Annotated in this window: 106 protein-coding genes and 6 pseudogenes; 48 read left to right on the forward strand and 64 right to left on the reverse strand. The window is 63.1% G+C overall.

The window, feature by feature from the left end; translation table 11 throughout:
* Positions 1-134: 134 nt before the first annotated feature.
* The gene (locus CH274_RS24555) at positions 135-395 is read right to left on the reverse strand and encodes a hypothetical protein (RefSeq protein WP_094659240.1); all 261 of its coding nucleotides are present in this window, start codon (positions 393-395) and stop codon (positions 135-137) included.
* A gap of 410 nt (positions 396-805) precedes the next feature.
* Here CH274_RS24555 and CH274_RS24560 point away from each other — a divergent pair, with 410 nt between their 5' ends.
* The gene (locus CH274_RS24560; protein WP_094659261.1) at positions 806-1,171 is read left to right on the forward strand and encodes a histone-like nucleoid-structuring protein Lsr2; all 366 of its coding nucleotides are present in this window, start codon (positions 806-808) and stop codon (positions 1,169-1,171) included.
* A 158-nt stretch (positions 1,172-1,329) separates the two neighbouring features.
* Here the strand turns inward: CH274_RS24560 and CH274_RS24565 are convergent, their stop codons facing one another.
* The 9 genes from CH274_RS24565 to CH274_RS24595 form a co-directional block, all read right to left on the reverse strand.
* On the reverse strand, positions 1,330-3,048 hold the full coding sequence (locus tag CH274_RS24565; RefSeq protein ID WP_179275856.1) for a ParB/RepB/Spo0J family partition protein: 1,719 nt from the start codon (positions 3,046-3,048) through the stop codon (positions 1,330-1,332).
* A gap of 100 nt (positions 3,049-3,148) precedes the next feature.
* Positions 3,149-3,436, reverse strand: coding sequence for a hypothetical protein (locus CH274_RS29370; RefSeq protein ID WP_179275857.1), 288 nt, complete (start codon positions 3,434-3,436; stop codon positions 3,149-3,151).
* A gap of 453 nt (positions 3,437-3,889) precedes the next feature.
* Positions 3,890-5,053, reverse strand: a complete 1,164-nt coding sequence (locus CH274_RS24570) for a pentapeptide repeat-containing protein (protein ID WP_143546638.1) — start codon at positions 5,051-5,053, stop codon at positions 3,890-3,892.
* On the reverse strand, positions 5,050-5,208 hold the full coding sequence (locus tag CH274_RS29375) for a hypothetical protein (RefSeq protein WP_179275858.1): 159 nt from the start codon (positions 5,206-5,208) through the stop codon (positions 5,050-5,052). The genes CH274_RS24570 and CH274_RS29375 overlap by 4 nt, the downstream gene beginning before the upstream one ends.
* 77 nt (positions 5,209-5,285) lie before the next feature.
* Positions 5,286-5,600, reverse strand: a complete 315-nt coding sequence (locus tag CH274_RS24575; protein WP_256993687.1) for a hypothetical protein — start codon at positions 5,598-5,600, stop codon at positions 5,286-5,288.
* Between the two features lie 185 nt (positions 5,601-5,785).
* A complete protein-coding gene (locus tag CH274_RS24580; RefSeq protein WP_094659243.1) occupies positions 5,786-6,394 on the reverse strand; it encodes a hypothetical protein in 609 nt (202 codons plus the stop codon).
* Between the two features lie 554 nt (positions 6,395-6,948).
* The gene (locus CH274_RS24585; protein WP_094659244.1) at positions 6,949-8,337 is read right to left on the reverse strand and encodes a pentapeptide repeat-containing protein; all 1,389 of its coding nucleotides are present in this window, start codon (positions 8,335-8,337) and stop codon (positions 6,949-6,951) included.
* A gap of 310 nt (positions 8,338-8,647) precedes the next feature.
* On the reverse strand, positions 8,648-9,250 hold the full coding sequence (locus CH274_RS24590) for a recombinase family protein (RefSeq protein WP_094659245.1): 603 nt from the start codon (positions 9,248-9,250) through the stop codon (positions 8,648-8,650).
* A gap of 255 nt (positions 9,251-9,505) precedes the next feature.
* Positions 9,506-10,210 carry a TetR/AcrR family transcriptional regulator gene (locus CH274_RS24595; RefSeq protein WP_032364248.1) on the reverse strand — a complete coding sequence of 235 codons (705 nt, stop codon included), beginning with the start codon at positions 10,208-10,210 and terminating at the stop codon, positions 9,506-9,508.
* Between the two features lie 203 nt (positions 10,211-10,413).
* On the opposite strand from CH274_RS24595, the gene CH274_RS24600 reads away from it, so the two are divergent.
* A complete protein-coding gene (locus tag CH274_RS24600; RefSeq protein WP_371828019.1) occupies positions 10,414-11,889 on the forward strand; it encodes an MFS transporter in 1,476 nt (491 codons plus the stop codon).
* A 16-nt stretch (positions 11,890-11,905) separates the two neighbouring features.
* Here the strand turns inward: CH274_RS24600 and CH274_RS24605 are convergent, their stop codons facing one another.
* The gene (locus CH274_RS24605; protein WP_024793411.1) at positions 11,906-12,460 is read right to left on the reverse strand and encodes a PaaI family thioesterase; all 555 of its coding nucleotides are present in this window, start codon (positions 12,458-12,460) and stop codon (positions 11,906-11,908) included.
* Between the two features lie 181 nt (positions 12,461-12,641).
* On the opposite strand from CH274_RS24605, the pseudogene CH274_RS24610 reads away from it, so the two are divergent.
* A pseudogene (locus CH274_RS24610) lies at positions 12,642-13,149 on the forward strand (transposase); the annotation flags it as partial.
* A gap of 31 nt (positions 13,150-13,180) precedes the next feature.
* On the opposite strand, the gene CH274_RS24615 reads toward CH274_RS24610, so the two are convergent.
* The 6 genes from CH274_RS24615 to CH274_RS24640 form a co-directional block, all read right to left on the reverse strand.
* Positions 13,181-13,933: a TetR/AcrR family transcriptional regulator gene (locus CH274_RS24615; protein ID WP_094643797.1), complete on the reverse strand. Its 753-nt coding sequence runs from the start codon at positions 13,931-13,933 to the stop codon at positions 13,181-13,183.
* Between the two features lie 498 nt (positions 13,934-14,431).
* Complete coding sequence (locus CH274_RS24620; protein WP_032370855.1) at positions 14,432-15,355, reverse strand: alpha/beta fold hydrolase; 924 nt, start codon at positions 15,353-15,355, stop codon at positions 14,432-14,434.
* Positions 15,345-16,415 carry a ferredoxin--NADP reductase gene (locus CH274_RS24625; RefSeq protein ID WP_032370854.1) on the reverse strand — a complete coding sequence of 357 codons (1,071 nt, stop codon included), beginning with the start codon at positions 16,413-16,415 and terminating at the stop codon, positions 15,345-15,347. The genes CH274_RS24620 and CH274_RS24625 overlap by 11 nt, the downstream gene beginning before the upstream one ends.
* The gene (locus tag CH274_RS24630; RefSeq protein ID WP_027498241.1) at positions 16,412-17,281 is read right to left on the reverse strand and encodes an SDR family NAD(P)-dependent oxidoreductase; all 870 of its coding nucleotides are present in this window, start codon (positions 17,279-17,281) and stop codon (positions 16,412-16,414) included. Before CH274_RS24630 ends, CH274_RS24625 begins: the two co-directional genes overlap by 4 nt.
* A 39-nt stretch (positions 17,282-17,320) precedes the next feature.
* On the reverse strand, positions 17,321-18,835 hold the full coding sequence (locus CH274_RS24635; RefSeq protein ID WP_032370853.1) for a flavin-containing monooxygenase: 1,515 nt from the start codon (positions 18,833-18,835) through the stop codon (positions 17,321-17,323).
* A 158-nt stretch (positions 18,836-18,993) separates the two neighbouring features.
* Positions 18,994-19,962: an AurF N-oxygenase family protein gene (locus CH274_RS24640; protein ID WP_027498243.1), complete on the reverse strand. Its 969-nt coding sequence runs from the start codon at positions 19,960-19,962 to the stop codon at positions 18,994-18,996.
* Positions 19,963-20,094: 132 nt separating this feature from the next.
* On the opposite strand from CH274_RS24640, the gene CH274_RS24645 reads away from it, so the two are divergent.
* Entirely contained in the window at positions 20,095-20,436 is a 342-nt protein-coding gene (locus CH274_RS24645; protein WP_027498244.1) for a DUF4873 domain-containing protein, read from the forward strand.
* Positions 20,437-20,532: 96 nt separating this feature from the next.
* Here CH274_RS24645 and CH274_RS29825 read toward each other — a convergent pair.
* Positions 20,533-20,740, reverse strand: a pseudogene (locus tag CH274_RS29825) (integrase core domain-containing protein); the annotation flags it as partial.
* A gap of 31 nt (positions 20,741-20,771) precedes the next feature.
* Between CH274_RS29825 and CH274_RS24655 the strand changes: the two are divergent.
* Positions 20,772-21,461: pseudogene (locus tag CH274_RS24655) on the forward strand (IS30 family transposase); the annotation flags it as partial.
* Positions 21,462-21,534: 73 nt separating this feature from the next.
* Here CH274_RS24655 and CH274_RS29380 read toward each other — a convergent pair.
* The 10 genes from CH274_RS29380 to CH274_RS24705 are packed head-to-tail and all read right to left on the reverse strand — an operon-like array spanning position 21,535 to position 30,212.
* Positions 21,535-21,825, reverse strand: a complete 291-nt coding sequence (locus CH274_RS29380; protein ID WP_032370852.1) for a hypothetical protein — start codon at positions 21,823-21,825, stop codon at positions 21,535-21,537.
* Positions 21,809-22,504 carry a hypothetical protein gene (locus CH274_RS24665; RefSeq protein ID WP_032370851.1) on the reverse strand — a complete coding sequence of 232 codons (696 nt, stop codon included), beginning with the start codon at positions 22,502-22,504 and terminating at the stop codon, positions 21,809-21,811. Before CH274_RS24665 ends, CH274_RS29380 begins: the two co-directional genes overlap by 17 nt.
* A gap of 48 nt (positions 22,505-22,552) precedes the next feature.
* Positions 22,553-23,512, reverse strand: a complete 960-nt coding sequence (locus tag CH274_RS24670) for an MlaD family protein (protein WP_230593002.1) — start codon at positions 23,510-23,512, stop codon at positions 22,553-22,555.
* Positions 23,509-24,546, reverse strand: coding sequence for an MlaD family protein (locus CH274_RS24675; RefSeq protein ID WP_032370850.1), 1,038 nt, complete (start codon positions 24,544-24,546; stop codon positions 23,509-23,511). Before CH274_RS24675 ends, CH274_RS24670 begins: the two co-directional genes overlap by 4 nt.
* Entirely contained in the window at positions 24,546-25,595 is a 1,050-nt protein-coding gene (locus tag CH274_RS24680; protein ID WP_032370849.1) for an MlaD family protein, read from the reverse strand. Before CH274_RS24680 ends, CH274_RS24675 begins: the two co-directional genes overlap by 1 nt.
* Entirely contained in the window at positions 25,589-26,584 is a 996-nt protein-coding gene (locus CH274_RS24685) for an MlaD family protein (RefSeq protein ID WP_032370848.1), read from the reverse strand. Before CH274_RS24685 ends, CH274_RS24680 begins: the two co-directional genes overlap by 7 nt.
* Positions 26,581-27,588 (reverse strand): MlaD family protein, encoded by a 1,008-nt coding sequence (locus CH274_RS24690; RefSeq protein ID WP_032370847.1) that lies wholly within the window; start codon positions 27,586-27,588, stop codon positions 26,581-26,583. Before CH274_RS24690 ends, CH274_RS24685 begins: the two co-directional genes overlap by 4 nt.
* Positions 27,585-28,622 carry an MlaD family protein gene (locus CH274_RS24695; RefSeq protein WP_032370846.1) on the reverse strand — a complete coding sequence of 346 codons (1,038 nt, stop codon included), beginning with the start codon at positions 28,620-28,622 and terminating at the stop codon, positions 27,585-27,587. Before CH274_RS24695 ends, CH274_RS24690 begins: the two co-directional genes overlap by 4 nt.
* A gap of 8 nt (positions 28,623-28,630) precedes the next feature.
* Entirely contained in the window at positions 28,631-29,494 is an 864-nt protein-coding gene (locus CH274_RS24700) for an ABC transporter permease (protein ID WP_032370845.1), read from the reverse strand.
* 10 nt (positions 29,495-29,504) lie between these two features.
* Entirely contained in the window at positions 29,505-30,212 is a 708-nt protein-coding gene (locus CH274_RS24705) for an MlaE family ABC transporter permease (protein ID WP_228139276.1), read from the reverse strand.
* A gap of 290 nt (positions 30,213-30,502) precedes the next feature.
* Here CH274_RS24705 and CH274_RS30035 point away from each other — a divergent pair, with 290 nt between their 5' ends.
* The 4 genes and pseudogenes from CH274_RS30035 to CH274_RS29830 all read left to right on the forward strand — a co-directional run.
* A complete protein-coding gene (locus CH274_RS30035) occupies positions 30,503-31,012 on the forward strand; it encodes a transposase (RefSeq protein WP_369597600.1) in 510 nt (169 codons plus the stop codon).
* A 113-nt stretch (positions 31,013-31,125) separates the two neighbouring features.
* Positions 31,126-31,338, forward strand: a pseudogene (locus CH274_RS30040) (IS3 family transposase); the annotation flags it as partial.
* 7 nt (positions 31,339-31,345) lie between these two features.
* Positions 31,346-31,672: an integrase core domain-containing protein gene (locus tag CH274_RS30045; RefSeq protein WP_373453944.1), complete on the forward strand. Its 327-nt coding sequence runs from the start codon at positions 31,346-31,348 to the stop codon at positions 31,670-31,672.
* A gap of 173 nt (positions 31,673-31,845) precedes the next feature.
* Positions 31,846-31,965, forward strand: a pseudogene (locus CH274_RS29830) (transposase); the annotation flags it as partial.
* Positions 31,966-32,020: 55 nt separating this feature from the next.
* Here CH274_RS29830 and CH274_RS24720 read toward each other — a convergent pair.
* From CH274_RS24720 to CH274_RS24745, 6 genes are all read right to left on the reverse strand, one after another.
* A complete protein-coding gene (locus CH274_RS24720) occupies positions 32,021-33,085 on the reverse strand; it encodes a BtrH N-terminal domain-containing protein (protein WP_032370842.1) in 1,065 nt (354 codons plus the stop codon).
* 46 nt (positions 33,086-33,131) lie between these two features.
* Positions 33,132-33,968, reverse strand: a complete 837-nt coding sequence (locus tag CH274_RS24725) for an SDR family oxidoreductase (RefSeq protein ID WP_032370841.1) — start codon at positions 33,966-33,968, stop codon at positions 33,132-33,134.
* 395 nt (positions 33,969-34,363) lie between these two features.
* Entirely contained in the window at positions 34,364-35,104 is a 741-nt protein-coding gene (locus CH274_RS24730; protein WP_094643799.1) for a transglutaminase-like domain-containing protein, read from the reverse strand.
* Between the two features lie 69 nt (positions 35,105-35,173).
* Entirely contained in the window at positions 35,174-36,382 is a 1,209-nt protein-coding gene (locus CH274_RS24735; protein WP_094659246.1) for an NAD(P)/FAD-dependent oxidoreductase, read from the reverse strand.
* Positions 36,379-37,767: a cytochrome P450 gene (locus CH274_RS24740; protein WP_094643793.1), complete on the reverse strand. Its 1,389-nt coding sequence runs from the start codon at positions 37,765-37,767 to the stop codon at positions 36,379-36,381. The genes CH274_RS24735 and CH274_RS24740 overlap by 4 nt, the downstream gene beginning before the upstream one ends.
* A gap of 24 nt (positions 37,768-37,791) precedes the next feature.
* Entirely contained in the window at positions 37,792-38,112 is a 321-nt protein-coding gene (locus CH274_RS24745; protein ID WP_024793405.1) for a 2Fe-2S iron-sulfur cluster-binding protein, read from the reverse strand.
* A gap of 109 nt (positions 38,113-38,221) precedes the next feature.
* On the opposite strand from CH274_RS24745, the gene CH274_RS24750 reads away from it, so the two are divergent.
* Complete coding sequence (locus tag CH274_RS24750) at positions 38,222-39,250, forward strand: helix-turn-helix domain-containing protein (RefSeq protein ID WP_052068872.1); 1,029 nt, start codon at positions 38,222-38,224, stop codon at positions 39,248-39,250.
* 138 nt (positions 39,251-39,388) lie between these two features.
* Here CH274_RS24750 and CH274_RS24755 read toward each other — a convergent pair whose 3' ends face one another.
* The 5 genes from CH274_RS24755 to CH274_RS30100 form a co-directional block, all read right to left on the reverse strand.
* On the reverse strand, positions 39,389-40,132 hold the full coding sequence (locus tag CH274_RS24755; protein ID WP_256988229.1) for a recombinase: 744 nt from the start codon (positions 40,130-40,132) through the stop codon (positions 39,389-39,391).
* 368 nt (positions 40,133-40,500) lie between these two features.
* Positions 40,501-41,667: a site-specific integrase gene (locus CH274_RS24760; protein ID WP_024793402.1), complete on the reverse strand. Its 1,167-nt coding sequence runs from the start codon at positions 41,665-41,667 to the stop codon at positions 40,501-40,503.
* A gap of 205 nt (positions 41,668-41,872) precedes the next feature.
* A complete protein-coding gene (locus CH274_RS24765; RefSeq protein WP_179275859.1) occupies positions 41,873-43,105 on the reverse strand; it encodes a TniQ family protein in 1,233 nt (410 codons plus the stop codon).
* Entirely contained in the window at positions 43,102-43,905 is an 804-nt protein-coding gene (locus CH274_RS24770) for a TniB family NTP-binding protein (RefSeq protein WP_256988373.1), read from the reverse strand. The genes CH274_RS24765 and CH274_RS24770 overlap by 4 nt, the downstream gene beginning before the upstream one ends.
* A gap of 138 nt (positions 43,906-44,043) precedes the next feature.
* Entirely contained in the window at positions 44,044-44,949 is a 906-nt protein-coding gene (locus CH274_RS30100; protein ID WP_256993688.1) for a Mu transposase C-terminal domain-containing protein, read from the reverse strand.
* Between the two features lie 181 nt (positions 44,950-45,130).
* Between CH274_RS30100 and CH274_RS30105 the strand changes: the two genes are divergently transcribed.
* The 3 genes from CH274_RS30105 (at position 45,131) to CH274_RS24785 (ending at position 47,155) form a co-directional block, all read left to right on the forward strand.
* Positions 45,131-45,268 (forward strand): hypothetical protein, encoded by a 138-nt coding sequence (locus CH274_RS30105; protein WP_256988375.1) that lies wholly within the window; start codon positions 45,131-45,133, stop codon positions 45,266-45,268.
* A 752-nt stretch (positions 45,269-46,020) separates the two neighbouring features.
* Positions 46,021-46,443, forward strand: coding sequence for a hypothetical protein (locus tag CH274_RS24780; RefSeq protein ID WP_032370903.1), 423 nt, complete (start codon positions 46,021-46,023; stop codon positions 46,441-46,443).
* 85 nt (positions 46,444-46,528) lie between these two features.
* The gene (locus tag CH274_RS24785) at positions 46,529-47,155 is read left to right on the forward strand and encodes a DUF305 domain-containing protein (RefSeq protein ID WP_032393448.1); all 627 of its coding nucleotides are present in this window, start codon (positions 46,529-46,531) and stop codon (positions 47,153-47,155) included.
* Positions 47,156-47,261: 106 nt separating this feature from the next.
* On the opposite strand, the gene CH274_RS24790 is transcribed toward CH274_RS24785, so the two are convergent.
* From CH274_RS24790 to CH274_RS24825, 8 genes are all read right to left on the reverse strand, one after another.
* The gene (locus CH274_RS24790; protein ID WP_094659247.1) at positions 47,262-49,430 is read right to left on the reverse strand and encodes a heavy metal translocating P-type ATPase; all 2,169 of its coding nucleotides are present in this window, start codon (positions 49,428-49,430) and stop codon (positions 47,262-47,264) included.
* A gap of 34 nt (positions 49,431-49,464) precedes the next feature.
* Positions 49,465-49,695, reverse strand: a complete 231-nt coding sequence (locus CH274_RS24795) for a heavy-metal-associated domain-containing protein (protein ID WP_032364250.1) — start codon at positions 49,693-49,695, stop codon at positions 49,465-49,467.
* A gap of 677 nt (positions 49,696-50,372) precedes the next feature.
* Positions 50,373-51,614, reverse strand: a complete 1,242-nt coding sequence (locus tag CH274_RS24800) for an Nramp family divalent metal transporter (protein WP_032371006.1) — start codon at positions 51,612-51,614, stop codon at positions 50,373-50,375.
* 99 nt (positions 51,615-51,713) lie between these two features.
* Positions 51,714-52,562, reverse strand: coding sequence for a cytochrome c biogenesis CcdA family protein (locus tag CH274_RS24805; protein WP_032370900.1), 849 nt, complete (start codon positions 52,560-52,562; stop codon positions 51,714-51,716).
* Complete coding sequence (locus CH274_RS24810; RefSeq protein ID WP_080729299.1) at positions 52,559-53,191, reverse strand: TlpA disulfide reductase family protein; 633 nt, start codon at positions 53,189-53,191, stop codon at positions 52,559-52,561. The genes CH274_RS24805 and CH274_RS24810 overlap by 4 nt, the downstream gene beginning before the upstream one ends.
* Complete coding sequence (locus CH274_RS24815) at positions 53,188-53,817, reverse strand: TlpA family protein disulfide reductase (RefSeq protein ID WP_032370899.1); 630 nt, start codon at positions 53,815-53,817, stop codon at positions 53,188-53,190. The genes CH274_RS24810 and CH274_RS24815 overlap by 4 nt, the downstream gene beginning before the upstream one ends.
* 55 nt (positions 53,818-53,872) lie before the next feature.
* Positions 53,873-54,520 (reverse strand): vitamin K epoxide reductase family protein, encoded by a 648-nt coding sequence (locus CH274_RS24820; RefSeq protein WP_032370898.1) that lies wholly within the window; start codon positions 54,518-54,520, stop codon positions 53,873-53,875.
* Positions 54,495-55,154 (reverse strand): DsbA family protein, encoded by a 660-nt coding sequence (locus CH274_RS24825; RefSeq protein WP_032370897.1) that lies wholly within the window; start codon positions 55,152-55,154, stop codon positions 54,495-54,497. Before CH274_RS24825 ends, CH274_RS24820 begins: the two co-directional genes overlap by 26 nt.
* Positions 55,155-55,290: 136 nt before the next feature.
* On the opposite strand from CH274_RS24825, the gene CH274_RS24830 reads away from it, so the two are divergent.
* From CH274_RS24830 to CH274_RS24840, 3 genes and pseudogenes are all read left to right on the forward strand, one after another.
* Positions 55,291-55,689: an ArsR/SmtB family transcription factor gene (locus CH274_RS24830; RefSeq protein ID WP_032370896.1), complete on the forward strand. Its 399-nt coding sequence runs from the start codon at positions 55,291-55,293 to the stop codon at positions 55,687-55,689.
* The gene (locus CH274_RS24835) at positions 55,682-57,889 is read left to right on the forward strand and encodes a heavy metal translocating P-type ATPase (RefSeq protein ID WP_094659248.1); all 2,208 of its coding nucleotides are present in this window, start codon (positions 55,682-55,684) and stop codon (positions 57,887-57,889) included. Before CH274_RS24830 ends, CH274_RS24835 begins: the two co-directional genes overlap by 8 nt.
* Before the next feature lie 48 nt (positions 57,890-57,937).
* Positions 57,938-58,237: pseudogene (locus CH274_RS24840) on the forward strand (DUF3703 domain-containing protein).
* A 9-nt stretch (positions 58,238-58,246) separates the two neighbouring features.
* Here CH274_RS24840 and ccsB read toward each other — a convergent pair.
* From ccsB to lnt, 3 genes are read right to left on the reverse strand one after another with little or no spacing between them, the layout of a single operon-like run.
* The gene (gene ccsB, locus CH274_RS24845; protein ID WP_032370894.1) at positions 58,247-59,209 is read right to left on the reverse strand and encodes a c-type cytochrome biogenesis protein CcsB; all 963 of its coding nucleotides are present in this window, start codon (positions 59,207-59,209) and stop codon (positions 58,247-58,249) included.
* 4 nt (positions 59,210-59,213) lie between these two features.
* Positions 59,214-60,836, reverse strand: coding sequence for a cytochrome c biogenesis protein ResB (gene resB / locus CH274_RS24850; protein ID WP_032393456.1), 1,623 nt, complete (start codon positions 60,834-60,836; stop codon positions 59,214-59,216).
* Between the two features lie 27 nt (positions 60,837-60,863).
* Positions 60,864-62,342 (reverse strand): apolipoprotein N-acyltransferase, encoded by a 1,479-nt coding sequence (gene lnt / locus CH274_RS24855; protein ID WP_094721993.1) that lies wholly within the window; start codon positions 62,340-62,342, stop codon positions 60,864-60,866.
* 319 nt (positions 62,343-62,661) lie between these two features.
* On the opposite strand from lnt, the gene lspA reads away from it, so the two are divergent.
* Together lspA and CH274_RS24865 are read left to right on the forward strand one after the other, a co-directional pair.
* Positions 62,662-63,177: a signal peptidase II gene (gene lspA, locus CH274_RS24860; protein ID WP_052053813.1), complete on the forward strand. Its 516-nt coding sequence runs from the start codon at positions 62,662-62,664 to the stop codon at positions 63,175-63,177.
* A gap of 205 nt (positions 63,178-63,382) precedes the next feature.
* Complete coding sequence (locus tag CH274_RS24865; protein ID WP_032370893.1) at positions 63,383-63,796, forward strand: Rieske (2Fe-2S) protein; 414 nt, start codon at positions 63,383-63,385, stop codon at positions 63,794-63,796.
* 197 nt (positions 63,797-63,993) lie between these two features.
* Here CH274_RS24865 and CH274_RS24870 read toward each other — a convergent pair whose 3' ends face one another.
* Entirely contained in the window at positions 63,994-64,917 is a 924-nt protein-coding gene (locus tag CH274_RS24870; protein WP_032370892.1) for a cation diffusion facilitator family transporter, read from the reverse strand.
* A gap of 238 nt (positions 64,918-65,155) precedes the next feature.
* On the opposite strand from CH274_RS24870, the gene CH274_RS24875 reads away from it, so the two are divergent.
* A complete protein-coding gene (locus CH274_RS24875; RefSeq protein WP_032371001.1) occupies positions 65,156-67,195 on the forward strand; it encodes a cytochrome c oxidase assembly protein in 2,040 nt (679 codons plus the stop codon).
* A 154-nt stretch (positions 67,196-67,349) separates the two neighbouring features.
* Here CH274_RS24875 and CH274_RS29385 read toward each other — a convergent pair whose 3' ends face one another.
* On the reverse strand, positions 67,350-67,511 hold the full coding sequence (locus tag CH274_RS29385; protein ID WP_155288468.1) for a hypothetical protein: 162 nt from the start codon (positions 67,509-67,511) through the stop codon (positions 67,350-67,352).
* Between the two features lie 193 nt (positions 67,512-67,704).
* Here CH274_RS29385 and CH274_RS24880 point away from each other — a divergent pair, with 193 nt between their 5' ends.
* From CH274_RS24880 to CH274_RS24910, 7 genes are all read left to right on the forward strand, one after another.
* Positions 67,705-68,502, forward strand: a complete 798-nt coding sequence (locus CH274_RS24880; protein ID WP_080729311.1) for a M23 family metallopeptidase — start codon at positions 67,705-67,707, stop codon at positions 68,500-68,502.
* Between the two features lie 25 nt (positions 68,503-68,527).
* Positions 68,528-68,881, forward strand: coding sequence for a BlaI/MecI/CopY family transcriptional regulator (locus CH274_RS24885; protein ID WP_032370891.1), 354 nt, complete (start codon positions 68,528-68,530; stop codon positions 68,879-68,881).
* Positions 68,878-69,834 carry a M56 family metallopeptidase gene (locus CH274_RS24890; protein ID WP_032370890.1) on the forward strand — a complete coding sequence of 319 codons (957 nt, stop codon included), beginning with the start codon at positions 68,878-68,880 and terminating at the stop codon, positions 69,832-69,834. The genes CH274_RS24885 and CH274_RS24890 overlap by 4 nt, the downstream gene beginning before the upstream one ends.
* A gap of 86 nt (positions 69,835-69,920) precedes the next feature.
* A complete protein-coding gene (ctaD, locus tag CH274_RS24895; protein WP_052053812.1) occupies positions 69,921-71,693 on the forward strand; it encodes an aa3-type cytochrome oxidase subunit I in 1,773 nt (590 codons plus the stop codon).
* A 94-nt stretch (positions 71,694-71,787) separates the two neighbouring features.
* Positions 71,788-72,387: a copper resistance CopC family protein gene (locus tag CH274_RS24900; RefSeq protein WP_032370889.1), complete on the forward strand. Its 600-nt coding sequence runs from the start codon at positions 71,788-71,790 to the stop codon at positions 72,385-72,387.
* A gap of 10 nt (positions 72,388-72,397) precedes the next feature.
* Complete coding sequence (locus tag CH274_RS24905; protein ID WP_032370888.1) at positions 72,398-73,360, forward strand: cytochrome c oxidase assembly protein; 963 nt, start codon at positions 72,398-72,400, stop codon at positions 73,358-73,360.
* A 32-nt stretch (positions 73,361-73,392) separates the two neighbouring features.
* Complete coding sequence (locus CH274_RS24910) at positions 73,393-73,683, forward strand: DUF4229 domain-containing protein (protein ID WP_052053811.1); 291 nt, start codon at positions 73,393-73,395, stop codon at positions 73,681-73,683.
* Positions 73,684-73,755: 72 nt separating this feature from the next.
* On the opposite strand, the gene CH274_RS24915 is transcribed toward CH274_RS24910, so the two are convergent.
* Together CH274_RS24915 and CH274_RS29390 are read right to left on the reverse strand one after the other, a co-directional pair.
* Complete coding sequence (locus CH274_RS24915) at positions 73,756-74,175, reverse strand: hypothetical protein (protein WP_094650287.1); 420 nt, start codon at positions 74,173-74,175, stop codon at positions 73,756-73,758.
* Positions 74,176-74,292: 117 nt separating this feature from the next.
* Positions 74,293-74,469 carry a hypothetical protein gene (locus CH274_RS29390; RefSeq protein WP_155288467.1) on the reverse strand — a complete coding sequence of 59 codons (177 nt, stop codon included), beginning with the start codon at positions 74,467-74,469 and terminating at the stop codon, positions 74,293-74,295.
* 57 nt (positions 74,470-74,526) lie between these two features.
* Here CH274_RS29390 and CH274_RS24920 point away from each other — a divergent pair, with 57 nt between their 5' ends.
* From CH274_RS24920 to CH274_RS24945, 6 genes are all read left to right on the forward strand, one after another.
* A complete protein-coding gene (locus CH274_RS24920) occupies positions 74,527-74,994 on the forward strand; it encodes a TniB family NTP-binding protein (protein ID WP_230598328.1) in 468 nt (155 codons plus the stop codon).
* A 1,532-nt stretch (positions 74,995-76,526) separates the two neighbouring features.
* Complete coding sequence (locus tag CH274_RS24925; RefSeq protein WP_032370995.1) at positions 76,527-77,216, forward strand: ParA family protein; 690 nt, start codon at positions 76,527-76,529, stop codon at positions 77,214-77,216.
* The gene (locus CH274_RS24930) at positions 77,217-78,095 is read left to right on the forward strand and encodes a ParB/RepB/Spo0J family partition protein (protein WP_032370887.1); all 879 of its coding nucleotides are present in this window, start codon (positions 77,217-77,219) and stop codon (positions 78,093-78,095) included.
* Positions 78,096-78,415: 320 nt separating this feature from the next.
* Positions 78,416-79,591: a site-specific integrase gene (locus CH274_RS24935; RefSeq protein ID WP_068050853.1), complete on the forward strand. Its 1,176-nt coding sequence runs from the start codon at positions 78,416-78,418 to the stop codon at positions 79,589-79,591.
* Positions 79,592-79,762: 171 nt separating this feature from the next.
* On the forward strand, positions 79,763-80,401 hold the full coding sequence (locus tag CH274_RS24940) for a hypothetical protein (RefSeq protein WP_068050852.1): 639 nt from the start codon (positions 79,763-79,765) through the stop codon (positions 80,399-80,401).
* The gene (locus CH274_RS24945) at positions 80,394-81,566 is read left to right on the forward strand and encodes an XRE family transcriptional regulator (protein ID WP_094648445.1); all 1,173 of its coding nucleotides are present in this window, start codon (positions 80,394-80,396) and stop codon (positions 81,564-81,566) included. Before CH274_RS24940 ends, CH274_RS24945 begins: the two co-directional genes overlap by 8 nt.
* A 157-nt stretch (positions 81,567-81,723) precedes the next feature.
* Here the strand turns inward: CH274_RS24945 and CH274_RS24950 are convergent, their stop codons facing one another.
* Positions 81,724-82,344 (reverse strand): hypothetical protein, encoded by a 621-nt coding sequence (locus tag CH274_RS24950; RefSeq protein ID WP_143545449.1) that lies wholly within the window; start codon positions 82,342-82,344, stop codon positions 81,724-81,726.
* A gap of 32 nt (positions 82,345-82,376) precedes the next feature.
* Complete coding sequence (locus tag CH274_RS24955; protein ID WP_094648444.1) at positions 82,377-83,330, reverse strand: hypothetical protein; 954 nt, start codon at positions 83,328-83,330, stop codon at positions 82,377-82,379.
* A gap of 347 nt (positions 83,331-83,677) precedes the next feature.
* On the opposite strand from CH274_RS24955, the gene CH274_RS24960 reads away from it, so the two are divergent.
* From CH274_RS24960 to CH274_RS24980, 5 genes are all read left to right on the forward strand, one after another.
* A complete protein-coding gene (locus CH274_RS24960; protein ID WP_027494115.1) occupies positions 83,678-84,295 on the forward strand; it encodes an SMI1/KNR4 family protein in 618 nt (205 codons plus the stop codon).
* 148 nt (positions 84,296-84,443) lie between these two features.
* Positions 84,444-85,022, forward strand: a complete 579-nt coding sequence (locus tag CH274_RS24965; protein ID WP_027494116.1) for a hypothetical protein — start codon at positions 84,444-84,446, stop codon at positions 85,020-85,022.
* A 143-nt stretch (positions 85,023-85,165) separates the two neighbouring features.
* A complete protein-coding gene (locus CH274_RS24970) occupies positions 85,166-85,372 on the forward strand; it encodes a hypothetical protein (protein WP_027494117.1) in 207 nt (68 codons plus the stop codon).
* A 204-nt stretch (positions 85,373-85,576) separates the two neighbouring features.
* Positions 85,577-86,578: a hypothetical protein gene (locus CH274_RS24975; protein ID WP_237606104.1), complete on the forward strand. Its 1,002-nt coding sequence runs from the start codon at positions 85,577-85,579 to the stop codon at positions 86,576-86,578.
* 383 nt (positions 86,579-86,961) lie between these two features.
* Positions 86,962-88,134, forward strand: a complete 1,173-nt coding sequence (locus tag CH274_RS24980; protein WP_027494118.1) for an ATP-binding protein — start codon at positions 86,962-86,964, stop codon at positions 88,132-88,134.
* A gap of 206 nt (positions 88,135-88,340) precedes the next feature.
* Here the strand turns inward: CH274_RS24980 and CH274_RS24985 are convergent, their stop codons facing one another.
* The 3 genes from CH274_RS24985 to CH274_RS24995 all read right to left on the reverse strand — a co-directional run bounded on the left by CH274_RS24985 (position 88,341) and on the right by CH274_RS24995 (position 92,826).
* The gene (locus CH274_RS24985) at positions 88,341-90,170 is read right to left on the reverse strand and encodes a hypothetical protein (RefSeq protein ID WP_139278506.1); all 1,830 of its coding nucleotides are present in this window, start codon (positions 90,168-90,170) and stop codon (positions 88,341-88,343) included.
* 523 nt (positions 90,171-90,693) lie between these two features.
* Positions 90,694-91,773 (reverse strand): acyl-CoA dehydrogenase family protein, encoded by a 1,080-nt coding sequence (locus tag CH274_RS24990; protein WP_051364802.1) that lies wholly within the window; start codon positions 91,771-91,773, stop codon positions 90,694-90,696.
* Between the two features lie 63 nt (positions 91,774-91,836).
* The gene (locus CH274_RS24995; RefSeq protein ID WP_094659249.1) at positions 91,837-92,826 is read right to left on the reverse strand and encodes a DUF3068 domain-containing protein; all 990 of its coding nucleotides are present in this window, start codon (positions 92,824-92,826) and stop codon (positions 91,837-91,839) included.
* 327 nt (positions 92,827-93,153) lie between these two features.
* On the opposite strand from CH274_RS24995, the gene CH274_RS29845 reads away from it, so the two are divergent.
* Positions 93,154-93,498, forward strand: a complete 345-nt coding sequence (locus CH274_RS29845; RefSeq protein WP_231893830.1) for a methyltransferase family protein — start codon at positions 93,154-93,156, stop codon at positions 93,496-93,498.
* Here CH274_RS29845 and CH274_RS25005 read toward each other — a convergent pair.
* The 5 genes from CH274_RS25005 to CH274_RS25025 form a co-directional block, all read right to left on the reverse strand.
* Positions 93,488-94,336 carry a hypothetical protein gene (locus CH274_RS25005; RefSeq protein ID WP_139278505.1) on the reverse strand — a complete coding sequence of 283 codons (849 nt, stop codon included), beginning with the start codon at positions 94,334-94,336 and terminating at the stop codon, positions 93,488-93,490. The two genes, CH274_RS29845 and CH274_RS25005, sit on opposite strands and share 11 nt — an antisense overlap.
* 92 nt (positions 94,337-94,428) lie before the next feature.
* Positions 94,429-95,040 carry a hypothetical protein gene (locus CH274_RS25010; protein WP_027494121.1) on the reverse strand — a complete coding sequence of 204 codons (612 nt, stop codon included), beginning with the start codon at positions 95,038-95,040 and terminating at the stop codon, positions 94,429-94,431.
* Positions 95,040-95,387 (reverse strand): hypothetical protein, encoded by a 348-nt coding sequence (locus CH274_RS25015; protein WP_139278504.1) that lies wholly within the window; start codon positions 95,385-95,387, stop codon positions 95,040-95,042. Before CH274_RS25015 ends, CH274_RS25010 begins: the two co-directional genes overlap by 1 nt.
* A gap of 203 nt (positions 95,388-95,590) precedes the next feature.
* Positions 95,591-96,268, reverse strand: coding sequence for a helix-turn-helix domain-containing protein (locus tag CH274_RS25020; RefSeq protein ID WP_032407514.1), 678 nt, complete (start codon positions 96,266-96,268; stop codon positions 95,591-95,593).
* A gap of 259 nt (positions 96,269-96,527) precedes the next feature.
* Positions 96,528-97,004 carry a helix-turn-helix domain-containing protein gene (locus CH274_RS25025; protein WP_027494123.1) on the reverse strand — a complete coding sequence of 159 codons (477 nt, stop codon included), beginning with the start codon at positions 97,002-97,004 and terminating at the stop codon, positions 96,528-96,530.
* A gap of 1,354 nt (positions 97,005-98,358) precedes the next feature.
* On the opposite strand from CH274_RS25025, the gene CH274_RS25035 reads away from it, so the two are divergent.
* The 10 genes from CH274_RS25035 to CH274_RS29395 all read left to right on the forward strand — a co-directional run.
* Complete coding sequence (locus CH274_RS25035; protein ID WP_094659251.1) at positions 98,359-99,468, forward strand: hypothetical protein; 1,110 nt, start codon at positions 98,359-98,361, stop codon at positions 99,466-99,468.
* Positions 99,469-99,527: 59 nt separating this feature from the next.
* Entirely contained in the window at positions 99,528-100,358 is an 831-nt protein-coding gene (locus tag CH274_RS25040) for a hypothetical protein (RefSeq protein WP_094659252.1), read from the forward strand.
* Positions 100,358-102,094: a cutinase family protein gene (locus CH274_RS25045; RefSeq protein ID WP_094659253.1), complete on the forward strand. Its 1,737-nt coding sequence runs from the start codon at positions 100,358-100,360 to the stop codon at positions 102,092-102,094. The genes CH274_RS25040 and CH274_RS25045 overlap by 1 nt, the downstream gene beginning before the upstream one ends.
* A 25-nt stretch (positions 102,095-102,119) precedes the next feature.
* Positions 102,120-103,259, forward strand: a complete 1,140-nt coding sequence (locus CH274_RS25050) for a MinD/ParA family ATP-binding protein (protein ID WP_094659254.1) — start codon at positions 102,120-102,122, stop codon at positions 103,257-103,259.
* Positions 103,256-103,897, forward strand: coding sequence for a hypothetical protein (locus CH274_RS25055; RefSeq protein ID WP_094659255.1), 642 nt, complete (start codon positions 103,256-103,258; stop codon positions 103,895-103,897). Before CH274_RS25050 ends, CH274_RS25055 begins: the two co-directional genes overlap by 4 nt.
* A gap of 12 nt (positions 103,898-103,909) precedes the next feature.
* Positions 103,910-104,203, forward strand: coding sequence for a hypothetical protein (locus tag CH274_RS25060; RefSeq protein WP_094659256.1), 294 nt, complete (start codon positions 103,910-103,912; stop codon positions 104,201-104,203).
* On the forward strand, positions 104,203-104,478 hold the full coding sequence (locus CH274_RS25065; RefSeq protein WP_094659257.1) for a hypothetical protein: 276 nt from the start codon (positions 104,203-104,205) through the stop codon (positions 104,476-104,478). Before CH274_RS25060 ends, CH274_RS25065 begins: the two co-directional genes overlap by 1 nt.
* Before the next feature lie 26 nt (positions 104,479-104,504).
* Positions 104,505-105,134 (forward strand): hypothetical protein, encoded by a 630-nt coding sequence (locus tag CH274_RS25070; protein WP_094659258.1) that lies wholly within the window; start codon positions 104,505-104,507, stop codon positions 105,132-105,134.
* Positions 105,131-106,012 carry a hypothetical protein gene (locus CH274_RS25075; RefSeq protein ID WP_094659259.1) on the forward strand — a complete coding sequence of 294 codons (882 nt, stop codon included), beginning with the start codon at positions 105,131-105,133 and terminating at the stop codon, positions 106,010-106,012. The genes CH274_RS25070 and CH274_RS25075 overlap by 4 nt, the downstream gene beginning before the upstream one ends.
* The coding region (locus tag CH274_RS29395; protein ID WP_179275860.1) for a hypothetical protein at positions 106,006-107,597 on the forward strand (1,592 nt) is incomplete at its 3' end. The genes CH274_RS25075 and CH274_RS29395, both read left to right, overlap by 7 nt.

Consider the following 107,597-nt stretch of genomic DNA (forward strand, 5'->3'; position numbering starts at 1 on the left):
CCACATTCGATGAGAAGAATCATCGGCCGTTGCATCCCGCGAATGTGGCGGACCGCAGGTCAATCCAGTAAGCCTCGCCATATCGGATGACAACCCACACCCATGGTGGGACCGGGACCCCCGTGGGGGCTGGCTCAGTGGGTGCACCAGAAGGACCCGACCGGGATGGCTGCGCCCGGCTGCCCGGCGCACCACCGGCAGGTGGTGTCGTGCTCGATCCGTCCGAGCACTCCCTCGGCCTCCTCGATGAGCAGCTCCAGCTCCAGCACGCGCGCCAGCGCGAGCGCTTCGGTGGCCCACCGAACCGCGCGCGGATCTTCGGCGGGGAGCTGCGCGGCTTCGCCGATGAGGCCGGTGATGATCTGGTGATCGTTGAGCAGTTCGCAGTTCTTCATGTCAGGGACACCTTCCAAAGGTTCGGATGAGACGTCCCCGATCGACATGACGAGGGTGGCCTGTCAACCCCGAAGAGGGAGCTTGCGACCGTGGGTTGACTGGTCGGGGTCCCCGGCATGTCAGACTCGGTCGACTCGTACGACCAAAAATGGTGACCCATATGGGGCGGCCCCGAAGGGGACGTTCGGACGCGTTCACGCGACCGAATACTGTTGCACTGCACAGTCTGTGGCTGCTTCAATAGCTCACCAGTGGCCCAGCTGTATTACTTTCCCGTGTCCGTTTCCGGGAAATCGAATGCGGCTCGAATTACCGTGTCGATGAAGAATGCGGATATCGACGCTGGTTATCCTCGAGAAGACGAATGCGGTTGCGCATTGCGAATGTGTCGATGAAAGGTTTTCCGGCTGTGGCCAAACGAGTGACAACCCAATTGGTGGACGATATCGACGGGTCGGTCATCGACGACGATTCCGGCGAGACGATCGAGTTCGCGATCAACGGCGTCGAGTACTCGATCGACCTGAAAGCTAAGAACGCAAACGAGTTTCACAAGAAACTCGACTACTACGTCGGGCATGCGACACGGGTCGGTGGCCGCAAGCGTAAGCCCTCCCCCGCTGCCGCGTCCGCGACAGTGGCCGGCGGATCGGTCAAACGTGATCCGGAGCAGACGCGCGCGATCCGGCAGTGGGCATTCGACCAGGGCTACGAGATCAGCGAACGCGGCCGGATTCCGGCCGATATCGAAGAGGCATACAACGCCGCACACTGACGGGCGGTGAGCCGCCTGCGTCGACGCGAGCGGGCCGGGGGTGGTGCGCCGAGCGGGGGAGCTCGAGGGGCCGCCGCAGGCCCCCTCGACCCGGGCCGGGGACGTCGAGCCGCCGGTGGCGGGCACCGTAGAGGGGCACCCGCTACCGGTTCCGATTCCTAGTCGGTGATGCTCTCCTGGGTGGGGGCGGTCAAGGCGTCGTAGCCCTGCTCGGGGGTGAGCGTTCCGGCTGCGACCTGCTCGACCGGGGTCAGGTCGTAACCGTGCTCGACCAGTAGGTCCAGGTAGTTGTCCTGGTTCCCGTAGCCGCTGCGCTTCCACCAATCCTTGCCGGTCCCGCTCATTCGTGCCTCGTAGGCGGCGAGGATCTGCGCGAGCAGGATCACCTGTGCGCGAGTGTCGCTGGCCTTGTCGATCACCGGTGCCAGAGCATCGCGTGCGGCGCGTTCTTTCCAGTCGCCCCACCGCTCGGTTGCGGGCTTGTCGACTGTGACACCGAGCATCTCAGCGAGGTGCTCGGAGGCTTTGTTCTGGGTGAGCAGTCCCGGCTCTTCGACGAGAGTGTCGGTGATCCACTTCGCGGCACCCTTCGGCAGGGTCTTGCTGGTGAGGAACTTCGACAGGAACTCCTTGCGGACCACGGTCGCGGCGAGCGATGCGACGTTGAGCGCCTTGGTGCGCCGCCGCGCGGCCCTCTCGGCTTCCTTCGCTGCCGCCTCGGCGGCGAGCCGCTTCTGCTCGGCCGCCTGGGCGACTGCCTCGGCGTCGGCGGGGTCCACGTCACCGGCGGGTGCGGCCAACGCGGCCGCGAGGATCGGCCCTGGCTTCACACCAGCGGCGTCGGGGTCTGCGGTGAAGTATTCCGGCACCCAGACCTCGACGGTTCCGATGTCCTTGTGGTGGTGCAGTCCGGCCTCGGGCTCTGCTGACAGGTCGTCCTCGGTGTCCCAGTCGATGCTGTCCTCTTCGATAATTTCGCCTGTGGCGGTGAGGGTGTATCGCTCTTCCTTCGAGAGCCACACCGCCCAGTGCCCCGCTGCGCCGTCGATCACGGCGTCGGTCACCGGGTCACCGTCGACAGTCACCAGATCGTCTGCGCGCAGGTACGGGTCGCCGTAGGCCGGTTCTTCCTCGAGGAGGGTGAACCCTCGTTCGGCGTAGGGGATGCCTGCTTCGGCGCGGGCTTTGCGCTCGGCACGGTCGTTGAGCAAACGCTGCGCGATCCACCGGAAGTCGTACCGCGCTCCCAGGAGCTTCTCGACGGCGGCGGTGTCGCCTTCGGCGTCGAACTCCGCGACGATCGCAGCCTGGTCGAGGGTGAGCTGCCCGGCGTCGAGGGCCGCGCGGGCGGTCTGCGAGCGGCCCGCTGTACCTGCGGTTTTCGCGGTCTCCCGATTGTCGTAGTGCAACGCCTTGGCGATCTTGGTGACAGAGACACCGAGATCGAGCATGTCGGTCACGGCCTTGGCGCGTTGGCCGTCGGTGAGCGCGATGCGGCAGTCGTTGGTGTTCACCTGCTTGGTGAGACGTTCGATTTCTCGATCCTTGGCCTTGCTCGCGGCGGTCCGGATCAGTACCGGCACGCTCTCGACACCGGCTTCGATCGCGGCGAGGGTACGGACCTGTCCATCGATGACGACGACCAGGTCACCGTCGCGACGCGCGAGGATCGGCACCAGCACACCGAGCTCGATGATGGAGGCGACGACCGCGCGGAACTTGGCCGACTCGGTATCGACCTCGTCGCGGACGTTCGGTCCGACCTCGAGGGCAGTGGGGTGCAGGCGGGCGTACTCCTCGCCCGCCCCCACGACCGGCGTGGTGCCGGTCGTGGGGGCTTCGGTTGCGGCGGTGGTGGTTTCGATGCTTGCGGTCATGGTGGTGTCTCTCCCTGATAGATTCTTCGGTTGGAGACACCGGGCAGTTAGGAGCTGTCCGGTGTTTCTTGTTTTCCGGGGCCGGTGTGGGCCTCGGGGGTTACTGCCGGGCGGTGGCCACGTGGTGGTGGCCTGCGAGCCGTGCGGCGTGGATTTCGGCCTCACTGGCTCCGTGTTCGCGGGCGATGCAGGCCCAGAACGCGGCCCGCTCGAGATGCGCATCGACGGTGGTCGAATTTGCGTCCTCAGCAGCTCGGTTGACCTGCTCGGTGTAGGCGGTGACCTGCGCGAGTGCGTGGGTCTTGACCTGCGCCGGGACTCCGGCGATCGCGGTCATGATCGCGGTGCGCAGTCCCACCGTCCTGGGTCCTGCGATGGTGTCGTGCATGTCGCTACGTCCCTTCTCAACTGGTGGCCGGACCTTGTTGCCCTGCCACGTTTTTTCGCCGTTTCTGGCGTGAGGAGAGAAGTCAGCGCACGGGACCGACGGGGCAACCCCTCGTCTCGGACAGTTTTCGTGGGAGCGCAGCGACTGCTCTACGAAAAGTGTTCGGAGCCTTGGCCGTAGCGCAGCGGAGCGAGGGGTTGAGGCGGCGGCCACGGGTGATGAATGCTCGCCGGTAGCCAGAACCGCAGTGAAAAAACGTCTTGCTCTTCCACGGTGCGGAGCGCAGCGGAGCTCCATTCAGGGGACGCCCGCAGGGTGGCCGGCACCGCCGTCAGGCGGAATGCACCCGGCTAGTCGACGCCGACGGCGACCACCTCACAGCCGTGGAGCTGACGCGGTGACTGTGCGGGAGCGACGGAGGCCGGCCACGCTCGGTGTCGCGGTAGCAGTTGCTTAGTCGAGGCTTTCGATACGGCCCCAGCGGTCCAGTCCTCCTGACTCCGGTACGGGCGGCCATTCGTGGGGACGTACGGACTCTGGTTGCGGGGGAAGGGGTCCGAAAGCGCTCTCGGGACCGCGTTCCCAATCGACCAACACGTTGACCCACTTTTTCGGATTCTCGAACGTGATGTTCTTGCCGCTGAACGTCGCATCCTCGAACGAGGTGTTCTTGCCCCTGAACGTTGCACACTCGAACAAGGTGTCCTGGCCACTGAACGTTGCACCCTCGAACGACGTATCCCGGCCGCTGAACGTCGCAAAAAGGAATCCTGTGAGCTCGCTACCGAACGTCGCCCGGTCGAACAGGGTGTGCCGCCCGTTGAAAGTCGCCCCGCTAAAGAGGGTGCTGTACTCGCTACCGAACGTCGCCCCGCGGAACGTTGTACGCACGCTGTTGAACGTCGACAGGACGAAAGTAGCGTATGCGCCGCTGAACGTTGCACCCTCGAACGAGGTGTCCTGGCCGCTGAACGTCGCCCCGCTGAAGTTGACCTCGTGAAGGTAGGCACCCGTGAGGTCGAAGTCGAAGGCGCTCCAGCCGTGGACGTGGCCCTTCTGGAGGTGTGCGGCGATGGTGCGGACGATAGCGTGGCGGGTGTCGAGGTCGTCGTGTGGATATTCGTGGGTGGTATCGGTGTAATCGAACTTGGTTCGGTGGGTTCGGCGGGTCTGTTTGCGTAGGTGCGGGTTTCGGGTGGGTGGCTTGTACGGTGTTCGGAGGTAGTCGCAGAAGACGTTGATGCAGGCTTGGGTTTCTCGTGGCTTGTCACGGTCGAGCCAGTCGTCGGCGAGGGCTTCGAGCGCCGAGACAGCGGCGGTACGAATCGCGGGCGCGGGGTCGGCGAGTTGTCCGGTGATGGTGGTGAAGCGGTCACGGAGGGCCTGGGTGTCGGCGAGGGTGTGGGTTGCTTTGTGGTGCCGATCGAGCTGTCTGCGACTGAGATAGCCGATGGCGAACGTGATAAGTGCGGCGACGATGATTCCGAGGCTGGCGATGACGGTCGCTGCTGGTTGTGTGAGGTTGTCGAGCAACCACACGCCGATGCCTGCCGGGTCCGTTGATTCGACCGGGCTGGTTGGAGTGGCCGGGGTGGGGACCTGGGCGTGGAGGCTCACGGAGGTGACAGTAGCGGCTTGACCGTAGTTTTCCTGGTGGAGTCATCGCCAGTCACGTACTGCTGACCGAGGCCGTGGCAGAGGGCAATTGCGCGGGCCGCCTGTTCGACGATTTCGGCGGGTAGTGGCGGTCCGTCGAGAGTTCGAATTCGCATGACGCCAAGTGTGGCAATGGGTACCGACAGAAATGTTCCCCTGCAACGTCTTTGGCACTGTTCTGGTAGTGCGAGTTCTAGAGGTATAGCAGGTGGGTGGCGGTGCCGTCGAAGTGTTCGAGGTTGTCGAGGACGCCGGTGTAGTTGGCGGGTCGGCAGGCTCCGAGGCTGACGATGAGGGCGCATGCTCCGTCGATGGTGACGAGGTAGGTCGGCGGGGTGTTGGTGGGGCTGGCGTCGGCGTGGGCCTGTGCGTCGAGCAGGGCGTAGCGGACGGCGTCGGCGGCGGCTCGCTTCGCTGCGTCGAGGCTTGGCTCTGCTCCTGCGGCGGTGATGGTTTCGGGTCGTCGGTCGGGTCGGGTGGTGACGGTCCAGGTGATCATCGATGTCATGTCCCTTCGGGTGGGTGAGCCGGGCGGCCTGTGGTGCGTGGTTCTTCCAGCATCGCGTACCGAGCGCCAGCGAGGTCCGCGATGCGCAGGCATTTTCCGGAATCTGGGGATAGAAGCTTTACTTGTGGATGGAGACGACACGGCCCCGCAACCCGTGTCGGGTTCCGGGGCCGGATCGGGTGTGGCTACAAACGTCGTCGCCAGGGTGCGGCCATGTCTTCCTGGTGTTCGCGCTCGGCGTCGTCGAATGCGTCGGTCAGAGTGGTCGGGTCGCTCGAGTACTGCTCGCCGTCGGTGAAGATCGCGACGGCCATGCGGTGCACGTTTCGGAGCTCGTCGAGCATGGTGACGTAGCCGAGTCGGTCGATGATGCGCCAGGTGACCGGTCCCATGTGGACCTCGACCCAGTGCATGGTGCGTCGCCGAGCCGGTACGTACTGCTCGCGTGGGGTGACGGCGGTCTCCGGTGGCGCGATCCAGACCACGGACATGGCGGCGCGGGCGTAGTCGTCGCCCGGTCCCCCGGGCTGGGGTGCCTGGTTGTCGATGCGGCCGATGAGGGTTCGGGCGTCGGCCAGTCCGGCGATGAAGGCGTGGACGGCGGCGGCGGAGCGGAAGGTCATCATCAGACGACCCATGGTGACGATCATCTGGGCGTCGTCGGTGGCGGCGGCGTGGACGTTGACCACGGCTTTCTGGCGTCCGACGATGGTGGCGGTGGTGTGGGTGACCACTGCACCGTAGTTGTCGGTGTCGGTGCTGCTGTGGGCTTTCTGGGCGGTGGTCTTCGGCATCTCGCGCTCCCCTGCTCAACGTGGCGAACCGGGTGGCCCGCCAATTTTTTTGCCGTTCTGGCAGAGGAGAGTTGGACCGGTATGAGGGGGCCGGAGTGCAATGGTCGGGCCGGGAAGTTTTCAGCCGGAGGCGTCTGTGAAAAGTTTTCGGAGCCCCTTGGGGCCGGGAGCGTAGCGGACGCCGGCGGTTGCGCGGAGGTCACCGCCGGTCAAAATCGGAAGGCCAGAAGGGGAAAACAGGAATTCTTTTCACAGGACGGAGCGCAGCGGAGTTCGATTCGGTGGACGCCCGCAGGGTGGCCGGCACCGCCGACAGGCGGAATACCTCACGGACATTGACGCCCGGCGGGTCGACCACCTTCGCAGCCGCCGGCGCGAGGCGATTGTGCGGGAGCGACCGAACCCGACCACGCTCGTTGCCGTGGTAGCGCTTACCCCGTCAGGGCTTGGGCACGGGCGGCCACTCACGGGGATTCACAGCCTCTGACTGTGGCAGAAGAGGGCAAAACACGCGGCAGCGACGCAGCAGGAACACGCTTGGTGTCGCGGCAGCTCTAGTCGTTCTGTTCTAGGGTGGGGGGTGGCCAGTGGTGAGGGACGATTTTGTCTGATTTGGGTGCTGTCGCGGCGTAGGGCACTGGAGTATCCCAGTCGAAGTAGACGTTGTTCCATGAACGCGGAAATACGAACGAGGTCTTCGTGCTGAGGAACTGCGCCCGGTAGAACCGCGTCTCCTCGCCGTGGAAGTCCGTAAAGTCGAACGACGTCTCTTTACTGTTGAACTTCGCACTGACAAAAGACGTATACTTTCCGTAGAACAACGCATGAGAGAAAAAGGCATGTTTGCCGCGGAACTCGGCAAAGGTGAACGACGTCTCGCTGCTGCTGTGGAAATCCACAAAGAAAAACGATGTCTGCCACGTGCTTTTGAATTTTGCATAGGAGAAAGACGTCTCCTCGCCGTCGAAGTCCGCGTTGTTAAACGACGTGAGCTCACCACGGAACTCTGCCTGGTCGAAGTATACCCGCTGGCTGCTGAACTGCGCGAAGTTGAATAACGTTCGGTTGCTGTAGAACTTCGCGTTGTCAAACGATGTCTTGTTGCTCTGGAATCGCGCTTGGGAGAAAGAAGTCTGACTACCGAGGAATTTCGCGTTGTCGAACGATGTCTGCTCGCCATGGAAGTTGGCTCCGGTGAAGTCTATAGCTCCCCTGAAGTGGCAGCCTGTGAAGTCTGCGTTGTGGAAGTAAGCGCCGGTGAGATCGTAGTTGTAGTTGCTCCAGCTGTGGTGGTGATTGGGTGGGAGATGGTTGGCGATGGTGCGGGTGATGGCTTGCCGGACGTTGAGGTCGTCTTTCGGATGCTCGTAGACGTTGTCTGTGTAGTCGTATTTGGTTCGGTAAGTTCGTGTGGTGCGGCGTCGGAGGGTGGGGTTTTCGGTCGGTGGTGTGTAGGGGCGGGTGAGATAGCCGCAGAGATAGTTGATGCAGGTTTGGGCGTCTGTGTGTCGTCCTCGTTCGATCCAGTCGTCGGTGAGTGCTTCAAGTGCGTAGACGCCGGCGAGTCTGACTTCTGGTGATAGGTCGGCGAATTGGGCTGTGGTGCTGACGAATCGGCGTCGTAGTTCTTGTAGGTCTGCTCGATTGTGGGAGCGGTCTGCGTTGCGTTGGTTGCTGGTGCGGGTGAGGTGGGTGCCGGTGTAGGCGATTGCGGCGGCAACAACGACGAAGAACCCGCCGATGATGGTTCCGCGGCCGGGTGTGATGTCTTGGCGAAGGAACCACGACCATGTGGCGGGGACTGCGACGATCAGTGCGTCCCACGCCTTGGGGGCAACGATGACGACGGTGATCAGCAGTGCGATCCCGATGATGGCTGCCGTCAGGCGGCGCAGGTTTCGGTTCTTGCCCGACGAGGCGGGGCCGGCGTCTTTGCTGATCACAGCTGTGAAGGTAGCTCAGGATCGGTGTGGCCGTGTACCGGATTCCATGGCTTGTGCGTATGGCGTCGGCGGTCGCTGCACTGCCGGCGTCGGCGCGTTCCTGCTTGTGGTCAACTGTGTTGCCGGTGGCTGTTCCCCGGTCGTGTTCGGGTAGTTCTTCCGCCCGGCCGGGAGGATGGCCCATGACAGGCTTCCGCCGGTCAAAGCTTCTGCAGGCCACCCGCGTGCCGTAAAGGATGTGAAAATGTGCGCGTAGTCGGTGGCGGGTGTCAGTTTCAGAATATGACTGCATTTTCAGGAGTCGACTGCACTACTCACCTTTCGCAGTCGTGCGGGAGTCGCCTCGCTCCTGGCGCGCGAGAGTGAGGTTGTTGTAGAGGGCGGATCTTTTCAATCCGGTGTTCTTGCATAGCGTTTCGATCTTGAACTGCCGTGTCTCGTACACCTGGAGCAGGTAGGCGCGTTCCTCAGGCGTGAGAGTGTGTGGCCTGCCCTTCATTTTGCCTGCGGCTGCGGCCGCGGCGATGGCATCGCGGGTGCGGGCTCGGATGAGGTCGGATTCGAATTCGGCCATGAGACCGAGCATTCCGATGAACATTTTGCCCATCGGGTCGGCGGGGTCGTAGACCTTGCCGTCGATCGATAGTGCCACTCCCCTGGCTGCGAGGCGGTTCACGGTTTCGTGGAGGTCGCCGGCAGATCGGGAGAGTCGGTCGAGTTTGGTGACGCAGAATTCATCGCCTTCGCGGCTGGCGTTGATCGCGTTCTCAAGGCCCGGGCGTTTGCTTTGCCGGCCACTGACTCCGTTGTCGACGTACACCCGATCGCGTTCGACGCCGATCTTGCCGAGCAACCCGATCTGGACTGCGGTGTCCTGCCGGGCGGTACTGCACCGCGCGTATCCGATCTTCATGCTCCTCCGGCCCTGCTGGACTCAATCTGTCCAGTAGAGACTACGGGAAGCCGGAATAGTCCAATGGACTTTTTAATGGACTCCGCCGCCGTACGCGGCGCGACGTCACTCTGTCAGTTTCAGAAGACGGCTGCACGATGTCAGAAGTGCACTGCAGTGCAACTCCGAGTTCTCGAGCACACGTCCGGCCTTATCCAGTGAGCGCTGCGATCCCTGACTGGATAGCGCATTGATGGTGAAATTTCCCATCAAGTTTTACTGGCCGTCGGTGAGCTGCGGGTCTAGCGCCGCGGCCGGCCATGGACGGCTGTTGTCGCGCGAAGTGCTCGATCGGACACTTGCGGCATGGGCGGCGAGAAAGTTGTCGACGATTTGGATGCAGTCGTCGGCGTGGATGTGGCGCAGTCCTGTGAGGCGAGCGAACACTATCGGTCCGAGGAGCTGAATGAGGGCGAAGGTGGTGTCGATCTCGCCGAGCACAGCGCGAGCGTCAGGCGCCGTCAGGATCTGATCCAGGGACCTGCGGTATTGCTCTATGACACGGGCCCGAAGCGAGACCACCGCGCCAGGATCGAGATCGCGCCGGCTGGCGTCGCCGCTGTTGACGGGCCCCATTGCCAGCCAGGCCAGCGTGGTCATCTGCACCGGAGCTTGGTCGATGAGGTCGGCTTGGGTGGTGAGCAACGAAATCAGACGTTCACGTAGCGGACCGGTATCGATATCGGTGTCGACTGGGGGTAATAGTCGCTCGAAGGTTGCAGCGAGCAGGTCAGTGGTACTTCCGAAATGTCGGTACAGAGTGGCACGTGCAACCTTCGACATGCGGGTGACCGCCTCCACGGTGACCGCCTCCACACCGCCGGTGGACAGCAGCTGACCGGCCGCTTCGAGTAACCGGTTACGTGAGCGCGCCAGCCGGGGGTCGGCCGAGCCCTCGGTTGCAACGAGAGGGTCGACCATGAACGGGCTCCGCTCCATTTGACTGACAAGACATGTCCTCGATTGATCATTCTGTCACACCCGCTGAGTTGTGATACTAATAGTCTCGTACCGAGACGATCAGTCTCGAGCTGAGAGGCTGGCCGTTGAACGAACGTAGATCCGACTCTGCCAGCGTCGCTCGATGGAGCGGTGCCCAGTGGTGGATGTTGATTGTGTCGTGCATGGCAGTCGCGTTGGTGGTGGCCGCAATGGCGGCATTGTATTCAGCGTTGCCACAGATCGCGGTCGCGACAGGGGCGACGCAAGCCCAACTGACCTGGATAGTCGACGGTTACACGTTGGTATTGGCGTGCTTCGTGCTGCCTGCCGGTGCGATCGGTGACCGGTACGGTCGCCGGGGGGTGCTCGTGGCGGGGTTGGCGTTGTTCGCTTTCGCGTCGGCATTGCCCTTGTTTCTCGCCGACCCGGCGTGGCTGATCGCTGCTCGCGCGTTGGCTGGGGCGGGTGCGGCGCTGGTCATGCCCTCGACGCTGTCGATACTGACCGCGGGATTTCCACCGGCGCATCGCGGTCGCGCTGTAGGTGTGTGGGCCGGGGTTGCTGGATCCGGGGCGGTCCTGGGCATCCTCGGAGCTGGTGTGCTACTCGAGCAGTGGTCGTGGACCTCGGTGTTCGTCGGGTTGACCGTCGCCGGAACAGTCCTGGCCGGGTTGGCATGCAGTATCGCGGAGTCCCGCCAGCAGGAGCATCCACCGGTCGATTGGGTGGGCGCTGTGACCGTAGTTGTCGCAGTCGGGGCGATCGTCTTCGCTGTGATCGAGGTTCCGGCCCGTGGCTGGTCGGATTCGCTCGTCGCCGTCAGCACTGCGGTGGGCTTGTTCGCGGTTGTGGTGTTCGTCGTCGTAGAACTACGTTCCTCGGCACCGCTACTCGATGTCCGGTTGTTCGCCCGCCGTGGTTTCGGTGCCGGCGCGCTGTCTGTCTGTATCCAATTTTTGGTGACCTTCGGGGTGTTCTTGCTGTTGGTGCAGTATCTGCAGTTGATTCTCGGTTATGGACCGCTCACCGCCGCGTTGGCGTTGACCCCTATGGTCGTGCCGCTCATCGTGATCTCGGTGATTGCACCCTGGCTGTCGAACATTGTTGGGCTGCGGGTGATGACCACTGTAGGTCTGCTCACCATCGCGGCGGGACTGGTGATGGTGAGCAGACTGACCGTCGCGGCGACCTACCCTGACCTGCTGTGGCCCTTGCTCATCATGAGCGCAGGTTTGGGGTTGTGTACCGCCCCTGCGACTTTCGCCATCGTCTCGGACACTCCTGAGGCCAAGCACGGGGTGGCTGCCGCGGTCAACGACGCAGCTCGCGAAATCGGTGCCGCGATTGGGATTGCGGTAGCCGGTAGCGTGCTCGCGGCCGGTTACGTTCAGCACATTCAGCCGGCTCTGCCCCAGCTACCCGAGCCTGCCCGTGGTCCGGTGGCCGATTCTCTGGCCGCCGCGTTGCAGGTCGCCGACCGCGCAGGACCAGCTGGTCAGCCGCTGGCCGAGTTCGCCAGAGCCGCATTCGTACACGGAAGTGGTCAGGCGACGCTGTCGTTGGCGGCCCTGACCGCCGCTGGGGCACTCGTCCTCGCCGTCTTTGCGCCAGGTAGACGCAGCCGTACGACAGCCACCGCGGGTGATGGACGTCGGTGAAGGTCGGCCAGGGTGTCTATTGTTCGGTGTGATTCGTGTCTGTGGCCCGGAGTTGGGCTCGGGCTTGGGACTGCATGAAGTGTTCGACCTCGACCACCACGAACAGGGCAGTAGCGGTGGCTACGGAGCTGCCCTGCGCATCGTCCATCGTGGCCGTGAGATCCAGTTTGCGCCCATCACGAGACCGAACGGCAGCACGCAACACGTAGGGAGTGCCGAGCAGAACCGGCGCTAGGTAGTCGAGCTCGAGACGCCGCGTCACGGCGAGCTCACCCACTGTGTAGAGCAGGAAGCCGAACAGATCGTCGAGAACGGTCGCCACCGCGCCGCCGTGTGCTATCCCGGGTGCCCCGACATGACGTTGATCGAACACGTGGTGAGCCACCACGCCGTTCTCGTCACGCTGGACCGACAGGGCGTGGCCGTGCGGATTCTCCGGCCCACAACCAAGACAGTCGGGGTGGTGGGGCGGCAGATCAGGCGAATCGAAACTCGTGCTCCAGAACGAGCGCGCCCAGTTCTCGACAGCGGGGCCGGCCGACCCGCTGACCTCGTCCGGAATTCTCTTCATGGTCGGACCTCTCTGTCGTGAAAAAAATTGTGCCGAGTCTGTCGCGTCTTCGCGCGCTCGGCCTGCACCGCTGTCAGTTTCAAAAGAACAAACTGCACTATGTCAGAATTCAACTGCACTAAAGGATCGACCAAGCCGACATAGCTTAAAGAGAGAAGTGATCTGCCGCGAGGATTTCGGCGCACTCTTGGCGCTGATCGCGGAGTTGAACCGTCAGATCGGCGACCTCGAAGCCGAACTGACCCGCCATTTTGAAACACACCCGGACGCGGACACGCAACGCCGCCATCTACCTCTCCCCGCCAGGAATCGGTGTCATCCTCGCCGCCCGTGGCTCGGTGAATTCAGCGACGACGTCGACCGCTACACCAACGCCAAGTCTCGCAAGAATTACTCCGGTACGTCACCCCTGACAGTTGCGTCGGGCAAGAAGCGGGCCGTACTGGCTCGACATATCCGCAACCGGCGGCTCTACGATGCCATCGACCGGTGGGCGTTCTGCGCCCTCAGCCAGAGTCCGGCCGCTCGCGCGTTCTACGACCAACACCGTGCTACCGGAGACCCAAGCGCTCCGCGCACTCGCCAACAGACTTGTCGGGCTCCTGCACGGGTGCGTACGCCACTGCACCGAATACGACGAACACACCGCTTGGGCACACCGCACCGCGCAACAACCCGACGCAGCTTGACCAGTTACACTTCTGGGATATCTAGGGTGATTCAGTCTATTTTGTGGCGGGAGGCGAAACCGGGATGGCTGAATGGCAGACTGCGTGAGAAGGCCACGCCTACGGTTGCGGCCGCGCCGTCGATGATTCCCCACGTCGTCTCTGATAGGTGTGCGACGAAGAACGTATCGTCCACCCCTTGCTCACGACCGTTGTCGATCCACCACTGAGTCGCAGATAGACCAGAACCCAGAATGGACGCCACGGCCATGGGAATGACCGAGGTATCTGCGTGAACACGCTGAAGACTTTCAGTGAACCGATCGGCGACGACCTCCATCACCGACCTCAGTTCGTCAGCAACTCCGCCATTTCCCGATCCGGAGTACTGAAACAAGTGATTCGCCATAAGGAATCTGACGACCGTGGGATACCGCCCGACGATCGTGACGTAGCTCTGGACGGACGAGCGAACCATATCGTCAACCGAAAGATAATCTTGGTCGGCGAGAATAGTGACTTTCGCCGAATCCCACATCAACGCACCGAGTTTCGCCGCCACCGCCGCGTTCAAGCCCGCTTTGTCGCCAAAGTAGCGATACAGCTTTGGTTTAGATACACGGGCCTCCGCAGCGATGTCGTCCATGCTGACGCCTGCACCATACCGTTCGATGATCCGTATGGTCGCGTCGACCAGCTGCGCGCGTACCTCGACTCTATGCTCATCCCAGCGGGTGCTACGGGCATCGGCCGCTCGACGCTGCACCTGAGATGGAGTAAATGAAACGCGGCGGACGAATGACATTGTGGGGTTAACAATACCCGGAAGGGTCCTCTCAAGCGAGTCGGGCTGGAGAGCCGTTCGCTGAAACCACTCGGTTCGCTCGCAGCGGTTCGGCACCCTCCCTCAAGCAGCCGATCGTCCGCCGGATCGCACCGTGTCGATCACATACACCGGCGGCACGACCGGAAAGCCGAAGGGAGCCATCGGCAGGCTTCGGCATTGTTCACGATGACGCAGATTCAACTCTCCGGAGTGAGAATGGCCGGGTACCCCAAATTCTCGTTGTGCACCCCGCTGTTGCGGGGCTGCGTTCTTCGTACCGACCCTGACGAAAGACGGCCCGATGATGGTGCTGCCGAAGTTTTATCCGCCGAGGTGCTGCGCACCATCGACGAAAAAAGATCACCGTGGCGATGCCATCGATGCTGTACGCCTCGATGGACCCCTCCCAACTCGGACACGCGCGGCCTGTCGACGATCGTGGCCGTCTCACGAGCTCATGTGTGTCCGGTCGACGGTTCAAAAGCCATCGCCTACCGTGGCTGCGTCCAATCGGGCCGCTGCTTCGTTAAAATAGGTTGGCGCCTCCATGTTGATCATGTGACCGATCTGTGGCAACGCCACGAACTCATGTAACCGGCGGCGCTGCTGCAGTCGGTCGGCGAGATCAATGGAATGAACCGCGGGTGTCAACTTGTCGGCCGAGCCCACGATCACTGTCGTCGGAACCGTAAGTGAGTCGATTCCTTTGCTCACATCGATGGTGGCCAGGACCCTGCCCCACATTCCCCGAACCGCAGGGGGGCACCGCAGTACTATGTCGGAACACTCAGCCACAACGTCTGCTGGCGCGTGTGGACCCATCGTCCCGTATTTCACCAACCGTCGGTTGAAGCGAGTGTCAAGCATCTCCGGTCCCGCGGTGGCGAGCCCGGCTGCGAAGGCCCGCTCCAGTGAGGCGCGGAATCGACGTGGCGACCCAATTAGCGTCGATTTACTCACCAACTGCGAGGGGCCGGTACTCGCCAAGACGGCACCGCGGGATAAGACGGGCACCGACTCCGGGTGCTCGGCAGCCCAACCCATGATGGACATCCCGCCCATACTGTGACCGGTCACCAATGCCTTACGATTAGACGTGACGACAGCGCGCAAGACAGCCTCGAGATCGTCGCCGAGCACCGACGAAGAGAAGGGCGCGCGACCCCGGTCGCTCCAGCCATGCCCTCGTTGGTCATACACCACCACACGGTGTGTGGTGGCGAAGTGCTCGATCTGAGGTCTCCAGAACCGACCTTGGCAAGCCCACCCGTGGCTGAACACCAGCAGCGGCGCATCATCACCGAGCCCGTACTCCTCGACAAACAGCCTCGTGCCGTCACTGGAGAGAACCTCCCGCGACCGCCGCGACAATAGGCCAGCTTTCGAGGAGTCAGAGGTCATCGAAACTCACCGTCACAGCGTCGGTGAGCGGAAGTGCCTGGCACGCGAGTCGCTCGCCGTCCTCAATGTCGTCGTCTACGAGGATGTTGTTCTGCACCATCTCGACATCGCCATCGATGAGCTTGCACACACACGCGCTGCATGCGCCCTCTCGGCACGAGTACGGGGCATTGTGCCCTCGCGAGAGCAGCACATCGAGCAGAGGCGTGTTACGTGGCCACTCCGTGGTGATGCACTCTCCGTTCAGGTAAACCGTGGCCGTAGCTACACCCTCGTCGTCACTGAGTCGACGCAGTGTTGCGGTGTCGAACGGGTCACCCGTCAGCGACTGGAATACCTCTCGATGTACATCCGAATGATCCACTCCGCATGCGGCGGCAGAGCTTTCCACAAGATCCATGAAAGGGGAAGGCCCGCAGGTGAAAATTGCCGATCCCTTGTGTTCACGAATAATCTTTTCTACAGCCTCTGATGTGGGAATCCCGTTCTCCGACTCAAGCCAGTCAACCAAAGTGAACCGCTCGGCGAATTCAGATCTAATCTGCTCAAGCTGGCACTCGTACATGATCGAATCGGAGTCACGGTTTGCGTAGAACAGGACAACTTCCCCACTGCCCGACACCAGAGCCGACTTCACCAGCGACAGAACCGGAGTGATGCCGCTTCCGCCAGCGAAGAAGAGCAAGTCGACGTCGAGGCTCTTAGCGGTAAACTTTCCCGATGGCGTGAGGACGGTCACCTCCATGCCGATGGAAACGTTGTCACACAACCAGTTCGACGCATACCCCCCAGCGGTGCGCTTCACCCCGATCTCGAGGCGGAAGTCATCGACATGAGGCGAACTGCTCAGCGAGTAGCATCGTGCGACGTGGCCCGTCTGGTCGGACGGGATCTTCAACGTAATGAACTGCCCGGGTAGATGCTTGAAATCGTCGACGATCTCGTCAGGCACTTCGAAGGCGATGCTCACGGAGTCCTTGGTCTCCTGCACGACCTCCGACACGGTCAGCGTTCGCGATCGCGCGGTGGTGCCCGGCCGATTCTCCTGTTCGAGGGTCATTTGATGATCCCCCGCTTACGAGCCAAGGCGTAGCCCGCGCGTGTGACAGGCGCAGAGATGTCCTGGTAGCGCGGACCGACAACGCGTGCGACAAAGTCGAAGCCACGTGCGTCTGCGCCGATCAGCACTCGGGGCTTCTTCTTGTCCATTCCCTTGAGGATGGCGCACGCAGCTTTCTCCGGAGTGGTCCTGGCGATGTTGTTGAACATCGAGGCAATGGTGGCGGTATCTGCCCCCATATCGGATACACCACGAGCGTTGTTGACGATATTAGTCTTGACGCCGCCGGGGTGAACGCATGTCACCGTGACCGGATGCCGACTGATTTTCATCTCTTGCCGAAGCGCTTCGGTGAAGCCACGCACACCGAACTTCGCGGCGTTGTAAGCGCTTTGACTGGGGATCCCGACCAGACCGAAGACGCTGGAGGTGTTTACCAGATGACCATCACCAGAGGCGATCAGATAAGGCAGGAACGCCTTGGTCCCGTTGACGACACCACCGAAGTTGATGCCCATCAGCCAGTCGAAATCCTCCCAGGACATGTCAACAACGTCGGCGCCGAGGGCGACGCCGGCATTGTTGAACACCATGTTGACGCGCCCGAAAGACGACTGCACGCTCTCTGCGTAAACCTGGAACGCAGCACGATCTGCCACGTCCAACACCGCGGTCTCCACGGTCGCACGATGCGCGGTACGGCACATGTCCGCCGTCTCCTCGAGATGCACTTCGTCGACGTCGGACAAGGCAAGGCTGGCCCCGCGTTCGGCCAGTTGGAGGGCAAGGGACCGACCGATCCCTGAGGCGGCTCCCGTGACGACTGCGACCTGGGTCGCGTAATTGCCTGCTGTCGAACTACTCACTGTCGGATACTCACTTCTCGATGACCTACGGTTGGATTGTCAGGCGATCTCGTACTCGGCGGGATCGAAGTCTTTCGTCGCTCGCCAGTACTGCCAGGTGAACCCGGGCCATACCGTACGGTTGACACCTTGCGAGTCCAGATACCAACTCGTACATCCGCCGTTGGTCCACACGCCCTTGGCGAGCTTGTGTTGGATGCTCTTGTTGAAGTGTTCTTGAACCTCGGCCCGCACATCAACACGCTCCGCACCTCGACTGTCGACGGCGTCGATGGCCTTCATGATGTACTTGATCTGCTGCTCGATCATGAACACGACAGAGTTGTGCCCAAGACCCGTGTTAGGTCCGAGCAGGAAGAACAGGTTCGGGAAGCCCTCGGTGGTGATGCCGAGGTGGGTATTGATGCCCGTCCGGTGCCAGTGCGACGGCAAGTCCTCGCCCCGAGCGCCCTTGAGCGCGAGTTGATCGAACCCGTCCGTGACATGGAACCCTGTGGCGTAAATGATCACATCCACAGGGTGTGACACGCCGTCAGGGGTGACGATCGAATCGGCAGTGATCTTTTCGATCCGATCGCTGATCACTGTCGTGTTGGGGGCGGCGAGCGCAGGGTAGTAGTCGTTCGATCCCAGGATGCGCTTGCATCCGATGCGGTAGGACGGCATCAGCTTCCGGCGGAGCTCGGGGTCGGTGATAGAACGCTCGATGTTCCATTTCGCCACCTTTTCGATCGGTCGCATAAGGTTGGAGTGGCCGTTAAGCCCGAAGGCCAGGCTCTCTGCGCCCCAGTAGACCGACCACCGAGCGAGGCGGCGAGTAATGGGGATCTTGCTGAGCAGCGTCCGAAGTACCGGCGGCACCGCGAAGTTCTTGCGTGGAAGTACCCAAGCCGGGGTTCGCTGGAAGACCGTGAGTGTGCCGGCGTCCTTCTGCACGAACGGCACGAACTGAATCGCGCTGGCACCGGTGCCAATGACGGCCACCCGCTTGCCCTGGAGATCCACCGTGTGGTCCCACTGTGCCGAATGGAACGCCTGGCCGGCGAACTCGTCGATTCCGGGGATATTCGGAAAATTCGGGATGTGCAGAGCGCCGACACCGGACACGATGTACTGCGCGACGTACTCCCGGCCCGACTCGGTACGCAGGTGCCACCGAGATTCGGACTCGCTCCAGTATCCGGAGACCAACTTCTGCCCGAAGTGGATCTTCTGAGTGACACCACGCTTGTTGGAGATATCTTTCAGGTACTGCTCGATTTCGGGCTGCGAGGACCACACCTTCGACCAGCTACCGCGACTCTCGAACGAGTAGGAGTACATCAGTGACGGTACGTCGCACGCGCATCCCGGATAGGTGTTGTCGCGCCACGTCCCACCGACGGAGTCGGCCTTTTCTAGAACGATGAAATCACTGTACCCGCGTCGTCGGAGCTGGACGGCCATACCGAGGCCAGAGAAGCCGCTGCCGATGATGAGAACTTTGGTAGTGATGGGCTCGGTTATTCCCGGGTCTGTCGCCGTGGCGGCGGACTTGGCGTTGGAGGACGGCATTGTGAAAATCTCCTGATCGAATGCAGAAAACGGACCCGCACGGCGCGCCGTGACGCGTGGCAGGTGTGGGAATGTCATCCGCCCAAGCCCACGAACCGAGGAATCCGGTCGTGGGGTCGAGGAATGGGCTGTGGGACGCGCGGACCGGGCCGGGCGTGTTAGCGCAGATCGTCGGGCAGGCTGCGCGTTGCGCGCCACATCGCCATCGTGAACTTCCCCTCCATCATTCCGGCCTCGTGGAAGAATCGGATCATCGGCTCGGACATGAACTGCAAGTTGACGCGATAGTTCGGGCTCGTCTGCTGCGCCCACAGGCCGCGCAGACGGCTGATTCCGACATCGGGATATACCTTCGGATTGATGAGCAACGGGTATGCAAAGTTCGCAATGGCCGCCAACGTGCCTCTATGCCAGGCGCGCGAGATGCGTCCGCGACGCTGCATCCCTTCCACCATTTCCAGCCGCGCGAACGTGATGTGACGGGCCTCTTCGAGAACGTGGATCTTCATGAGCTGGCGCAGCTGCGGCTGCATTTTCGGGTCATTCATCGCCTCGCGCTGAGCGCGGTCGAGGATCTCCTCGATGAGCAGAGTCGCGCCGGACACGGACGGGCCGAGAGGCACAAAGTGCAAGATCTTCGCGATGCTCAAGAACCCCTTCGGCAACTTGTACGGTGCCAGGCCCGTCTTGTTGATCAGTCGGGCGAACATCGTCGAGTGACGTGCCTCGTCGCCGATCTCGTTAAGGGCGTAGAGGGACCTTTGATCTGTCAGGGCGCCTTTGGCGGATGTTCGGAGCAGCGCCGAGCTGAGCAGATTCTCCGCGTAGATACCGAAGCTGAGGATGCTGACGATTTCGTGGCGCCCGAGTTCCGCCTTTTGCTCATCGCTCATTCTCTCCCACAGCTTGGTGCCGTAGAGCGAGACCCGATGCTCTGGCAGGTAGTACTTTCCTTCCTCCCAGGGTGAGTCCCAATCGATGTCGATCTCCGCGTCATAGAATTTTTCGGCCGCCGCCCGCAGCAGTCGGCCGGCAGATCTCTGCATGTCGACGGGCTTGCGGGCGCTGACACGCGCAGCGCCTTCCGTTGAGACGTCGGGCTTGGTCTCCACATTTTGAACGGTCATGTGACACCTCCGTTGCGTTCCGGGCCGAGCTGAGTCTCGACTTCATACCCGTACTCCGGGTACCGGATACTGATAGTGTCAGCGCCAATGCGTTCTTTTGTCAATGTTCGATGTGAAGAAAGTGAGCCTTGCGTGTCTGACGACCACGATCTCGACTACTCCGGCGAGGGCACCTTGGTGTGCCGTGGCAAGGAGATTGCTGTCGGGGTGAAGATCAAAGGCTATTTCCAGCCCCTCAACGGCTTATACACCTGGTACGGCAGGATCGACAAGAATGATGCGCTCCACGCCGCCCTCTCGGGAAGGCGCACGGTTGCCGTCTTTGCGACACCAGAGGGACGCGCCGAGTGCGTCGTGGGCGACCCTGATTTCTGGGACCGCTATCGCATCTCGGGCACGAGCAGACCGCCGTACCACATCCCCACCACGCTCGAGGAAGTTGAGTCGATAGCAGAGAGTGAACATCAGGGTTGACCGACCCGCTTTGCGCCCTGGGCGTTCCCCAGCATCCAGTCCGATAGCGCCCAGGCGGGTGAAGCAACGCCACCAGACAGCCGATTCTTGACTGCGGTAGGCCTTCTCGAATTCGTCTGGTGTGAGGTAGTCGAGGGTGCTGTGGGAGGCGGCGTTGGTTGAACCAGTCGACCCATCCCATCGTGGCGAACTCGACATCGTCGATGGTCTTGAGCGGGCCGTTCAGGAACGGGCTTCTCTTCGATACTGCCTCGGTCTTGAACAACCCAATTGTGCTCTCGGCCAACGCATTGTCGTACGCATCCCGACACAGCGGATCGATGCCGCAATCCCCTCGCAACGCTGCCACCCGCGACGGCAAGCTCGAGTACCGCACATCAGTGGCGCAATGGAAAGCCGATCTTGCGGCAAGGCGACCCAAGGTAGCCAAACTCGTTGAACACGAACCTCTTCGAGAGTACGTGCAGGAAGTGCTCTCGGGCGTGATCCGCGACGAAAACGGTGAGGTCTGATCATCGGGCTGGGCAGGTCCGCAGTGGGTACGCTTGTCGAACGCACCAGCAGATTCACCACGTTGCTGCATCTGCCACGTAAGGATGGGTACGGGGATGCGCCCCCGGTGAAGAACGGGCCGGCGTTGTCCGGTTACGGATCGGAGTCGGTCCGCGATGCACTCCAGGCTGCGATGACACCGCTGCCGGAGCACCTGCGCAGATCGGTGACCTGGGACCGCGGCGGAGCTTGCACGTCATGCGGAGTTGACCGCAGAAACCGGGATCCGTGTGTACTTCTGCGACCCGTACAGCCCCTGGCCGCGAGGAACGAACGAAAACACCAATGCATTGCTGCGACAATACTTTCCGAAGGGAACCGATCTCGCTCGATACCGTCGAAGTGACGTTCAGGCCGTGACGGATGCACTCAACAACCGCCCGCGCAAAACACATGGGTGGCGAACCCCAGCGGAAGTGCTTGCAGAGCAGATACGCTCGGCTTCACGGCACTGTGTTGCGACGACAGGTTGAATCCGCCCTGACTGCCGGCACCGCTGTGATGGATGAGCCCTGAGCCGACGCGGCGTCCACCGTGATCTCGTCGTCACAACGCCATCTTCAGCGCCGTGGTGACCATCGCTGTGTCTTTGACCGTCGGCACGGCGAGGAGGCCTGCAAAATCCCGACATTCCCGATTATGTCGGTGTTCGACCACTCGCAAACTGACCCGATCGAGTGGCACCCGCAACCCGAAGAGATCACCCAACTCCTCACCGGCGTCGACCCCGCCGACATCTCCGACATCTGCGACCGCGTCGAAGAATGAGTACCGTCCTGCATCTTGCTCTTCGTGGAACTCCTTCTGCGGAGCCGCCGCCTCATTCAGCTGGGCCATAGTCCTGAATTTGCCAGCCCTGGGCGGTTTTCGTCACGACCACCTTCAACAATGTCGGCAGTTCACTCGGTTGTGGATTCTGCACGTTCTGCGTCTTCTGGCTCGCGAAGACCATCACCGTGTATTCTTCGTCGGTGTCACCGGTGTCACCGGTGACGCTGGTGGCCAGAACGCGTCCCGACGCCTGCACCTGGGCCTGCTGGATAATCTGGGTCAGCGTCGGCCGAACCTCGTCATACCGCTTGACTAGAGCCTCACCCGCGTCCTCTTTGACTGCCGCGAAAAAGGCGTCGGTGTTCTGGTAGCTGTAGGTCAGGGATCTGGTCGTGTAATCCGAGGCGGCCTTCGCCGCGGCGGCCCGTTGCGCGGCGTCGTTTTCCAATACCGACTTCGCTTCGTCGGCCTCGAGGTAGAGGTAGGCGAACACGCCGGCCAGCACAGCGAGCACCACGATCACGGCCGAAACCACCACGGCACGTGATCGCGGCGATGCTGACCAGCGGTGCCCACCTGGCGAGGGGGGTTCGACGTCGCTGTCTCCAGCCCCAGCCGTGGCTACGGCGGACGCGGCTGGGGCGTTTTCGTCCATCAGTAGATCGCCATCCGGCGTCGCTGCTGCCGCGCTGTCCTCGACCTCAGTGGGCTCGGGGTGCGGTTTCGTTCGGTCGTCATTTGTCATGTGGGACCTTCTGTGTACTTACGGTGACAGTCGCTTGCGGACGGGGCGTCACCGTAGTGGCGGCGACACGGTGACGGGGACCTCGGCGCGACCTGGTCGCGACGCCGGGAAAGTTCGGCCGAGGAGGTCGCCGATCGACCCGAAGTCGACGTATGTGTCGGCAACTTTCTCGGTCGCCGGTTTCACCGCCCGGGTGATCGTCAGCAGATCCGGCTGCAGGATCTGAATATAGCCGTTGAGCTTTTCCACAAGCTTCAACACGGGAGGCCACTTGTCGTACGAGGTGGTTGTGAACCTGATGAACGCCCGTTGAATCCGCGCCAGCCCGTTCACGGCGTCAGGGGTGCGTACAGATGCCGTAGTGAGGACGTCCCCGGCATTGGACAAGAGGCCGAGCAGGAACTCGGCGTTGTCCGCGGTCACCCGGACGGACCCATCTTTGCCGACGAAATCGACTACACGGTGCATCATGTCGCCGATCGTGTCGAGGTCGTCCTGCCGTCCGGCGACGGCCTCGGCGACGGTCTTGTTGATGGACTCGATCGATTCCGGGTCGAGCCCATCTGCCACTGCAGCCAACTTTGGCAACACCTGGGGAACCGATTGCGACACGTGCACCGCGTCCGCGGGCACCACGTCTCCGTTATCGAAGTACCCACCGGTTGCCGTGCCCGCGGGCACGAAGTTGATGTACTGTTCCCCCGCGAGCGACAGATTCTGGATAGACATCTCGCTGTCCTGGGGGATCTTGTGGTCGGAATCGATCGTCATCTCGACCTTAATTGCCGAATCCGCGACGTTGATCGAGGACACCTTTCCGACGGGTACCCCCCGCACCATCACCGGCGATGTGTCCAGCAGACCGCCTGAGCTGTCGATGATGGCGGTTAACGAGTACTCGGAGCGGGTGGGGTTGATGTGTGCCACGCCGACGACGAGGTAGCCGAGCCCTACGACGAACACGACGGCGAGAGCCAGTATCGATATGAGCGTGCTGCTGCGGTTCACGGCATCATTCCGATTGATCTCAACACGGTTATGAAGGATTCGGCGTCACGCCGCGCTAGGTCCCGACCATCGATGGAGATGTCCGAGAGGTTGATGTCGGGCGACCGCACGAATGGAATGAGTTTGTCGCGGATGACGCTCGTTGCCTGCTCCGTGACGGACTTCGAGTAGATGTCGGAGTTGGCGATCGAATCGATCACCGGGGCGATCCCGGCCACTGACTCCTTGATCCGTAAGTACTCCGGATCCACGATCCTGCCCGCGGACACAGCGAAATCACGCAAGTTGGCGATGAGTAACGCGACCTCGATCAGGGAGTAGCCGAGGCCAGAAAAGTTGCGTCCGCCCTTGGTCAGCATCCGGTCGATTCCCGACGGATCGTCCAAGATCACTTTCAGAGTCTGATCAGCCGACCTCAACACTACGTCGAGTTTGTCGGTATTCGAGGAGACCTCCGAGACGGTCTCCAGCGTTGTCTGATACAGGGCGTCGAATTGCTGCAAGTCCTTGGGGAACGTGGTGTTCAATGTCGAGATCGCGGTGTGGATCTTGTCGAGCTCACCGCCGCCGAGAACATTCGACATCCCGCGCATGACGTCCTCGACATTTGCTGCCGGCTCGGTCCGTGCCAACGGGATCACCGAACCCGACCGCAGCAAGGCACCCGTCGACGGCTCGGCTGGGGGAAGGATGGCAACGTAGATCTCACCAAGGAGAGTGTCCTGACGTAGCTCAGCCCGCGATTCGCCCGGCAGCTGAGTCGTGTTGTCGATGCGAGCTTTCACGACCGCATGCCCGTTCTCGTACGTGACATCTTCGACGAACCCGACGCTGATTCCCCCCGAGAGAACTTTTGCGAGGGCCGGCAAGTTGAGTGCGCTGGTGAACTCCATCTGGATGTCGTAACCGTCCGCGTCGGAGGTCGCTATCGTCGGCGGATTGTCGGCGTTGATCCCACACGATGTTACGAAAACTATCGTTGCCATCAGTGCGACCACCATGGGTCCGAGGCATGCGCGATTTACCGAGATCATCAGGCCCCTCCCCCCATCATCCCTGCGATCGTCCTCGATACATCGCTGGACCCGCAGACTCCGTTTGCCACCGGCGCGGCGCAGCCACCGACCAGGCTTCGCAAAGGCAGCGACACTGCGAACGCCTGCACAATTGACTTGGCATCGGGGTGTTTCACGATGAGGTCTGCCGTGCGGGCTGCGATCGCTACCACCATGTCCGGCTGCTCTCCCATGTCGGCGATGAGCGGAACGGCAGCATCACCGATCGCGAATATCGGGGGACCGAAATCTGTTGCGAACCTCGAGAGGATCGGAACGAACGTCCCCGCGTACTCGACTGCCGCGCCGAAGGTCTGGCCGAACGCGATGATGACCTCGATGGCACCTACGAAGTTGTCGAAGAGGGCGGTCACCTCTTTGTCGTTCTCGGTTGCCACCCCCGTCAGTGCGGCGAGGTTCCCGACGATGCTGCGAATCTGCATATCCCGCTTTGCCGGGTCGTTGATGAGCGTGGCTGAGTCCTTGATGATCCCGGCCACGTCACCCTGCGTTCCTTCTAGATTGCGGGAGACGAGCTCGAGGGACTGCAAGATCGCGTCGGTGTTCCTGCCGTTGTCCTTGACCAGGTCCTCGGACAAGTTGCTGATCGAGTCGAGCGTCTGACTGATTCCCAGCGGGGTTCTCGTCTTACTCAACGGAATGCACTGATCCGTCTCGTATCGGGCTCCATCAGAGTACGGCTTGGTGAACTCGATTTGACGTTCGGTCACGATGGATGTCGACACCAGAGTCGCGCCGACGTCGGCGGGCAGCGGAACGCTCTTGTCGATCCGCATTTCGATCCTTACACCGGACTGATCACTATTCTGGTGCACCCCGACGACGCTGCCTATCTTCTTGCCGAGCATGGCTACTGTGTTGCCTTCGAAGAGGCCCGATGCGTCGGTGAACTCGGCACACAGGGAGCGCGTGTCGTCGGACACCCTCCCCCCTATTTCCACACTAGCGACCACCACAACCACCACGGCGATCAGGAGCAACAGTCTTCGGATCCATGTAGTCAACATTTGTCGTCACCACTCGGAATGCACACACGAACCTCTGGTTCTGTGGTAGTCGACGCACCGACCGGCGCCTGGAGGAGGACGCCGAGGCGCTGAGTGATCTGATCAACCTGGGCCAGGGCATCGGAGTAGCCTGGCAGCTCTGACGACACCTTGTCGAGGAGCGTCTTGTATTGTTGGACAGACGGTTCGATTCCATCGCTGTAAGCCACGAGCGGCCTCGTGAGAAGTTTGAACAGACGACTGAGAAGGTCGAACCCGCCGCGGACGTTCTCGATATCAGGTCCCAGCGTACTGGCAAGGAAGCTGAGTTGACGGAGAAAGTCGACCAGCACCTGTTTTTGATCGGCGAAAGCGTTGACGTATTCATCGGATAGAGCGACCGCTTTGTCGAGCTGACCGTACTGTCGCTCTAAGAGTTCCATCAAACTGCTGGTGTTCCTCAGTGCGTCGGGAATGTTTGTGTTGCCGTCGGAGAACGCATTCTGCAGCAGCGACGCAGTCTGACGGAGATCGACGCCCTTTACATCGCGGAACACCGGCGTCGTCGTCTCGAGCGTGTCCGAAATGTCGTAAGTACTCGATGTCTGAACAAGGGGGATCGCCCCCGACAGCGAGGTCGGTCCTGACCCTGGGTCCAGATCCAGAACTCGCCCGCCGATCGGCGTGATCAGGCGAACCGCTGCGGTGGCATCCGAACGGACTGGCACTGAGTCGTCGAGTCGAAATTCGACTGTGATAAATGTTCCCGCGAGGTCCACCGACGACACCGTTCCCTGTCTTATCCCCGCTATACGCACCTGATCACCCGACTCCAGCCCTCCGGTGTTGACCAGTTGCGCCGAGTACACCTTTTGGCCGGGCGGTGCGATATACACGGTCCCGGCGATTACCAGACCGACCACCACGGTCACCACCACCACAGCGGCGACGATGAGGTCGCGTCTGCGTTCGGACTGGTGATGCGGTCGATTTCGACTGAACAACCTCACTTACACACCACCAATCGTTGCCCCATAAGCGCAATCGTAGCTGTATCCGGCAGGGGCAGAAGGCCTTTCGAACATCGTGCCTCAGTCGGCGTGGAATTCGTCGAAGCGTTCAGCGAGTCCATAAGGGGCTTGAGCAGTACCGCGCCATTCAGTAGCCCCTCCAACTCCCCGGGTTCTCGCGCCAGACGCTGATAGATCGTCGCGAAACTCTGGTCGTAAGTTGACTCAAGTTGCTCCCCGGCGATGACAGTTTTCTCCATGGACCGGTTGACCTCGCCTAGCGACTCCCGCAACCGGTCACTCACGCGGCTGAAGGCGTCGACGATCGATCCCAGCTGGTCGACGAGTTCGACCAGCTGCGCCGAGCGGCCTTCGAGTTGGTCGGAGACCTGGCCGAGGCTCGTCACAATATTCGTGATGATCTCAGACCGCTGGTCCCCGTAGGCGGTGATGTTGGCGACCTGCTCCAGAACAGGCGATATACCCCTCCCATCACCTTGAGCAACGCGCAACAAGTTGGACTGCAGTTCATTGATCTCGTCGGCGTTAAGCGTGTCGAACACCGGCTTGAACCCGTTGAACAAGGTGGACACATCAAATGAGGGAACGGTCTTGTCGAGCGCCACCTGTGTAAGCGCCGCCCCCTGTGTCTTTCCCTGTGCCGCACCGATCAATTCGACATATCGCTGTCCGAGAAGATTCTGATAACGCACGGCGGCGGTAGTGCTCGACGTGATCGCGACGTCGTTGTTCAGTTGGAAATGAACGACCGCGGTGGGCCCTTTCAGGCCGATCGCCGTCACATATCCGACCTTTACTCCCGCCAAACGCACACCGTCGCGAGGCTTGAGCCCAGATGCATCGGAGAAGACCGCAGACCGTTCAGAACTCGCTCCGTCCGAGCTGGGTTCGAGGATGGCGATGATCACGTAGGTGAGAACGCCGATGACTGCGGCGAACGCGACGATCTTGACGATGGTGGGAATTAACGACTTGAGCTTCATCTTCTTGGTCCTCCTGCTGCAAGCGCGCTCTGCAGCGCAGGTGACGTCTGCACTACCAGGGCGACCTGAAGTTGTACTCGCTCGCCGACTTGCGGCGTGGCGTTGTCGATGCTGTCCAGGATCTGCGGGATGGTGTAAATGGTCTGCGCGAGTCCCGATGCCGATCTGGCGACCGGCCTCGCCAGATCGAGGCCGACGTCCAGTACCGAACTCAACGCCGGGTAGTTTTCGCTCAACAGTCCTCCCAGTCCCCCGAACAGAACCTCGCCGGTGCTGTTGAGGTTGCCTGTGGCCTGTTTGATGGCCTCGTCGGTGGCGAAGAAGTCAGCGACGTCGACGTTTATGAGGATGCCCGGAACGAACGGCGTCATGAAGTCGGCAACGCCCTGGGACAGGTCTGCCGCGATCGCCAAATCCTGGCCCACTGGCCGCTGTTGAACGTCCCGAGTGAGCTGCGCGATCTGGAACATGAGCTGGCCGGCATCGGCAAACGTTTGGGAATCATCGACGACAAACTTCACCACAGAATTGAACGCCGGCTGATCGAGAGCATCGACCAGCTTCGAGAGTTTTCGAATCAGGGTCGATACCGAAGTGTGTTCGGACTGCAGCTTGCTCACATAGACGCTGCCGCCATCACGGATGAGGACTCCCCGCCCGGGGTCCACAATCTCCAGTGCCGTCGGCCCCAGCGCGCTGGCGGACGTGTAATTCACGGCCATGCCCTGACGCAACCGGATGTCGTCGTTCACTCCGGTGAGCTCGATTTTCACATTTACACTTTGGTCGCGCCCCGACACCGAGGACACCTTGCCCACCGTGAAGCCCCGATACTTCACCTCCGATCCGCCCTTCAACCCGTCACCAACCGCGTCGGTGGTGATCGTCACTGTCGTGTTGTCTTCATATTTTCCGGTCGCGTTGCCCGCCAGAAGATAGCCGGCAACCGTCACTACGACGAGAACCCCGATCCCGCGCAGGGTCAAGTTCGCCAGTGAGGGCGCGCGTCCTGATGGATCTTGAAATACAGCCACTTGAACTCCTAGCCCGAAATCTGGACGCCCGAATCGAAACCCCACATCAACAGGGTTAAGATCATGTCCTCCACGACGATGATGATGAGACTGCTGCGGATCGCTCGACCAGACGCGCGGCCGACGCCTTCTGCCCCGCCGCTGGCGTAGTAACCCTGGTAGCTGTGGATGATGACGACCGACACCACGAAAACGAGGACCTTGATGACTGAGAAAGCCAAATCCTGCGGTTTGAGGAACGCATCGAAATAGAAGTCATAGGTGCCAGCCGACTGGCCGTGTAGAAGGATGACGACCAGCTTGGCCGCGCCGAAACTGAGTATCAGCGTTACGATGTAGAGGGGGATGATGGTAGTGATCGCCGCGACTACACGCGTGCTGACGATGTACGGAATCGGCCGCACCGCCATCGACTCGAGCGCATCGATCTCTTCGGCGATACGCATCGAACCTATTTCCGCAGTGAGGCGACAGCCGGCCTGGGCTGCGAAGCCGATCGCGGCGATCATCGGTGCCAACTCTCGAGTGTTGGCGTATGACGAAATGAATCCCGTAAGAGACCCCATCCCGACCAGGTCTAGCGAGGCGTAGCCCTGGATGCCGATGGACGCCCCGACAGCCATTCCGAGAATCACAAGCACGATCGCGGTACCCCCGCCGACCAGTACAGCGCCTCGTCCCCAGGCAAACTCCTGTATGAATAAAAACGTCTGTCGTCGATAGGTGGTTGCGACGTGCCGAATTCCGGCGACGGTGTCGATGGTGAATGTTGTAATGTGCCCGAGCTGCGCGGGGACCTCAGCGAGGGGTGTCACAGCACGCACGATCGGACGAGTAACCAAAGTATAACGGGTGGATGGTACTGCGGTCACGTGTTCTCCGTCATCCGATGGTCTGCGGGACGAACATGATGGTCAGTTGGGTGATGAACACGTTGATGACGAAGCACGCCACCACCCCTAGGACCACGGTGGCGTTGACAGATGTAGCCACACCTTTGGGGCCACCTTTCGTGGACAGGCCCCGATGACACGCGATTGTCACGACCACGAGACCGAACACCACTGACTTGATCAGCGCTACAAGGATGTCCGCCGATGATGCGAACGATGCGAACGATGCGACGTAGCTCCCCGGCGTGATGCCCTGGACGTTGACGCTAAGGATGTAGCCAGCCACGAGACCGGTAAACACGATGAGCATGCATAACATCGGAGCGACGATGAGAACCGCGACGAATCGAGGTGCGACGAGTCGACGTGTCGAATTTAGTCCGAGCGTCTCCATGGCATCGATTTCTTCACGGACGGTGCGTGCGCCAAGGTCAGAGGCGATGGCCGACCCTGCCGCACCACCGAGCAGGAGCGCGGTGACGATCGGTGCCCCCTGCTGAATGATCCCGAGTCCACCGGCGGCTCCGGCGATAGATGTGGCCCCGACCTGCTGGGTTAGACTTCCGACCTGCACCGAGACGATGACGCCAAACGGAATCGCGACCAGGATCGCTGGCAACGTCGTTACGGTGATGACGAACCACGTCTGTGTGACAAACTCCCGAAACGGAAACCGTCCGGTGACAATATCGCGCACGGCCCACCGCAGTGCCTGGCCGGCGAGGGCAATCGAATTTCCAAAGGTCACAAGACTGGCTGTCGCTCGACCAGCAATTTCTGTATAGATACCGGTCTCCTCTTCTGTCTGCGCAGCTCGTCGCGATAAGGTGTTCGCACAGTATCAGGTACGTGCAGTACCTGATACATGGTTTCGGGAACTTCCGTCGGATTAATCAGCTGACAGGTTGGCGTGTCCCCAAGTGAACGGAGCCATCTCGATTTAGAGCCTTGTTGCCCATGAGCTGGGCGGATAGGACGATGGAAAACATGGCTGGACGGAAACGCAACTCTGCCGAGGGCATCGTGCGCAAGCTGCGCAGTGCCGACGAACTGACCGCTGCGGGCAAGACGCAGGAGGAGATCGCGGCGGCGCTCGAGGTGTCGGCGGCGACGTTGTACAACTGGCGGCGTCAGTACGGCGGGATGGACACCGATGCCGCGAAGGAACTCAAAGAGTTGCGCGAGCAGAACGGCAAGCTCAAACGGTTGCTCGCCAAGGCCGAGCTGGAGAAAGATGCACTGCGGGAGGTAGCGAAAGGGAAGATTCTGAGCCCAGCCGCCAAGCGCAGCGCTGTCGACATGCTCGTGTACACCATGAGTCTGTCGAAACGACTGGGCGTGCGAAGCTGTTGGGCTTACCCGCTCCACCTACGCACGAACACCGATCGCCGACGCAGCCCTGAGGGCCGCGTTGCGGACGTACGCAGGCTCGCATCCACTGCACGGCTTCCGCCGCGCCTGGGCGCATCTGAGGCACGACGAGGGGCTTGTCGGTGAACAAGAAGAAGGTCCACCGGCTCTGGAAGGAGGGTCTGCAGGTTCGAATCTACCATCCCCGCAAACGCGCCGGCATCAGTTCATGACCGCAGGTCGAAGCCGATGCCCCGAAAGTGTTGTGGGCTAAGGACTCTCAGTTCGATTCGACCGTCGATGGTAAGGCGATCAAGATCGCGTCGATGATCGACGAACACACCCGGCAGTCCCTCTTGAATATCGTAGAGCGGTCGATCACCGCACAGCGGCTGACCGGCGAGCTCGACAAGACGTTCGTGCTGTGGGACGGGCCGCCGCAAGTGCTGCGGACGGACAACGGTCCGGAGTTCATTTCCCATGTGCTGCAACATTTCTGCGCGACCGTGTCGGTATCTCCTACATCCAGCCGGGGACGCCGTGGAACAACGGACACATCGAATCCGTCAACAATCGACTACGGAGGGCCTCAACCGCAATCACTGGACGAGCTTGCTCGAAGCGAGGGTGGTGATCGAGGACTTCAAAGACCACCACAACCATCGACACCGGCACTCATCACTCGGATACCTCACGCCGCCCTGGGGGTCCCTCCCGCTTGCGGGGGCGTACGCTGCCCGATGCACCCACAACCACCAACCGGTCGAGGGCTGCGAGGTCGCTGAATCAACTACACCATGGATCTAGAACACGGTGGCCCGACTTATCGGGGACCTGCCAAGGTCGCCTCGTCGAGCGTTGAAAACGTCGGCGAGGTTGCAGATGAGGGTCATCCACCCCGCAGCCCAGTGGCTGGCGTCGTGATCTGATCGGCCCAGGGATTCGGACACTAGACCCGCTTGGAATAGGGATCTACAAGCATGAGCAGATCGCGTCGATCTTTCAGCACCGAGTTCAAAGACGAACTGTGCCGAGAGGTCATCGACTCTTCCAAGCCGATCAGTGAGGTCGCCAGGGCGTACGGTGTCGGCGACGACAGCTGCAGCACAGTGCGATGCGCCCCGTGTACCGCGCGCCATCGAACGACGGTGGGCATCATCTCGTGATGGCGGACAGCGAGCGTGAAGCAGACTCCAGGGACTCCACCAGGATCAGCTCGAGTTCCGACAGTCTGGCAGCCGACACGGCCACCGCAGCTGCGCGTGTTCGTACATCGAGACCGCGTTGTGTTCCGGCGCGGGCAGTTTCGGTCCAGGCCTGGGCGCAGTGATCGGCGGCCACCGCGAGGTCTGCGGTAGCGGGATCACCGGTCAGACGTGCAATCTCGGTACAGCCGTCGGCGAGAAGCCGACGAAAGAGCCCGCCTCCGGTTCCGGCCTTTTCGATGAAGATACCGAGACTGAACAGCAGCGTCTCGAGGTCATCGGGCGGAAGGTCGACCCAGCTCTTGACGTCGGTTGCCAGCTGGTCGACCGCGGCCAAACCGTCGGCACCGGCTGCTGGTATGTGGTCGGCTATTCCCGGTGTCGATGGGGCGTGCATGCTGGCGGCGGATCGGGCGAAGGCCGCGGCCGCGGCAGTCGACACGGGCGGCAGTGTCTGCGGCCACGTGATTCGGTACGTGCAGTGACGTGTCGGTTGCGGGAACGAGGTGGAAGATCGCGCCCGAGCCAGCGCGTCGAGCGGGATCTTCTGCACGTCGGCCCGATCGTTGTCGACGACCGAGGCAGTCCCCCCGATCTCGTCGTAGCCGATCACCACGATGTCGTGGCGACTCATCTGCAGTTTCACCCGTAAGTAGGGCAGCTCAGCGATATCGGCCCAGACCAGACTGGGTCGTCCCGCATCGATGTCGTCGCGAACCCATGACCATCCCTCACCGGGATCGTCGGTCGTGAGAACCTCGACTTGTCCGCCGAGCCTGCGCGGTAAGTCGATCTCGAAGTCGGCACCGCGGCCGACCAGGTACATCGGTGGGACCAGGTCGTCCGATCGCAGGTAGGACAAACCGAGATCACCACCCAGTGCGAACACCAACCCCTCGTCGGGTGGTCCGTCCCATCCCAGACCGTGCCAATGGAGAAGGTCTCGCATTGCACCTGACCCGCAGTGCCCTCCCATCCGGTGGGGATAGTTCTCGATCAGAGTCGTGTGGGGCACTGTGGCTGCCTTTCGGGTGGTTGGTCGAGCGCGCGTGTCGGCATGCTCAGCTGTTCTGGATTCTGTCGAGATACGTTCGGCGAGCAGTCATGTCGACGTCCGCGAGGAACACCGAATCTGTGTTCAGGGCCGCACCCAGTCCGGTCGCCAGCCGCCGGGGGACGAATTTCACCGCCGCGACCATTGCGCCTGCGAGACGGGTGACGCGGACGAAGGGGCGTGGATTCTCGATCAGATCTGCTGTCGCGCGGGCGATTTCCTCCGGCTCGGCGTTGCGTAATCCCTTTGCGCCGGCGGTTCCGGCGACGAGTTCGGTGTTGGTTAACGTCGGGCGGACTGTGGACAGTCGAACCCCTGACTTGCGGTACTCCAGTCGTGCGGCCTCTGTGAATCCGATGACTGCGAACTTGGTAGCGCAGTAGGTCGCCAAACCAGGTACCGCGAGCTCGCCGGCCAATGACGCAGTGTTGATGATGTGTCCGGTGCGGCGTGGCAGCATTCGCTGAAGAGCCAGTTTGGTCCCGAAGATGACACCCAGGACGTTGATCTCGACTTGCCTCCGGGTTATTGCATCGTCCTCTTCGTGGGCGTGGCCGGTAGGCATGATGCCCGCGTTGTTGATCAGGATGTCGAGGGGTCCGAGTTCACGTTCGACCAGGTCCAGAAACGTTGTGAACGAGTCAGGTTCGGTGACGTCGAGTCGGGTGACGACCTTCACCCCGAGTTCGGCGGCGGCCTCCTTCGCACGTGCCTCGTCGATGTCGCCGATGGCGACCCGGTGGCCTCGTCGAATCAACTCCTTCGCTGTCTGATAGCCGATGCCTCGAGCTCCACCTGTGATCGCTACGGTCCTGGCGGGGGTGTGAGGTGCGTTGTTTGTCATCTGCTGCGCTCCTTGCATAGATAAGAGACATCGGTAGACGCCGTTCGGGCCGCTCTCGCGGTGGTGGCTGCGCACACGAAAGAGGGATATGGGTATCGCGCGGCGTCTCGTGCCCGGGGAGGCGTTCGGATCGGTCGTTCATCGCCCGCAGCCGCAATTCCAGCGGCAGAGCGAGTCTCGTCTGTTCGGTGTAACTTCCGGTGTCGGCCTCAACACGGCCGCGCCGACGAGACAGTCATACGGCACAGCTCTGCCAGCAGGTATCGGCTCACCCGATTCGAAGGTGTCCGAGGTAGTCCGAGTGGTCACGCCGTGGTTGTTCGCGGAGAGAGCTCCGACCGATCGGCAGTCGGCCGCGATACGGGGTTCAAGACGTATGTTCTCACCGCTTGTGTTCATCGAGACTCCCGCGGAAGGTTTCGATCCCCGGGAGTTTCGTCCGGCCGGGTGCGGCCGGTGAAAACATCATCGAGTGGGTGAGCGCCCGTGAAGATCGTGGGGCCGTAGGAGTGCCGAAGCACCGTCAAGATCGCGTTCAAGGGTAGGTCGTCGAAGACTCCTCGTTCGCGGACATACTCCATGTGCTGGGCTCCGTCTGCGGTGAAGGCATGCATGAGAGCATCGCGATCGCCGTCGAATTCCACTGGCGGCACGCCGAAACGAGCGCACAACTCGACATTGAATGCCGGCGTGGCCTTCAACCACCGGCCCTCGATGTAGAGGCGACTGTAGCCGTGGTAGACGAACAGGTCGGTGCCGCCCATCAGCGTGCGCAACGTCTCGGTCTGCAGGTGATTTCGGACGTCGGCGAAGCCGAGCAGTGCTGGGATACCCGCCGCCCGGCACACTGCGGTCAACAGCACCGCCTTCGGGACGCAGTAAGCGCGCCCGGCCTCGAGGACGAAGCTCGCTCGATAGTGGGCCGGATCGTCCGACACGGTGTATGGGTCGTACCAGATTCGGTCGCGGACGGCGGCGAAGAGGCGTCTGGCCTTGTCACGGTCGCTGCTCGCATCTCCGATTGCCGCGGCGGTGAACGCCCGCACGGATTCGTGCTCGATGTCGAGGAAGTCCGTTGCTCCCAGGTATGCGTGTGGTGGCTGCGTAGTATGTGCTCCGGGCGGGCGGTCTGTCATGGTCATCGCTGATGTTCCCTTCTCTGAGCAAACCGGTTGCTGTTGTGTGCACAACGACCGAAGGATCGGTCAGTTGCGCGCGAGTCCGCCGAGCATCAGGTCTTCGCGTTGGACGGGGAGTCGCTGGGCGATCACCCGTTTGCTGTACATGAACTCGCGCGGGCGACCTATGCAGTCGGCGGCAATGAGCTCACCGGCCTGGAGATAGAAGCAACTGAAATCACTGTCGCGGGTGGGGTCACCGCTGAGAACCACTTCGTCGTATCCAGTGTTGAGGCCGGCGATCTGCAGCTTGAAGTGATACTGATCCGACCAGAACCACGGCAACGCTTCGATTTTTCTGGACTTCCCGCAGGCGGTCGACGCAGCGACTTTGGCCTGCTCTCCTGCGCTCGAGACGGACTCCAACCGTAGTCGACGGCCGTAACGGGCCATGTCGTGGCTCGCGCAGTCCCCCGCCGCCATGATGTCGGGGTCGTTGGTCCGAGTGTGATCGTCGATCACGATGCCGTTGTCGATGACAAGACCCGCATCGGCGGCGAGGTCGGTGTTCGGCTCGACGCCGACACCGACGATGACCAGATCTGCGGGGATCGATTCTCCGCTGGCCAAGGTGATTTCACGAACCTCACGGTCACCGGACAGGCACTGAACCATCGCGTTCGTTCTGATGTCGACTCCCTGTTCGCGATGTATCCGCTCGAAGAACGTCGATACCTCGGGAGCAGTGACCCGCTCGAGCACACGCCCAGTTGCCTCGAGGACTGTGACCTGTACGCCCAGTGCGCGCAGCGATGCCGCTGTCTCGAGTCCGATGTAGCCGCCTCCGACGATCACCACCCGCTGGCCAGGGCCGGTGGCCATACGGATCCTCTCGACGTCCGCTGCGGTGCGCAGGTAGTAGACCCCGTGGAGATCGGCCCCGGGAACGGTGAGCCGACGAGGGCGGGCTCCCGTGCACAGCGCGAGCTTGTCGTAGGCCAGCTTCTCCCCGGTGTCGAGAACGACGTTGCCTTCCGACCGAACGATGGTCTCCACCTGCGCGTTCAGGAGCTGAATACCTTGCTTGGAGTAGAAGTCCGTGCTGCGAATGGCGATATCATCGAGTACGCATTTGCCCGCCAGGTATGCCTTCGACAGCGGGGGGCGTTGATAGGGAGCGGCAGACTCGTTACCGATGAGGACGATGTCGCCTGTCCAACCTTCTTGGCGCAAACTAGCTGCCAGTTGTGCCCCAGCATGGCTTGCGCCGACGATGATCGCCCGTTGCGATGTCATGCGCTGGAAGTAGGCGTCAGGCGCACCATCATCTTGCTGATGCCCCGCACGAAATTCGACTGAACATACTCGGGGTCGCCGACGACCTCGATGTTCTCGAAGCGGGGAAGCAACTCCTCCCACAGAATCCGCAGCTGCATTTCGGCCAGCCGATTGCCCATACACCGGTGCACACCGAATCCGAACGCGATGTGATTGCGCGCATTGGCACGATCGATGATGAAATCATCAGGATTCTCGAAAACGCGTTCGTCGCGGTTACCCGAGGCATACCACATCACCAATTTGTCACCCTTGCGGATGAATTGTCCGTTCAGAACGGTGTCGGCTTTGGCGATTCGGCGCATGTACGCCAAGGGTGTTTGCCATCGGATGATTTCCGAGTTCATGTTGGGGATCAAATCGGGATTGGCCTTCAATTTCTCGAACTGGTCGGGGAATTGGTTCAACGCAAGAACGCCACCGCTCATCGAGTTTCGCGTGGTGTCGTTGCCACCGACGATCAGCAGGACGAGGTTGCCCAGAAATTCCATCGGACGATCGATCAGATCCTTGGTGTCCTCGTTGCTCTGCAACATGGTGATCAGATCGAAACCGGACTCTTCCCCTGCAGACCTCCTGGCTGCTTTGTCATGCCAGAGAGCGCTGAGGCCACGGGCCATGTCACGCATGCCTTCGAACACCTCGTCGTTGTCCGAGGGCCCACCGTTGGCTTGCTCCATCGAGGTTGCCAAATCGGACCAGTAGACGAGTTTGCGGCGTTGTTCGTAGGGGAAATCCAGAAGAGTTGCGAGCATCCGAGCTGTCAACTCGATCGAGACATTCTGCACCCAGTCGAACGGCTCGTTCAAGGGGAGGTCGTCCAATACCTCCCGTACGCGCGATCGGATCAGTCCCTCCATCTCCCGGAGGTTCTTCGGTGCGACAACCCCCTGGACGGCAGCGCGCTGCTTGTCGTGGCGTGGTGGGTCCATCGCGATGAACATCTCGATATCGAGAAACCGGGGCGGAACGCCGATGACGATGAACGGTTCGGCCGAGAACACAGCGTGATTCTTGTCGACGGCCACGATATCGGCATGGCGCGTGACCGACCAGAACGGGCCGAACGGACTATTGGGTTGGTAGTGCACCGGTGCCTCGTTCCGCACGCGCTCGAAGTACGACTGCCACCGCCCTTGTCTGTAAAGAAAGGGGTTACTGAGGTCGATGTCGGCGAGCTCGACATCCTCGACCGGTGGGATGGGACTTTCGACGAAGATCTTCTTGCCATTCGTGCCAGTCACCCACCGTCGGGTCTTGTCGTACAAATGAGCGCCCTGGATCTGCAGCCCTATCGGGATGGTCGACTGGACCTTGTCGGCGATCGACTCAGAAACTTTCATGCTGTCGTGCCTGCCTTTCGCACATCACAATTGGAATTCAGGTGTTCGAACGATCAGGCCATCCCACGCTTCCGAGGCCACCATCTGGCACGACAACCGAGACGTGGGTTCACGCTCGGGGTTCATCGCCAGCATCTCCTCCTCGTCGGCGCCGGACAGACCCACCTCTCCTGACCACTGCGGGTCGACGATCACATGGCAGGTGCCACAGGCCGTTTCGCCCCCACAGTCTCCATCGATCCCCGGCACAGCATTGTCGGTTGCAATCTGCATCAGCGAGCGACCTTCGACCAGAGCCGCCTCGTGCTTCTCACCATCGTGGGCGACGAAAATTACAGCTGCCATGTCAACTCCTCGTTTTCCGGCGTGATTGACGAAAGTGTCGTCGCAAACGCGGGTGACGGCTATGTTCGGTGGAGTCATAAACTTGTGAATTCGGGTCAAAGGGGTCACCGTGAAGCTGAGCGACGAGGGCGTGCCACCGCTTGCGTTCGTTCAGTTGCTCGAACGCCGCGCACTCGACCCTGACGCCGCCGCGCGGCTTCGTGTGATCATGCACCGCGAAGGAACCAGTGAAGCGACGCTCATTCAGCATGACGTTCAGGCACCGATACGGTGGTTTCGGGAGGTCTATCCCGAACTCGATATCGCCCAGGCCACTCGACTCGGATTTGCGTTTGCCGAGCAGGCCCAGTTGACATCGTTCGGGCCTCTGAGTTCACCTTTGATCAGCGCTGGTTCGGTCGCCGAGATCGTCGACCTCCTGACATACCTACCATTGATCTCCACGGCGTTGAAGTCGCAGTTCCACACCGGCGACTACGGTCTGATCGTCGGGCTCACTGCGCACACAGGCGATTCCGCACTGGACTGCTTGGTCATCACCTACGGTGGGTCGGCGTTACTACGACTGCTGGACATGCTCGCCGGTGACATATCGCCGGTGACACTCCATCTGAGCTGGCCGGAGCCGGCCGAGGTGAGCCACGACGAAGGTCCGGGGGCGAATCGCCGGTTCTTCGACGCTCCGATTTCCTTCGTCCACGTACCCGAGGAGACCCTCAACAAGGCTTGTCGCTTCTCGGACCCCCTCGCATATCGTCTCGCTATCGCTGATCTGCAGCGAACACTCGCCCAGCGGAGTGGGTCCATGTCATCCGCCGAGAAGGTGAGGCAACAGTTGGAAAAGGACCTCGGACAGCGAACCAACCATGATGTTGCACAAGCATTGTCGATGTCGAGTAGCACGTTGAAACGGCGGCTTGCCGAAGAAGGAACCACCTATAGCAAGGTGCGCCACTCGCTGCTGTACGAGCGCGCGATGCTACGGCTCCTCGACCGATCGGTTTCGGTCAGCGAGATCGCTACCGAACTCGGATACAGCGACCTCGCCAACTTCTCTCACGCCTTCAAACGCTGGACCGGACGCTCTCCGAAAGATTTCCGAAATCCCCGACTCTCAGACGACCCGGTTTCGACGTAGACCCCGCAGAACGGGGTCGAGATCGATGCCTCCGTTCGTCCGCAACCTGATCGATCTTCGTCTCGGAGATGACGGAGACGTCGCCGCCTCCGTGCCATGAGAAGAAGAGTGTGTGCAAACCGGAGTACCAACCACTAGTCACTCGACGGTGTCGGTCGGCACGCGTGTGGTCTCCGATGCGAGAAAGTCGACGAGTGCTTCCAACAGGCTGTCCGCGCGGGTTTCGACATCGGCCAGGACAGAGTCCAGGTCATCGAGAAGACCGTGGGCGTGTCTACGCGCAAGCGTTCCGCGTTCGTAGTAGCCGGGGTCGAGCACGACCCGCGGTACTGGATCCGGTGCAGTGCTCTGCTCCGGCTGTTGTGACCGCGCAGTGGGCTGCAGGTGGGTGGGTGCCCTTCCGTCCCAGTGCATTCGCACGATGCCCGCTACCGCGCGGGCGGTCAGCGGAGTCGCAGCCAACGGGGTGTGGCCCCACCGGTCGATCGCAGTCGACAGCGGATGTTGACCGGCCGGGTCGAAATACCGGTCGTATCCGCCGAGCCCGGTGCCGTCCACGGCATCGAAAGCGTCGGCGAGCATTCGGGTGCTCGGATACCGGGCCTGATGGCCGAGCACCTCACACCAGCGCTGGTACACCGTGCGCGGAGAAATGCCCGTCCCCGCCAGCGCGAGGGAGGTGAGGGTATGAACGCCGCGGCCTGTCTCGATGCGAAGGGCGTCGAGACCCGCATCGGCGGTGACATCGCATGCCCGCAGGGCCGCGATCTGCGTGTACGGCAGACCTGTCGTAGCGAGCATGAGGATCAGCGCGTCTCTGCGCGCGAACAACGCTGACGGCCAACCGTATTCGGGGAGTCGGGCGATGATTCCGCCGATCACGGCTGCCACCTCCTGCAGGCGCGACGTGCGGGCCCCATCCAGCGCAGCCCGGACGGTCTCAGCGCGCCCTGGAGGAGGTAATAGATGCCGATGATGAGCGGAGTCGATCACCGCGATCCGGCGGCGTTGGGTCGTCGGCGCGGCGGGGTGCGCATACAGGAACCGAGCAAGTGACTCAGGAGAGGCCGCCAATGGGGGTTCGCCATGGGCGGTGCACCAGTCCTCGAACAGTGACCACGTGTGCCGATCCCGCCTCGGTATCGACGTGTTCGTGATGTCCGATGCACGTATCGGACAAGGGCGGTCGTCGTGGTCAGCATCTACCCCTGTCGTCCCGTCGCCGCTCACTGGTTCGGTCGGGTGCCTGGTCATAGGCCGAGCTCGGTGACGGCGTTGCCGACCAGTGGCGCATTCTCGTGAGCGTATGTTTCGACCATTGCGGGTGTGGTGTGCCCGGTTTGGCGCATGATCGCATGCGCGTCGGCACCGTTGCGGAAGGCCTGCGTGACGAAGCCGGAACGGAGGGAATGCCCGCCGAGCTGGGCGACGGTGTCGGGGCCGTATCCAGCTCGAGTAGCGCGGCGGCGGATCGCCGCGTGCACCGCGGCTCCGGACAGGGCTGTGTCGGAGAGGTTGCCGTTCTTGCGGACGGACCGAAACAGAGGGGACCGTTTCTCGACTACAGGAAGGGTGCCGCGGCAGATATGGGAGTCGAATTCCACTGCGCGGGAAAGTATTCGGATGACAGCAACTCTGCCGCCGGTGTCGAACGCTGCGACGATCTGCAGCCATCGCACCCACGCGCAGACCGGACATGACTCGTGGCGGTCGGTGAACGGGAGTGCTTTCACGGTTCCGGTGCCGTCCTGGTCGGTCTTCGATTTGCGGATACGTACGTGCGCGCCGTCGAGGCGGTCGCGGTGGACATCGCGGCATTCGAGCGCCACGAGTTCGCTGCGGCGGAATGCGCCGGTGTAGCCCATCAGCAGTAGCGCGGTGTCGCGGCGTTCGAGGACCTCCGACGCCCAGCCCGCTGCAGTGCGTCGGGCGTGGTCGACGATCGTAGTGATGTCAGCGGTGAGGAGCGGGGCACGGGGTCTGCGGGGCCGCTCCCCCGCAGACGCGTAATCCCGCCGGATACCCGAGAGAGTGGCGCGGACCATCTCGTGCCCGCACGGGTTGTCGTGGCCGGTAGCGCGGTGGCGGTCCGCGACCGCCGCGATCCATTTGTCGAACGTCGACGGCGCATACGCCCGCGTCCCGTCGACGGTGAGCGTATCGGCGGCGCCGACGAGGTACGCCGCCACCGTTGCGGGATGCGCCGGCAAAGCCTGGTGCCCGAGGACGATGCACCAGTTCTCGAATCGACTCCACGCCGAGGCATAGGCACGGCGTGTTCCGGCCGAACGAGAAGCTGCGATCGACTGTTCTATCCGAGCGGCGACCTCGACCGGTAGGTCCGGGAACACTGCCACACCACCCACCGAGACGAGTGAATCCGCGTCCCCGACCTCACCGAGCTGCCGTTCTGCCATGACAAGCACTGTAGCGAGCACCTCCGACAGACTTCTCGAGCCGAAAACACGCTGAGCAGGCCTTTTCGCGATTATGGTGCGGGAAGGAAAATTCTCGTCGGTCACCGCACAAATAACGTTGGTGACTATGACCCCGGCGCGAAAAAGGGCTCTTCGGCTATCGCCGCGCGTGCATCGCGGACGACCCCGCTCCATCGGGCGAGAGCTATGTCGGCGGATGGTGCAGCGGGATCCCGTGGTCGAGGAACAGTTGCACCGTCTCATCCAGCTCCGCTGCGGTGCGGCACCCCCGGAGCAGGAAGTTGTACAACGAACTGGCGGATGCGGGATCGACGCGCGCTGCCGCGATGGCGGCCTCGGCCGCAGCGTGCGCGTCAGCCCACAGATCGCGCTCGGGTGCGGGATAAGACGAGCGCGTCGGAGCTGTCCCGGGATCGACCGGCTCATAGGGTCGTGGGCTCAGCAGAGATGCGTGCGCACCGCCGGCATCGATCTCACCGCTCTCGACCAACGCAATGGCGATCGCCGCGGCCTCGAGGACTTTCGCCTGCTCGTCCCAGTGCAGGTCCTCGAACGGAACCCACGCGGTCCGCAACGGGCGAGAACGACCGGCGGCCTTCCAGATCGCAACGAGCCTCGTCGCCCACCGTCCGGTGCGAACCAGTGGCGAGGACACTTCGTCGACGACGGTGCGCAGAAGCCGGAAGCAAACTGCGGCATGTACCCGGCCTGGGCCGAGTTCCACCCATCCCGTCGTCAGAGCCTCGGTGCTGCGCCGATCGAGGTCCGTGACCGCCGAGGGAACCGGAACGGGCGAGACCCGTTCGTCCGAACCGAACCGGACCTGATCCCAGAAGATTGCATGACCAGGGAAAACAGAGCAGGGTTCGAGTCGACAACGGTGGTCGAGACAGCTGCTCAGCACCGGATATTGATGCAGCAGAGTCATGTTGATATCAGCAGTGGATTCGAGGCTGTCGATACATGCCGGGCATGCCCGACTGCGCGGAGTGCTCGCCCACGGCAACCATGCCTCGCTCGTGGGTGTGCGGCGTCGTCGATCCTCCCTCGCGAGGTCGGCCGGTAGCAGGACCGAGAACTGGTGGACGTAGGTGTCGAAGTCGCAGTCGGCGGGGTCGGTGCTGTCGAGCAACCACGGTGTCCACCCCGCCAACGTCATCATCCGCACCCTCTCTACCGGGACTGCGCCGCGACCGGCCAGCTCGATAAGTATCGGCTCCGGTGTGTAGCGGTCGAGATCCTCGACAGCACAATCGATATCGAGGTCTGCAAGCAGGTCAGAAGGCTTGATGTGCGGATACAGCTCGCATATCCGGGCCACCCAGGACGAGAGGGCCTCACCTGGCAGTGGCTGCGGATGCAGCGGCCACGGGCGAACGTACGCATCATCGGGCATCGCCGCGAGCCGCGCGTTCACGCGAGGTGGCGCTCGAACTGGCGGCGCCGCTCGGTGGGACCGAGGTACAGAGTGCGCGTGAGCACCGATGAGGTGATCGCTTCCTCTCCGCTGTCGACGGCGGTCACTGCTGCGGCAGTGAGCAGCGTTGTCAGTTCACCGATGGTGCCCTCGGAGCGAGTGAGGAGGTAGTCGGTCATCTCCGGTGATGTCAGGTGCGAGGGTTTACGGAGGGGGAAGCTCGTGCTGAAGCTGGCCAGCAGTGATCTGGTGTCGGCAGTGTTGGTACAGACCGGCAAAGTCATGGGATGGAATCGGTTCTCCAGCTGGGGATCGGTCCGGATGGCGAGGTAGGCGTCGCGGGTTCCGACAGCGACAAGAGGAATGCGTAGTTCGTTGCCCAGGAACCGCAGCACGTTCAAGAATTCGCGGCGGACGTTGTCGCGGCCAGCGAGAACATTGTGGAGCTCGTCGATGATCAACATCTTCACGCCGGTGGCGCGGAGCAGCATCAATGCTTGCTGTTCGAGTTCGTGGACCCGATTGCGGGGCCTGGTCGGTGTTCCCAACGCTGTGAGCAGTGCGAGGTAGAACCGGCCGGGTGACGGGTCCGGGGGCATCTGCATGCACAACACCGGTATCTGCTCGCGGTCGGACAAGCTGATCGGCGGATGAGTGCGCCGGAACTTTTCGATGATCATCGACTTGCCGTTGTTCGTCGGACCGAGCAACAGTAGGTTCGGCATACGCTGTCGGTCCGGCCACGACAGCAACGTCTCCAGATGGTCGATGACCGTACGGGCCTGCGGATACCCGTCCATCTCTCCGACCGGATCAACCGGATCCGCTCCGCGTCGTCGAGTGCGGTGAGCGGTCGAACCGACTCCCGCAGGTGCCCCAAATCCTCGCTGGACGACTCGGTGGGTTCGTTGCTGCTTCCTTTCGATGCGGTCATCGGCTCACCATTCCTCGATGTCGCTGAAGACCGGCGTTGCGGTGCCGCCGTCCGTTTCAGGCTCCACCGGCGGGTGGATCGCCGGGATCGGTGCAGACACGGCGCCGGTGAGATGCGTGCGGCGGGCACGGTTGCGCCGGGCTTTGCGGGTGGCTTTCTGCGAGCGGTCGGTGACCTCACGCATCTGCTCGATCATCGAAAACAGTGCGCTCTCATCAACGTTCGACCGACCTTGTTCGCGGAGACGGGCGATAGCAGCTCTGTGCTCCCACAGTGTCACCGCGGGATGTGACATCGTCCGGTACGGCACCTCGACATAGCCTGCACCGTCTGGTTCGAGGACCCAGATTCTGCTCAAATCTCGTGGGTCACGTCTTATCACGAACCGCCCCAACTCCTCTCGCCGCGCAACCCACGGTTTGAGCGCGTTCGAGAAGTAGTGCACGTGATCGAGAACGAAGCCCGTGCGCGTCAGACGTCGCCGGATGACGGGAAGAAAGTCCACCAGGAACGCGGTCTCGCCGAGCACCACACGATGGGCATGACCAGCTGCGGCGACACCGCCGGCCCACACGGCGGCCGGAGTGTTCCCGATCCCTGAATGCACGCTCGCGTGATACGAGGCTATCGCCAGAACCAGCCAGCGCTCCAACTCGCGCAATGTCAACGCGGCGTGCTTGTCCGAGTCGTAATTTCCTCGGTCCGCGGGGTTCGAAAAAGTGGTCCCGGGTAGCTCGTGCACAGCCGTCATCGCCGTTCCGAGAATGCGTTCGACGATCCCGCCGTAATGCGGCCGGCCAGGTGGACGGTATTCGAGGGTGATCGCGTGCTGGGCGCATCCGCGGCGTAACGCTTCGCTTTTGAACTCGGCGGCATTGTCGAGGTATAACCGCTTCGGCTTGCCTGCCATCGGGCCATTGCACCTGTTCGGCCAGCTCGCATGCTTCGAGCCACGTCTGCTTCTCGCTGCACACCCGGCCCAGGCACAACCCAGCAGATACGGCTGACGGTGCCTCCAAAGTGACGACGAACCCGAGGACGGTACGGCTGAAGACATCGATGGCGATCGTCAAGTAGGGGCGACCTATCGTTTGACGCTCGTACTCGTCGACGATCATCACATCGACGACGGTGTGGTCGATCTGGACCTGATCGAGAATCCCCGCAACCGCCGGTGGAACGTCGCCGGCGGACTGACGCGGCCGGGCGGCATCGGGTCCCCCGCGTGACCTGGCCACCGACGCCGGATGGAGGCCGGCGATACGCGCGGTGACGGTGTTCCTGGCCGGCACAGGCAGACCCGCACGGTGACAGGCCAATGCGATACGTCTATGCAGCGCAGCGACACTGAGCTTCTGACGGTGAAGAAAGTATCGAGTCAGATGGTCGGCGATCACTTCCTCGACCTCAGCGGATACTCGGCTGCGGCCACGCCCACCCGACGAGACCTTCGTCAGAAGATCGGTGACCGTCCCCGTCCCGTTCCTGAGCCTGCCGACCAACGTGTAGACCTGCCGCCTGGACAGTCCCAAGCGCTGCGCTGCAGCGTCGACCGCTTCCGAACGCACCGGATGCATCTCCAGCAAGGGAGCCAGGACAGCGAAACGGGTCTCGGCCTGGGACCACCGCTCCCCCGACGCTGTCAGCACACCGGTCTCCACGACGTCGAGCTTGTCGGGGTCCATCACAAGCCTCCCTGTCACCGAGAGCCGAACATGCGACCGTGCACCGCACTTTTGACATCAGAATGTCAGAAGACACGTGCACTCACCCTCGTAACGCCTGCAATGAGTGCAGCCGTCTTCTGAAACTGACAGATTGTCAGATTCAGAAGTGAGCTGCACTGGTTCAGAAGTCGAGTGCACAGCTCCTTAACTGGGGCGGCGTTTCCCAGAGATTCGGCCTCTGCCCGACAGCGGAGGGCGGGCGATCCCCTGGTTCGCCATTACCCCTGGGGGGTATCTCTGCTACCGTCAAGGGCATGCAATTGGCAGTCAGACGTGGTCGACGGGGCACGGCCTCGGTGACCGGTCTGCTAATTGCACTGACGGTGTTCGGTGTCCTGTTGATGCATTCGGTGACACCGATGTCGATGTCCGTAACCGGCTCGATGTCGTTGAACGGCGGCCGTGCCTCGATGGCGACGCCGCTTCATATGTCCGAAACTATGTCGGTTCCGGTGATGGCCGGGGAGCACGACTGCCCGACGGCCCACCAAATGATGCACCCTTGTGTGGGCACGACGGTGTCGTCGCCCGCGCTGACGGTCCCGGCGTTGAGCGCAGCCATCGATCCAGTACCGACGCTACTCAACCGGACCGTCGGATGCACCGATTCCACGCTCGAACGTGCACCGCCGTGGACGTTGTGGGAGTTGGACAGATCGGTGACCTTGCGAGTGTGACAGGGAGCCCGGTAGACGCGCGTCGACCGGCGGACCGAAACACGTCACACACCCCTGATTGTCCACTCTTGCAAGGAGATTCCACATGCGTACCAAAGTCATGGCTTCACTCGCTGCCGCCGCCGCCAGCGCGTTCCTCGTCGTCGGCTGTAGCAACGACTCGACCGAGTCGTCGATGGACGGGCACTCCATGGGCTCGATGTCCTCCGCACCGATGTCCTCGGCCCAAGCAAGCGCGTCCGCAGAGTTCAACGATGCCGACGTGATGTTCGCGCAGATGATGTATCCGCACCACGCCCAAGCAGTCGAGATGGCCGACATGGCGAACGGCCGCACCGACAACCCGGACGTGCTGTCGCTGGCATCGGCGATCGCCGGCGCACAGCAGCCCGAGATGGACCAGATGACCACCTGGCTCACCGAGTGGGGCCAGCCCATGCCCGACATGGACATGGGTGACATGGGCGGGATGGACCACAGCTCTGACAGCGGCATGATGACCGCTCAGGACATGGACGCGTTGATGGCAGCGTCGGGACCCGAATTCGACCGCCAGTGGTTGACGATGATGATCGCCCACCACACCGGTGCCATCGAGATGGCGAACACCGAAATCGCAGACGGTTCCAACCCTGACGCCCTGGAGATGGCCCGCACCATCGTCGCCACCCAGCAGCAGGAAATCGAGACCATGCAGCGGCTGCTCGGCTGACCTGGTCCGCTACGCGAAACGATGGCCGCATCCTCTCCGGTGAAGAGGATGCGGCCATCAGCGTTTCGCAGTCGTCAGGGCTGCGTTCCCGGTATGAGATCAGCTCTCACAGTGCCGGTTCGCGCTGCGACGGAGGATTGGAATTCGCTTCGTTCACCGCTCCGGTGATGGCGTCGGGCGCGAGGTCGAGTCGCCGAAGCAGTTGCGCGTTCGCGGCGACGATGATCGTCGACAGCGACATCAGGATCGCGCCGATCGACATCGGCAGTACGAACCCAATCGGTGCGAGCACTCCTGCCGCGAGTGGGACTGAGATGAGGTTGTATCCCGCTGCCCACCAGAGGTTTTGCTTCATCTTCCGGTACGAGGCGCGCGAGAGTTCGATCACCGACAACACCGACCTCGGGTCGTCGCTGGCGAGGATCACTCCGGCCGATGCGATAGCGACGTCGGTGCCGGCCCCGATCGCGATACCGACATCGGCCTGCGCCAGAGCCGGTGCGTCGTTGACTCCGTCGCCCACCATCGCCACGGTGCGGCCCTCTCGTTGCAGCTCAGCGACGTTGTGGGACTTGTCTTCCGGTTTCACCCCGGCGAAGTAGCGGTCCACCCCGAGCTCGGTCGCGACGGACTTCGCGACAGCATCGGCATCACCGGTGATCATCACCACCGCGATTCCGCGGGCGTGGAGCGCGTCGATCGCTGTGCGCGATTCGGGCCGGATCTCGTCGGCGAGCGCGAGTGCACCGATCACGGCCCCGTCGGCGAGGACGTGCAGGATGATCGCCCCGTCGCCCCGCCACCGGTCGGCGACGGCGAGTTCGGATCCGTGTTCCTGCGCGAGCAGCGCAGGCCCTCCGACCTGGATCCGGACGCCGTCGACGACGGCTGCGACCCCGACAGCGGGGGACGACTGGAAGTCGGTGGCCGCCGGGACGGTCAGGTTCCGTGATCGTGCGGCACCGATGATGGCGCGTGCGAGTGGATGTTCGGAGTCGGCTTCCGCGGCAGCAGCCAAAGCGAGGACATTGTCGGCGGTACGCCCGCCGGTCACCTCGATTGCGGTGACGGTGGGTTCGCCCTTGGTGAGGGTGCCGGTCTTGTCGAAGAGCACGGTGTCTACCGTGCGCATGGTTTCGAGTGCGAGCCGGTCCTTGACCAGAACGCCGCCGCGGGCGGCGCGTTCGGTGGCGATGGAGACCACCAGCGGAATCGCCAGTCCGAGTGCGTGCGGGCAGGCGATGACCAGCACGGTGATGGTGCGGATGACGGCGTCGTCGGGCATCCCGACCAGAGTCCACACCGCAGCGGTGATGATCGCGGCACCGAGGGCGAACCAGAACAACCAAGCGGCGGCTGTGTCGGCGATGCGCTGAGCGCGCGAGGTCGAGTTCTGGGCGTCGGCGACCAAGCGGCCGATGCCGGCGAGGGCGGTGTCCTCCCCTACTGCGGTGACCTGGATGCGCAGGCCGGAGTCGGTGGCTACCGTGCCGGCGACGACCTGGTCGCCGTCGCTGCGGCGGACGGTGCGTGATTCGCCGGTGATCATGGACTCGTCCATGCTCGCCGATCCGGAGACGATGGTGCCGTCCGCCGGTACTCGGCCGCCGGGGCGGACGACAACGACATCACCGAGCTCCAGCTCGGCCGGGGACACCGGCACCACATCGTCGCCGTCGACGCGTTCGGCGACATCCGGGAGCAACGCCGCCAACGAGTCCAGAGCGGAGGTGGTCTGCGCGAGGGATCTCATCTCGATCCAGTGCCCGAGCAACATGATCACGATCAGCAGCGCCAGTTCCCACCAGAAGTCGAGCTGATGATCGAGCAGGCCCAGGCTCGCTCCCATCGACGCGACGAATGCGACGGTGATCGCGAGGGCGATGAGCAGCATCATTCCCGGTGCACGTGAACGGATTTCACTCACCGCGCCGGTGAGGAACGGGGAACCGCCCCAGGCATACATCACCGTTCCGAGCACCGGGGAGACCCAGGCGATCCACGCTGCGTCGGGCAGCGAGTATCCGAGGAGCATCGCGAACATGTTCGAGGCAACGATCACCGGGACGGCGAGGACCAGCATGACCCAGAACAGGCGACGGAACATGCCGACGTGATCGCCGTGACCGGCATGGCCACCGTGCCCGGTATGGCCTTCGTGTTCAGTCTGCTCGCCGTGTCCGGTGTGGGCTGCGCTGTGTCCAGACGGGTCGTGGCCCGACTGTGTGCCCGCTGTCTCGGCCACGCCGACATCGGCATGTGTGTGGTTGTTCATCGCGGTAAATCCTTCTCTCCGCCGAGTTCAGCGGCTACGCGGTGCGTGAATCTGCGGGTTGCGGTTCGGCTGTGTAGCCGGCATCGCGAACGGCAGCGACGACCTGGGCGTGGTCGGGCTCGTCGGCGCTCGTCACCGTCAGCGTCCCCGCCGACGCCGATGCTTCGACCGTGTCGACCCCGGCCACAGCACCGACTTCTTCCCGGACCGACGCCTCGCAGTGTCCGCAGGTCATGCCGGTGACTCGGTAATTCGTGGTGATCATGAGGTACTCCTTCATCCTGAATAATACCCCCAGGGGGTACCTAGCGACGACTCGGACCATACCCCCTCCCCGTATTGCTTGGAAGGGGGACAGCATTCAACGATCTGACGGCGAGGGCTATCGCGGATCTCGACGATCGCGACTGGGACGTTCCGATGCTCGCGGACGTATTGGAGTCAGTGGACCGGCCTACCGGCGGCGCTTGATCGACCCCCATCGGCTGGCTCACTGCGAGCGTGGTCGATTGTTTGCAGGGCGGTGAGGACGATTGCACCGCCTGCTCGGCGATTTCGGCGGGTAGTGGTGGTCCACCGACGGTTCTATCCGTATGACGGCGAGTATGACAATTGGGCACTGACAGAGCTGTTCTGTTGCAACAGTTTCGGGTCGCGCCGTACTTCGTCCTGGCTTCAGAGATAGAGCAGGTGTGGTGGTGCGGTGCCGTCGAAGCGCTCGAGGACGCCGTTGGGCTCAGAGCGTGTGACTTAGATCCACAGAATCCTGCAAAAATTGAGGCAGGAGTGCTCGACTCTCGCTGCCGCAGTGGCACTGTGGCCCGTTGGTGTGGAAGAAAGGTACGCGGCCTCTCCCCCGCTGACTGCTGAAGGGCGGCGAGGTGTCGGTAGAGGGTGACTCTGCCGACACCGAGGACTGATGCGATCCCGGTTTTGGTGCAGTCAGACCACGGTCAGATAGATCAGTGCAATGTTGAGTGCGACGACGATTCCCGCGATGAGCCATGCCGCGTATGCCGTGATCCGGTGATTGACATCGCCGCCCATCAGGATGCGGTCCGAGGTGAACCGCACCAAGGGAATCAACGCGAATGGGATACCGAACGACAGCACGACCTGCGAGACGACCAGTGCCCGACTGGGGTCGACTCCTGCTGCCAGAATTGCCAGTGCGGGAACAAGTGTCACCAGTCGTCGCACCAGAATCGGAATGCGCTTACGTAGTAGCCCGTCCATGATCATCGCCCCCGCGTACGCCCCGACCGATGTCGATGCAAGGCCCGAGGCCAGCAGGCCCACCGCGAACAGCAGTGCTACCACCGGCCCCAGAGTGTCACCCACTGCTGCGTGAGCTCCGTCGATGGAATCGACGCCCTCGCGGCCCCCCAGCGTCGAGGCCGCCAACAGCAGCATCGACATGTTCACTGCCCCGGCCAGCAGCATCGCCAACCCGACATCGATCCGGGTGATCCGCAACAACCGCTGACGGACGGGCCCTGCCTCGGGGTGTCCGTGCCTGTCACGTGCTAGACCGGAGTGCAGGTACACCGCGTGCGGCATGATCGTCGCACCGAGCATCGCGGCGGCGATCAACACACTTTCCGCGCCGTCGAACCGCGGAATGAGACCGGCGGCGGCCTCGGTGAACGATGGCGGTTCCACGACGACGCTGGCAAGAAATCCGACGGCGATGACACCGAGTAGCCCGAGAATCACGAACTCGAAGGGCCGTTGGCCCCGGCGATCCTGGACCATCAGCAAGATCATCGATACGGCCCCGGTGATGAGGCCGCCGATCAGGAGCGGCAGGTCGAAGAGCAGGTAGAGGGCGATCGCACCGCCGACGATTTCGGCGAGGTCGGTCGCCATGGCGACCACCTCTGCTTGCCCCCAATATGCCAGTCGCACAGTCCTGCTCGACTTCTCGCGGACTACTTCGGGCAGTGTCATTCCGGTGACGATGCCGAGTTTGGCGGAGAGGAACTGGACGAGACCGGCCATCACGTTCGCGGCAACGATCACCCAGACCAGCAGGTATCCGAACTGCGCACCGGCGCTGACGTTGGAGGCGACGTTGCCGGGGTCGACGTAGGCGATCGCTGCGACGAAAGCGGGTCCGAGCAGAACGAGGCCCGACCGAAACCTCGAGGGCGGCCGAGACGATCGGCGCTGCAGCACAGACATGACCACACCCTCCGGCACCAACAGTATGTCAGGACCCTGAAAATATAGTTCGGCTACCCGAACAATGCAATGCGGCGGGGTGGTTTGGCGACATCTCGATCAGATGGGCAGGACCACTGCACTGACGAATTCGTTGCGGATCCAGGCGATGAACAACCCCCACACTCCGGTCAGCAGCGCGATGCCGACGGCGATCATGATGACACCGCCCGCGATCTTGATCTTCTGTGAGTTCCTTCGAAGCCACCCCACACCTCGCATCGCCGAACTCGAGCCGAACGCGAGGACGACGAACGGTAGGCCGAGTCCCATGCAGTACGCGACGATGAGAGTGACCCCGCGGGCTGCGGTTGCACCTTCGGTTCCTGCCGCGACAGACAGAACGCCGGCGAGGGTGGGGCCCAGACACGGTGTCCAGCCGAGCGCGAACACACCGCCGAGCAGCGGCGCTCCGGCGAGGGACGAGATCTGCTGAGGTGCGTATCGGGTGTCGCGTTGCAGAACGGGTATCAATCCGATGAACGCTGCACCCATGATGATCGTGATGACGCCGCCGACTCGTTGAAGTACTTGCTCGTTGATGCGCAAGGTGCCGATGACTCCGAAGATCGAGGCTGTGGCGAGGACGAAGACGATCGTGAATCCGGCGACGAACAACGACGCTGCGCCGGCCACACGCCAGCGATTCGCCAGCTCCGGCGACGACGTGTCGGTGGTCGAGGTGCCGGTGGTCGAGGTGCGGGGCGATCGGGTATCGGCTGATTGGGCGTCGGCACCGGCGATTCCTGCCAGGTAGGACAGGTATCCCGGCACCAGCGGCACCACGCACGGGGAGGCGAACGAGACCAGCCCGGCGAGCATGCATGCCGCGATCGCGAGCAGTAGGGGCCCGCTCGATGCCGCGTTCTGGAAGGCCGACCCGATGTCTTGGGCGAGAAGAGTCGTCATTCCGCGGCTATCCGTTCGACGACGGGAAGGAGGTCGTCGGTGAGCAGGGCGCGCATGAAGACCGCGGCCACGCGGTGTGAACGGTCGAGTACCAGCGTCGAGGGGATCACGCTGGTCGGGTAGTTTCCGCCGAGGGCGATCAGGGTCCGCATCGAGGGGTCGTAGATCGAGGGGTAGGAGACGTCGTTGTCGACGACGAAGTCCTGCGCTTTGTCCTTCTGTGGATCTCTGACGTTGAGGCCGAGGAATTGCACGCCACGCTCGCGGGTGGTCTCGTAGACCTCTTCGAGGTCGTCGGCTTCGCCGCGGCAGGGGCCGCACCACTGGCCCCAGAGATTGATCACGACGACCTTGCCGTCGTAGTCCGACAGAGCGGTCGTCTTGCCTTCCTCCATCAGATCGGGGCCGGCGAGTTCGCCTATGGTTCCGCGTGTTTCGGGGGGATCGTAGACGATGTCGGTTCGACCGCCGGGGGCGACGAAGTCGAAGCTGCCTCCCGGGGGCGCAGCCTGTGCGCCGTCGGAGCATCCGGAGATCAGTAGTACGAGGGCAAGAATCGATCCAATTGCCGCGGTGGGCGTGCTGCCCTGACGGCGCGCACCGACCCACACTGGTGGGAAGCGTGTCATGAGGTGAAATCCTTTACTGCAGTGCGGATCTGGTCTGTCGTCTCGAACACCGTCGGGTCGGTGACGCGCTCGACCGTTCCGTCCGGGCGGAGGAGAAAGCTCAGGGGAAGGACCGGCGGTGCCGAGAGCGCGTCCAGGACGCTGCCGCCGTCGATGTAGTTCGGATAGCGGACGCCCAGTTGCGTGAGCAGCGCGGCCGCGTCCGCGGGCCGGTCCTCGACGTCGATTCCGATGACTGGGATCGCGTCGGGTTCTGCGGTGTAGGCATCGAGTACGGGCATCTCGGTGCGGCACGGGCCGCACCAGGATGCCCACAGGTTGATCAGCGTCACCTCGCTTCCGAGAACGTCGGCGAGATCGACATCGTCGGCGCTGCCGATGCAGCGCGCTATCACTCCTGCCAGCGGACCGCCTTCGCGCGGTACCGGCGGCGGACACAGCGGTAGCGCTGTTGCTCGTGCCGCGTCATCCGGCGGGCGGGACAGTGTGGGTTCGGGTCCGACCGGCGCGACATTGTTGGCGATGGCCTCGGACGGGCCGCCCTCGACGCCACCGGAGCGGGGCCACAGTGCAACGATCGATGCAACGACAACGACGAGCATGACGATCGACCAGCCGCGCGTCATCGCCGTGACCTTCTTTCTCGAGAGAGCGGCAGAGGGGCGAACGGTACGTCGCGGATCATAGGAGCGTGGACCAGTACGACCAGAAACGCTGCGCGATCAGGGCGATGAGGACGAGAAACCACACGGTCAGTGGAATCGAGTGATTGCGAATCAGCGAGTCAAGCCATGGCCGAAACCATTGCCCAAGAGCGGATTTCGACCTGGCGCGGTCGAGGTTGCGCAGCGTGACGTACCAGAAGATCGGTACGGTGACCGCCCACACCGCCATGCAGTACGGGCACAGGGCACCGATCTCGTACAGGCTCTGCGCGATCAGCCAGTGCACGAAGACTGCGGCAGCAGTGACACCGACCTGCATTGCACCCCAGAACCACTGCGCGAACACCGCACCGGCGAGAAGGGCGGCACCCACTGCCGCCACGACGGCGAAGCCTGCGATCCCGAGAAGGGAATTGGGAAATCCGAACGCAGACGCCTGCGGGGTGTCCATCACCGATCCGCAGTTGAGTACCGGGTTGATGCTGCAGGTCGGGGCGTAGGCGGGATCGAGCGCCAGAGCGAACTTCTCTACTGTGAGCACGAACGCGGCGGTCAGGCCGATCAGGCCGCCCACCAGTAGCAGCCAGGGCAGGCCCCGGGCGAACGGTCCGCTGCGTCGGGTGAGAGCGGCTGCGGGGTCAGCCGAGTGCAGCGTCGAGGGCATCGGCGAGGTCTCCGTAGGTGGTGGGTTCGATCTTGGTGCCGTTGAGGAAGAACGTCGGGGTGCCCTGCACGCCGAGCGCGATCCCGTCCGCGACGTCGGCCTCGATGCGCGCGAGCGTCGCAGGGTCGGTGTAGGCGGCATCGAAGGCGCTCATGTCGAGCCCTTGCTCGACGGCGAAGCTGCGGAACAACTCGTCCTGCGGAACCTGCTGTTCGCCCCACTGCGCCTGCGTTTCGTACATGCGCTGATACATCGCCTCGAATCCGCCCTGCTGGGCCGCGGCCTCGACTGCGCGTGCGGCTCGTTCGGCATTGAAGTGGGAGGCGATCGGAAAGTAGCGGGCCACGAAGCTCACCCGGTCGCCGTACTCTTCACGCAATTGCTCGATCGCCGGGTAGGCCGATCGGCAGGCCTCGCACTCGAAGTCGAGGAACTCCACGAACGTGACCCGGCCGTCGGGCACCGAGTTCAACCGATGACTGTTCTCGCGCACCGCAATCGAGGCAGGGTCGGTCGCGGCCTGCTCGGCGGCGGCAGCATCCGGAGACCCCGATCGATCCACCACCAGAAATACAGCCAACGCGGCGGCGAACACGATCACCAGGGACAAGGAAATCTTCAACGCTCGGCTCATACAACTACCTTCTCGATTCGTTCGGACTGATCAATGGGCCCGATATGGGCGTTTCGACCCGCTATGACACTAACAATCGTGCGAACGTTGACTAATGGTCCTTCCCTAACGATCGCATGATTGTTAGATTGTGCCCATGGCCTTGGAACCTCTGGACTCGTGCGATCTGTTGTGTATGGACCTCCCTCACGCCGAGAGGGTGCGCGCTACTCTGCCCGCGCTCGGCGATATCGAACCGGTCGCCGACGCTGCCCGAGCATTCGGCGACCCCACCCGACTGACCATCGCGCTCGCGTTGAACGCCGGCGGGCAGATGTGTGGCTGCGACATCGCGTGGATCGTGGGACAGAGCCAGAAGCTGGTCTCCCACCATCTCCGCAAACTCAAAGCCGCGGACGCCGTCACATCGAACAGAGACGGAAAGTTGGTCATGTATGCGCTCACCGACCGCGGCACCCGACTGCTCGCGACACTGACCGAGGTACTGCCCACCACCTCGATCGTCGCTGAAGTCACCGGGGTCGATCATGGCTGACGCGTGCTGCGGACCTACCCCGGCAGCGCCGACCACCGAATCCACTGCTGACGGTGCGGGCACGGGAGGTCCAGCTCCAACCGATGCACTCCCGAGGTTGTGGCAGGTCCGCGAGCTGCAACTCGCCTCGGCCGCCGCGATCATCCTGGGCGCATCGTGGTTGCTCGGTCGAACGGGTGCCGATGCGGTTGCGACCGTCGGCGCTCTGATCGCTGCCGCGATCGCCGCCGTCACCTTCGTTCCCGCGACGGTGAGAAATCTGCGACACGGACGCATCGGTGTCGGCACGCTGATGACGATCGCGCTGCTCGGTGCCATCGCATTGGGCCAGATCCCCGAGGCCGCGATGCTCGGTATCTTGTTCTCCGTCGCCGAGGGGCTCGAGGAATACGCGGTCACCAAGACCCGCCGCGGACTGCGCGCACTCCTGTCCTTGGTGCCGCCGACGGTATCTGTCCTGCGCGGTGGAACCGAGCAGGCCCTGTCCCCCGACGATGTCGTGATCGGGGACATCATGGTGCTGCGGCCGGGTGAGCGAGCTGCCACGGACGGCACCATCGCTCGCGGTTCGACGAATCTGGACGTGTCTGCGATCACCGGCGAGTCCGTGCCCATCGAAGCCGGTGTCGGTGACGAGGTGCATGCCGGTGCCATCAACGGCGGCGGGGCCATCGAGGTCACCGTCACCGCGCCGGCATCGGAGAGTTCGCTTGCTCGCATCGTCCGCATCGTCGAACAGGCCCAGGACCGCAAAGGGGCCGGCCAACGGCTGGCGGACCGTATCGCACGTCCGCTCGTGCCCTCGATCATGATTCTCGCCGTACTCGTCGCCGGCGTCGGTGCGGTGCTCGGTGACCCCATGTTGTGGCTCGAACGCGCACTGGTGGTCCTGGTCGCGGCATCACCGTGCGCGTTGGCCATCTCGGTGCCGCTGTCGGTGGTGGCGGCGATCGGGGCTGCGAGTCGCAACGGGGCATTGATCAAAGGCGGTGCAGCAGTGGAAGAGCTGGGCCGCATTCGCGTCGTCGCCTTGGACAAGACCGGCACCCTCACCGCAGGACGACCGGAGGTCGTCGACGTCGTCACCGCTGCGGGAATCAGCCGCGACGCCGCGCTGGCCGTTGCTGCTGCGCTCGAAGCGCGCCGCGAGCATCCACTCGCCCGCGCCGTACTGGCCTCCGTATCGACCGTCGCGGCCGCCGATGATGTCACTGCCATCGCCGGGCACGGCCTGACCGGCACCCTCGACGGTGCCGCGATCAGGCTCGGGAAACCGAGCTGGTTCGACACACACCCCAGCTCCGAGGTGTTCCGCGCCGACGTCGCTCGTCTGCAGAGCGGCGGTGCCACAGTCGTTCTCGTCGAACGCGCCGGAGTTCTGATCGCTGCGATCGCCGTCCGCGACGAACTGCGGCCCGAGGCCGCCGAGGCTGTCCGCCAACTCACCGCGCTCGGTATCGACACTGCGATGCTCACCGGCGACAATGCGCTCACTGCGCAGGCTCTGGCGACCCAGGCGGGCATCACCGCCGTCCACGCCGAACTACTGCCCGAGGACAAAGCGGCCCTGCTGACCGACATCGCGGCCGGACGCAAGATTGCCATGGTCGGCGACGGCATCAACGACGCTCCCGCCTTGGCGACCGCAGATGTCGGTATCGCCATGGGCGCCATGGGAACCGACGTTGCCATCGAGACCGCCGATGTTGCCCTCATGGGGGAAGACCTCCGGCATCTACCGCAGGTGCTGGCCCACGCTCGACGCGCCCGGCGCATCATGATCGAGAACATCGCCTTGTCGATCGCCATCATCGGCGTGCTCGTCCCACTGGCTGCCACCGGTGTCCTCGGTTTGGCGACTGTGGTGCTCGTCCACGAACTCGCCGAAGTCCTGGTCATAGCCAATGCGATTCGCGCCGCCCGCACCACACCGTTGGACGGGTTCGTGCCCCCGCCCGCGGCGTCCGGTGCCCTCAACGTCACGATCGCACCCGCAGCGGCCTTCGAGGATGCCTGCTGCGCTCCGGCTCCGACGCCGAGGAACACCGCACCTCTCGCATCTGGGAACCTACTGGCCTCCACCACCGCAACGTCACCGTCGGCGGTCGGAGCAGACGATGGCAGCTCCGTGTGCTCGGATGGATGTACCTGCTGCACATCGACCCCCGCGTACGGCGAACTCTTCCGCGGACAGAGGTAGAGACCTGCGGGCGGTGATCGGACTGCACGCAGGCTCTACGGGATCGACATGACCGCAGCAGCACGGGCATCGACAACAGAGGTGCGCTGGTACCACCTCGAACGAGCACACATCCTCTCGCAGCCCTGTTGACGGTTGCATGCTCGCAACCACGCCGCGATGTTGAAAGCTGCGGCGGTAGAACATGATCGGCGCGAATCCTGGGGCCAGTTGATTCGGATCGTGGTCGCTGCTCCAGGATCGTGGTCGGGGCGATACCCGGCCGGTAACACCGGCCGGGTCGAGGCGGGACTGATGTCGCCGATGCCCATTCCGCAGGACCTTGCGGACGCGCTGGAGGGCACGTAGCGGGAGTCATCAGTTCAGGCCTGCGTAGGAGTGCAGGCCGGAGACGACCATGTTGATGATGAACAGGTTGAACAGCATCGCTACGAATCCGGCGATGTTGATCCATGCTGCGCGGGTGTTGCGCCATCCGCTGGTGGCGCGGGCGTGTAGGTAGGAGGCGTAGACGATCCAGGTGATGAAGGAGACCGTTTCTTTCGGGTCCCAGCCCCAGAATCGGCCCCATGCGGCTTCGGCCCAAATGGCACCGAGGATGACGCCGACGCCGAAGAGTGGAAATGCGAAGATCGTGGTCTTGTACGCCACGATGTCCAGTGTCTGCGCGGAGGGCAGACGGGCGACGATTCGGCTCATTCTGCTCCCCGAGGCCTCGGGATGCTTCATGCGGATCAGGAACAGCGCGCTTGCAACCCCGGAGATCAAGAACACCCCGCTGCCGAGCGAGACGATGGAGACGTGCACCGGCAGCCAGTACGACTGCAGTGCCGGTACCACCGGTGCTGCGTTGGCGTACAGCACGGTGCCGGCGACGAACAGGAGGATCAATGTCGGTACCAGGACGAACAACCACAGGGTGCGCAGTTGCTTGGAGCGCAGCACCACCAGTGCAGCCAGTACACCGGCCGCGCAGGTGACCGAGACGAATTCGTACATGTTGCCCCACGGCGGCCTGCTGGCGGCGATCCCGCGAAGAACGATCGACCCGACATGCAACGTCAGCGCCACCATCACCAGCCCGAGGCCTGTGCGCCCCAGGCGTTCGGACGGAACCCGCCGGGGTGCGTCGGGAATGCGACCGGGTGTCGTCGACGTCGCGGCGATTATTCGCGTGCGCAGTCGCTCCGTGTTGTGCAGTGTCGCCGCACGGGTCGTCGCGAGCTGGCCGAGGAACGCCATCGCGGCGAGGAGATAGACCACGAACGCGGTCTCGAAGCTGATGTCGCTCCAACGGGCGAGGGTGTCGTCGATCGGCATGGTGTTACACCGTTTCTCTGTCGTGGTTCTCGGACAGGCTCTGCGTGTGCGGCCAGATCTTCGACCGGAGGGTCTCGAATTCGGGTCCCCAGCCGGCGTGATCGGTGCGAGCCAGTCCGCCCATGTCCACGCCCGCGCGGCCGTGTTCGGCAGGGTGGATCCGAAACCAGACACGACGGCGGGTGATCACCAGGGAGATCAGTAGTCCGGTCATCATCGTGACCGCGAACACGAGCACCCACCGCTGCGCGGGGTCGTATCCGACCTGGAGGTTCGCGAATTCCTTGGCCCCGTCGAACCGGACGACGGTGCCGTCGGTGAGGGTTGTCGATTCTCCGGGCCGCAGGTTGACTCGGTCCTGCTTGACCAGCCGTCCCTGGTTGATCATCTCCTGGTCCAGGGAGAAGATCGACTGCGGGATGCCGGTGTCGAGACCGGTGTCGCCTTTGTAGATGTCCACTGCCACAGCGGGATCGACCAGTTCCGGGAAGCGGGAGGAGAGCAGGTTTCCGTTGAATTGCGCGGTGGGCGCGAAGAGTCCTTCGATGGCGATCTGCCCTCGGCGGCGTTCGTCGGCGGTGGCGTAGGTCCCCCCGGGTGGGTCGAATCGCAGCGCGCCGCTGCTGAGGAACGTGGTGGCGTCGTCGGGGCGGAACTGCAGGGCTTCGGTGCGGGTCTGGCCGTCGGGGAAGGTGACGGTGAATTCGGGGGCGTAGCCGTGTCCGGTGAGGTAGATGCGTTCGTCGCCGAGCCGGAGGGGTTCGTTGACTTTGAGTTGATAGTCGCGCCAGGTGTCGGCGGCGATGTCGTCGGCGCTCTGGTAGGAGATGTTCGAGGTGAACATCTCGGCCTGACCGTTCTCGAGGTAGTCGGCGGTGAAGTCCTTGACCCGGATACAGAACGGCTCGAGGCCGGTGCCGTCGGTGCTGTTGCCGGCGCGGAAGGAGTCGTAGACGGCGGGAGAGGTGTTGCAGAAACCGGGTCCGTTGTCGGCGATGACGATGACCGAGCCTTCGTAGCCGAACAGTTTGCCGATGGCGATAGCGGCGAGCAGGCCGATCAGCGAGAAGTGGAAGAGCAGGTTTCCGGCCTCGCGGGTGTAGCCCTTCTCGGCCGAGAGGGTCAGTGCCCCATCGGGCTCGGGCCGCACGACGGTACGCCACCCTTTCAAGTGCGGCGCGATGTCGGCGATCACCTTCTCGGGGTCGCCGGCGAGGGTGCCCGAATGATGCAACGGTAGTCGAGTGAGATTTCGGGGTACTCGAACAGGTTGTGCGCGAAGAGCTTTACCGTGCTCGATCAACCGGGGAGTCAGACAGCCGATCAGAGACACGAACAGCAGGACGTAGATCGCGGTGAACCAGGAACTTGCGAACACGTCGAACAATTCCAGTGTGTCCATCACCGGCCCGAGAGCCGGGCGGGCGGCGATGTAGGCATCGACGGCCTGGGTATTGAGATTGCGCTGCGGCAGCAATGCGCCGGGGATTGCTGCGGCGGCGAGGAGGAACAGCAGCACCAGCGCTGTCCGCATCGACGTCAGTTGTCGCCACCGGTTGCGCAGCATCGCCACCGTTCTGCGCACCAGTCCCGGCGAGTGCGCACTGGGGTGTTCGTCGATCGTCATCTCCGCACACCCTTCACCGACCACCATCTAAATACTACGCGACATAGTAGTTTGCGGGTTCGGTGTGGTGGAGCGTGGTCGGCGCAGCAGCGAGAACGCCAGTGCCGCAACAGCGCCGGTAGCGGCAATCCATTCCGGAACGCTGCCGGTGATCGTCGCCGGGGTGAGCGTGGTGCTCAGTGACACCTCGGTGACGACAGCTGCGGGGGTGAACAGCTCCGTGCGCTCGACGACCTCCCCGCGTGCATCGATGACGGCGCTGACGCCGCTGGTGGCCGAAACGACGACGCTGCGCCCGTGTTCGACCGCCCGTACCCGCGACATGGCGAGTTGTTGATAGGTCATGTTCGTCCGACCGAAGGTGGCGTTGTTGGTCGGCACTGCGATCAGCTGGGCACCGGCGCGAACGGAGTCGGTGAGCAATGCGTCGAAGGCGACCTCGTAGCAGGTGGCCACCGCGACGGGCACTCCGGCGAGGTCGACGACGCCGTTGCCCTGACCCGGAACGAAGCGTCCTGCTTGGGCGGCATAGGGAGAGAGTGCGGTGACGATCGTGCGCATCGGCAGGTACTCCCCGAACGGCACCAGTCGACGTTTGTCGTGCCTCTGCCCTGGGCCGGTGACCGGATCCCACACGATCGAAGTGTTCGTGGTGGTGCCGTCGCCCTGGCGTAGCACCGTGCCGACGAGAATGGGCACTCCGACGGCGCGGGCTGCGGCATCGATACCCGCCGCGGCATCGGGATTGCGCAGGGGATCGATGTCGGAGGAGTTCTCCGGCCAGATGACCAGATCGGGTACGCGTACGCGGCCGGAGTCGATGTCGTCGGCGAGCTCGATGGTGCGCTGAACGTGGTTGTCGAGCACTGCTCGACGTTGGGCGTTGAAGTCGAGACCGAGCCGCGGGACGTTGCCTTGCACCAAGGCGACGGTGACCGTGTCCTGCGGCGGCGGAGCGAACAGTGGAGCCACCACCGTGAGCGCCCCTACAACAGTGGCCGCACCCATGCACGACGCTGCTGCAGTTCTGCGGGTGAACCGATCGGAAGCGATGGCACCGGCCAGAGCGGACCCGATCAGCACCACGACGAACGACAACCCCGGCGCGCCGATCAACGCAGCCAGAGGCAGCAGCGGCCCGTCGGATTGACCGAATGCGATGCGGCCCCAGGGGAATCCGCCGAACGGGACACGTGAGCGCGCAGCTTCGATCGCCACCCAGGCGCTCGCCACCCAGACCGGCGCCCACGGCAGTCGCGACATCCGATCCGCTACCGCGCCGAACATCGCCACGAAGAGGGCCTGAACGACAGCCAGCGCCAGCCACGGCACCGACCCGACGTACTCCCCCACCCACGGCAACAGAGGCACGAAGAACGCCGAGCCGGCAACGAAGCCGTAGCCGGCCCCCGCACGCGCCCCTCGCCCGCGCACAGCCAACAGCAGCATTGCAAGTGCTACCGGAGCGAGAAACCACAGATCGATGGGCGGGAACGTGGCGTACATCGCCAGCCCCGAAGTTGCCGCTGCGGTCAGACGTGCCCAGGTTCGGGGCCCTTCACCTCGACTTGTCCGATACAGCCGCCACACTCGACCTCGGTCGACGCAGGACGGTCCGGGCCCGGGTTCGGCATCGGGCATCGCCCTCATGACGAGGGTGCCGCCGCCCTCACGGCGACACGACGCATCGGGTGGCGGAGAAATCGACGGTATTCATCAACTACTATGGTGCATAGTATTTCAAGTGTTGGCAAATCCGGGGTCACCTGCACCGTCTGCGGTGCACCCGGACGTACGCACGGTGTACACCCGAGAACGAGGACCAGTGACCCGCTCCCCCATCGCCACCGCTCGGCTCCGCGCCGCCGCAACCGCCCTTGTCCTGGCTCTGGTCGCTGCCGCTCTACTGGTCGACTACTGGGCGCAGGCGGCGTTGCCCGGCTCGACGATTCCGCTGCGGATACTCGAGCTGCGACTGGCCTTCAATCGCGGAATGGCGTTCAGCCTGGGTGATTCTCTGCCCGTGTGGGTCGTCGTCGCCGTGACGGCGTCGATCACCACCGGGTTGGCGATCTACGGGTGGCGTACCGCGCCTCACGCGGGTCCGGTCACCACGGCAGCGCTGTCGTTGGTCCTCGCCGGTGCACTCTCGAATGTCCTCGACCGGCTCCTCGACGGCGCGGTCACCGATTACTTTCACACCGGTTGGTGGCCGACATTCAACCTCGCCGACATCTACATCACCTGCGGGGTGGTGCTGATGATCGGGGCGGCACTGTTCACGCGAGAGGCCACAAAGATTACCCCTCGGCCCGCAGTGCCCGACAGCGCCGAATCGTGAACTTGCATGAGATACCTCGGTGCTCGAATCGAATGCCCTGCAGTGCAGACACATTCGCGACAGGACAATCATGCTGATTCGCTCGAACAGTGAGAGTGATCGACACCGAAACGGCTCGAAACATAGTCGACCACAACCACCGACAAGCGATCGTCGCCTCTCGCTCACCGAGGCGCACCGAGGCGCACCGAGGGGAACCTGCTGCATGAGCGACAACATCCCGGCGCTACCGCGCCGTATTTTTCTCGCTACGAGCTGCGCTACAGCGTGCCTGGCTGCCGCCGGATGCAGCGTCGGCGAAGCCCCGTCCGGTGAGGACACCGCTTCCGACGGTCCCATCACCTTGTCGGTGAACGATGTTCCTGTCGGCGGTGGAATCGTGCTCGCCGACCGGCAGGTCGTCGTCACCCAACCGGAACCCGGTACCTTCCGTGCCTTCTCGGCTATCTGTTCTCACCAAGGGTGCACAGTGAACCGAGTCCGCAACGGCACGATCGAGTGCCCCTGCCACAACAGTGCCTTCTCGATCACCGACGGGGCGGTCATGCGCAGCCCCGCTACCGAGCCACTGCCGAACCGCGCCGTGACCAGAACCGTAGATACCCTCACAGTCGACTGATCCATCACCGGGCGGCCGAACATGCGAGGTGGACGGGTTCGGGGTGAACGGTGTCGACCGGGCCGATGTGCGGCAATCGAGGACCCACTCTGTGCCCCCACCCGACTGGTGCCGGTTCCGGTACATCGCTGCCGTGTCGACGACAGCACGGCGTGCCGATCTCGCACCGGGTCGAGACCTGCCTACCAGAGACCTGCCTACCAATTGACCTCTCGGCAACGGCCTTCGCCTTCCTGGGGTTCGACCTGCACAGTGGCGTGCTCGAGACCGAACTCGTCGCGGAGAACCTGCTGCGCTGCAGCGAGCACCCGGGGTGTCTCGGCCTCCGGGGCGACCGTCAGATGCGCCGAAGCGACCTCCATCCCCGACGTCAGTGTCCAGATGTGCAGATCGTGTACCTCTTCGACATCGTCGACACCGGTCAGGGCCTTTTCCACGGCGGCGACATCGATGCCCGACGGAGCGTGTTGCAGCAGAATTCGTACGGCATGACGCCCCAGAGTGAATGCACGCGGCAAAACGAACAACCCGATGGCGACCGCGATGACCGGGTCGGCGTACCGCCACCCGAACACGACGGTGACCAGTCCGCTGACGAGCACTCCGATCGAGCCGAGCATGTCCGCCATCACCTCCAGATACGCACCCCGAACATTGAGGCTCTCTTTCGCACCACTACGCAGAAGGAGGAACGCGATCAGGTTCATGGCCAGACCGAGCAGTGCCACCAACATGACCGGAATCCCGGGCACCTCCGGTGGGTTCGTGATGCGTTGCGCGGCTTCGTAGAGAATCCACCCAGCGACACCGAAGAGCAGCACTGCATTGAACAGAGCCGCGAACACTTCGGCTCGATACAGTCCGAACGTGCGGCCGGTCTTGCGAGACTGCCGCTGTGCGAGTGTGATCGCCACGATCGCCATCAAGACCCCGAACACGTCGGTGAACACGTGTGCGGAATCGGACAACAACGCCAGCGACGAGGTGGACAGACCCACTACCACCTGCGTCACCAACGTAACCGCCCCGAGACCGACAGCGATCCACAGTCGCCCGAGGTGCTTACCGGATGCGCTCGCCGGCGATCCCGGCTCTATCCCGTGGCCATGTCCGTGTCCCATCGTGGGTACCCCTTCTCGGCGTGGTTCGATAGCAGGAACACAACATATTGCGATATGCGCATATATGCAAGTGTCGTGTTCGCTGGAAGCTGCTGCCCGCGCGGCCGCACTGCGTCGGCGCAGAACTATGATTCGTAGTAGTTCGATCTCGGTTGCGCGACTCGGTCGCGCAGCCGTGCCGATATTGCCGGCCGACAGTTTTCCCGCCACACATCATCCACGTAAGGGGTGCCGCGTCATGGCCACCGACGACATGGCCACCGAAGCCGCACTCTCGACCCGCGGTCCGGTGAATCGACGCTCCGGTTCGCAGGTGATGCTGCTGTGGGCCGCGATCGCGGCAGTGGTGGCCGCTGCGCTCGCGGCGTTGTCGACGTCGCAGGCGCTGATTCTGCTCGGGCTTCCCGATCCGGGACCGATCACGACCTACGGTATTCCGGCGCTGACCGCGCTCGGAGAGGTAGCCGCGGTCGTGGCGGTGGGGTCGTTGCTTCTCGCAGCGTTCCTCGTTCCTCCCCAAATGTCGGGTGTGCTCGACATCGACGGGTACATCGCCGTCCGCACCGCGGCGAAGGCCTCCGCAGTGTGGGCGGTGTGCGCAGCGGCGTTGGTGCCGCTGACGCTCTCGGACGCGTCGGGTCAACCTGTCGGATCCGTTGCGGCGCAACCGGTGCAGTTCCTCGGTGCGATCGGCGATGTCGAGGCCTCCACTGCATGGGCCATCACCGCCGCGATCGCGGCGATCACCGCCGCAGCATGCGCGGCGGTGTTGCGGCATCGATGGACCCCCGCCTTGTTCGCCCTGTCGATGCTCGCGTTGATCCCGCGCGCGGTCACCGGCCACTCCTCGACCGGCGGCAATCACGACATCGCGACGAACTCGTTGATCCTGCACATCCTCGCCGCCGCACTGTGGGTAGGCGGACTCCTCGCACTTCTCGCTCACGCGCTGCGCGGGGGTGGACACCTTGCCGTCGCGACCCGCCGCTACTCGACGCTCGCTCTGGTTGCGTTCGTGATCATGGCGGTCTCCGGAGTGGTCAACGCTGCCGTGCGAGTACCCGTGACGTCGCTGTGGGATTCGACGTACGGCGCTCTGATACTGGCGAAGATCGCAGCCCTGGCGATCGTGGGGACCCTCGGGTGGATACAGCGACGACGAACGGTCGGCGCTCTGGCTCACGATCCCGAGAACCGCAGATCCCTGATCACGTTGTCGATGATCGAGACCCTCGTTCTCGTCACCACAGTGGGCCTGGCGGTCGCACTCGGTCGCACTCCCCCGCCCCCGCCGCAGGACGCCTCGCTACCTCAGGCGCACGAAGAAGCCTTGGGCTACGTGTTGGACGGCCCGCCCACCGCTGCGCGGTTGGCGTTCGAGTGGCGTTTCGACCTGGTGTTCGGGTCCGCGGCCGTGATCGCGGCTGTTGTGTATCTGGTGGCCGTGCGGCGTCGTCGGCGGGTAGGCCTGCCATGGCGGCGGCGGTGGACCGCGAGCTGGTTGATGGGCACTGCGGTGCTGCTCGTGGCGACCTCGTCCGGGGTCGGGCTCTACAGCCCGGCGATGTTCAGCGTGCACATGGCGGGACTGACCGCGGTCGCCATCGCCGTGCCGCTGCTGTTGGTCCTCGGCCGACCGGCCACCTTGTTCGCCTCGGTCCTGCCGACCGCGCCGGCAGCCGACGCACCGGGCTCGCGCGAATGGCTCCGGGCTGCATGGCACAGCCGAGCAGCCCGGATCGCAATCCACCCGTGGGTCAGCACCACGGTGTTCCTGAGCAGCTTCTACCTGATCTACCCCGGCGGAGTGTTCGACACCGTCGCCGACTCGCATGTGGCACACATGGTGATGAAGGGCTGGTTCCTGACCGTCGGGATGGTGATGTTCTGGGGCACGGTCGGCGAAGACCCGGTACCGAGACCGATCGCGGGACTGACGAAGTTGCTCGCGAGTATCACCGCGTTGGCCGGGTTCGCATTCTTCCTCGTCGTGACGATCGATCTCGAGACCGCGCTCGGAGCGAGCTTCTACAGCGGACTGCGTCTGGATTGGAACGCAGACCTGCTGGCCGACCAGCGGCGCGGCGGCACTCTTGCGTGGGGCATCGGCGAGTTACCGTTGCTCGCTGCCGCGGTTCTCGCCGCGGTCCGGTGGTCGGCGGCCGACGAGAACGCGGCACGACAACGAGACCGCCGAATCGACGATCAAGGTGATACCGAACTCGAGGCGTACAACACCATGCTCGGTGGCCTGTCCTCTCGGCGCGATCACCCCTGATACCCGAAGAATCCGTTCTCGGTCAGAGTCGCCGCAGCCCGGTCGCCGCAGCCCGCGGGATGTCCTCCGAGGACCGTGACCAGCGGTATGAGCGAATCCGGGTCGAAGGGGATGGAAAAACTATGCTCGATAGTAGTAACCTGTGGCCTGACCGTCACCATTTCGTTATCTCGAGCGAGGCCTCGGCCTCGTAGCCACCAAGGATTGTGATCTTGGCCCGACACCGCACACCCGATCCGATCGACGACGACTGCGCAGCGCCGGCGCGCGGCGGCGTGATCTCGATGCCCGTCGGCACCAGGCCGACGGCGCTCACCGATCGCCCCCGTCATCGACGGGCCGAGTTCGCACCCTCACGTTTCGTGACCGAGTCGCCCGCCGATGCCGGGTACTCCGACACTCTGCCGGAGGACGAGCACACGCCCTCGGCGCAGACGCCCGCACCGGATGAAACCGTTCACGCGGTCAGCGACGCCTGGGACACCGCGGCCGCGGACACTACCGCGTCGATGTGGGCGGCGCACGTGGCCGGTCCGGACGAGGCGACGCACGACGACGGGGGCCGCGCCGATGTCCAGGCCGTGTCGCGAACTACTCGCCGCGGACTTCATCGCCGCCGGGTGCCGAAGCCGGGTGGCCGCGCCATCGCTGCGTCGGTCGCGGTCGGTGCCTTTCTTTCCGCGGCAGCGACGGCTCCGAACACCGGGTCGCAGGACAGTGTGGCGCTCAGCGCCGCGAGTATCGATCGACCTCCCGCCGGCGCCCTGCCGCCGAGCCCGGTCGTTGCCTCACCCCCGCAGGTGTTGCAGTTGCCCGATCTCGACGTCGGCCGGTTGGCGCAGCGCATGACCGAACAACTCGCCGAGGGGGGAGTTCGGGCGGCGGAGCGCGCAGCACGCGATGCCGAGGCGCGCCGCCCGCTCTCGGTGGTGCCGGTGTCGGGAACATTGACCTCCAGTTCTGGGCCACGTTGGGGGACAACGCATTACGGACTCGACATCGCCAACACGATCGGGACGCCGATCGTATCGGTGACCGACGGCGAGGTCATCGAAGCAGGGCCGGCGCAAGGGTTCGGCCTGTGGGTGCGTATTCGTCAGGACGACGGCACGATCGGGGTGTACGGCCACATAGACCAGGCGCTCGTCACCGCCGGTCAACGCGTGAAAGCCGGCGAGCTCATTGCTACGGTAGGCAACCGAGGCCAATCCACCGGACCCCACCTGCATTACGAAGTGTGGCAACCCGACGGTGCCAAGTCCGACCCGGCGGCGTGGCTGTCGGCACGCGGAGTCGATATCACCTGACACGACAAGGAAAGAAGAACTGGCGATGAAAAGGCTCGGTGATCTCGAAGCGGAGGTGATGAACGTGCTCTGGGAATGCGATCGACCGCAGTCGGTCCACGACCTGCGCGAGCGCATGGCCGGCAGAAACCCCGCCTACACCACGATCCTGACCGTCGTGACCCATCTCCACGAGAAGGGGTGGGTCGAGCGGACCAAGCAGTCACGCGCGTACCTGTACTCCCCGGTGCAGTCGCGCGCGGAGGCCACCTCGCAAGCGCTGCGCGAAATCCTCGACACCAGCACCGACTCGGCCGCCGTCCTGATGCATTTCGCGAAAACCGTCACCGACGACGAGCTCGACGCTCTGCGGGGGAACCTGCCGGACGTGAACCGGTGATCGTCGCGCTGGCGTTGCTCCTCGCGGCGATCATCGCGGCCGTCGCCCTGCCGCAGCCGTTGACCTCTCTCACCCGCACCGTGAGCCCCACTCTCGCCTTGACCGCATGGATCGGCAGCATCGCCGGGGTGCTGTTTCTCGTGGGATCCGCGGTGACCGTGTTGCTCTGGCCCGGCCATGCGCCCGCCGAGGGCATGGTCGAACTTGCCGTCCGCTGCCTGGGATCGCTGCAACACGCGGCGCAGCCGTGGATCGGTGAAGCTGTAGCCGGGGCATCGGTCGTCCTCGCGGCGTCGGCGTCGGCGCGCGTCCTGCGCTCGACTCGCCGTCAGCTTCGAGCCCGGTCCAAAGTCCGCGACTATCACCGCGATGTCATCGCCGTCGTCGCGCGCACGGACCCCGGACCCGAACCGATCATGTGGCTCGACCACCCGCTCCCGCTGGCCTACAGCATCGACGGTCGCCCGGGCTACGTCGTGGCCACCGAAGGCCTGCTCGCCCATCTCGATCCCGATCAGCAGCGAGCTGTGATCGCACACGAACGTGCCCACCTGCGCGGGCGACACCACCGCATCGTCAACATCTGCGAGATCCTGGCCAAAGCACTTCCTCGCGTTCCTCTGTTCGCCGCAGCACCTGCAGCGGTGCGGGTTCTGGTCGAGGTCGCCGCGGACCGGTCCGCGGCCGCGGTCACCAGCGCCGACACTGTGCGTTCGGCCTTGTCGACGGTCTCGCAGGCGCATTCAGCGCGTCCACTGTGGGCGTTGGGCCTGATCGGGGAATCGACCGCCGAGCGGTTGCACCACCTCGACACGAGCGCGCACACGCCGAGCCGAACCGGGGCAGGCGCGTACGCTGCCGCCGCCGTGCTGCCGCTCGTGGTGCCGGCCGCCATGGCAATCCTCCTTCTCAGTGCGGTCTCCGCCGCAGCGTGCGCGGTTCTGCTGACTTGAACCACCCCTAAATACTATGCAGCATAGTATTTGAGTTAGGCTGTCGGACGCGTCCTGTAATTCGCGTGCGATTCGAAGGTGGTTCCATGACGGCGCTGACATCTCCTCCGGCTGCGCCGGCGGTTCGCCCCTATCCTCCCCGCGGGGCCCGCAAGGGGTCGTTCCTGCACACGATGGTCACCACCACCGATCCGAAGGTCATCGGGCTGATGTATCTGGTGACCTCGTTCGGGTTCTTTCTCGTCGGTGGCCTGATGGCGTTGATCATGCGCTCCGAGCTCGCCGTTCCGGGAATGCAGTTCCTCTCCAACGAGCAGTACAACCAGCTGTTCACCATGCACGGCACGATCATGCTGCTGCTCTACGCCACCCCGATCGTCTTCGGCTTCGGCAACTACATCCTGCCGCTGCAGATCGGCGCACCCGATGTCGCCTTCCCCCGGCTCAATGCCTTCAGCTACTGGCTGTACCTGTTCGGCGCGCTGGTCACCACCGCAGGGTTCATCAGCCCCGGCGGTGCCGCAGATTTCGGCTGGACCGCGTATACCCCGTTGAGCAGCGCCGTCTACTCCCCCGGTATCGGATCCGACCTGTGGATCGTGGGCTTGCTCGTCGCGGGCCTGGGCACCATCCTGGGCGGGGTCAACATGGTCACCACCGTGGTGTGCCTGCGCGCTCCGGGAATGACGATGTTCCGGCTACCGATCTTCACCTGGAACATTCTGGTGACCTCGATTCTGATCCTGCTGGCGTTCCCACTGCTGACCGCGGCGTTGATGGGCCTGCTCGCCGACCGTAAACTCGGCACCCACATCTTCGATCCCGCCAACGGCGGGGCGTTGCTCTGGCAGCACCTGTTCTGGTTCTTCGGGCACCCCGAGGTCTACATCATCGCGCTACCGTTCTTCGGAATCGTCTCGGAGATCTTCCCGGTCTTCTCCCGCAAACCCATCTTCGGGTACAAGGGGCTGATCTACGCCACCGTCGGCATCGCCGCCTTGTCCATCGCGGTGTGGGCGCACCACATGTATGCCACCGGTGCCGTGCTGCTGCCGTTCTTCTCGTTCATGACCTTCCTCATCGCCGTGCCGACCGGGGTGAAGATCTTCAACTGGATCGGCACCATGTGGCGCGGCCAGGTCACCCTCGAATCCCCCATGCTCTTCTCCATCGGATTCCTCGTCACGTTCGTCTTCGGCGGGTTGTCCGGGGTGCTGCTGGCGAGCCCGCCCATCGATTTCAACGTCACCGACACCTATTTCGTCGTCGCGCACTTCCACTACGTCGTGTTCGGAACGGTCGTGTTCGCGACCTATGCGGGCATCTACTTCTGGTTCCCGAAGATGACCGGCCGCATGCTCGACGAACGACTGGGCAAGTGGCACTTCTGGATGACGTTCCTCGGATTCCACGCCACCTTCCTCGTTCAGCACTGGCTCGGAGCGCAAGGAATGCCGCGCCGCTACGCCGACTATCTCCCGTCCGATGGATTCACCACCCTCAACCAGGTCTCGACCGTGGGATCGTTCGTTCTCGGAGCCTCGACGCTGCCGTTCATCTGGAACGTCTTCAAGAGCTACCGCTACGGCGAAGTGGTCACCGTCGACGACCCCTGGGGGTTCGGTAACTCCCTCGAGTGGGCGACCAGTTGCCCACCACCGCGGCACAACTTCACCGAGATGCCCCGAATCCGCTCCGAGCGGCCGGCGTTCGAGCTTCACTATCCGCACATGGTCGAACGCATCCGCGCCGAGCAGCACGTCGGTGGCCCGCACTCGGATTCGATCGCGCCCTCGGAAGTGATCACCGAAGCCATCGCCGGCCGTGAGCGATCCGATCCGCCGGACCCGGTGAAATAACCATCGTCGCAGAAGTGACCCACCGCTAAACCGCCCTCCCTACTACTATGTCCCGTAGTTGTTGGGTCGGGCTCGATACAGAGGAGTACCCCACGTGAAACGTCTGATGCTGATCGCTGTGATGATCTGCGGGACAGCATTGTTCGCTGCAGCGCCGGCGTCGGCGCACAGCGAACTGGTCAGCTCCGACCCGCCCGCCGATGCCACCCTGGAGTTCGCGCCGATCGGTGTCGGTCTGGTGTTCAACCAGGACATCAACGAATCGTTCGCAACCATCAGCGTCGTGGGTCCTGGCGACACTCAGTGGGCACAGGGAACGGCCACGGTCGAGGGCCCCGACGTATCGGTCCTGCTCGAGGACGGACTCCCCAACGGGCAGTACACCGTCGGCTACCGTGTCACCTCCGCGGACGGGCACCCGATCACCGGGTCGTACGGTTTCTCCGTCGACGTTGCGGCGACCGCCACCCCTCAGGACGCCGCTGCACAGCAATCGCAGGGCGGTGCGACCTCGACCTCGCCGACTCCTGTTACCACGGCTACGCAGCCCTACGATCCCAACAATCCCTCCGCCAGCGAAGACCGGCCACCGAAACAGAACACCATGATGCTGCTCTCCATCGTGGGCCTGACTGTCCTCGGTCTCGCTGCCATCGCCCTGACGTTGGTGATCCGAGGCAAGGACAAGCAATGACAGGGTCCCGATGAACATCGCCGCAGTAACTCCCCCGGAAGGCCCGCCGACGCTGGCAGCGTTGCTGAGCTTCGATGTACCGCCGCTCCCGATCCTGCCGATCGCCGGCATCGTCATGGCCGGGCTGTACTGCTGGGGGCTCTACCGGGTCCGCGGTCGAGGTATCGCGTGGTCACGGTGGCGGAGTGCGAGTTTTCTGCTCGGCTGCGCGGCGCTGGTCCTGGTGACCGGACTGCAGGTCGAACGCTACGGTTACAGCCTGTTCAGCGTCTTCATGTTCCAGCATCTGACGTTGTCGATGACCATCCCACCGTTGTTGGTGGTGGGTTCGCCCGGACGACTTTTGTTGCGTGCCACCGCTCATCACGGAACCGGGCGGTGGGTACTGATCGCGGCGCTGACGGGGTTGCGTAGCCGCGCCGGGCGCATCGCGCTTCACCCCGGGCTGACGATTCCGTTGTTCCTCTTCAGCTATTACGGTCTGTATCTGTCGTCGATCTTCGATGTTCTCGCCGTCAGCGAGATCGGGCACGTATCGATGGAGATCTTCTTCTTCGCCAGCGGGCTGCTGTTCATCATCCCTGTGCTCGCCGTCGGCCCCCTCCCTGTTCGGCAGAGCAATCTGGGCCGTATGTTCGACCTGTTCGTCGAGATGCCGCTGCATGTGTTCTTCGGTGTCATCCTGATGATGTCGAGCACCCCCATGCTCGCCACGTTCGCCTCCCCTCCCCCGCAGTGGGGTGTCGATCCGATAGCTGATCAGAAACTCGCCGGGGCGCTGGCATGGTCCTACGGTGAGCCGGTGGCCCTGCTGGTGGTGCTCATCTTCTGCATTCGATGGAACCGAGACGAAAAAGAGGAATCGGCCGTCGCGGATCGCCACGCCGAAGAAGACGGATACAGCGAACTGAACGCCTACAACGATTTCCTCAAGCAGATCGGCACCGAAACCCGGCCCCGCACCCTACGGTGACGCCCGCACAACTACGCACGACAGGACGGCCGATGCCACTGATCCGCACACCCGCAACCCCCCAGGGGCAGCTCGTCTTTCATGTGCTGGCCTACAACGGCGTACGGCTGATACTCGTGTGCGTCGCTGCAGGCGTGATCTTGGCCGTCGACGCGCTGACGACCCTCGACATTCCCTTCGTATTGGTACTACTCGCCGCACTTGCCGCAAGCCTGCCGCTGTCGGCACTGACTCTGAGGAAACGTCGCCGAACCATCAACGCGGACATCGAAGCTGTCGATCGCGCGCGCTCGATCAAGAAGCGAGGTCCCGCGGCGGGATGACCCCGTAGCAGAACTCTCTGACGCCGGCGTACGCATTCACGGCATGGCCGTATCGTTCTTGTCGATCACTGTTCACCCGACCCACTCGATGTGTGGTTGCGCTTCTGGTTTCGGCGCGCCATCGAGCAGTTCGAGGGTGCGTTGCAACAGATTCTCGATCCGATGCTCGAGATCATCGGTTATGTCGGACACATCGGCCAGATCGGTGTGGGCACGGCGGCGGGCATCGATACCGATTCGGTAGTAGTCCGAGTCCAGTGCAGCTGCAACGGGTTGCGGCGGCGAGCCGGTCATGTCCGCTTCCAGCGCGCGATCACCGAGGAGCAGCGACCGAGGCGGTCGTGGGTCGTGTCGAGGCGGCTGCCCAGTGCGATGGGCATCGACGATCCATCCGACCCCTGCCGGGGACATCGACTGTGCGGGGAACGGCATGTGGCCCCACCGGTCGATCGGCACGGCGACGGGACCTGGGTGCACCGACCATCTGGTCATGTCGGGAAAAGCGTTCGCCTGCAAGTGCTCTGAGAAGAACCTGGCCTTCCCGCTGCCCCCAACAGTACGGCATGAAGCGCATTACAGTACACCCGAAATCGGTTATCTCACTGACTATTACGCGACCGATACCTGGATACCGGCGAGGGTGGCGCGCACCATCTCGTGGCCACACGGGGTGTCGTGGCCGAGCCCGCGGTGGGACGAGAGGGCCTCACCTGGCAGTGGCTGCGGATGCAGCGGCCACGGGCGAACGTACGCATCATCGGGCATCGCCGCGAGCCGCGCGTTCACGCGAGGTGGCGCTCGAACTGGCGGCGCCGCTCGGTGGGACCGAGGTACAGAGTGCGCGTGAGCACCGATGAGGTGATCGCTACGGTCATCGACCATCTGGAGACGTTGCTGTCGTGGCCGGACCGACAGCGTATGCCGAACCTACTGTTGCTCGGTCCGACGAACAACGGCAAGTCGATGATCATCGAAAAGTTCCGGCGCACTCATCCGCCGATCAGCTTGTCCGACCGCGAGCAGATACCGGTGTTGTGCATGCAGATGCCCCCGGACCCGTCACCCGGCCGGTTCTACCTCGCACTGCTCACAGCGTTGGGAACACCGACCAGGCCCCGCAATCGGGTCCACGAACTCGAACAGCAAGCATTGATGCTGCTCCGCGCCACCGGCGTGAAGATGTTCGTTCGTCCAGACCCTGACACACCTTCATCCGTTCCCTCCTACGAAGCGCTTCTCCTTAGAGGACACAGAGCCTGGACCATTGGTGCCAGCCCACGATTCGACTCACCTGTTGCCCCAATCCCATAGGAGCGCGATTATGTTCGCTCCATCGATGTCAGGATGCAGCCTTGCCAGCGTCGCACTCGGCCTGAGCGAGGCATAGCACTGAAGCCTGCCTCGAAGGGCGCGCTCGAACGGCAACACGAAGAGAGCTCGACGCAAGGGTGCAGCTCTGTACCACTCCAAGGTCAAATTCAATCTTTACCGCGGTAAAGGTCGCCAAGATATGGAACGGGTCACCCGGACTCCAGGCTCTGCAGGCCCCGGTCCCCCAGCGCATCAAGCGCATCCACGATTTAACTCAAGCAAATGCACTCAACAGGAAGTTCCCCAGCACACGCCAGCCTCGTTAAAGCGGATTCGATTGAATATTGTCTATCAAAGGCCCGCCGCCACCTTCGGCCGGCCTTCGAATGCGCACCGCCAAAGAACCCGGAACTTCGACTGCAAATCGGCCAGATCCCGACGCTTGTGGGTGCGACGCTTTTCGTCACAGTGACGAAATTGGGTGGGGTGCGACATCCTGCCCCCCGGTCTTACTTCGGCGCGAACTATCGCGATTCACCCTACGTAAATCCGCCGCAAGGCGTTGCCGGCCAAACCAAGGTCCTACGAGATGGCTGAAACTAACTGCCGACAAGAAATGAAACTCAAGGCCTCACTGGAGCCCACATCACCCCACCACCCACTCGCATTTACTGAATCATCACCTTGCGGTGAGAGATCAGCCTTTACCGCGGTAAAGACGCGACAACGCCAAGGCTCAGGACCTAGCGCCTTGACAGTCCGCCGGAATTGGGCGAAACGACCAAACTGGGCCTGCCCGAAAACCCTAACGAAAACTGTTGCACCCTCACTACGATATCGGCCGGCCGATTGCATCAGAAGAGCCTGGTCGCGCATGATTGCAGTGCACTGCAACAGCAAGCAACTAGCGCGTACTTCGAAGTGCAACGACTGTTGCAGAACCAACGCCAGGTCGCGCCCAGAAATCTTAGTACGACGCGCCTCAGCGGGCCTTAAAGACATCCGACGGGCGTGGTGCCGGCACTTCGTGTATCACCATACCTAGCAAGCCTCCCGACTAACTGCTGTCGACCAGCGAACCAGCCAACGTTGGGGACGGCTGCCGTCCGCAGCCCTGCTCGCTGCTTCAATGACACAGTCCTCGCACGAATCTGCAACGGTGTAGCTCCCACACCCTCGGGTCAGAAGTCTGAATACCAGTAGTTGATGGTGCGACAGGCGGACTTAAGCACTGCCCACCTTCACTGATTTGACGTCTACCGCGGTAAAGATTTAGCCGGTAAGTACCACAGCGCGTGGACGAGCCAGTGAGCGCCGAGGTCCAGCGGGGGAGTCTGCCATCGGATCACAGACATGACCCGGCGAGTCGAAGCTACAACCGAACACTCTGGAGGCATAGTGATGTACATTTCGAGGGCGCAAGCAACTCCAGCGCTGCGCGTTCTCGCGGATCTTTACCGCGGTAAAGATCATCGCCAGAACACCACACCGAAGTAGCCGCACCGCGGTGAAGCAAACGGAAGGTGGGCTCAATGCCCGTACACGTAATAATCAGCCAAAAGGGCGGAGTGGGGAAGAGTACCCTCACGATGAACCTGGCGGCAGTCAAGAATGACGTCTTGACTCGCTCCGGAGCCAAGCAGAGCGAATCGCCAGTACTGGCAGCTTCGATCGACCCTCAGGGCTCGGCAGTGTGGTGGGCCGAAAGAGTGCAGGACCTTCCCTTCCGGGTCACTCAGATCGACGACCCGGAAATGCTCCGCCATCTGCCAAACCTGGATGGAATCAAACACGTTTACGTCGATACGCCGGGCTGGATCGGCGATCGTCCTGGGGCTGTAGATAACGGCACTTCAGGACAAGCGCTCGACACTGTACTTTCGGTGACCGATCTCGCGATCGTCCCGATCGTCCCGGAGCCACTCAGCTTCGACCCGACGGCCCGCACAATCTCCAAAGTGCTTGAGCCGAAGGGAATCCCATTCATTGTCGTCATCAACAACTGGGATCCAAGAGACGGCCGAGTCGACCTGGAACAGACCGAAGCATTCGTCCAAGCGCAAGGTTGGCCACTCGCCAACACCGTTGTTCGGCACTACAAGGTGCACAGTCGAGCCGCAGCTCAGGGGCAAGTGGTTACCGAGTACCCGCCAAATCGGGCATCGCTGCAGGCACGTGAGGACTTCCAACGCTTGTGCCTTGAGCTGGAAGTAGGTAAGTAAATGGCAACATCACAGAAGTCCCGGGGCGGTCGGGTCGATTTTTCTAGTCTGGTTGGTTCAGTGGGGGACAAGTCGCCCGTGGATGCATCCATCCCTGTGGATGGCCAATTTAGACCAGATGTGCCTCTGTCCGAACTAGTGGCCAACCCTCGGAATCCGCGCTCAGCGGTCGGGGATCTCGCCGATCTGGCTACAATCGCGGAGCGGCAGCTTCAACCTGGGACAGTGGTTACGAGCGCACGGTGGCTCGAACTTTGGCCAGAGGACGTCGCCAGAATCGGTTCCGCACGTTGGGTTGTGGTCAACGGCTGCCGAAGGCTTGCTGCGAGCGAGAAGTATGGCCGCAAGGGAATGGATGTGGTCGTTCAGGACAGCCTTGCAACATCCAAAGAGGCCATCCTGTGGGCATCAATAGTCGAAAACCTGGACCGGCAAGACTTCGACGTTGTCGAAGAGGCAGAAGCTGTCAACCTTCTTGTTACTGAACTCGGAAGCGCCACCAAGGCCGCTCAAAAATTGGGGCGATCAGAAGGCTGGATCTCGCAGCGGCGCGCATTGCTCAAGCTAGAGCCTGAGTTGCGGGAGAAACTACGTTCAGGCGATCTCGCGATCCGAGACGCTCGGGCGCTGGCGCAGATTCCGTCTGCGGAGCAGGTCGCTGAGTGGTCTTCACGCCAGCAGAACCCACCATCGCCGAAAGCAAACGAGAAGAAACCACGCCGACCCTCCGATGCTGACAAGCAGATCGCATCACGCAGCGCCGCAATCCGGGCGCTGATGAAGCTGAAAAGCGATCCCCACTCTGTGGCAGTCGCGATCAGGGAAGCGCTCAACGAGGAGGACATACGTGAGCTGGTGAAGACGCTTCGAGGCATCTGACACAGCTCATCCAACCAAGAAGGCCTCGGCGGAAAGCACATCCGCCGAGGCCTTGCTGCTGAGCCTCCGATTCGGACCAGTGGGGAAGTGGAGCGGAGGCTTAAGCCCAGGTAGCCGGTCTGTGTCAGAAGCGCGACCCACCACTTCGCCAGCTCTGATCGGTCGCCAATGGCACTCTTGCAGATAGAGCTTCCTACTCACCCTTACTTATTCAGATTAGACCAACGTAAATTGCATTTTCCGCACCATCGGTGCCAAAGTGCCAGTTCAGCACAGTTTTGCTCTGCAGACATGTCGGTGACCTGCGTTAGGCTGCTCCTATGGACTCTCGACCAGGTCGTGCACCGTCGGTAACTACGGGCGTGGGCATTCCTGCAGGTGTTGGGTCAGTGGCGGTCGAGCCGGAGATCCCGCCGGCCGTCGCGAAGCGGATCGCGAGCGCCGTGCAGTCTTCCCGGTCCGAGGGAACGCGCAAGACGTATGCGGCCGCGTGGAGACGCTTCACTAAGTGGTGCGAGGCGAATGGTCACGTGACGTTGCCGGCTCACCCGATCACCGTCGCTGCCTACCTCGTCGACGCCGCCGACACCCGCACCGAATCAGGGGAGCGGGCCTACGCCGTCGCCACCTTCGGCACCTGGACCGCGGCGATCAACCATCAGCACCGCACCACCGGGCATCTGTCCCCGTCGGCCCATGAGCTCGTCACCGCGACCCTGTCGGGCATACGGCGCGAGTACGCCGCAGCGGGGGACCGGCCCCGCACACCGCGAGACCCGTTGCTGGTCGACGACATCAAACTCCTCGTCAGAACCGCCCGAGAGCGGTGCCGGGGTTGGGCCGACGAGGTGCTGGAACGCCGGGATTCCGCGATCCTGCTGCTCGGGTTCGCCGGCGCGTTCCGACGCAGCGAGCTATCGGAGCTCGCGTGTGGGGACGTCAGTGTGCACCGGCATGACGGTCTCCACGTACGAATGCGGAAGTCGAAGACGGATCAAGAAGGCAGGGGAGCGGTGAAAGCGCTCCCCTACACCGGGTCCCACGAAACCTGCCCACCCTGCGCCTACGTCCGCTGGGCACAAGTCGTCGCCGCATTCGATGCTGGGGGCAGGGCTTCGGTGATCCGGCTCCTACGCAAACGCGAGTCGTTCGCAGGACATGTTTGCCGTGGGGGAGTACCTCGCACCGCAGCCCGCGCTCCGTTGTTCCGCGCAATCGCCAAGAACGGAAACCTTGGCAATACTCCGCTGTCCGGAGCGGCGATTCACCGGACCATCCGCCGACGCGCCGAGCACGCCGGCTACGACGCAACCGCACTCACCAAACTAGGCGGACACTCGCTCCGTGCCGGCTTCGTCACTCAAGGCACCCGCAACGGTGCAGACGGCTCCGCCATCGCCCGACAGACCGGCCACGCCAGCCTCGACTCGGTCGAGGTCTACCGCCGCGAACATGCACCTCTTGTCGGGAACGCCGTTGCTGACATCGGGCTCTAGAACAGATTTGGATAGTTTCTGAAGCCAGAAGGTGCATATCGCGCGAAAAACTAAAGTTAGATGCTATCCTGAACGCCTACTCAGGAGGACTCGTTGGATACAAACCGTCGGTGGGCGCTAGAGACGTTCGGAAGGCATGGCGCACTAATTCGTAGTCGAATCCCTGCGCTCGTGAATGAGGAGCATGTCGCCTCGGTTGACGCACAAGAAGCATCCGGCCATAGGTCCACCGGGGTCTATGGCGAGTTCTGGAGGGGAATCCTGGAGAAGTTCGAGGAATTCGGCAACCTGCCCGGCGCAACAATGGTTCGGCCAGACGGAGCACCGTACAAGATCCCAGTCGTAAATGGCGTCGCCCTCTTCCCGTGGCGATACTCCCGAACCCTGGAACGCAGTATTGACTCAGTCCTTTTCGGCACCTCAGACACACGGTCGTCGATAGCGAAGATTCGGCCGCCAGCTTTGCAAGGGGAGCTCGACATCGAGGTTCCCGATCCGGAGTTGACCGACGAGGAGCGGGAGTTAGTCTCCAGCTTCGACAGCTACACCAAAGATCCTGTGGTGGAGACGGGTCGGCTTGTCTTGGTTGCGATTTGCAGCTCGACTCGCGGACTGTTCGACGTGCGTTGGGGCGAAGCGGAGCTCGGCGCCAGCGGCTTCGTGAGTTGGGTTGCCGAGCCGGAGAACCTTCTCAACCAGACTCCGACTCGACCAGTATCGACCACGCCGCGGCGGACCTTCACATCCGGACCGGTACCAAAGAAGTTCCCAACGGAACGACCAGGCGAGGCGTCCGGCACCGATGAATGACGATCGGCCACAGCTTGAGCTCTTCACATCGGCTGTCGATGATGGTCTCTCGTCGGTCGCGGTGGCGTTCGAGCCTGCCCGACTCACTCAGGCACGGGTCCTGGCCGAATTGACCAAATCTGAGCTGGCCGAACAAGTCGGTGTCTCGGCGGCCGCGATCGGTCAGTTTGAAGCCGGAATCACAAAACCACGTCCCGAGCATCTACCGATTTTGAGCAAGACTCTAGGCGTGCCGGTCCGGTACTTTGCAGCTGGTCGCCCCATAGGGCGTCTTGACGCTGCCGACGCGCATTTCAGAAGTCTCAGATCGACGCGATCCAAAGATCGCTCGAAAGCGGCCGCGCATGCTGAGCAAGTATGGGAACTGACTCACGCGCTGGAGAAGCAGGTCAGGTTCCCTGACGTCAATTTGCCTGTCTTGCCCAGTGGAGCGTCACCTACCGAAGCTGCTGATGTGCTTCGTAAATGGTGGGCAGTATCCGCCGGACCTGTACCCCACTTAGCGGGCACCATGGAAGCGAACGGCATTGTCGTATGCCTCATCTCAATGACCGACGATGCGCTCGGCCGGGTAAAGGCCTACTCGACTGACGCTCTAGGACGACCGATTGTTGTCCTTACCCCCGAACGCTTCCGCTCGGTGCAGGAGTACAGGTTCACATGTGCGCACGAGTTGGGGCACCTACTCATGCATCCCACCGCTCTCCCCGGCGATCGACAGCAAGAACGCGAAGCCGATCAGTTTGCAGCAGAGTTCTTGACGCCACAAGCGCAGATCGCACCGTTACTACCCAAAACCGTTCGGATCTCCACACTGGATGGACTAAGCCGGGAGTGGGGAGTCTCAATCGAATCGCTGATCTATCGAATGGGAGAGCTCCACCTAGTGACCGAGGCCGCCATACGCCGCGCGCATCAACGTTTGGCGGGCATGACCGGTTTGCGTAACGAAGAGCCTCTAGTTTCGTTCCCTGGCGAGGTGCCTACTCTCCTCCGAGATGCGTTGAAGATGGCCGAGAAAATCGGTTACAGCCGGGCGGATCTTGCCGACGAATTACGTTGGACCGAGCATCATCTCGCCAAACTGCTCGGCGAGATCGACACACGGCCCAGACTGTCTCTCGTCTCACGTTCAGAACTTTCGCCTGGTCAAGCGTCCACCTAACGATGATAGAACCTGCCTGTGCTGGCGAACCTCGCTCGGGAGGTCCAGCGTCGAGGAGTCTTTCGAAGATCGGGAACGCCCTGTCTCCGCATCACGCATTCGCGCGTAGGCCATCAGACGGCCCGCACAACCGGGCATGAGTCGCGGGCGAAGTCGGCTAGCCTGCGGCTCGTCGACGAGCGTTGAGTGCGACAGGATCAACCGATAGTGCCGGTTCCAGTGGTTCCTCGTCCGGGTCAACATCATCTTTCGCAAAGGCACTGATCATTGGCTCAAATATCGCCGTTAGACGCGTGAACCGCATCGTCGCGTAGACAATGGCAAACTCGAAGATCCACCGTGCCACTAGCGCGTTGTGACCTACCGGACTCTGACCGGGCGGAATAGCTTTCGTCGAGTCGAGCATGAGAGCGATGATCGCGAGCAAGGCAGCGCCCATACTGCCGACATAGATGCTGCGCCAACTTCGCGCGAGGTCCTTGCCGACGTCACGCTTGAGCGCTTTCGCACGCGGCCCCTTAGCTGAACCCAGCTGACTTACCGCGACTCCGCTCAGCGCCCCGGTCAACGAGACCACTACCGCGAACGCCGAGTAAACGCCACGGCGATCAGATGCTTCACTCCAGCTCAAGAGGTCGAAGCGCCCGGTGAGCCACACAACTAGAGCATGGATTCCCACGACAAACCCGGCTATGAACAGGTCCATCCATCGGTGATCAATCCAAAACTCGCGGATGGGTCTGACGACATGTTCTCGGAGAGACTGTCCTAGTTCCAAAGCATTCCTCCTTCGGAACCACACTGCTGACCTCAAGACTCGTTGTTGTTACCGTTCGCCGGCTCCACGCCGACCGCCTGCCGTAGCTCACTATCATGCTCGGCTGCGACGCCCATTATGGCGGTAACGGCCGACACTATTCTGATGGGATTGCCCTCATCATCTGTCGCCGCAATCTTGCGCTTCGCGGTGATCCGTTGTTTGAGGAAGTCCACCTTTTCCGAGTGGGTCTTCTCGTCAGCGTCAATGTGAATCAGCTGGGCTTTCGCCTTGCTGACCTCGCTCTCGCTCGCAGCGGCCGCAAGGTGTCCGGCCTCGTCACGCATGATCTGTCGGCCCTCATGGTTTTCCTTCGCCCGTGACGTCTGGATGATGAGGGTTACTGTTACCGGCCCGAACTCATCGTTGACGCGGGTAAGTACGCTCCCTAGTCGCGAGCCTCGGTTTGTAAGCGCCTGAGCCTTGGTGGTGCTCACCTTGGTCTCGATTCGAGATACCTCGGGCGACTTCTGAAGTTGCTCCCGGGCCGCGTCGGTAAGTACGGCCTCCGCGATGAGGTGCACACCGGTGAAAATCTTCAGTTCATCGAACCATTCAGCGACCGCACTCGGCGTCGGTGAGGCCGCCGAGCCTTGCACGAGACCGATCAGGTTCCCAAAGTCGAGAAACGACACCACAGATATCTCATAGAGCTTGTTTCCCTCTTCGGTCTCGAAATCTTCGAGAGAGGTAGCGCCGCTCTTGAGGAGCCCCAGCCACGCTGCGACGTCACGGACCTTCGCGAGCTTCAAATGAGCACGTTCACCGTGGTAGTAGACCTCGCCAATCAGCATGCGGTCGCCGACTTTGGTCGTTCGACCTTCGAGGTCAAGGCCATCGAGCTGGGTGAGTATGTCGTACCAATTCGCGTGCTCCATCGGCTTGTTGCCAGATGCGTCGTACTTCACAAGGCGATAGAACGCGATCGTTTTTTCATCGGTCGCCATCGCGGTGTTCCTCCTGGACGTTGCTGCAGCTCGGCAACGTCGTCTTGTGAAGTCTGTTTACGCGTCGACCTTAACCTTCGTGACTGGTTGACTGCTGGTAGCCACGCTGTTGTCTACATCCAAACTGGCTCGCTCGTGGCCCTTGCACCGGTCGAGCGTCCGCTTCTGTATCCCGATCGTCATTTGCTACTACATCAACGCCCTAATCGAAGATCCGCAAGCGCATCGAGATGAACACATCGCACGGAGTCGGCCGGGCGTCAACATGTCTTGACGGTGCGGTAACTGTCTCGAAGCGATCTGCGTTGCGATAATCGAAAGATCCCTCTGCGCAGTATGGTCGGGCAATGTCGTTGACTCAGGAGTGGAACCTCCTCGTGACTGCGCTGCGGGACGTGGCACCGGTGACGGCGCGAACGCTCAGGCCATGTGCGTCGACGAGCGCGGTGAAACGGGCCGAGGCAGCGACGGTTCCGTGGCCGGACGGGCTTCGCGAATTCTTCGGCCTTCATGACGGTCAGAACGAGGTCGGCGGCGCGGGACTCGTCGTTCCGGCTGGACGTCTGCTGCAGGTCGCGGAGATACCTCAGCGGCATTCCGACATGGTCGAAGTCATGGCGGATATCGTTGCAACAGAACCAGATATCTACGACGGGACCTACGCCGAGATCGTCGACAACCTGGTCGAGGCGGGCGTCGAGGCAGAAGATCACCTGTTCCTACCGGGGTACGTCCCTATCGCGGCTTGGGATTCGAATCTGATGTATTGCGACACCCGTTCGGGAGAGATGCGGGGGAGTGTGTCGTACCGATCAGACGACGGCGGGCACCTGGGTGTGCCAACCTGGCCGTCTTTGGAAGCATTTGTTTGCGACGTCAGGTCGGCCGTGACCGATCAGATATCGATCGGCTGGTACACAGCAGCGGTCGACAACGGGGTACTGGACTGGGACATTGTCGAATGACGTTGTGGCAGGGCGAGAGCGCCGAGATGGCGGTACGGGTACCAGCGGCCGGCCTTGGAGCGGCCACCCTCCGAAACACCTGGTGTTGCAGTCCACACCCACCGGTGTCGTGCGGTCAGGCGCGTAGTCGGCAGACGGCGGCGTCCAGATGACCATCACTCCGTGTCGTGACGGCTCACCCGCTCGATGGTTGATCGATCAAAGACGCGACTGGTGGGATCTGGTCACCCGCGGCCCGTCGGGGTACGAGCGTTACGCACGGTTGAGATTCATCCCGGATCCGACTTACGACGGTCAGCGCGAAATGGACACCGACTTCGCCAACGACGGACCGCCCGAGATCGCCCAGCTCGGAATCGCTGTCTCCACCCTCGCCCGGTTCACCACAACTCCGGACGACTGCTATTTCCTGATCTGGGAGGGCTACGAAAACCTCGACCACATGCAGGCCGCGACAGTCTCGATCCCGGAGCGGCCCTGCTACCTCTTTCGAGGTACTGCGGAGGACGTGTCGACGTGGAAGGACGCCCGAGACGGCACTGGTGAGCTGCCGATACCTGCGTTTGTGTGGCCAGCCGATCATGCGTGGTGCATCGCCAACGACGTCGACCCCCACTTCGCCACCATCGGTGCCGGCGAGTCCGCTATCGCAGATCTTCTTCGGACCGCACGAATCGATACGACGCCGGACAATCCCACCACGTACCCACCGTTTTACGGATTTTGAAGGCCACGGTCCAAAGGACGCGTTCGAGGCGGTCGCCGATACGGCGCAGTGCCTGCAGCGCAACGGTTTCTAGTGGGCGTTCCGTACCCTCGGGTGGCGGTGTCGAACAGGCACCGCTACCCGAGACGCAAGGAGGCACCTCCATGGCTGGAATCGCTGACAAGCTCGACAAAGCATACGAAGACAAGCCACTCACCGAGCTCGTCGACGCACCCGTCGAAGCACTGCAGGGCGTTAGCCCTGGCGATGCCGAGCATCTCAAGGCCGCATTCAACATCACGACCATCGGCGATCTCGGACGCAACAAGTACTTCCTCTGGGCGCAGTCGATCGCCAAGCTCGCCGAGTAAGACTCGAGTACGGCACACACGATGAAGCCACAAGACTGGCTACGTCCTGTGGCTTCATCGCAAGCCGACATCGATGCCTGTGGCGTACCTGCACCATCGACCGTCGACAGCGATGCCGTCGACGCGCATGCGTGCCACGTTCGCGGCGGGCGACCCTCGGCGACGTCCCTGATCGGTCGGCCTTCAGCCCGGTACCGTCGCACTGTGACACCGAGACAGGTCAGCACGGTGAGCGGTTACCGCTATCAGTGGTCACTGTTCGTCGATTGGTGCGCTGCGGCCGACGTCGAGGCTCTACCTGCGTCGCCGATCACGCTGGCGCAGTTCCTCGATGAGAACCCTGCCGGCGACGCGGTTCAGTTGCGCCGGGTTTCTGCGATCAACCGCGCTCACCTCGATGCCGGCCAACCCGCCCCCGGCGGAGTCACCTCGATTCGGATCGCACTGGACTCGGCACGTAGTGAGCGAACGATCCGGCGTGCTGAGCAGGACCAGATGATGATCGCGGCCGGACTGCCGACCTCCGGATCGACAGCGGCACTGTTCGGTCGCCGTGACGCCGTTCTTCTCATGCTCGCCGGAGCAGGCCTGTCCCACAAAGCTATTGCGAAAGTAGACCGCACCGAGATCACCACCGACGGCGACGCTGTGTGGATCGGCAGCCGCCACCGCATCCGTATCGCCCCCAACGACTCCACCGGTTTCGAACCGGTCACGATATGGGATCGGTGGCACCCGGTCCTGCAGTTCTCCGAGCGCTACCCGTCGACCACGCTGCTGGCAGAACATTTGCAGCGCAACACTTTTCCCGACATGACGGGGCTGCCGCTTCGCAGTGGTCCGGTCGCGGTGCCGATCGACCGGTGGGGCCACCTACCCTTGCCGGTGACGGCGATGACCGCCGCCGAGGTCGGAGCGGTGATCGCCAGGCACCGCACCGGGGCTTCTCCACTGCACACCCCGCGCCGCCTCCTCGCCAGACCCACCGACGGTGGTACCGATCGGCGTGACCCCATCGTTCCGGAGCCAGTGCCCCTGGAGCTCGACTCCGGGTACTACCGCTCGGGTGTCGAGGCACGTCGACGCGCCCACACGGCGTTGGCCGACGTACCGGACATGGTCGACGACGTCGAGGACCGCATCGAGCAACTCCTGCAACGCACCCTGCAGCTCCTCGACCCATCCACCAACGGCGACAGCACCTGATGCGGCGCACTCACGACCCGGCACACCGACACCTTGGTCGTCGTCCAACTCGTCGAGCACAGAGATCGGACACCGCCACGTTGCCGCAACCTGGGCGCAGCACCTAGGTTCAGTGAGCCGCGACAGATGACGTTTGAAGGCTCAGGCGCGGGTTCGAGACCTTCCGGGCCAATCGTCAACATACCTTGACGGTGTGTAGCCGCTCTTCATGCCATCAGCCGACATCGACACAGTAGAGACGTCGCAGCACTTGCCTTTGCGCCCGGCCCTGCTTGTCGACGTGGCGCGCCCGGATCTGCACCGAGTCACCGATCTATCGGTATGTATCTGACTGTATATGAATAGGACTGATACAACTACATACAATCCGATAGTCTATGTGCATGGAGTACGGACTGAACCCCTTCACACCCGGGTCTGGCACCCGACCCCCCGAGCTCGTCGGACGCACCACCGAGCTCGAACGGTTCGACTTGTTGGTCGCCCGCGCGAAACAGCGGCGCTACGACCGTGGGTTGATGCTGCAGGGCCTCCGGGGGGTAGGGAAGACCACGCTCCTGGCGACCATGGCGGATCAAGCTCGCCGCCACGATTGGGTGGTGGTCGAGGTCGAAGCTCAGACCAGTGTGGAAGGTGCCGAGGCCCTGCGGAGGCGTATCGCCAAAGATATTTCTCGCGCTGTACGCCGTCGTCAGTTCGCCGGCCCGGTGGCGGACAAGATCCGGCAGTTGACCGAAGAGTTCTCGATGTCCGCCACCGCGTTCGGTGTCGGAGTCGAGCTCGCTCGCTCCGCCGGTGCCGAGAAACCAAGCCTGGGGGTCGAATTCGAGGACCTCGTCGAAGATCTTACCGAGGAACTCCGCAAGGACGGCACCGCGCTGGGGCTGTTCATCGACGAGATGCAGGAACTCGAGCCGGCGCTCTTGCAGGTGATCCTGGCTACCCAGCACCGTGCGGCTCAGCGTGAGTGGCCGTTCTTCGTGTGCGGTGCCGGCCTGCCGAACCTTGCGCAAGCCTTGGCCGACGCACGGTCCTACGCCGAGCGCCAGTTCGACTACAGGACCATCGGTCCGCTCGCCGACGATCAGGCCCGCGATGCGATCGTCACACCCATCGCCCGGCTGAACCAGGACATCGACGCCGAGGCAGCAGATTACGTCGTCGCGGCGAGCGATGGATACCCGTACTTCCTTCAGGTGTTCGGTCACGAGCTCTGGCAGGCAGCCCAGCAGTCCCCGTTCACCCTCGCCGATGCCGAGGACGCCGTGGACACCGGCCACGCCTCGCTCGATTCCGGCTTCTACAGCTCACGGTGGCTACGGGCCACCGACGCCGAGAAACGCTATCTGGTGGCGATCGCACGCAGCGGAACCGATACTCCGCGGACGGCAGCCCTCGCCGAGGCCCTCGGGTCGAATCCGCAATCGATGGCACCGCACCGTGACTCCTGTATACGCAAAGGACTCATCTGGTCGCCGGCCCGCGGCCTGGTTGCGTTCACCGTCCCCGGGATGGCGGACTTCATCCGCCGCCAACCCAACGCACCGATTATCTGACCTCGACACCCAAGGACGTCGACTGGGCTGACATCGAGCACGTCGATCGCTCACGCCGCCCTGCATCCACACAGCGCCAGTGCACCAAGAGTCCAGTTCGGTCCGGCGTTGCAGCCTCCAGCCGCGCTGGAGGAGGGCCAGAGCGAGTAAAGCGAACAAGGCCGGTGCTCGGTGTCACCCTGAACTCGTGGCCGATACACGGTGCGTTAGAACGGGTCCGGTGGGCCGGTGTTCATCACGGCCAGGATGTAGTCGTGGTCGGGTGAATCGGCCGGGTGATCGTCGGCGACCGCGAACACCGACCGATCGGGCTCCGGCGGGGTGCGTGCTTCCTCCCGGGCTGCGAGCCATTCTCGCCAGACGATGCGTTCGGCGCGGTGGCGCACGATGCGGGCACGAACGGCCGAGGTGAGGCCGTGACGATGGCCGATGTCGTCGAGTTCGACGGGCCCGATACCGATGTGGGTGTTCTCGATTGTGAGGAGCCCGGCGACGCGTAGATCCAGCAGAGCCTCGTACCCGCTGGTGCGTCCCATCCCGATGGCAGTGAACAACTCATCCGCCGTCAGAGGCTCGGCTGCGGCAACTACTGCGTCGTAGAGGACGCGGTGACGCCACCCGATGACACTCCACGCCGGGTGTACCGACTCCACTTCGGCTGGCCCTGCCACGGTGTCGACTACCGCCGCACGTCCCGCATGTGTGGGCACTAGTGCGTACCGATCGGGGTTCTGGCCGACTCCGCGTTCGATCAGCAACAGCGGTGAGCCTTCCATGTCCCGCAGCCGCTCCAGAACGGACCACACCGTCGATTCGGGGAGCATGCCGGCGGCGATGGACAGTGACCGCCCACCGACACCGACAGTGGGGACGCCTTCCACTAACTGCCCTGACATTGCGGCAGCCCACGCCAGTGCCTGAACGACTGCATGGGTGGTCCAGCGATCCCGGCGATGAAGAAACTCGGAGGCGACCCAGGTTTGGGCGTGGGTAAGCCATAAACGAAGTACCGGATCGTAGGTACCCCCTGTGTGCTTTTGCTTGTGCCCGGTATCCCGGACTGGCTCGGGGAGTGTCGATGCGGCCCAGTCGAGGGCGCGGGCAGTGTCGCGGCGGATGGCGCGTTCGGGCTCGGCGTAGCGGGCGTATGCGGCACGCACACCCGCCCATGCCGGCTCAGAGACGCGGGTGAGGATTTCGGTGGCGCTGGCTCCGGCGAGGACTGCGTGGGTGATGACGGATTGGCGTGCTTCCGAGCGTGAGGGCCAGCGGCGGGTGTCGATGCGGCCGGTGCTGGCGAAGTCGAGGACGCAGCGAGGCGGCGGGGCGGAACGGCAGAAACGTGGGTGCAACCGGGCGTCATCGCTGCTGCCGAGGACGCGTTCAGTGGACGTCTCGGCGCGGATGTGGGTGTCGATCGGGCTGGTGACCGTGCGGCCCGTTCCTCCGAGCAGGGCTTCGAGGCGTTGGAGTGTGCCGGCATCGGACCCGACGGTCAGGATGTCGGCCGCTGTAGCCGGGTCGAGGTCGACGAGGGTGCGGTAGCCACCTTCTTTGCACTGCGAGCCCGGCACGGTGATGCACCCGGATTTGTGGTTGGTCATCGGTGTGATGTCCAACGTCGGAAGTCGCGCTGCAAGAAGACGTAGCAGTGGCCGTACTTCGTCGGCGGTGACTGTTTTTCCCGGTGCCAGCGGTATCAGCACGTGTCGGCCGCCGCTGGCCGATTGGTCGACGACTGCGCGGCCACCGCATTCGGTCAACCAGGCCAGCAGACGCCTCACGTCGGCGACAACGCAGGCGTGACCGTGGTGTTTGGTGTCGAAGTCGAGGGCAACGATGCCGGCGCGCGCGCGTGAGAACAGCGGCACAGCCGCTGGCAGTACCGGCCGTTTGACGGTCAACGGTCCCGCGGACACGTATTTACGGGTCGTCGGGTCGTAGAGACGCATCGATCGACGCGCAGCAATGGCCGGTGCGAAACGACGCCACAGCCGGTCCGCAGTCGCATCCGGATGGACGACACGAGCATTCAATCTTGTACCTACTTCAGGGCACGATGTACCCTGAGACATGTCCTCCAAGACAGTCCCTTCGGGGAAAGCACCACAGAACGAGTTGCGAGCTAGTCACTCGCTTCTCTGACTTCGAGAACCCTCGGCCCGCCCGCCGGGGGTTTTTCGTTATCTGTGCTGCGCTAATTCAGTTGGTCGTATGTGCCGAATGTCAGTTCGGGACAGAACGATCATGCAGTCAGCGGCAACACTCCTTGGTTTCGCGGTCGGTTGAGTTCAAGCGCGAGGTCCTCGCGGTCATTCACGATCGCGATGAGATCGGCCAGGTACTGACCCAGAGATGTCACACCTGCTGAACTCTGTTGTTCTTCGAGCGTTTTTATGAGCTCTAGCGGGATTCGGACAGTCAACGGCTTCCGGTCACCCTTACTGGGCATCGGCATAGCGTGGCCTCCTTCATCTGCATCATCGGTCCCAACCAGTGCCTATCCTGATGCAGAATCATGTTCGACGGGCTCAGACACGCCGAGAGCGTCGAAGGAAATTACATTGATGTGAGTAACCCGTTCGATTGGAACCCTTCTGAGCTTGTTTGGGCAATCGACTGCTGCTGCTCAATGCTGGCCAGTAGATGAGCGCGTATCTCGGCAGTGGCAGTGCAAACCAGCGCGAAATTCGCCTCGCGTGCGGTGCGTTCAGCCAGCCCCCCGCGCCTCACAGCCTTGCTGCCCGCTACAGCTGTGAAGTATGCCGATACGTCGACGGCGAAGCGGCAGACCTGCGCTCGTACCTCGTGAATATCGATCCTCGTGTCGGTTACGGCCTCATTCAACGACTTTCGGAGGTTGATAAACCCGTCTGTGAGTGCTTGGTTGTTCTGACCAAGCTCATCCAAGGCAGTCAGGCATCGACTCGACAACCCGAGTGCCAGCGAGCCGTTGATACGAACGATTGCACGATCAATCGTCGACATTGGCCCTTGCTTGCTCAGGCTCTTTCGTTGCACGTGCATGACATTGCTGTCGGCTACGGCAAGGCCGTCGAATTTAAGCGAGACAGTGCGAGATGCGTTGGCTGCAGCCAAGTGAAGCGGCTCATGGGACAGGCCCCTACCGCCTGCTGCCGAAACGAGGAACGTGACCGTCGAGTCGTTTAACTGGTCGTACGCCGTTACTCCAACGACGTCGATCATGCCCCACCCAGTCACGAATGGCGCACAGCCTTCGATCCGATAGCCATCCGCAGTCCGGTGGGCCCGGACGAGGGGTCGCTGCGGTGAGGCGTAGCCACTGCCTGACACGCCAGCGCGAATCGTGCCCATCCGTAAGCCTGAGAGATGTTCTGCTTTGAGTGACTCGTTCCCCGACGTAGCGAGTCTGAGGAGAGTGCCGTGATGCTGGGCCCATACGAACGCTGTTGCTAAACAACCGCTTACCAGGATCTCCCCTACGGCGGACATGGTCTGGAGCGGATTGTCGCTTCCTAAAGCTACGCCGTAGAGCCCTTGGCTGACCAGTAAGTCGAAGTGCGACTCAGGAATCTCAGCGGTCTCGTCGACCACTGCCGCAGCAGGTTCCAAGACCTCTTTGCGAAGCTCCTGTGCCTTGGCTATCCAATCGATCACGACAGTGTCCTCTCGGTCGCTTGCTGCTGCATGTCATCCCCTCTGTCGCCAGGAGCCGGTCCGTCAGAATTCAGCGAACTCGGGCCCTGGGGGCCTCGGACGGCAACACACCCCAACGCCGAGTGCGAATGCAGAGAGACCGGCGAGCCCGAGAAGAACGGGACCGTATGTCTCAGCCCAGTCGATGAGACGCTTGGACTCGACTGCCCGCTGCACCTGCTCGTCGACCGTGGCAGCGTCGAGCTCTGGCGACATTTCCACGATGGTGACCGCCGACGGGTCGTTAGCGGTACGTCCGTAGTACTGGTGAACCGCTTGTTTCCCGAAGACGATTGCACCCGTCGTGGGCTCAACGAGCAGCTCACGGCGTGCCTTGTAGAACCGGTGCATCAGAATCTCTTCGTCCCCGTCGATACCCCAGTACGACGCAGGGAGGCTGAGCTTGCCGCCGGTGTCGAAGGGCGCGATGTCCTGAACGAAACGGTAGACGTCCAGGCCGTTGATGTTGGTCTCGCCGTCGAACTGGACGTCCTGGCTGCGGCGCGTGGTCGTATCGAAGTACGGATAGGACCTCTTTTCGACGTCGAACGGAAACTTGAGCGAGAGCCCGTCGTGCGTGACTTCGTCGGCGGGTTGATCGTCGTACTTCTGGATCGACCCGATCGGATCGTCCATCGGCATCGCAGTTCTGCGGTCGGCGGTGAATCTGTCGACGGTTGCGTTGACCGTTCCTCGTTCACCAGGTCTGTCGTCTCGTTGCAACAAAACAGCGGATTGCATGGTGATCTTGTTGCTGTCGGACGGTTCTTCGACAGTAACCTGCTGTAAGACACGAATGGGAACGTCGCGATCGACTTTCGAGACGCCCTGAACGAGCGCTTCGGTGTCGAGCAAGGTCGCGGTGCCCGTTGCGACCGTTGCGGAGTCGACGTCGAGAGGCGTTTTCACCAGCTGTGGAGCCATGTACAGGGACATTGTTGCGGAGGATGCGGCGAGGAACGCACCGACCCCGACCAGTGCCAGGCCTTTGATCGGTAGTGTCGCCGTCGTCATGCGTTGGTCCTTGAAGTTGGTCGGTACCCTGCTCGTCTCGGAGCGGCTACTGAGTCTGAGAAGCTGTGTCGCATGATCGTCAAGAGGCTGCCCTTGTTCGTGACCAGTCGACCGGCCGCTGTGGTTTTGGCTACCGCTTTCGCGGGATTTGCGTTGTCGGAGTACAGGATGGGCAAGCGGAGGCCGCGAGCGGGCTCTGTGAATCGGGACAACGGGTCCGGTAGAGCAGTTGGCCGTGGCCTTGCACTGGCGTACGGCGGAGGCCTCGTGCTGAGCGTGGCCTCGCCGGCAACCGTCATTAATCGGCACCGGAGAACGATTTTCGTCGTGGGCTTGACCACCGCTGCACTCGGGCAGGCCCTCCGGCTGGCTTCGGCGCGGAAGCTCGGGGAGTCCTTCACGTTCAAGGTCCACACGCATCCAGAGCAACTGGTGGTGCAGACGGGCCCGTACCGGTTGATTCGGCACCCCTCGTACACGGGGGCATTGATCTGCGCGCTGGGATTCTCCATCGCGTACGGGAACTGGCTTGCCCCCGTCATGGTGTCGTTTCTGGCGGGGGGATATGTCCACCGGATCCCGTCGGAAGAGTCCGCGATGCTCGAGGGCATAGGAGAGGGGTACGCCGAATACATGACGCGCTCTAAGCGCTTGATCCCGTTCATCTTCTAGTCGCCCCCGCGGAAGTTGCCTTACCGTCTTCACCGTCGACCATCTCGACCATGAGTCGGGTAGACGCGACGGAGTTTCTGCTGGCACGCCAGGCAGCCCGCTTGGAGCTCGGGATCAGAGTGTCCGCAAGGATGGCGTTGCTTCGAGTCGCCAAGGCCTGCCACTCATCCATGTACGCAACGATGCGTCGGTACCGCTGGACGCGAGGAAGCAGTGTCGTCCAGATGTACACCCACGCAACGTATCCGGCGACGAGCAGGGGCGACATGATGAGGAAGAGCGATATCTGAACGGTGTGGTCGGTGTACCAGTTCTCTGTGCCGCGGGTGAACGCAACTAGGTAGACGATTTTGTGAACTGCGTAGAGCAGGATCATCCCGCACGCCACCGCAGCAGCGGTGAGAACGCGCGCTAGTTCTCCGGTCTTCACGATCAGAGCCATGCGAACCAACAGGTAGAACGGCACTACCACGCACAGCGACAGGCTTCCGAGGAAGATGACCCAGTAGACCAGCATCCAGCCTTCGGCTGGAAAGGTCTGACTTAGGTAATATGTAGGTCTCGACGGCGCGGGGGAAAGGAGAAAAGAGACGACCAGACCGACAACCAACGCCGCGGTGACCGCGTAGCGAGAGCGACGCGAGAAACTACGTTGGGTCGAGTGAGCCACCATCCCGACCCATTGGGTTGCGGCGCAAATCGCCATGGCCTGAGCTATCAGAACAGATATGTTCCACAGGCCCGTTACGTCGTGTATGACAGGGTCGAGCTTGTCGTCTGCCAGCGCATGAATTCTGAACATCTGCGCAACGCTGAGAGTGAGCAGTAGCACCGTCATGGGGCGAGTTTGCGGCCTCCGCCTGTACAACGGTAGGCGTTGAAGACCGAACACCAGCAACACTATTGGCAGTATCGCCTCGAAGAACGTGCTCACATCTGCCACCCAAAAATTGTGGCCACCCGGCGCAGGGTCTCCTTGTCTTTCGAGTCGATGTTCTCCGGGTAGAACGGCTTGCGTAGGGAATCGGCGCGGGCAAGCATGAGTGTGCCGAGCCATTCGGCCTCTGCTTCGATGGGCTGAAGGAAATCCGGGACTCGTGTGAAGCACACCTTCGCCCGTTGTTCCTCGGCAAGTGCGCTGATCATTGTCCTCGGAATGGCAGGAGCCATCCTCATGAACGATTCGACCAGAATGTCCTCGGTGACAACAACATCGGCATCATGACCGAGAAGTATGTGTGCGACTTCGTGGAGGATGCATTGTTCACGGAAGAGCGGATCTACGTCCGCACGGACGTAGATGACATCGACCGGGGCAGTTCGTACCCAAAAGCCCGAGACCTCGCCGCTTTCGCTCAGATCGTCAGGTAGATCGAGGATCACAATGACGCGGCCGATCTTGAACCCAACCTCGGCAACGAATCGGTCGATCGACCAGGGTCTCGTGAACTGCAGTTGCAGTGTGTCGAGGAAGGATCTGGCACGTAGCTCGGGGTCGTCGATAGTTCTCGCTGCAGCGGCAGCGTCTCGGACCGAGCTCATTATGTCGATTCGCCAGCTTCGGCCGGTTCGTGCCGATTCTGCTTCTCGAAACGTCCGTGCGTGTCCCGGACCAGCTCGCTCAGACGCTCAGCGATCGCCGGAGTCAGCTGCGGTACCCGAGTTCGTAGAGCAAATACCGTGGCCTGGGAGTTCCGAACATTGTCGAAGTAATCGAGCTGCGCGTTATAGTCCATCTGCTCGGCAGTGGTGCCGACCAGGTAGGTAACCGGCGACTCGAAGAAGGTCGCTACTGCCTCGAGGACGTCTCGTTCGGCGTCGTCGACCGCCTGGCTGCGGAGCACTTTCACTTCTTCCGCAGTGACGTGGCGACCGACGCTTTTGCTCACATGCGCCGCGACCTGCGGGTCCAGATCATCGAGTGTCCCCAGATGTCGGAAGCCCCCGAATAGCCTGCTGATTCGATCGTGTAGCGGTAGCTGGCTGTCCATTGTGGTCTGTTCCTTCCGAACGTTCTCTCCCCGCGGAGTACTACGAGAGGCTTGGTCCCGAGCAAGCACCCTTGCCCATTTCTTGCGCAACTTCAACTGCTTCACTCGCGCTCCGCCCATCGCTCCTGGAACCTGGCGTCCAGCTCGTCGTCGATGTCGTCGTGCCGCCCAGCCAGCCAGCGACGGTAGAGCTGTTCTTCGCGCTCGACCGGGTCGTAGTCGGCGGCGGGTTTATCGAGGAGGGGGCCGAATGCCATCTCCGCCATCGGAGGGAGGGTTCTCCCAGGGCCCCCACTTCTTTCCAAGACCGCGGTGGCATACCGTCCGGCTACGCGGGAAACAAAGGCGTTGAATCCCCCGACGACCTGGTCGAAGTATTCTAGTGGGGGATCCGCGCCACGACAGCTCTCGTGCGCGGCATTGAGCTGCCGGTGCAGCCCGAACAGATTGTTGATTTCGTCCAGGGGAAGCACAATTGCATCCGGCTCGGCGGCGGCACTGCTCGATCTGGAGTTTCTGTTCGACAGGCTCTCCAGGGGGACAGGATCGCCACCGGCGAGAACAGCAGCTGCGCTCCCTTTGCTCCACCGCAGGCCTTGGTCGAGCTTCCTGATCACGGCCGGACTGGGCGCCCGACCGAGAGTGTCGTTTTCGATGTTGCCAAGTGTGGTGTCCGACGGTCCACCAGCATCACGGACCTCGAACCTAGTCAACGCAAGCCTTGCCCGCCGCGCCGCCACCACCTTGCCAAAACGGGCCAGGTCGTCTGTTTCCTGCATTACTGCATCCTATGTCCGGTAAGCAAAAAAATCGCAATTCCCAAGTAAATGTACCGGATGGACATAGAAGCAGCTCAGGACTACGAGGTTGTCGCTACGAACCCGTCTAATTTGCAAAAATTTTGCTTCTAAGTTGCTCTGTTTTCGATTGCCGGTACATACTGCACTCATGCCGACGCCCGCCGCGCCACCCTTACCGTCGCTGCGGTTCACGACGTCGACTCAACGACGTTGCCGATTCAGGAACTGGCGAGCCTCGTCACGCTTGAACGCCAGCCGGCCGGTCTCGCGCACGCTCGTAACTGCGAACGAGCTCATCGATCCCGATCTCGAGCGCCGCAGCAAGGCGGCGAGCATTCTCATCGGTCAACTTCACCTCGCCGCGCTCGATACGGGCAATCATCGACGTACTGATACCCACCTGCTGGCCCAGCTGCGGCTGCGTAAGCCCGAGAAGGACGCGCCAATCTCCAGGGAAGCGCTGATCCCTGGGTACGTCGACAAGCTCACTGATGGGCAGGCCGAGGGTCTTCGCAACAAGGGCCAGGGTGTCGACCTGAGGACTCCGGGTGCCGGATTCCCATTGCTGGACGGTGGCACCTCCGAGCCCGGACTTTCGTGCGAGATCCGCCCGGCTCATGCCTCTACTTTCACGCAGCGACGTCAGCCGTGCCGGGTCGAACCCCCGCAAGACGCGTCGACTCACTGTCGCATTCCGTTCATTGCTAGACACCATGCCGCACCTCCACTAAGGTCTAATCTGTGCATGACCTTAAACGATGCAAATGTCGTGATAGGTCGAACCGTTTTATTGACCTGGAGGACAGGCAGTTGCTCTCCACCGTCCCGAACGTGGAGGTGGCGATGCCCCTGATCGAAGGAGGGGCAGAAGCAAAGTAAGAGAAACCCCGGGTGCGCAAGTGATTGGTGTCCGAACGCCCCGGGGTCCCGTATCTGCGAATGACAACTGCGCCTGAACGCACCGCACCCACAGGCCTACCAGCCTAGGTGCACAGCGCAGTCCACACGACTGGAGCACCTATGACATCGCTGCTGAAACCTCAACCGTTACGGTTTCGACCCGCTTCCACGCCCCGTCACGGCCACACGGATTCGACTCCGTGCGCCTCCCTCACCACGGTCGTCGGCATCGGCCTCGTTTTGTGCTCACTCGACGCCGGGCACGAGAACGATCGGCCTCACCAAGAGATGGACGACTCGACAGGCCAGGTCCTCACCGAGTGGCTGTCACCGTCGAGCTACTCCCAGCCGGCCAACAGCCCAGACCTCCAGCACGTCGCCTAAAGAGGCCAACGCTTGAAATCGACACCTGCCCAACAGATGTCGGTCTCAGGACGTGAAAGCTCGCCCTAACGCCCAGGGCAGGCCAATCACGTTCACAGCGAGTGGCGGGGAACCCGAACTGGACCTCACGTGCAGATCGGACTCCCCGCCACCGTTGAAAAGTCGTGAGACGGAACCCGGCGATTGCCTGACTTGAGGGTTGTCGCCTCCGTCTCATCAGATGGACCGGCGCGAGGGCCGCATGGTGACGCTTCGACCTCATCGTGTGCCGACCTACGCGGCCCCGCCGGGACATCGACAGAACCCCGTAACGCCCTCTCAGAGAAAGGATTTAGACAGGTGCCGTTCTTCCTTCATTGGATTCTCTTGGTGAACTCCCTCTCGTCTTTGTTCACATAAGCCAAGTGCACTTGGTGGGTGCGGGTGATCGGACCCGCAAACCTTCGGCATCACCCGCACTCCCAATCGCACGTCGGCGGAGCTACGAGGTTAGAACCTGAATCACACTGCTGTTCAGCATGATTGGTTGACAACCAATCGAGGACGGGCCGAGAGCACCAGCTCCCTTCTTGGATCTACCCGTTGTAACCCAAACGCATTGTTCGTCAATGAAAGGTGAAGAAATGTTTAGATCGACTGGTAGTGGGGGGCGGCACCGACGCACCACGACGCGGATCGCTGCTGCGTGCGCCATCCCCATTGCACTGTGCATCGCGTGCGCCGGTGTTGCTCAGGCTGCACCGGGTCAGCCGGGTGTGTCTGTTGCGCCAGGCCAGCAGCCTGGTGTGACCCAGCCAGCTCCGGCACCCGCCCCGCCCGCTCCCGAGGACTCGTACATCGCCGGTTACACCCCGATCTACGACTACTCCGAGACTCGCACCGTCGACGACTACAACGCAGGTCGTCAGCGTCCCTCCTACGACACCACCTACTACTCCGAACCGGTCGTCTACGAGAGCAACCCGGCACCGATCCAGGGCCCTGGCATCAGCGATAGCCCCGAAGCCGTCGCTCCCACACCACCACCGGCACCAGCACCGGTGCCGACGGTCAAGCGGCCGACAATCGTGCCTATCGAGGTCGATGACGACTCCGTCCTGATCGGCGCGACCCCGTATCGAATTCCCGACGGCGTCGACCGTGTCTTCGCCCGCCAGGTCTCAAACACCTTCCAGGCCATCCAGGCAGACGGCGGAAACCTTCTCGTAGACAACGGCCTCGCGACTGCCCCGCGAGCCGACCGTATCGCCGCCGGTACCGCTGCCGGTGCGGTGACGGGTGGCCTGGTCGGACTCGGTGTCGGCCTCGTCCCCGGCGCAGCGATCACCGCAGGCGGCGCGGCCATCGGTGCCGGACTCGGCGTGGCCGCAACCCCAGTCCTGACTCCGGCGATCGTCTGGGCCGGCCCGGTCGGCTACGTCTTCGTCCCCGGCGCAGCGGCACTCGCTGGAGCCGGTGTCGGAGCGGCGGTTTCGGCACCGATCGTCGCTGCGACCACCGCGGTCGGCGCGGCAGCCGGTGCTCTGATCGGCGGCGCGGCCGCCGGCGGCGAAGCAGCGACGATCGAGGAGCCGGCACCCGCTCCCGCCCCCGCACCCGCACCCGCAGCGCCGACCACCAGCCCGGTTCCGGTCACCCCGGCACCACTGGCGGCGGAGGCGGGACCGGACCTCCTCGCTCAGGCGAACACGGCCGTTCAGAATGCTGCTCCGGTCGTCGAAAAGGCTGTCAGCGACGCAGGCACGTGGGTCGCACCGGCCGCTACCGCGGCGGCGGGCTTCGCCTCGACGGTCGTCGAACAGCCTGCCGTCGCGGACGCGGTGGCCGCTGCAGGACCGGCCCTCGAGCAGGCCAATGCGGCGTGGCAGGCCCTGACCACCAGCCAGCCCGTCTAGAGGAGCAGGCGTGCTCGGTGTTCCAGCGTTTCGTCGACCAGAAGGAGTGAGCAGCAGCTATGGCATCGCTGTCTGATCGCAGTCCCGGCACCTCCCGTCCCGGAAGCAAACCGTGGGAGCGGACCACACTGACCGACACACCGAGCACGCCTCACCCGCGCACCCCGACCGCTGCTGCGCGGCCGGCGAGCGAGGCCCCACCCGTACACACCGGCCGGGAGGCCGCGGTCGCCGGCCTCTCACCGAAGCCGGTGCCGAAACCTGTGCCTCGCCCGATCCCACAGAACAAGCGCGGACGGCGCTCGCGGCTGGCGATCTGGGGCTCACTCGCAGCGGCCAGTCTGGTCGCAGGTGCGGCCATCGGTGCCGTGTCGTTGGCGTTGTCCCCAGACAACACCGACCAGGAATCGTTCGCGGCCGGAATGTCGTCGATGCTCACCACACCGGAGGCACCCGCAACCACAACCGAGCAGCCCGCGTCCACCACCCCAGCCCTGGCCGCGCCACCGGCGTGTGTCGAGTCCAGGACCAGTGGCGAAGTCACCGGTGCCGGGCCAGGCGGGTTCGGTTCAGGCCCGGACGCGATCCTCGGATTCGACTACGCCTACTACGTCACGCGCAGCGGAGCCGCAGCGCGCGCATTCACCACCCCCGACGCCGCAGTCGGCAGCCCAGAACTGTTGCAGAGCGCGGGAATCGACACCTTCCCGTCCGAGACCACGCACTGCCTGCGCATCACCCCAAGAGGCCCCGACGAATACACCGTCTACCTCACCCATGCCGTACCGGGGGCAGAGCCGGTGACGTGGACCCAGATCGTACGAACACGAACCGACGGTGATCGGACCCTCATCACCTCGATCGTCGACATCACCGAAACGGAGAACTGATGAAGGCCAACCGATTCACCTACGCCGCCATGGCCGTACTGGGGTCCGCCGCGATCACAGTGAGCGCAGGGACCCAGGCTGCAGCGCAACCGAGCACCACGCCCCCCGACACCACTCCCGCAGCAGCCGATTCGAGCACTGCACCGTGCGCGCTGTTGCACGTCGTCGTCACGCAGGGCACCACCGAGTCCACCGAAGGGTCCATGCCGAAGCAGGACTCGGGCACGCTGTCCGCAGCGATTCTGCCGGTCCTGGCCGAGTTCGGCGGAACCAGCTCGGACAAGTTCGACCGCACCTACGTGCCGTACCCGGCCGACTACGGCTTCACCGGAACCTCGTACAAGGACTCGGCCGCACGTGGAGTCGAGAACGCCTCGAAGATCATCGCCGACGAAGCCGCCCGGTGCCCGAACACCAAGTTCGGTCTGCTGGGGTACTCGCAGGGCGCAGGAGTTGCCTCGGAGCTGCTGCGGCTGATCGGCGCAGGCCAAGGCCCAATCCCGCCAGCACGGGTTGCGATGGGAATGCTCTACTCCGATCCCACCCGCAAGCAGGGCGACGGCATCTTCCCCGGCGCGCCCTCCCAGGAACACCCAGCACCCGCCCCCGGTACTCGCGGTGCGGAGGTGACCAAGCTCGAAACGCTGCCGACACCGCCGTCCGACGGAGGCGGCATCGCCCCTCTGGCCGCGCAGACCCCGGCCTCGTTCGGCTCCCTGACCGGCCGAGTCGCATCGGCCTGCGCCAGCGGCGACATCGCCTGTGACACACCCGCCGACGCCCCGCTGGCCCGTCTGGTGACCAACATCAGCGGCCAGATGAACCTCAACGCTCAAGACCCCGTCGGGGTCCTGTGGTCGGCCGCGCAGGTCATGGGCACCACCGCGCTCAAGATGGGCGTAGACGTTGTCAACGAAGACATCACCAGCAGCGATGGCACCACCCGCGGTCTGGATTACCGCCCGGGAGACTCCCTGAGCAACCGCGCCGCCGACGCCTCCAACCCGACACACCAGGTCAATGCATTCGCTGCGATCGACAAAGTCCTCGGAATCGGAATCAACACGGCGGTGACGTTTGCGAAGAAGGTCCTCACGATGGACAACATCGCGCAACTGGCCACCGTCGGCCTGACCAATCCGCCGGCAGCACTGGCTCTGCTCGGAGCCAAAGCGACAGAGGCTGCCCTGCAGCTCATTCCGGCGAACATCACCGACAAGACGACCACCGCCGTGTCGAAGATCGTGCAGAACGAACTGACCGACAACAAGGGTCTGATCAAGATGGCCACCGACGTCAAATACTGGGCTGTACGCGCCAATCACGAGTCCTACCAACGTGATGCGGTCACACCGTCGGGTGGAACGTGGCTGAGCTTTGCGTCGGACTGGATCACCGCGCTCGTCAAAGATCTCGAGGCCGGATCGACCGCTCCCACAGCAGACAAGGACGCCTTCACCCGAACCGTTCCCGTCGACGGGCAGGGCTCCTACCAAGGCCTTCCCGGTCTTCAGTTCCAGGTCGGCGCACAACCGTCCTCGATTTCCACCGCCTTCGATCCCTGGGCCGAGTCCTCGTCGACGCTGTCGACGCCGACGTACACCCCGCAGCCGGCCAACGACGCCGACGGCACGAGCACTGCAACCACATCGGCGGCCCCGGCAGGCGATGCGTTCCCGATGGAGCCGCCCGCCGCCGCTCCGGACGACTCCTCGTGGCTGACCCCGTCCAACTGATGGCGAACCCAGTAAGGACCACCCGATGAGCACCGACTGGAAAGACGGCCTGATGGCCGATCGGACGAGTCCCGACATCCACGACGTCGAGACGGTCACTACACCGGTCGGGCAACGACCGGCGTTCGGGCAGATCGATCTGGACCGCAACACCACCGCGGTGGTGATGTTGGGGCGCGGCGGCAGAACGCAGCCGCCGCGCCCGCCCTCGGCATCCGCACTGGAGATCGACGGTGTCCGCGCTGCTCCGGCATCGGGGTGGCGGCGCGCCCTGTATGCGTTGTCTCTGCGCACGATCAACGCCGGCGAATCGCCCGCGGACAAGCGTGCACGCGCCCTCGACGCGCAGATCGCCGCACCGGTGCGCACCGATCACAAGATCACCGTGGCAGGGCTCAAAGGCGGCGTAGGGAAGTCGACTGTCTCTGTCGTGCTGGGCCACGCCTTCGCTGACGTGCGCACCGATCGGGTGTTGGCCATCGACGCAAACCCTGATGCCGGTGTACTCGCCGAACGGATCGCCGCGATCGCGCCCCGCACCGAACATCCGCCGACGATCTACGACCTGCTCGCTGCCCCACACACCGACCGCTACGCGGACGTGCGTGAGCACACCCTAGAAGCCGAGACCGGCCTGCAAGTTCTCGCCTCACATGATGATCCTGAGCGGTCGGAAGCGCTGAGCGAGAACGACTACCGACGCGTGATCGAGATCCTCCAAGACCACTTCCAGGTGCTGCTCTCCGATTGCGGCACCGGCATCACCCACCCCGCGATGGCGGGAGTACTCGATCTGACCGACTCGCTGATCGCGCCCACCAAGCTCGACGTCTCGGCGGTCACCAGAACCAACGCGCTGTTGGATTGGTTGGACGCCCATCACTACTCGCACTTGGTGCGGCGGTGCGTGATCGTCGTCTCGCGCATGTCGAGCAGCTCGAAGACACCGTTGACCGACAACCAGCTGCAGGACTACTTCGGCGACCGTGTCCGCGCGGTGGTGACCATCCCGTTCGATCCGCATCTGGACGAGGGCGCAGAGATCCACTGGGATCGACTGCTCCCAGCGACACGGTCGGCGTATCGCGATCTCGCACAACTGATTGCGACCGACTTCGCCGCCGGATGGCAGAACAACAACCGGGTAGAAGGGTCGACGTTGTGAGCGCCACGGCGTGGGCGTCCGCTGACGACTCCCGTGAGCCGGGGCGCTCACACGGGTTGATCACCCCGCCGCCGGCGGCCCGGTGCATCGACATTTGGCCCGAGCCGGTCTTCGCCCCCGCTGATCGGGCTGTGCCCTCGTGGTGGCTCGTCGGTGCTCACGGAGGTGCCGGGGTGTCGATGCTGACTGCGTCGTGGTCGATCGTCGGCGACGCGATGGGTGCGTTCCCGGCCGGCTTCGAACAGGAATCGCCCTTCGTCGTGGTGGTAGCCCGTGAGTCCGCCTGGGGAATCACCCGAGCTCACGATCTGCTCACTCAGCATCTGTCCGGATACGGCGGCGCAACGACTCTGGTCGGGCTCGTCACCGTCGCAGCATCGCCGAGCCGACTCAAGAACGATCTGCGCCAACGCCTTGAGGTAGTTGCCGGGCTCGTCGACGACCATCACTGGCGAATCCCGTGGATCGACGCCTGGAACGAGCTGACACCCGACGAACTGCCGTTCTGGACTCCCGGAGATCCCGTCGCCACCGGCCGCAAACGAGAACCGCCCGATCAGGCCGTACCGCGCGAGGTCGCGGACGTCGCCGAAGCCATCCGCACCACCATCGTCTCGATTCTCAACACCAACCCTTAGGAGCCGAAAACTATGTTGACCACCGCATTCGACGCAGTCCACACCACCATCCTGGCGATCCCGCAGCCCGATGCCGTCACCCCGCCTGGCGGAGACAAAATATGGAAGGGGGTCGGCGTCTTTCTCTGGATTTTGACCATCGGGGCTCTCGTAGGAGTCATGCTCGGCGGCGGGATGATGGGCTTCGATCACCTCAACGGCCAGGGCGCGATGGGCGGCAAAGGAATCAAGGTCCTCCTCGGTTCTCTGATCGGTGCACTGATCATGTCGATCGCCGCCTCGTTGGTCACCTTCGCGATGTCGTGATGTCGACACCAATCGTGCTGCACACCCAGCCTGCTCCCCCATCGCAACCATTGCCCTCAGAGGTCACCGAACCGCTCGACCAGCTTCTGGGCTACGGGATGTGGGTCGTCGGAGCAGTGCTGGTGGCGTCACTGATCGCCGCCGGCGGCATGTTGTGGTGGCATTTCGCCACCTCGACACCCCTCACCCGCACCATGCGAAAGATCCTGTGGATCTGCGCGGCCGCGATCGCCGCCAGCTCCGCGGGCGCACTCGCGGGATTCGCTCTCTCATAAAGCAATTCGAATCGGAGAACCTTCATATGAAACGCCACCTCATCGCCGCAGCTACAGTCGCCGCGGTCCTGGCCTTGTCCGGATGCGGATCCACCGAACCCACAGCCGACACCACGACCACCTCGACGAGCGCAGCCGTCGATACCTCGGCCGCTCCGGCGGACGTGCAGTGGCAGAGCTGGCGGGGCGCGTCCCTGCCGACCTCAAGCACGGACGGTCCGCGTGAGGTGGCGGGCGACGTCGCGTCCGGATACACCCCCACGCCGCAGGGCGCAGTGCTGGCCGCAGCGCAGGGAATCACCAGACTGCGTCTGGCACCGGACAATTCGTGGCCCGATGTGGTCAACGCGGTCGCAGCGCCCGGCATCGGCCGAGACACCTACGCCGTCAACCGCGCTCAGGTCTCCATCACCGATCCGGCGCCGGAAGGAACCGAAGCACGTCTCGAGTGCTTCGAGGTCACCGACTTCACCGACGCCCGGGCGGTGGTTCGGCTGGCAGTCGAGCGCCCGGACAGCGCGCTGATGGCCACCACCCACACCCTCGTCTGGTCGGGAGAGGACTGGAAGCTGCTGCTGCCTGCACCCGACGACATTCCCGAGCCCGAAACACTGACCGATACTGCCGGTTTCACCGAGTTCACGGCGGCATCATGAGCACCGGCCAGGGCGAGGGCGGCAAAACCGTCAAGGAACGCAACCCGGTGTTGACCGGCGCGGCGATGCTCGTCGTGGCGATCATCGTGATCTGCGCCGTCGTCGCGGTCGTCCTGCGATTCAGCGGTGACTCCGACGAGTCACCTGCCGACGAGACGCCTCGTCCGACGGTCACCGCGCTACCCTCCACCGGCCCCACAGCGGTTCCGAACACCGATGGCGCGATGCAGGGGCTCGCAACCCCGACCGTCGACCGTCTGGGACGACGGGTCGACATCCCGAACTGGCCCGGCGGGTGGGCATTGCCGCAGTCGCCGGTCGAGTACGGCCCCTACAACCCCGCCGTACCGGTGCCCGCTCCTGCTGGGGTGAGCTGGCAGAAGGTCAACGACGGAGCGATCGTCCCGTTCTCCACCTCGGACGGCCCGTCCACCGTAAAAGGACTGACCGCAACCGGATTCGCCCACACTCCACAAGGGGCCGCTCTGGCCGCCGTGCAGATCGCACTGCGCCTCGGGTCGGCGAACAACGAGACCGCACGCGGAATCTACGACAACCAGACCGTCATGACCGCGACTCAGCGCAGCGAGCTGTACACGCAGCTCGACGCCGAAGGCCCGTTCCATCGCGGTGCCACCGACGCCGCTCTGAGCTACCAGACCAAGTCCGACGCCTTTCGGATCCTCGACTACGCCCCGGATCTCGCCGTCATCGAAACCGCCAGTCCCGCAGAGAAAGCGGACAACGGCACAGCCCAGTGGTTGACCACCAGGTTGACGGCCACCTGGGTCGACGGCGACTGGAAGCTGACCTTCCCCGAGCAGCTCGGTGACCTCTCCGGGACCGCTACCTCTCTGAGCGGGTGGACTCCATGGTGACGATGCGACTACGCGCCGGACGGATCGTGCACGCGCTCCTCGCCGCGCTGGTCGTACTCATCGCAAGCGCGTCCCTGATAGGCGCGTTGGCTCAGCCGGCATCCGCTCAGGACACCACCGCCCCTGCGATCCCGGCCGCACCGCAGGGCTACGAGCTCGTCGGCGCGGACGATCTGAAGGCGAACAACCTTCCCGCAGGTTCGATCACCCTCGGTGGTCTCGGAGGTACGACACCGAAGCCACTGCCCCCGGGCTACACGATGGTCCAACGGGAGCTGACCTGCATCACGGTTCCACTGGGCGGCGGGCAATCGACGCAGTCGTGCCCCACGGTGACCTACGCCGTGCCCGAAGGTGGACCCACCGAAGCACCCCAGGCACCTGCATTGCCCGAAATCGGCGGCGGCGCACCGGGAGAAGGAACGTTCGGGTTCGATCAGCAATGCGAGTCGATGACGCAGAACACCGGATCGTGGGCCAGCGTCTCGGGCGCACTGCGAAAGATCTTCGCCAACCCGTCAGAGCAGGTCTGCAAACTCGCCAACGTCGTTTCTCATCCCGGTGATGCGCTACAGAAAATGTGGGACTCGGCGTTCGGTAAGAACGTGAAATCTCTCATTGCCGGCGTCGCCGACGGCTGGGGCACGATGATCAACTGGTGGTTCACCACGCCTTCACCGGCGTTGTCGGATGCGAACTACCTCACGGTGCTCCAGACGTACATGCTCCCCATTCAGGGTGCGGTACTGGTGATTTCGATCTTCGTGGCCTGCATCCGCGTCGCCCTGGCTCAGTCCGGAAACGAGAATGCCGCGGCAATGGATCTCGTGCGTACCTTCGTCCGGACGATCACCTCGATGTCGCTGTTCGGTGTCGCCATCGGCCTGGCCATCCAGGTCTCGGACGGCATCAGCTTATGGTTGCTCAGCGAATCGGGCGGCAACGACCTCGGCACCAAAGTTCAAGCGATGATGATCGACGACACCTCGACCTGGGGTCCGGGCTGGGTTCTGCTGATTGCCTTGTTCGGAATGCTCGGCGCGCTGGTCCAGGTCGTGCTGCTGGTGGTCCGCATGGCGTTCCTGATGGTCATCGTCGGTGTCCTGCCGGTCGCCGCGGCGGCATCGGGAACCGAGATGGGTTCTCAGTCCTACGAGAAGATGCGCAACTGGGCGATCGCGTTCATCCTCTTCAAGCCGGCGTCGGCGGCGATCATGGCCACCGCGTTCTGGGCCGCCGACCCCAGCTCCGACGTCACCAAGCTCCAAGGACTGATTCTGCTCACCGTTGCGGCAGTGGCACTTCCGGCCCTACTACGGGTACTGAACGTCTCGACCGCGTCCTCCGGTAGCCCAATGGCATTGGCCGGAATGGCAGCAGGAGGAGCAGCCCTGGGCATGGCCGCCATGAGCGGCGGCACCAGCGCCGCAGTCATGGGCGCGGCCCGGGCAGCCAAGTCGACCGGCGGCGTGGTCACCCGCAGTCAGGGCGGCTACGGCGGCCAGGCCCCCGGCACCGGCGGTGGCGGTGGTGGCGGTGGTGCCGGGGGCCTGGCCGCCGTAGCCGCCCTGACTGCGGGGAACCG

It is taken from the genome of Rhodococcus sp. 06-418-5 (genome assembly GCF_002258285.1).
Taxonomy (GTDB): Bacteria; Actinomycetota; Actinomycetes; order Mycobacteriales; family Mycobacteriaceae; genus Rhodococcoides.

Bases quoted from the DNA above. Each gene is read 5' to 3' on its own strand.
- CH274_RS24555 (WP_094659240.1), bottom strand. From the start codon at position 395: ATGAAGAACTGCGAACTGCTCAACGATCACCAGATCATCACCGGCCTC.
- CH274_RS24565 (WP_179275856.1), bottom strand. From the start codon at position 3,048: ATGACCGCAAGCATCGAAACCACCACCGCCGCAACCGAAGCCCCCACG.
- CH274_RS29370 (WP_179275857.1), bottom strand. From the start codon at position 3,436: ATGCACGACACCATCGCAGGACCCAGGACGGTGGGACTGCGCACCGCG.
- CH274_RS29375 (WP_179275858.1), bottom strand. From the start codon at position 5,208: ATGCGAATTCGAACTCTCGACGGACCGCCACTACCCGCCGAAATCGTC.
- CH274_RS24575 (WP_256993687.1), bottom strand. From the start codon at position 5,600: ATGACATCGATGATCACCTGGACCGTCACCACCCGACCCGACCGACGA.
- CH274_RS24580 (WP_094659243.1), bottom strand. From the start codon at position 6,394: ATGCCGAAGACCACCGCCCAGAAAGCCCACAGCAGCACCGACACCGAC.
- CH274_RS24590 (WP_094659245.1), bottom strand. From the start codon at position 9,250: ATGAAGATCGGATACGCGCGGTGCAGTACCGCCCGGCAGGACACCGCA.
- CH274_RS24595 (WP_032364248.1), bottom strand. From the start codon at position 10,210: ATGGTCGACCCTCTCGTTGCAACCGAGGGCTCGGCCGACCCCCGGCTG.
- CH274_RS24600 (WP_371828019.1), top strand. From the start codon at position 10,414: ATGGCAGTCGCGTTGGTGGTGGCCGCAATGGCGGCATTGTATTCAGCG.
- CH274_RS24605 (WP_024793411.1), bottom strand. From the start codon at position 12,460: ATGAAGAGAATTCCGGACGAGGTCAGCGGGTCGGCCGGCCCCGCTGTC.
- CH274_RS24615 (WP_094643797.1), bottom strand. From the start codon at position 13,933: ATGTCATTCGTCCGCCGCGTTTCATTTACTCCATCTCAGGTGCAGCGT.
- CH274_RS24620 (WP_032370855.1), bottom strand. From the start codon at position 15,355: ATGACCTCTGACTCCTCGAAAGCTGGCCTATTGTCGCGGCGGTCGCGG.
- CH274_RS24625 (WP_032370854.1), bottom strand. From the start codon at position 16,415: ATGACCCTCGAACAGGAGAATCGGCCGGGCACCACCGCGCGATCGCGA.
- CH274_RS24635 (WP_032370853.1), bottom strand. From the start codon at position 18,835: ATGCCGTCCTCCAACGCCAAGTCCGCCGCCACGGCGACAGACCCGGGA.
- CH274_RS24640 (WP_027498243.1), bottom strand. From the start codon at position 19,962: ATGACCGTTCAAAATGTGGAGACCAAGCCCGACGTCTCAACGGAAGGC.
- CH274_RS29380 (WP_032370852.1), bottom strand. From the start codon at position 21,825: ATGGCCCAGCTGAATGAGGCGGCGGCTCCGCAGAAGGAGTTCCACGAA.
- CH274_RS24665 (WP_032370851.1), bottom strand. From the start codon at position 22,504: ATGACAAATGACGACCGAACGAAACCGCACCCCGAGCCCACTGAGGTC.
- CH274_RS24675 (WP_032370850.1), bottom strand. From the start codon at position 24,546: ATGATCTCGGTAAATCGCGCATGCCTCGGACCCATGGTGGTCGCACTG.
- CH274_RS24680 (WP_032370849.1), bottom strand. From the start codon at position 25,595: ATGTTGACTACATGGATCCGAAGACTGTTGCTCCTGATCGCCGTGGTG.
- CH274_RS24690 (WP_032370847.1), bottom strand. From the start codon at position 27,588: ATGAAGCTCAAGTCGTTAATTCCCACCATCGTCAAGATCGTCGCGTTC.
- CH274_RS30035 (WP_369597600.1), top strand. From the start codon at position 30,503: ATGGCTGGACGGAAACGCAACTCTGCCGAGGGCATCGTGCGCAAGCTG.
- CH274_RS30045 (WP_373453944.1), top strand. From the start codon at position 31,346: ATGTGCTGCAACATTTCTGCGCGACCGTGTCGGTATCTCCTACATCCA.
- CH274_RS24725 (WP_032370841.1), bottom strand. From the start codon at position 33,968: ATGACAAACAACGCACCTCACACCCCCGCCAGGACCGTAGCGATCACA.
- CH274_RS24730 (WP_094643799.1), bottom strand. From the start codon at position 35,104: ATGACAGACCGCCCGCCCGGAGCACATACTACGCAGCCACCACACGCA.
- CH274_RS24735 (WP_094659246.1), bottom strand. From the start codon at position 36,382: ATGACATCGCAACGGGCGATCATCGTCGGCGCAAGCCATGCTGGGGCA.
- CH274_RS24740 (WP_094643793.1), bottom strand. From the start codon at position 37,767: ATGAAAGTTTCTGAGTCGATCGCCGACAAGGTCCAGTCGACCATCCCG.
- CH274_RS24745 (WP_024793405.1), bottom strand. From the start codon at position 38,112: ATGGCAGCTGTAATTTTCGTCGCCCACGATGGTGAGAAGCACGAGGCG.
- CH274_RS24760 (WP_024793402.1), bottom strand. From the start codon at position 41,667: ATGGCAGAACGGCAGCTCGGTGAGGTCGGGGACGCGGATTCACTCGTC.
- CH274_RS24770 (WP_256988373.1), bottom strand. From the start codon at position 43,905: ATGGACGGGTATCCGCAGGCCCGTACGGTCATCGACCATCTGGAGACG.
- CH274_RS30100 (WP_256993688.1), bottom strand. From the start codon at position 44,949: ATGGCAGGCAAGCCGAAGCGGTTATACCTCGACAATGCCGCCGAGTTC.
- CH274_RS24780 (WP_032370903.1), top strand. From the start codon at position 46,021: ATGCAATTGGCAGTCAGACGTGGTCGACGGGGCACGGCCTCGGTGACC.
- CH274_RS24785 (WP_032393448.1), top strand. From the start codon at position 46,529: ATGCGTACCAAAGTCATGGCTTCACTCGCTGCCGCCGCCGCCAGCGCG.
- CH274_RS24790 (WP_094659247.1), bottom strand. From the start codon at position 49,430: ATGAACAACCACACACATGCCGATGTCGGCGTGGCCGAGACAGCGGGC.
- CH274_RS24795 (WP_032364250.1), bottom strand. From the start codon at position 49,695: ATGATCACCACGAATTACCGAGTCACCGGCATGACCTGCGGACACTGC.
- CH274_RS24800 (WP_032371006.1), bottom strand. From the start codon at position 51,614: ATGTCTGTGCTGCAGCGCCGATCGTCTCGGCCGCCCTCGAGGTTTCGG.
- CH274_RS24805 (WP_032370900.1), bottom strand. From the start codon at position 52,562: ATGACGACTCTTCTCGCCCAAGACATCGGGTCGGCCTTCCAGAACGCG.
- CH274_RS24810 (WP_080729299.1), bottom strand. From the start codon at position 53,191: ATGACACGCTTCCCACCAGTGTGGGTCGGTGCGCGCCGTCAGGGCAGC.
- CH274_RS24815 (WP_032370899.1), bottom strand. From the start codon at position 53,817: ATGACGCGCGGCTGGTCGATCGTCATGCTCGTCGTTGTCGTTGCATCG.
- CH274_RS24820 (WP_032370898.1), bottom strand. From the start codon at position 54,520: ATGCCCTCGACGCTGCACTCGGCTGACCCCGCAGCCGCTCTCACCCGA.
- CH274_RS24825 (WP_032370897.1), bottom strand. From the start codon at position 55,154: ATGAGCCGAGCGTTGAAGATTTCCTTGTCCCTGGTGATCGTGTTCGCC.
- CH274_RS24830 (WP_032370896.1), top strand. From the start codon at position 55,291: ATGGCCTTGGAACCTCTGGACTCGTGCGATCTGTTGTGTATGGACCTC.
- CH274_RS24835 (WP_094659248.1), top strand. From the start codon at position 55,682: ATGGCTGACGCGTGCTGCGGACCTACCCCGGCAGCGCCGACCACCGAA.
- ccsB (WP_032370894.1), bottom strand. From the start codon at position 59,209: ATGCCGATCGACGACACCCTCGCCCGTTGGAGCGACATCAGCTTCGAG.
- resB (WP_032393456.1), bottom strand. From the start codon at position 60,836: ATGACGATCGACGAACACCCCAGTGCGCACTCGCCGGGACTGGTGCGC.
- lnt (WP_094721993.1), bottom strand. From the start codon at position 62,342: ATGTACGCCACGTTCCCGCCCATCGATCTGTGGTTTCTCGCTCCGGTA.
- CH274_RS24865 (WP_032370893.1), top strand. From the start codon at position 63,383: ATGAGCGACAACATCCCGGCGCTACCGCGCCGTATTTTTCTCGCTACG.
- CH274_RS24870 (WP_032370892.1), bottom strand. From the start codon at position 64,917: ATGGGACACGGACATGGCCACGGGATAGAGCCGGGATCGCCGGCGAGC.
- CH274_RS24875 (WP_032371001.1), top strand. From the start codon at position 65,156: ATGGCCACCGACGACATGGCCACCGAAGCCGCACTCTCGACCCGCGGT.
- CH274_RS24880 (WP_080729311.1), top strand. From the start codon at position 67,705: ATGTGGGCGGCGCACGTGGCCGGTCCGGACGAGGCGACGCACGACGAC.
- CH274_RS24885 (WP_032370891.1), top strand. From the start codon at position 68,528: ATGAAAAGGCTCGGTGATCTCGAAGCGGAGGTGATGAACGTGCTCTGG.
- ctaD (WP_052053812.1), top strand. From the start codon at position 69,921: ATGACGGCGCTGACATCTCCTCCGGCTGCGCCGGCGGTTCGCCCCTAT.
- CH274_RS24905 (WP_032370888.1), top strand. From the start codon at position 72,398: ATGAACATCGCCGCAGTAACTCCCCCGGAAGGCCCGCCGACGCTGGCA.
- CH274_RS24910 (WP_052053811.1), top strand. From the start codon at position 73,393: ATGCCACTGATCCGCACACCCGCAACCCCCCAGGGGCAGCTCGTCTTT.
- CH274_RS24915 (WP_094650287.1), bottom strand. From the start codon at position 74,175: ATGACCAGATGGTCGGTGCACCCAGGTCCCGTCGCCGTGCCGATCGAC.
- CH274_RS24925 (WP_032370995.1), top strand. From the start codon at position 76,527: ATGCCCGTACACGTAATAATCAGCCAAAAGGGCGGAGTGGGGAAGAGT.
- CH274_RS24930 (WP_032370887.1), top strand. From the start codon at position 77,217: ATGGCAACATCACAGAAGTCCCGGGGCGGTCGGGTCGATTTTTCTAGT.
- CH274_RS24935 (WP_068050853.1), top strand. From the start codon at position 78,416: ATGGACTCTCGACCAGGTCGTGCACCGTCGGTAACTACGGGCGTGGGC.
- CH274_RS24945 (WP_094648445.1), top strand. From the start codon at position 80,394: ATGAATGACGATCGGCCACAGCTTGAGCTCTTCACATCGGCTGTCGAT.
- CH274_RS24955 (WP_094648444.1), bottom strand. From the start codon at position 83,330: ATGGCGACCGATGAAAAAACGATCGCGTTCTATCGCCTTGTGAAGTAC.
- CH274_RS24960 (WP_027494115.1), top strand. From the start codon at position 83,678: ATGTCGTTGACTCAGGAGTGGAACCTCCTCGTGACTGCGCTGCGGGAC.
- CH274_RS24965 (WP_027494116.1), top strand. From the start codon at position 84,444: ATGACCATCACTCCGTGTCGTGACGGCTCACCCGCTCGATGGTTGATC.
- CH274_RS24970 (WP_027494117.1), top strand. From the start codon at position 85,166: ATGGCTGGAATCGCTGACAAGCTCGACAAAGCATACGAAGACAAGCCA.
- CH274_RS24980 (WP_027494118.1), top strand. From the start codon at position 86,962: ATGGAGTACGGACTGAACCCCTTCACACCCGGGTCTGGCACCCGACCC.
- CH274_RS24995 (WP_094659249.1), bottom strand. From the start codon at position 92,826: ATGACGACGGCGACACTACCGATCAAAGGCCTGGCACTGGTCGGGGTC.
- CH274_RS25005 (WP_139278505.1), bottom strand. From the start codon at position 94,336: ATGACGGTGCTACTGCTCACTCTCAGCGTTGCGCAGATGTTCAGAATT.
- CH274_RS25010 (WP_027494121.1), bottom strand. From the start codon at position 95,040: ATGAGCTCGGTCCGAGACGCTGCCGCTGCAGCGAGAACTATCGACGAC.
- CH274_RS25020 (WP_032407514.1), bottom strand. From the start codon at position 96,268: ATGCAGGAAACAGACGACCTGGCCCGTTTTGGCAAGGTGGTGGCGGCG.
- CH274_RS25025 (WP_027494123.1), bottom strand. From the start codon at position 97,004: ATGGTGTCTAGCAATGAACGGAATGCGACAGTGAGTCGACGCGTCTTG.
- CH274_RS25040 (WP_094659252.1), top strand. From the start codon at position 99,528: ATGGCATCGCTGTCTGATCGCAGTCCCGGCACCTCCCGTCCCGGAAGC.
- CH274_RS25045 (WP_094659253.1), top strand. From the start codon at position 100,358: ATGAAGGCCAACCGATTCACCTACGCCGCCATGGCCGTACTGGGGTCC.
- CH274_RS25050 (WP_094659254.1), top strand. From the start codon at position 102,120: ATGAGCACCGACTGGAAAGACGGCCTGATGGCCGATCGGACGAGTCCC.
- CH274_RS25060 (WP_094659256.1), top strand. From the start codon at position 103,910: ATGTTGACCACCGCATTCGACGCAGTCCACACCACCATCCTGGCGATC.
- CH274_RS25065 (WP_094659257.1), top strand. From the start codon at position 104,203: ATGTCGACACCAATCGTGCTGCACACCCAGCCTGCTCCCCCATCGCAA.
- CH274_RS25070 (WP_094659258.1), top strand. From the start codon at position 104,505: ATGAAACGCCACCTCATCGCCGCAGCTACAGTCGCCGCGGTCCTGGCC.
- CH274_RS25075 (WP_094659259.1), top strand. From the start codon at position 105,131: ATGAGCACCGGCCAGGGCGAGGGCGGCAAAACCGTCAAGGAACGCAAC.